The organism is Klebsiella indica (genome assembly GCF_005860775.1).
Classification (GTDB): domain Bacteria; phylum Pseudomonadota; class Gammaproteobacteria; order Enterobacterales; family Enterobacteriaceae; genus Klebsiella; species Klebsiella indica.
The window spans coordinates 1-115,343 of record NZ_VCHQ01000002.1; the positions used below are offsets into that span (position 1 = coordinate 1).

The 115,343-nt window shown below is 53.2% G+C and carries 96 protein-coding genes, 2 tRNA genes and 1 pseudogene (1 of these 99 running past the window's edge); 33 read left to right on the top strand and 66 right to left on the bottom strand.

Going from position 1 to position 115,343, the window contains the following annotated elements; translation table 11 throughout:
- On the top strand, nt 1–351 hold a 351-nt coding region (locus FE839_RS01220), incomplete at its 5' end, for an integrase core domain-containing protein (protein ID WP_138358334.1).
- Between the two features lie 39 nt (nt 352–390).
- On the opposite strand, the gene FE839_RS01225 is transcribed toward FE839_RS01220, so the two are convergent.
- The 3 genes from FE839_RS01225 to eat form a co-directional block, all read right to left on the bottom strand.
- Nucleotides 391–606 (bottom strand): hypothetical protein, encoded by a 216-nt coding sequence (locus FE839_RS01225; protein WP_138358336.1) that lies wholly within the window; start codon nt 604–606, stop codon nt 391–393.
- A gap of 944 nt (nt 607–1,550) precedes the next feature.
- On the bottom strand, nt 1,551–2,891 hold the full coding sequence (locus tag FE839_RS01235; RefSeq protein ID WP_138358338.1) for an aspartate aminotransferase family protein: 1,341 nt from the start codon (nt 2,889–2,891) through the stop codon (nt 1,551–1,553).
- Nucleotides 2,892–2,924: 33 nt separating this feature from the next.
- Nucleotides 2,925–4,289, bottom strand: a complete 1,365-nt coding sequence (eat, locus tag FE839_RS01240; protein ID WP_138358340.1) for an ethanolamine permease — start codon at nt 4,287–4,289, stop codon at nt 2,925–2,927.
- Between the two features lie 244 nt (nt 4,290–4,533).
- On the opposite strand from eat, the gene FE839_RS01245 reads away from it, so the two are divergent.
- The 3 genes from FE839_RS01245 (at nt 4,534) to FE839_RS01255 (ending at nt 9,711) form a co-directional block, all read left to right on the top strand.
- On the top strand, nt 4,534–5,538 hold the full coding sequence (locus FE839_RS01245) for a phosphotransferase enzyme family protein (RefSeq protein WP_138358342.1): 1,005 nt from the start codon (nt 4,534–4,536) through the stop codon (nt 5,536–5,538).
- A gap of 140 nt (nt 5,539–5,678) precedes the next feature.
- On the top strand, nt 5,679–6,731 hold the full coding sequence (qhpR, locus tag FE839_RS01250) for an AraC-like transcriptional regulator QhpR (RefSeq protein ID WP_138358344.1): 1,053 nt from the start codon (nt 5,679–5,681) through the stop codon (nt 6,729–6,731).
- Nucleotides 6,732–7,446: 715 nt separating this feature from the next.
- A complete protein-coding gene (locus tag FE839_RS01255; protein WP_138358346.1) occupies nt 7,447–9,711 on the top strand; it encodes a TonB-dependent siderophore receptor in 2,265 nt (754 codons plus the stop codon).
- Between the two features lie 899 nt (nt 9,712–10,610).
- Here FE839_RS01255 and FE839_RS01260 read toward each other — a convergent pair.
- Nucleotides 10,611–10,892, bottom strand: a complete 282-nt coding sequence (locus tag FE839_RS01260; RefSeq protein WP_138358348.1) for a YjcB family protein — start codon at nt 10,890–10,892, stop codon at nt 10,611–10,613.
- A 310-nt stretch (nt 10,893–11,202) separates the two neighbouring features.
- Nucleotides 11,203–11,532 (bottom strand): superoxide response transcriptional regulator SoxS, encoded by a 330-nt coding sequence (soxS, locus tag FE839_RS01265; protein ID WP_138358350.1) that lies wholly within the window; start codon nt 11,530–11,532, stop codon nt 11,203–11,205.
- 85 nt (nt 11,533–11,617) lie between these two features.
- Between soxS and soxR the strand changes: the two genes are divergently transcribed.
- The 3 genes from soxR (at nt 11,618) to FE839_RS01285 (ending at nt 15,888) form a co-directional block, all read left to right on the top strand.
- The gene (soxR, locus tag FE839_RS01270; protein ID WP_138358352.1) at nt 11,618–12,100 is read left to right on the top strand and encodes a redox-sensitive transcriptional activator SoxR; all 483 of its coding nucleotides are present in this window, start codon (nt 11,618–11,620) and stop codon (nt 12,098–12,100) included.
- A gap of 643 nt (nt 12,101–12,743) precedes the next feature.
- Nucleotides 12,744–14,093, top strand: coding sequence for an NCS2 family permease (locus FE839_RS01280; protein ID WP_138358354.1), 1,350 nt, complete (start codon nt 12,744–12,746; stop codon nt 14,091–14,093).
- 148 nt (nt 14,094–14,241) lie between these two features.
- Nucleotides 14,242–15,888, top strand: coding sequence for a Na+/H+ antiporter (locus FE839_RS01285; protein ID WP_138358356.1), 1,647 nt, complete (start codon nt 14,242–14,244; stop codon nt 15,886–15,888).
- A gap of 70 nt (nt 15,889–15,958) precedes the next feature.
- Here the strand turns inward: FE839_RS01285 and actP are convergent, their stop codons facing one another.
- The 3 genes from actP to acs form a co-directional block, all read right to left on the bottom strand.
- A complete protein-coding gene (gene actP, locus FE839_RS01290; protein WP_138358358.1) occupies nt 15,959–17,608 on the bottom strand; it encodes a cation/acetate symporter ActP in 1,650 nt (549 codons plus the stop codon).
- On the bottom strand, nt 17,605–17,919 hold the full coding sequence (locus tag FE839_RS01295) for a DUF485 domain-containing protein (protein WP_138358646.1): 315 nt from the start codon (nt 17,917–17,919) through the stop codon (nt 17,605–17,607). Before FE839_RS01295 ends, actP begins: the two co-directional genes overlap by 4 nt.
- Before the next feature lie 178 nt (nt 17,920–18,097).
- On the bottom strand, nt 18,098–20,056 hold the full coding sequence (gene acs, locus FE839_RS01300) for an acetate--CoA ligase (RefSeq protein WP_138358360.1): 1,959 nt from the start codon (nt 20,054–20,056) through the stop codon (nt 18,098–18,100).
- 411 nt (nt 20,057–20,467) lie between these two features.
- On the opposite strand from acs, the gene gltP reads away from it, so the two are divergent.
- On the top strand, nt 20,468–21,781 hold the full coding sequence (gltP, locus tag FE839_RS01310) for a glutamate/aspartate:proton symporter GltP (RefSeq protein WP_138358362.1): 1,314 nt from the start codon (nt 20,468–20,470) through the stop codon (nt 21,779–21,781).
- 209 nt (nt 21,782–21,990) lie between these two features.
- Here gltP and fdhF read toward each other — a convergent pair whose 3' ends face one another.
- The 7 genes from fdhF to FE839_RS01345 all read right to left on the bottom strand — a co-directional run bounded on the left by fdhF (nt 21,991) and on the right by FE839_RS01345 (nt 30,521).
- Nucleotides 21,991–24,138 carry a formate dehydrogenase subunit alpha gene (gene fdhF, locus FE839_RS01315; protein ID WP_138358364.1) on the bottom strand — a complete coding sequence of 716 codons (2,148 nt, stop codon included), beginning with the start codon at nt 24,136–24,138 and terminating at the stop codon, nt 21,991–21,993.
- A gap of 225 nt (nt 24,139–24,363) precedes the next feature.
- Nucleotides 24,364–25,275: an allose kinase gene (alsK, locus tag FE839_RS01320; protein ID WP_138358366.1), complete on the bottom strand. Its 912-nt coding sequence runs from the start codon at nt 25,273–25,275 to the stop codon at nt 24,364–24,366.
- Nucleotides 25,259–25,954 (bottom strand): D-allulose 6-phosphate 3-epimerase, encoded by a 696-nt coding sequence (gene alsE, locus FE839_RS01325; protein WP_138358368.1) that lies wholly within the window; start codon nt 25,952–25,954, stop codon nt 25,259–25,261. The genes alsK and alsE overlap by 17 nt, the downstream gene beginning before the upstream one ends.
- 10 nt (nt 25,955–25,964) lie before the next feature.
- Nucleotides 25,965–26,945, bottom strand: coding sequence for a D-allose ABC transporter permease (gene alsC, locus FE839_RS01330; RefSeq protein ID WP_138358370.1), 981 nt, complete (start codon nt 26,943–26,945; stop codon nt 25,965–25,967).
- Nucleotides 26,924–28,456: a D-allose ABC transporter ATP-binding protein AlsA gene (gene alsA / locus FE839_RS01335; RefSeq protein ID WP_138358372.1), complete on the bottom strand. Its 1,533-nt coding sequence runs from the start codon at nt 28,454–28,456 to the stop codon at nt 26,924–26,926. Before alsA ends, alsC begins: the two co-directional genes overlap by 22 nt.
- Nucleotides 28,457–28,521: 65 nt before the next feature.
- Entirely contained in the window at nt 28,522–29,457 is a 936-nt protein-coding gene (alsB, locus tag FE839_RS01340; RefSeq protein WP_138358374.1) for a D-allose transporter substrate-binding protein, read from the bottom strand.
- Between the two features lie 176 nt (nt 29,458–29,633).
- A complete protein-coding gene (locus tag FE839_RS01345; RefSeq protein WP_138358376.1) occupies nt 29,634–30,521 on the bottom strand; it encodes a MurR/RpiR family transcriptional regulator in 888 nt (295 codons plus the stop codon).
- 362 nt (nt 30,522–30,883) lie between these two features.
- On the opposite strand from FE839_RS01345, the gene rpiB reads away from it, so the two are divergent.
- Nucleotides 30,884–31,333 (top strand): bifunctional allose-6-phosphate isomerase/ribose-5-phosphate isomerase RpiB, encoded by a 450-nt coding sequence (gene rpiB / locus FE839_RS01350; protein ID WP_138358378.1) that lies wholly within the window; start codon nt 30,884–30,886, stop codon nt 31,331–31,333.
- Between the two features lie 126 nt (nt 31,334–31,459).
- Here rpiB and phnP read toward each other — a convergent pair whose 3' ends face one another.
- The 11 genes from phnP to FE839_RS01405 all read right to left on the bottom strand — a co-directional run bounded on the left by phnP (nt 31,460) and on the right by FE839_RS01405 (nt 39,636).
- Entirely contained in the window at nt 31,460–32,218 is a 759-nt protein-coding gene (gene phnP / locus FE839_RS01355; protein WP_138358380.1) for a phosphonate metabolism protein PhnP, read from the bottom strand.
- Nucleotides 32,219–32,246: 28 nt separating this feature from the next.
- On the bottom strand, nt 32,247–32,810 hold the full coding sequence (gene phnN / locus FE839_RS01360; protein WP_138358382.1) for a ribose 1,5-bisphosphokinase: 564 nt from the start codon (nt 32,808–32,810) through the stop codon (nt 32,247–32,249).
- Nucleotides 32,810–33,946, bottom strand: coding sequence for an alpha-D-ribose 1-methylphosphonate 5-triphosphate diphosphatase (gene phnM, locus FE839_RS01365; RefSeq protein ID WP_138358384.1), 1,137 nt, complete (start codon nt 33,944–33,946; stop codon nt 32,810–32,812). Before phnM ends, phnN begins: the two co-directional genes overlap by 1 nt.
- Nucleotides 33,943–34,629 (bottom strand): phosphonate C-P lyase system protein PhnL, encoded by a 687-nt coding sequence (phnL, locus tag FE839_RS01370; protein WP_138358386.1) that lies wholly within the window; start codon nt 34,627–34,629, stop codon nt 33,943–33,945. The genes phnM and phnL overlap by 4 nt, the downstream gene beginning before the upstream one ends.
- Nucleotides 34,630–34,671: 42 nt before the next feature.
- A complete protein-coding gene (gene phnK, locus FE839_RS01375; protein ID WP_138358388.1) occupies nt 34,672–35,430 on the bottom strand; it encodes a phosphonate C-P lyase system protein PhnK in 759 nt (252 codons plus the stop codon).
- The gene (locus FE839_RS01380) at nt 35,427–36,275 is read right to left on the bottom strand and encodes an alpha-D-ribose 1-methylphosphonate 5-phosphate C-P-lyase PhnJ (RefSeq protein WP_138358390.1); all 849 of its coding nucleotides are present in this window, start codon (nt 36,273–36,275) and stop codon (nt 35,427–35,429) included. The genes phnK and FE839_RS01380 overlap by 4 nt, the downstream gene beginning before the upstream one ends.
- Nucleotides 36,268–37,332 (bottom strand): carbon-phosphorus lyase complex subunit, encoded by a 1,065-nt coding sequence (locus FE839_RS01385; protein WP_138358392.1) that lies wholly within the window; start codon nt 37,330–37,332, stop codon nt 36,268–36,270. The genes FE839_RS01380 and FE839_RS01385 overlap by 8 nt, the downstream gene beginning before the upstream one ends.
- On the bottom strand, nt 37,332–37,916 hold the full coding sequence (gene phnH / locus FE839_RS01390; protein ID WP_138358394.1) for a phosphonate C-P lyase system protein PhnH: 585 nt from the start codon (nt 37,914–37,916) through the stop codon (nt 37,332–37,334). Before phnH ends, FE839_RS01385 begins: the two co-directional genes overlap by 1 nt.
- Nucleotides 37,913–38,365 (bottom strand): phosphonate C-P lyase system protein PhnG, encoded by a 453-nt coding sequence (phnG, locus tag FE839_RS01395; RefSeq protein ID WP_138358396.1) that lies wholly within the window; start codon nt 38,363–38,365, stop codon nt 37,913–37,915. Before phnG ends, phnH begins: the two co-directional genes overlap by 4 nt.
- Nucleotides 38,366–39,091 (bottom strand): phosphonate metabolism transcriptional regulator PhnF, encoded by a 726-nt coding sequence (gene phnF, locus FE839_RS01400; RefSeq protein ID WP_138358398.1) that lies wholly within the window; start codon nt 39,089–39,091, stop codon nt 38,366–38,368. It abuts the gene before it with no gap.
- A 209-nt stretch (nt 39,092–39,300) separates the two neighbouring features.
- Nucleotides 39,301–39,636, bottom strand: coding sequence for a zinc ribbon domain-containing protein YjdM (locus FE839_RS01405; protein WP_138358400.1), 336 nt, complete (start codon nt 39,634–39,636; stop codon nt 39,301–39,303).
- A gap of 535 nt (nt 39,637–40,171) precedes the next feature.
- Between FE839_RS01405 and proP the strand changes: the two genes are divergently transcribed.
- Nucleotides 40,172–41,674 carry a glycine betaine/L-proline transporter ProP gene (proP, locus tag FE839_RS01410; protein ID WP_138358402.1) on the top strand — a complete coding sequence of 501 codons (1,503 nt, stop codon included), beginning with the start codon at nt 40,172–40,174 and terminating at the stop codon, nt 41,672–41,674.
- Nucleotides 41,675–41,724: 50 nt separating this feature from the next.
- Here proP and melR read toward each other — a convergent pair whose 3' ends face one another.
- The gene (melR, locus tag FE839_RS01415) at nt 41,725–42,663 is read right to left on the bottom strand and encodes a transcriptional regulator MelR (protein ID WP_171034803.1); all 939 of its coding nucleotides are present in this window, start codon (nt 42,661–42,663) and stop codon (nt 41,725–41,727) included.
- A 241-nt stretch (nt 42,664–42,904) separates the two neighbouring features.
- Between melR and melA the strand changes: the two genes are divergently transcribed.
- A complete protein-coding gene (melA, locus tag FE839_RS01420) occupies nt 42,905–44,257 on the top strand; it encodes an alpha-glucosidase/alpha-galactosidase (protein ID WP_138358406.1) in 1,353 nt (450 codons plus the stop codon).
- A 94-nt stretch (nt 44,258–44,351) separates the two neighbouring features.
- Nucleotides 44,352–45,785, top strand: a complete 1,434-nt coding sequence (gene melB / locus FE839_RS01425; protein ID WP_138358649.1) for a melibiose:sodium transporter MelB — start codon at nt 44,352–44,354, stop codon at nt 45,783–45,785.
- A gap of 200 nt (nt 45,786–45,985) precedes the next feature.
- On the opposite strand, the gene cbpM is transcribed toward melB, so the two are convergent.
- The 3 genes from cbpM to FE839_RS01440 all read right to left on the bottom strand — a co-directional run bounded on the left by cbpM (nt 45,986) and on the right by FE839_RS01440 (nt 48,042).
- The gene (gene cbpM, locus FE839_RS01430; RefSeq protein ID WP_138358408.1) at nt 45,986–46,291 is read right to left on the bottom strand and encodes a chaperone modulator CbpM; all 306 of its coding nucleotides are present in this window, start codon (nt 46,289–46,291) and stop codon (nt 45,986–45,988) included.
- Nucleotides 46,291–47,211: a curved DNA-binding protein gene (gene cbpA / locus FE839_RS01435; protein ID WP_138358410.1), complete on the bottom strand. Its 921-nt coding sequence runs from the start codon at nt 47,209–47,211 to the stop codon at nt 46,291–46,293. The genes cbpM and cbpA overlap by 1 nt, the downstream gene beginning before the upstream one ends.
- A 150-nt stretch (nt 47,212–47,361) precedes the next feature.
- On the bottom strand, nt 47,362–48,042 hold the full coding sequence (locus FE839_RS01440) for a TerC family protein (protein WP_138358412.1): 681 nt from the start codon (nt 48,040–48,042) through the stop codon (nt 47,362–47,364).
- Nucleotides 48,043–48,264: 222 nt separating this feature from the next.
- On the opposite strand from FE839_RS01440, the gene FE839_RS01445 reads away from it, so the two are divergent.
- Nucleotides 48,265–49,053: a DsbA family protein gene (locus FE839_RS01445; RefSeq protein WP_138358414.1), complete on the top strand. Its 789-nt coding sequence runs from the start codon at nt 48,265–48,267 to the stop codon at nt 49,051–49,053.
- Nucleotides 49,054–49,083: 30 nt separating this feature from the next.
- On the opposite strand, the gene pgaD is transcribed toward FE839_RS01445, so the two are convergent.
- From pgaD to pgaA, 4 genes are read right to left on the bottom strand one after another with little or no spacing between them, the layout of a single operon-like run.
- A complete protein-coding gene (gene pgaD, locus FE839_RS01450) occupies nt 49,084–49,518 on the bottom strand; it encodes a poly-beta-1,6-N-acetyl-D-glucosamine biosynthesis protein PgaD (RefSeq protein ID WP_138358416.1) in 435 nt (144 codons plus the stop codon).
- On the bottom strand, nt 49,518–50,846 hold the full coding sequence (gene pgaC, locus FE839_RS01455) for a poly-beta-1,6-N-acetyl-D-glucosamine synthase (protein WP_138358418.1): 1,329 nt from the start codon (nt 50,844–50,846) through the stop codon (nt 49,518–49,520). The genes pgaD and pgaC overlap by 1 nt, the downstream gene beginning before the upstream one ends.
- On the bottom strand, nt 50,839–52,854 hold the full coding sequence (pgaB, locus tag FE839_RS01460) for a poly-beta-1,6-N-acetyl-D-glucosamine N-deacetylase PgaB (protein WP_138358420.1): 2,016 nt from the start codon (nt 52,852–52,854) through the stop codon (nt 50,839–50,841). Before pgaB ends, pgaC begins: the two co-directional genes overlap by 8 nt.
- A gap of 8 nt (nt 52,855–52,862) precedes the next feature.
- Nucleotides 52,863–55,310: a poly-beta-1,6 N-acetyl-D-glucosamine export porin PgaA gene (gene pgaA / locus FE839_RS01465; protein WP_138358422.1), complete on the bottom strand. Its 2,448-nt coding sequence runs from the start codon at nt 55,308–55,310 to the stop codon at nt 52,863–52,865.
- Nucleotides 55,311–55,925: 615 nt separating this feature from the next.
- Between pgaA and FE839_RS01470 the strand changes: the two genes are divergently transcribed.
- Nucleotides 55,926–56,510, top strand: coding sequence for a helix-turn-helix transcriptional regulator (locus FE839_RS01470; RefSeq protein ID WP_138358651.1), 585 nt, complete (start codon nt 55,926–55,928; stop codon nt 56,508–56,510).
- Between the two features lie 369 nt (nt 56,511–56,879).
- On the opposite strand, the gene FE839_RS01475 is transcribed toward FE839_RS01470, so the two are convergent.
- From FE839_RS01475 to FE839_RS01500, 5 genes are all read right to left on the bottom strand, one after another.
- Nucleotides 56,880–57,857 (bottom strand): FecCD family ABC transporter permease, encoded by a 978-nt coding sequence (locus tag FE839_RS01475; protein ID WP_171034804.1) that lies wholly within the window; start codon nt 57,855–57,857, stop codon nt 56,880–56,882.
- A 32-nt stretch (nt 57,858–57,889) separates the two neighbouring features.
- On the bottom strand, nt 57,890–58,639 hold the full coding sequence (locus FE839_RS01480; RefSeq protein WP_110494087.1) for a class I SAM-dependent methyltransferase: 750 nt from the start codon (nt 58,637–58,639) through the stop codon (nt 57,890–57,892).
- Complete coding sequence (locus tag FE839_RS01485) at nt 58,569–59,582, bottom strand: ABC transporter substrate-binding protein (RefSeq protein ID WP_012131807.1); 1,014 nt, start codon at nt 59,580–59,582, stop codon at nt 58,569–58,571. Before FE839_RS01485 ends, FE839_RS01480 begins: the two co-directional genes overlap by 71 nt.
- The gene (locus tag FE839_RS01490; RefSeq protein ID WP_241675602.1) at nt 59,582–61,651 is read right to left on the bottom strand and encodes a TonB-dependent siderophore receptor; all 2,070 of its coding nucleotides are present in this window, start codon (nt 61,649–61,651) and stop codon (nt 59,582–59,584) included. Before FE839_RS01490 ends, FE839_RS01485 begins: the two co-directional genes overlap by 1 nt.
- Nucleotides 61,652–62,013: 362 nt before the next feature.
- The gene (locus FE839_RS01500; protein WP_138358430.1) at nt 62,014–62,913 is read right to left on the bottom strand and encodes a LysR family transcriptional regulator; all 900 of its coding nucleotides are present in this window, start codon (nt 62,911–62,913) and stop codon (nt 62,014–62,016) included.
- Between the two features lie 99 nt (nt 62,914–63,012).
- On the opposite strand from FE839_RS01500, the gene aptA reads away from it, so the two are divergent.
- Nucleotides 63,013–64,344, top strand: coding sequence for an omega-aminotransferase AptA (aptA, locus tag FE839_RS01505; protein WP_138358432.1), 1,332 nt, complete (start codon nt 63,013–63,015; stop codon nt 64,342–64,344).
- Here aptA and FE839_RS01510 read toward each other — a convergent pair.
- A complete protein-coding gene (locus FE839_RS01510) occupies nt 64,341–64,646 on the bottom strand; it encodes a hypothetical protein (protein WP_171034795.1) in 306 nt (101 codons plus the stop codon). The two genes, aptA and FE839_RS01510, sit on opposite strands and share 4 nt — an antisense overlap.
- A 142-nt stretch (nt 64,647–64,788) precedes the next feature.
- On the bottom strand, nt 64,789–65,631 hold the full coding sequence (locus FE839_RS01515; RefSeq protein WP_138358436.1) for a LysR family transcriptional regulator: 843 nt from the start codon (nt 65,629–65,631) through the stop codon (nt 64,789–64,791).
- A 159-nt stretch (nt 65,632–65,790) separates the two neighbouring features.
- On the opposite strand from FE839_RS01515, the gene FE839_RS01520 reads away from it, so the two are divergent.
- From FE839_RS01520 to FE839_RS01530, 3 genes are read left to right on the top strand one after another with little or no spacing between them, the layout of a single operon-like run.
- Entirely contained in the window at nt 65,791–66,984 is a 1,194-nt protein-coding gene (locus tag FE839_RS01520; RefSeq protein ID WP_138358438.1) for a M20 family metallopeptidase, read from the top strand.
- Between the two features lie 4 nt (nt 66,985–66,988).
- The gene (locus tag FE839_RS01525) at nt 66,989–67,777 is read left to right on the top strand and encodes a transporter substrate-binding domain-containing protein (protein WP_138358440.1); all 789 of its coding nucleotides are present in this window, start codon (nt 66,989–66,991) and stop codon (nt 67,775–67,777) included.
- Nucleotides 67,774–69,435 carry a M28 family metallopeptidase gene (locus FE839_RS01530; protein WP_138358442.1) on the top strand — a complete coding sequence of 554 codons (1,662 nt, stop codon included), beginning with the start codon at nt 67,774–67,776 and terminating at the stop codon, nt 69,433–69,435. The genes FE839_RS01525 and FE839_RS01530 overlap by 4 nt, the downstream gene beginning before the upstream one ends.
- A 73-nt stretch (nt 69,436–69,508) precedes the next feature.
- Here the strand turns inward: FE839_RS01530 and FE839_RS01535 are convergent, their stop codons facing one another.
- Entirely contained in the window at nt 69,509–69,649 is a 141-nt protein-coding gene (locus FE839_RS01535; protein WP_241675603.1) for an Arm DNA-binding domain-containing protein, read from the bottom strand.
- A gap of 648 nt (nt 69,650–70,297) precedes the next feature.
- Between FE839_RS01535 and FE839_RS01545 the strand changes: the two genes are divergently transcribed.
- Nucleotides 70,298–71,440 carry a Fic family protein gene (locus tag FE839_RS01545; RefSeq protein ID WP_138358446.1) on the top strand — a complete coding sequence of 381 codons (1,143 nt, stop codon included), beginning with the start codon at nt 70,298–70,300 and terminating at the stop codon, nt 71,438–71,440.
- Nucleotides 71,441–71,545: 105 nt separating this feature from the next.
- Here FE839_RS01545 and FE839_RS01550 read toward each other — a convergent pair whose 3' ends face one another.
- Nucleotides 71,546–75,295: a hypothetical protein gene (locus tag FE839_RS01550; RefSeq protein WP_138358448.1), complete on the bottom strand. Its 3,750-nt coding sequence runs from the start codon at nt 75,293–75,295 to the stop codon at nt 71,546–71,548.
- Between the two features lie 42 nt (nt 75,296–75,337).
- Nucleotides 75,338–79,084 carry a hypothetical protein gene (locus FE839_RS01555; RefSeq protein WP_138358450.1) on the bottom strand — a complete coding sequence of 1,249 codons (3,747 nt, stop codon included), beginning with the start codon at nt 79,082–79,084 and terminating at the stop codon, nt 75,338–75,340.
- Nucleotides 79,085–79,526: 442 nt separating this feature from the next.
- Between FE839_RS01555 and FE839_RS01560 the strand changes: the two genes are divergently transcribed.
- The 3 genes from FE839_RS01560 (at nt 79,527) to FE839_RS01575 (ending at nt 82,022) form a co-directional block, all read left to right on the top strand.
- The gene (locus tag FE839_RS01560; protein WP_138358452.1) at nt 79,527–79,988 is read left to right on the top strand and encodes a hypothetical protein; all 462 of its coding nucleotides are present in this window, start codon (nt 79,527–79,529) and stop codon (nt 79,986–79,988) included.
- On the top strand, nt 79,985–80,200 hold the full coding sequence (locus FE839_RS01565) for a helix-turn-helix domain-containing protein (RefSeq protein WP_111763860.1): 216 nt from the start codon (nt 79,985–79,987) through the stop codon (nt 80,198–80,200). The genes FE839_RS01560 and FE839_RS01565 overlap by 4 nt, the downstream gene beginning before the upstream one ends.
- A 940-nt stretch (nt 80,201–81,140) precedes the next feature.
- Nucleotides 81,141–82,022, top strand: a complete 882-nt coding sequence (locus FE839_RS01575; protein ID WP_138358456.1) for an integrase domain-containing protein — start codon at nt 81,141–81,143, stop codon at nt 82,020–82,022.
- A gap of 195 nt (nt 82,023–82,217) precedes the next feature.
- Here the strand turns inward: FE839_RS01575 and FE839_RS01580 are convergent, their stop codons facing one another.
- From FE839_RS01580 to aspA, 8 genes are all read right to left on the bottom strand, one after another.
- On the bottom strand, nt 82,218–83,477 hold the full coding sequence (locus tag FE839_RS01580; RefSeq protein WP_138358458.1) for a tyrosine-type recombinase/integrase: 1,260 nt from the start codon (nt 83,475–83,477) through the stop codon (nt 82,218–82,220).
- A 163-nt stretch (nt 83,478–83,640) separates the two neighbouring features.
- Nucleotides 83,641–83,716: transfer RNA gene (locus tag FE839_RS01585), tRNA-Phe, on the bottom strand.
- 115 nt (nt 83,717–83,831) lie between these two features.
- Nucleotides 83,832–85,919: a DUF1176 domain-containing protein gene (locus FE839_RS01590; protein WP_138358460.1), complete on the bottom strand. Its 2,088-nt coding sequence runs from the start codon at nt 85,917–85,919 to the stop codon at nt 83,832–83,834.
- 68 nt (nt 85,920–85,987) lie between these two features.
- On the bottom strand, nt 85,988–86,563 hold the full coding sequence (locus tag FE839_RS01595) for a transcriptional regulator (protein ID WP_138358654.1): 576 nt from the start codon (nt 86,561–86,563) through the stop codon (nt 85,988–85,990).
- A 35-nt stretch (nt 86,564–86,598) separates the two neighbouring features.
- Entirely contained in the window at nt 86,599–88,368 is a 1,770-nt protein-coding gene (locus FE839_RS01600; protein WP_138358462.1) for a protein-disulfide reductase DsbD, read from the bottom strand.
- Complete coding sequence (gene cutA, locus FE839_RS01605) at nt 88,344–88,667, bottom strand: divalent cation tolerance protein CutA (RefSeq protein ID WP_138358464.1); 324 nt, start codon at nt 88,665–88,667, stop codon at nt 88,344–88,346. The genes FE839_RS01600 and cutA overlap by 25 nt, the downstream gene beginning before the upstream one ends.
- 95 nt (nt 88,668–88,762) lie before the next feature.
- On the bottom strand, nt 88,763–90,064 hold the full coding sequence (locus FE839_RS01610) for an anaerobic C4-dicarboxylate transporter (RefSeq protein WP_138358466.1): 1,302 nt from the start codon (nt 90,062–90,064) through the stop codon (nt 88,763–88,765).
- A gap of 117 nt (nt 90,065–90,181) precedes the next feature.
- A complete protein-coding gene (gene aspA, locus FE839_RS01615; RefSeq protein WP_138358468.1) occupies nt 90,182–91,618 on the bottom strand; it encodes an aspartate ammonia-lyase in 1,437 nt (478 codons plus the stop codon).
- A gap of 338 nt (nt 91,619–91,956) precedes the next feature.
- Here aspA and FE839_RS01620 point away from each other — a divergent pair, with 338 nt between their 5' ends.
- Nucleotides 91,957–92,433: an FxsA family protein gene (locus FE839_RS01620; protein WP_171034797.1), complete on the top strand. Its 477-nt coding sequence runs from the start codon at nt 91,957–91,959 to the stop codon at nt 92,431–92,433.
- Between the two features lie 36 nt (nt 92,434–92,469).
- Here FE839_RS01620 and yjeH read toward each other — a convergent pair whose 3' ends face one another.
- Nucleotides 92,470–93,720, bottom strand: coding sequence for an L-methionine/branched-chain amino acid transporter (gene yjeH / locus FE839_RS01625; RefSeq protein WP_138358472.1), 1,251 nt, complete (start codon nt 93,718–93,720; stop codon nt 92,470–92,472).
- Between the two features lie 232 nt (nt 93,721–93,952).
- Between yjeH and FE839_RS01630 the strand changes: the two genes are divergently transcribed.
- The 3 genes from FE839_RS01630 to FE839_RS01640 all read left to right on the top strand — a co-directional run bounded on the left by FE839_RS01630 (nt 93,953) and on the right by FE839_RS01640 (nt 96,424).
- On the top strand, nt 93,953–94,246 hold the full coding sequence (locus tag FE839_RS01630; protein ID WP_138358474.1) for a co-chaperone GroES: 294 nt from the start codon (nt 93,953–93,955) through the stop codon (nt 94,244–94,246).
- Between the two features lie 43 nt (nt 94,247–94,289).
- Entirely contained in the window at nt 94,290–95,936 is a 1,647-nt protein-coding gene (gene groL / locus FE839_RS01635; RefSeq protein WP_138358476.1) for a chaperonin GroEL, read from the top strand.
- A 134-nt stretch (nt 95,937–96,070) separates the two neighbouring features.
- Nucleotides 96,071–96,424 carry a DUF4156 domain-containing protein gene (locus FE839_RS01640; protein WP_138358478.1) on the top strand — a complete coding sequence of 118 codons (354 nt, stop codon included), beginning with the start codon at nt 96,071–96,073 and terminating at the stop codon, nt 96,422–96,424.
- A gap of 97 nt (nt 96,425–96,521) precedes the next feature.
- Here FE839_RS01640 and epmB read toward each other — a convergent pair whose 3' ends face one another.
- Nucleotides 96,522–97,550 (bottom strand): EF-P beta-lysylation protein EpmB, encoded by a 1,029-nt coding sequence (gene epmB, locus FE839_RS01645; protein ID WP_138358480.1) that lies wholly within the window; start codon nt 97,548–97,550, stop codon nt 96,522–96,524.
- 42 nt (nt 97,551–97,592) lie between these two features.
- Between epmB and efp the strand changes: the two genes are divergently transcribed.
- The 3 genes from efp to sugE all read left to right on the top strand — a co-directional run bounded on the left by efp (nt 97,593) and on the right by sugE (nt 99,118).
- Complete coding sequence (gene efp, locus FE839_RS01650) at nt 97,593–98,159, top strand: elongation factor P (RefSeq protein WP_138358482.1); 567 nt, start codon at nt 97,593–97,595, stop codon at nt 98,157–98,159.
- Between the two features lie 355 nt (nt 98,160–98,514).
- Nucleotides 98,515–98,661 (top strand): lipoprotein toxin entericidin B, encoded by a 147-nt coding sequence (gene ecnB / locus FE839_RS01655; RefSeq protein ID WP_138358484.1) that lies wholly within the window; start codon nt 98,515–98,517, stop codon nt 98,659–98,661.
- A 139-nt stretch (nt 98,662–98,800) separates the two neighbouring features.
- Entirely contained in the window at nt 98,801–99,118 is a 318-nt protein-coding gene (gene sugE / locus FE839_RS01660) for a quaternary ammonium compound efflux SMR transporter SugE (protein ID WP_138358486.1), read from the top strand.
- Between the two features lie 77 nt (nt 99,119–99,195).
- On the opposite strand, the gene frdD is transcribed toward sugE, so the two are convergent.
- Genes frdD through frdA form a run of 4 tightly spaced genes read right to left on the bottom strand, consistent with a single transcriptional unit; the run spans nt 99,196 to nt 102,489 of the window.
- Nucleotides 99,196–99,555 carry a fumarate reductase subunit FrdD gene (frdD, locus tag FE839_RS01665; RefSeq protein ID WP_138358488.1) on the bottom strand — a complete coding sequence of 120 codons (360 nt, stop codon included), beginning with the start codon at nt 99,553–99,555 and terminating at the stop codon, nt 99,196–99,198.
- Between the two features lie 10 nt (nt 99,556–99,565).
- Complete coding sequence (gene frdC, locus FE839_RS01670) at nt 99,566–99,961, bottom strand: fumarate reductase subunit FrdC (protein WP_138358490.1); 396 nt, start codon at nt 99,959–99,961, stop codon at nt 99,566–99,568.
- Between the two features lie 10 nt (nt 99,962–99,971).
- A complete protein-coding gene (locus FE839_RS01675) occupies nt 99,972–100,706 on the bottom strand; it encodes a succinate dehydrogenase/fumarate reductase iron-sulfur subunit (RefSeq protein WP_138358492.1) in 735 nt (244 codons plus the stop codon).
- The gene (gene frdA, locus FE839_RS01680; protein ID WP_138358494.1) at nt 100,699–102,489 is read right to left on the bottom strand and encodes a fumarate reductase (quinol) flavoprotein subunit; all 1,791 of its coding nucleotides are present in this window, start codon (nt 102,487–102,489) and stop codon (nt 100,699–100,701) included. The genes FE839_RS01675 and frdA overlap by 8 nt, the downstream gene beginning before the upstream one ends.
- A gap of 276 nt (nt 102,490–102,765) precedes the next feature.
- On the opposite strand from frdA, the gene epmA reads away from it, so the two are divergent.
- Nucleotides 102,766–103,743, top strand: a complete 978-nt coding sequence (epmA, locus tag FE839_RS01685; RefSeq protein WP_138358496.1) for an elongation factor P--(R)-beta-lysine ligase — start codon at nt 102,766–102,768, stop codon at nt 103,741–103,743.
- 85 nt (nt 103,744–103,828) lie between these two features.
- Here epmA and mscM read toward each other — a convergent pair whose 3' ends face one another.
- From mscM to rsgA, 3 genes are all read right to left on the bottom strand, one after another.
- A complete protein-coding gene (mscM, locus tag FE839_RS01690; RefSeq protein ID WP_138358498.1) occupies nt 103,829–107,155 on the bottom strand; it encodes a miniconductance mechanosensitive channel MscM in 3,327 nt (1,108 codons plus the stop codon).
- Nucleotides 107,156–107,178: 23 nt separating this feature from the next.
- Complete coding sequence (asd, locus tag FE839_RS01695) at nt 107,179–108,141, bottom strand: archaetidylserine decarboxylase (RefSeq protein WP_138358500.1); 963 nt, start codon at nt 108,139–108,141, stop codon at nt 107,179–107,181.
- A 96-nt stretch (nt 108,142–108,237) separates the two neighbouring features.
- Entirely contained in the window at nt 108,238–109,299 is a 1,062-nt protein-coding gene (gene rsgA, locus FE839_RS01700; protein WP_138358502.1) for a small ribosomal subunit biogenesis GTPase RsgA, read from the bottom strand.
- A 249-nt stretch (nt 109,300–109,548) separates the two neighbouring features.
- On the opposite strand from rsgA, the gene orn reads away from it, so the two are divergent.
- Nucleotides 109,549–110,094: an oligoribonuclease gene (orn, locus tag FE839_RS01710; protein WP_138358504.1), complete on the top strand. Its 546-nt coding sequence runs from the start codon at nt 109,549–109,551 to the stop codon at nt 110,092–110,094.
- Between the two features lie 38 nt (nt 110,095–110,132).
- On the opposite strand, the gene FE839_RS01715 is transcribed toward orn, so the two are convergent.
- Complete coding sequence (locus tag FE839_RS01715; RefSeq protein WP_138358506.1) at nt 110,133–110,864, bottom strand: arginine ABC transporter substrate-binding protein; 732 nt, start codon at nt 110,862–110,864, stop codon at nt 110,133–110,135.
- 273 nt (nt 110,865–111,137) lie between these two features.
- On the opposite strand from FE839_RS01715, the gene FE839_RS01720 reads away from it, so the two are divergent.
- Together FE839_RS01720 and FE839_RS01725 are read left to right on the top strand one after the other, a co-directional pair.
- Nucleotides 111,138–111,213, top strand: a tRNA-Gly gene (locus FE839_RS01720).
- A gap of 174 nt (nt 111,214–111,387) precedes the next feature.
- A pseudogene (locus FE839_RS01725) lies at nt 111,388–111,555 on the top strand (transposase); the annotation flags it as partial.
- Nucleotides 111,556–111,748: 193 nt separating this feature from the next.
- On the opposite strand, the gene FE839_RS01730 reads toward FE839_RS01725, so the two are convergent.
- The 4 genes in view from FE839_RS01730 to FE839_RS01745 are tightly spaced (at most 8 nt apart) and all read right to left on the bottom strand, a layout consistent with a single transcriptional unit that may run on beyond the window.
- Nucleotides 111,749–112,744: an ABC transporter ATP-binding protein gene (locus tag FE839_RS01730; RefSeq protein WP_138358510.1), complete on the bottom strand. Its 996-nt coding sequence runs from the start codon at nt 112,742–112,744 to the stop codon at nt 111,749–111,751.
- Nucleotides 112,741–113,718, bottom strand: coding sequence for an ABC transporter ATP-binding protein (locus FE839_RS01735; protein ID WP_138358512.1), 978 nt, complete (start codon nt 113,716–113,718; stop codon nt 112,741–112,743). The genes FE839_RS01730 and FE839_RS01735 overlap by 4 nt, the downstream gene beginning before the upstream one ends.
- A complete protein-coding gene (locus FE839_RS01740) occupies nt 113,715–114,890 on the bottom strand; it encodes a M20 family metallopeptidase (RefSeq protein WP_138358514.1) in 1,176 nt (391 codons plus the stop codon). Before FE839_RS01740 ends, FE839_RS01735 begins: the two co-directional genes overlap by 4 nt.
- A gap of 8 nt (nt 114,891–114,898) precedes the next feature.
- On the bottom strand, nt 114,899–115,343 hold the 3' portion of the coding sequence (locus FE839_RS01745; protein ID WP_138358516.1) for an ABC transporter permease. Its footprint extends 386 nt past the window's final position; only the last 445 of its 831 coding nucleotides appear in the window; the start codon falls outside the window, past its right edge; the stop codon is at nt 114,899–114,901.

Sequence of the window (115,343 nt, forward strand, 5' to 3'; positions counted from 1 at the left end):
ATACTGACCGACAGAGGCACTGAGTTCTGCGGCAAAGTGGAGCAGCATGATTACCAGCTTTATCTGGCGATAAATGACATTGAGCATACGAAAACGAAGGCAATGTCACCGCAGACCAACGGCATCTGCGAGCGGTTCCATAAAACGATACTGAACGAGTTTTATCAGGTGACGTTCCGCAAAAAGTTATATGGCGATCTTGAAGCATTACAATCGGATCTTGATGAATGGCTGGCTCACTATAATAATGAGCGAACCCATCAGGGGAAAATGTGTTGCGGCCGGACGCCAATAGAAACGTTACTTGATGGAAAACGCATCTGGGCTGAGAAAAATTTAAGCCAGATGTAATCTGACAGATACCTGTATAAATAACCGGTAACTGTCAGATCAGGTCTGAGCTAATACAGCTGATGCAACAAGCTGCTTCAGTCTCTGTAGGCTATCGATTGTGCAGTTATCAATGTGGCAGCCTGCATCAGTCCCGATACGTTCAAGTAACTCGATTAAATGGATATGGATTAGCTGTTTTGAAGCTGTTTCCTGAGCAGAATCAACGAGATTTTGAGGTTGCTCTGCAATAATATCTTCCAGTGTTCTGCCCATTTTTGCTCCTTTGGAGTTGAGTCGCAAAACTTTCACATGTGAAAGTTTTTCCTAGATCTTTATGTTTGGATAGTTTAACCCACTCATAAGTGAATCATCATACTTCTCATCCTATCCTTTGCTTAGGAAAACTTGTCTTTTGCACCTTAAAAGGGCAATTACAGAGTTTTATCCTTTTTGGTCCCTGTCATACTCTTTACTCACTGTCAGCTCTCGCTGGCTATAGCGGTAGCTGGCCCTAAACAGCAATACCTTACCCTCGGGAGGCTATCTCTCAAGGTACTCCTCCATAATCACAGGAGATAATTATGGCCCACTCGATATTCCAAGATCCAGTTGGCGTTTTGTTGATTAGGTGCTGTCGCCGAAAGTGTCAAGATGCTATCTTTACGCTTAGCGGCGAACACTCCATAGTTCTTGCTCAAATCGTTGACAATATTTGAGTTTAACTTAACAAAGTTGGCTTTTTTTACAATAAAAGGCAATACTTTTAATAGCTTGAATGGCTTTTGGCATAACTTTATGTGAACTGCCATTCTGAGTTTGAAGTTTTTATATGTAAACAAAGCGTTAACTCATTTTTTTGAGTTAACGCTAGGCTGCTGAAGCGCCGGTTGCAAGCCTGACTTATCCTTACCCAGTAATGGATTTGAGCCTCGGAAGAGGGAGGGGGAGTGTAGCATGTCAGGAAAAGGCTGGTTGCGGGGAAATAACCTGCTTTGGGCCAGCCATTGCAGGTTTCATCGGGTTAAGCCTGATTGGTTGAATCATTGTTCATCGTGGGTTTCCGGATATCTATGGCTCAAGGTTATTCTGGAGCCTTACCAATATTTATACCCGCCATACTCCAGGTTGCAGGCGCGCCGTCTTCTGAGCGACGCGTCTCATCCATGAGACTCGTTCTTTCGGAAACGGCACAATCTGGTTCTATCACCCCCGGCAGATCAGGAGCCTAATCTGGTCAGGCAACGGTCAAGCGCGCTCACCAGCCAGTCGATATCTTCGGCCTGGAAGCATAGCGGCGGGCGTAATTTAAGGACATTACCGTAAGGTCCGGCCACGGACGTCAGGACAAACTCTTCGCGCAGCGCTTCAATAAGATTAAGCGCCAGGGCCTTATTCGGCTGTTTACTTTCCCTGTCGGTGACCAGTTCGAAGCCAATAAATAGCCCGGCGCCGCGTACATCGCCGACGCATTCGTGCTTATCCTGCAAAGTGCGCAGCGCCGCCAGCAGTTGCTCGCCGATATGCAGGCTATGGGCCTGGAGCTCTTCCTGCTGGATAACGCTCAATACCGCCTGGGCCGCAGCCATAGCAACGGGGTTGCCGCCAAAGGTGTTAAAATAGGGAAGCGCGTCGCTGAAAGCCGCCAGCACTTCTCCTTTAGCCATCAGCCCTGAGACCGGGATGCCGTTGCCCATCGGTTTGCCGGTGGTCACGACATCAGGCACCACATCGTGGCGGGCAAATCCCCAGAATGCCTCGCCGGTACGGGCAAAACCGGGCTGTACTTCATCGGCGATAAAAATCCCGCCGTTTTTATGGACCACATCGATCGCCTGTTTCAGAAAACCGCGTGGGCCAGGTAAAACGCCGTCAGAAGAGAAAATGGAGTCAGCCAGGAAACCGGCGAATTTAATGCCGTGAGCCGCCATATCATCAATCTGCTTCTGAATTTCCGCTGCAAACCAGGCGCCTGGATCGGCGGTCTGGTTACGGTAAAAATCCGGTGGGGCCACCAGGCGCGTTTCAGGCGCCAGGGGCTGGCCGCTGCCCAGAGCAGGCGATACGCCAGAGGTTAACGCGCTGGTTCCGTGGTAGGCCTCGCGGGAGACAATAATGCCGGTGCCGCCGCTCCAGGCGCGGGCAATGCGAATCGCCAGGTCATTGGCCTCAGAGCCAGTACACATATACATCGCCCGATTAATTTCGCCGGGAAGCGTGGCGAGGAGTGACTCGCTGTAATCAAGAATATGTTCATGCAGATAGCGGGTATGGGTATTTAACTGCATCATCTGCTGGTGAACCGCTTCAATTACCGCCGGATGACAGTGGCCGATACTGGCAACATTGTTGTAAACATCCAGATATTTATTCCCCTGCTTATCCCACAAATACTGTCCCTGCCCGCGCACCAGATGAACTGGATTACGGTAAAACAGGCGGTAGGACTCGCCGAGGATCTTGCTGCGTTTATCGGTTAACTGGCGGATCTCCGGAGCCAGGCTGTCGGCATGTTCAGCGCGAAAGCTATTGGTGTCCATGATGGTTGATCGTACGGTCATAATCACTCCTTTTATTCAGGCTCTGAGGCAGACTTATTCGTTGGTCGCCGTGACCGGAGAGCTGGCAAGCGCGTTTCTCCGGGCGTGTGTTGTCAGAAAATAGAGGTAACCGGCTACCATAAAGGCCAGGAATAACGCGCCAATCTGCGGGTTAAACCACAGCATGGCAGCCAGGCAAACGACAGCGCAGAACAGGGCGATAGCGGGGATGAACGGGTAACCCGGCGCCTTGTAGCTGCGGAGTAACGTGGGTTCACTACGGCGCAGCTTAAACAGACTCAGCATGCTCATGATGTACATCACGATAGCGCCAAAAACGGCCATGGTGATCATCGCGGCGGTCAGGCTCATGCCCTGCAGGCTGATACCATCCGAGAAGATAGCGGCGATACCGATTACGCCGCCGACAAGTATGGCCCGGTGCGGGGTCTGAAAGCGCGACAGTTTAGACAATGCCGGGGGCAGATAACCGGCGCGGGCAAGAGCATAGAACTGGCGGGAATAGCCCATAATAATGCCGTGGAAGCTGGCGATCAGGCCAAACAATCCGATCCAGACCAGCATGTGCATCCAGCGGGAATCGTTGCCGACCAGCATTTTCATCGCCTGAGGAAGCGGATCGTTAATATCAGAGAGAGTACGCCAGTCTCCGGCCCCACCAGCCAGCACCATTACGCCTACCGCGAGGACAACCAGCGTGATGATGCCGCCGATATAGGCTCTGGGGATTGTCCGGCGCGGGTCTTTGGCCTCTTCTGCCGCCATTGCCGCCCCCTCGATAGCGAGAAAAAACCAGATGGCGAAAGGGATAGCCGCAAAAATACCGGACACGGATGCCGCAGAGAAACTATCGCTGCCCGCCCAGCCGTGGGCGACAAAGTTAGCCAGACTGAAACCAGGTGCGACAACGCCCATAAAGACAAGTAATTCGATTACCGCCAGCAATGTGACCAGCAGTTCGAAGGTCGCGGCGATACTGACCCCGACAATATTCAGCCCCATAAAGATGAGATACGCGCAGACGGCGATCAGTTTTGGGTTAAGTTCCGGGAACTGGACATTAAGGTAAGCGCCAATCGCCATGGCAATGGCGGGCGGGGCGAAAACAAATTCAATCAACGTCGCGATACCGGCAATCAGGCCGCCGGTATCGCCAAATGCACGGCGACTATATGCGAATGGCCCACCGGCTTGCGGGATCGCGGTGGTCAGTTCGGTAAAACTAAAAATAAAGCAGGTATACATCAGGGCAATAAATAATGTGGTAACCAGAAAGCCCAGAGTGCCTGCCACTCCCCAGCCATAACTCCAGCCGAAATACTCTCCGGAAATCACCAGTCCGACAGCAATTCCCCACAATTGCAGGGCTCCGAGAGTAGGTTTAAGTTTGTTTTTCATCACTGCATTCCCCGTCTGTGCCATAGAAGAAATGTGACGCCGTTAACGCTGGCACATTGATAATGGCCCGCTAAACGGGGAAAAACTTGACCGTAAAAAACAGATGACTGCAGGCTAATGTCAACTCCAGGTGTGAACAGGGGGAAATGCAGGCTGCGGTCAACTTTCTCTGTCGCGTCGTCAAGCCAGTCAAAAAGGTTCAGCGCCATTCTGAAGTCACCTTCAGAGATAAATGGAGCAGGACATGAGCGCGAAACAGTACGACACCCTGAGTAACGAAATGATCCTCCGGTTGGCCCATCAGGCGCTGGCTAACTATCCGCAATACGCTGATGCCACGGTTCGGTTACTGTGCCGATCGGAAAATGCCACCCTGCAGGTGACGCATTCCGGTAACCGGTTCGCGCTGCGTATTCATCGCGGTGATTATCATGATCGTCAGGATATTGAAAGTGAACTGCTGTGGCTCGACGCCCTGCGCGATGCCGGTATTGCGGTGCCGGAAGCGATCGCGGATGACCGGGGCGAACGGATTCAGCGGTTGCCCCTGGCCGACGGAAGCCAACGCTATGGCGTATTATTTCACTGGATTGACGGGGAAATGCCGACAACCCAGGTCGATCCAACGGCCTTCCGTCAACTGGGACATATTACCGCGCGGTTGCATCAGCACAGCCGTAGCTGGCAAAAGCCCGCGAGTTTTCGCCGTATTATCTGGGATCACCAAACCATGGTGTCGGCGGCCAGTCACTGGGGAGACTGGCGGGATGCCCCCGGCCTCGATCCACGGGAACATCCTCTGGTAGAGGAGACGATCCGGCATGTCGGTCAGCAGATGACGGAATTTGGTCAGTCGCCGGCGCACTATGGCCTGATTCACGCGGATCTGCGATTAACCAATCTGCTGTTACATCATGGGGAGACTCGCGTAATTGATTTTGATGATTGCGGTATGGGCTGGTATCTGCATGATTTAGCGGCGGCCATCAGCTTTGTTGAGCATCATGCCAGCGCTCCCCAGTGGATCGAAAACTGGCTAAGTGGCTATGAGCAGGTCGCGCATATCAGCGATCGGGAACTGGCTGTCATCCCGGCAATGTTGATCCAGCGGCGTATTCAGCTTACCGCATGGGTCGCTTCACATCGGGAAACGGAAATGGCGCGCAGCCTGGGGGATGCCTGGACCAGCCATACCGTGCGTTTGTGTCAACGTTACCTGGCCGGCACAGCGTTACCCGTCGGCGTATGAGCGCACACTCCTGGCGCATTCTATGGCCGCGATGGTGCAAATAATCCGAAGGTATTTTAATAAATTGATGATTATAAATAAGATTATGGTTGGTATATTTTTTGCTGGAGAGCTGTCCATGTGTAGCCTCCAGTGGAATAATGACCATGATGCAATCAGATAGTGTGTTATCTGCGCTCTCCGGAGCGGTGGGTATGCACCGCGGCGTATTATCTGCGGCCGCGACGGGGCTCAGTGATTTCATCGGTTCCCAGGGAGGGGATGCTGACCGAATTTTCGGGATTAGCGGCATCAATCCAGAGAGTCTGTCTTGTCCGACCCTGAGCCTGGATCTGGTCAGTTATTGCCGGGTAATGGAGGAGGCGGCGCATCTGGCCGGTCGTGATAATTTCGGCCTTTATTACGGCCAGCAGTTCCGGCCGCAGTCATTGGGGCTTATCGGTTATATCGGCCTGTGCTCCGCCACCCTTGAGCAGGCGCTGCGCAACCTGGTCAGCGCCTTTCCGTTTCACCAGCACAACACGCTGATTCAACTGACCGAACGTCATGACAGCTGGCAACTGGACTATCAGGTCCGCCATGGGGCGATCCTCTCCCGGCGTCAGGACGCAGAGCTTACGCTGGGCATGTTTCTGAACCTTATCCGCCATGCGGCAGGCAAGCACTGGGCGCCCAGAGAAGTGCATTTTGAACACCCTCGTCCTGAACAGTGGCACGAGCACTGTAAGGTATTTGATGCCCCCGTTTATTTTGATCAGCCGTTTAATTCCATGATCATTAATAAAGCGGATGTCTCACGCAAAATGCCCGATCACGACCCGATGCTGCTGCTGGTTATGCAGGATGCGATTCGACGCCTGAGCGCGGTGCCGGTTAACCAGAGCTGCGTTGACCAGACCCGAACCGGCATTCAGCTGCAGCTGGTTAATGGCGAACCGTCGCTGGAGGCTGTTGCTGAAAAGCAGGGGCTTTCCGCCTGGTCTTTGCAGCGGCGCCTGCGTGAGGAAAACACCAGCTTTAGCGCGCAAGTTGATCATGTGCGTAAAGAGATGGCGACTCACTACCTGAAACAGCAGCATTTGTCGGTATCGGAAATGGCGTTGCTACTGGGGTATTCTGAGGTAAGCGCTTTTTCACGGGCGTTTCGTCGCTGGTTTGGTTATAGCCCCCGCCACTACCGTAAGTCGCGTTAATATCGGGATATGAGTTAATTCTCATTAATATGGCGCAGACGGCTATGATAGCCTGTCGTTTCACGCTGCCGGATGCGCCATGTATTTTCATATCACATCCGCTGACCTTCAGATTCAGTTTTCTGTTATTCAGGAAGAAATATTTCATCGACTGCCGCCCTCCCGCAACGCGAATTATGTAGAGTATAAGCTGCTGTATATCTGCGTGATACGCTATTTTTTTATAAAAAACACTGAGGCATATTCAAGTCATCATGCTATGTCGCCATAAACAATTGTGGAGACAATATGTGTTAATTATGTTTTTTTAATGTGGATGTAATTCATTTATTTAAAATTTACATCAATAAAAGTAGCGCTAACCATATCTATCTTTATGTTTTTATTTCATTATTTAATTAAACTCTAAAATGAATAATTATCGACTTGATAATAAAACTCATTTCTAATAACGTTATGTGGCACAATAATCCTATTGGTGCTGTTCGGATAACGCTATCAAAGAATAGCGTGGCCCGTTTATATCTTCATTTTGCCAGGGTGATATATCCCTATTTTTGGTGATTAATTGCTTATTGCTATCCCGGTATTTTAGCGGGAGGGCTTTGCTATGCCAAAAGCAGAGATGATGCCCTGTGCATGGAAGTCATTACTGTTTATCGGACAGATAAAACAGGCGGCCCCGACAGCAATAAAAGAAAACAGGGCATATTCCATGAAACATTATTCACTGGCGGTTCTGATCCATATGGCTATCTGGGGAGTGACATTATCAGCGCAAGCCGCTGATGGCAGCACTTCAGAGGAAACAAAGAAATCCGAGACCGCGACCACAACCGCTGAGACAAATCACGACGAAACGATGGTGGTGACCGCGGCGACACAGAATCTGCAGGCCCCCGGCGTTTCCACGATTACGGCCGATGAAATCCGTAAGCATCCACCCGCTCGCGATGTCTCCGAACTGATTCGTACACAACCGGGCGTTAACCTTACAGGCAACTCCACCAGCGGCCAACGCGGCAATAACCGCCAGGTTGATATTCGCGGTATGGGGCCGGAGAACACGCTGATTCTGGTTGATGGTAAGCCAGTGACCAGTCGTAACTCCGTGCGCTATGGCTGGCGCGGCGACAGGGATACACGCGGCGACACCAGTTGGGTACCCGCGGAAATGATCGACCATATCGACGTCATTCGCGGTCCTGCGGCGGCCCGCTACGGCAACGGGGCGATGGGCGGGGTAGTCAATATCATCACGAAACCGGCCACCGGCGAGTGGCATGGTTCCTGGAATACCTATCTGAACGCTCCTCAGCACCGTAAAGAGGGCGCGACCAAGCGTACTAACTTTAGCCTCAATGGTCCGCTCTCGGATCAGGTCAGCTTTAATTTATGGGGAAATCTGAGCAAAACTCAGGCCGATGCCCAGGATATTAACTCTGGTCATGAAGCGGCACGAACCGGTAGCTACGCAGGCTCTTATCCGGCGGGGCGCGAAGGGGTCGTGAATAAAGATATCCACGGCAAGCTGCGCTGGGAATTTGCGCCGATGCAGGCGCTGGAATTTGAAACCGGCTACAGCCGTCAGGGCAACCTGTATGCGGGCGACACGCAAAACACCAACACCAGCGCACTGGTGAAAAGTATGTATGGTAAAGAGACCAATCGTCTCTATCGTCAGACTTACGGGATTACGTGGACCGGCGGCTGGGACAACGGTGTGACCAGCAACACATTCGCTCAGTATGAACGTACCCGTAACTCACGCATGAACGAGGGGCTGGCCGGGGGATCGGAGGGAATTTTCTCCAGCAGCAAATTCTCGGATATCGATCTGTCGGACGTCCTGTTGCACAGTGAAGTGAACATTCCGTTTACTCTCGGCGTTGAGCAGAATCTGACGCTGGGTACCGAGTGGAACCAGCAACGGATGAAAGACGGCGTATCAACGACCCAGTCTCTCTCTTATGGTTCCATTGACGGTGTATCGGCTACCGGACGCAGTCCCTATTCCAGCGCCGAGATTTTCTCGCTATTTACCGAAGATAATATCGCGCTGACTGACAGCACCATGTTGACGCCGGCGTTACGCTTTGACCACCATACCCTTGTCGGCAATAACTGGAGTCCATCCCTGAACCTCTCCCAGGAACTGTCGGAGAGTTGGACGCTGAAGCTGGGGATTGCCCGCGCCTATAAAGCGCCGAACCTTTACCAGCTCAACCCGAACTATATTCTGTACAGCAATGGCCAGGGGTGCTATGCCAGCAACTCTGCCTGTTACCTGATGGGTAATAAAGATCTGAAAGCGGAAACCAGCGTCAATAAAGAAATTGGTCTTGAGTTCAAGCGTAACGGCTATCAGGCTGGCGTGACATACTTCCGTAACGATTACCGCAATAAGATTGAATCCGGCTATTCGGCAGTGGGCACGGCCAGCAACGGCACCACCAATATTTATCAGTGGGAAAACGTACCGAAGGCGCTGGTTGAAGGGCTGGAAGGCACGTTAAATCTGCCGGTAAGCGAAACGGTTAACTGGAGCAATAACCTGACGTGGATGCTGCAGAGTAAGAACAAGACCACCGGCGATCGCCTGTCGATAATCCCGCAGTTCACGCTCAACTCGACCGTCAGTTGGCAGGTGCGCGACGATCTCTCATTGCAGAGCACCTTCACCTGGTATGGCCGCCAGAAACCGAAGCGCTTTAACTATAAAGGTGAGGCGGTATCCGGCAGTGAGCTGAACGAAGTGAGTCCGTATAGCATTGTCGGGCTGAGCGCGACCTGGGATGTGAACAAAAATCTGAGCCTGACCAGCGGGGTGGATAACCTGTTCGACATTCGCCACTACCGTGCCGGTAATGCGCAGACCACGGGGAACTCGACGACCGGCGCTTATCTGTATGGCGCGGGCGCGGAAACCTATAATGAATCAGGCCGGACGTTTTATGTCAGCGTGAATACGCATTTCTGATAATCATTTAACGACAGGCCGGGATCTTTATTTATCCCGGCTTTTTATTGCCCGCTAAAAACCGCGCTCTGTGCAATGCTGGTCAGTTAAGGGCTGTCAGTTGTGTTTATGGCTGGCTGAGCGGTTCTGTCAATCGGTGGTTCTGGCGAACATGACGCATTTTTCGTTTTCACCCATTTTGGCTTAGTGGCCAGTTCTGGATGTGCGCCTGCGTTCTCGCCAGGCTTTCCTGATGCGCCCAACCCCCTCTGCGGTGAACCCGCACTCAGTCAGCGGCTACCCGGGTGCTGAATGTCATGAAAAAAACAGGCGATATGTTTTTTAAGATTTTGGTCCCCTTTCCCCGGAGGTAAACAACGGTAGGTGATGTTTTTACTTTTAGCATCAGCGAAATATGTCACGGATATAAATTATGACAAAATCTTCACTGACTCTACGCAATTCATTCAACTTAGCAGCTTACACTGGTTCCTGTTAATCGAATCCGCTTGATCCCGGAAACGATTAATAATGGCATCCTGCCATTTCCATTCTTAAAGTTGTCCCCTTTCCCCCTCCCAATTCCCAACCGTAGCGATACGGAGGAGGGGGAATCCTTGCCAGCGTACGCTCAGACTTTTACGGAACTTTTATGCTGGTTATTCATAAGGCTATGCGCCAGGAGATGTTGTCTAAGTTGGGGAGATAGCGTGAAAAAAGCGTGCCTGATGTCTGGCTTAACCGGGTTTTGTTAGCGCCAGGCGGAGAGAGTTAATGATGGTTTTGACGACATCTAGTCAGCGGTATGTTCCGTTGACGATAGGTGGTGTGGACAGGCGTGATATCCGCTGCCTGTGAACGACCAGGGGGATGTTTCGATCGTCCCCCGGCATTGCTTCCTTGTGGGACGCTTTTTTCGATCAGGTCATGACCATTGGCCATTCCGGCGGGGTCTGGCTCATGACGTCAATCATCACGTCCTTAATATTACCCCAGATTTTTGCTGCATCCAGTAGCGTAATGCCCAACAGACCAGTGGCAAACCAGCATGCTGCGGCCAGGCCCATACAGCTACAAATCACCGCTAAACCGGCATAATCGCTTTTACGTAGCTGAATGTTTAATGAGCTGGCCAGGAACATCAACACAGCGCTCACGAGTGGCCAGCGCAGAAGTACAACACTGGTAGTAATGGAAGCCATCAACCTATCCTCAACGAAATTTGGGCACCTTTGACAACCTGATGAGACTGACGATGACGTGGTACTCTGGCTATCTACAGGCAACTAAGACAGTAATGAAACAGTGTTCTTGTTTCATTAACTAATGTGAACTATATCACATTAGCTCTTTTATTCACCAGTCAAAAGATGTGCTTTTTTTGCGCTCATTAACCCTATTTTTTATGGCTAATGATAAAGAGATGATGCTTTCTACGACAGGCTGTCGTGGCAGGCATTTATCCAGAGGCTGAGCAACGATCGGGTCAGCCTCTGGCCTGATAAGGTGTTATCAGGCGGAAATGTGGTGGCGATAGTCGGTGGGCGTACGGTCGAATTCGCGGCGGAACACGCGTGAAAAGGTTTGTTGCGATACGTAGCCGAGATCCATCGCAATATCAAAAATAGGGCGCTGGGTGGTTCTCAGTGCTTCCGCGGCGAGCAACAGGCGGCGCTGGCGAATGTAATCCCCCAGAGTTTGATGCATGACGGCGCGGAACATCCGCTGGAGATACCATTTTGAGTATCCCGATTTTCTGGCGACTACATCAATGTTAAGCGGTTGATCGATATGTTCATCAATCCATTCAATTAGCGTTTGGATAATATCCTGATGGGACATAAAGCGGCCTCTCTCAATTCTCGATTCGTCGTTTTGTCTGCGGGCGAGTATAATTCCTCAAGTTAACTTGAGGTAAAGCGCTTTTATGGAAAAAAAATCACCCCGTATCAAAATGCTGCTGACCCCTGGTGAAGTGGCGAAACGCACCGGTGTGGCCGTCTCCACGCTGCATTTTTATGAAAGCAAAGGGCTGATCCACAGCCAGCGCAACGCCGGCAATCAGCGTCGCTACCGGCGCGATGTCCTGCGGGCGGTGGCGATAATTAAAATTGCGCAACGTATTGGTATTCCGCTGGCGACTATCGGCGAGGCATTTGGCGTGCTGCCGGAAGGGCATAAGCTCAGCGCCAAAGAGTGGAAGATGCTGTCATCCCAGTGGCGGGAGGAACTGGATCGGCGCATTCATACTCTGACCGCGCTACGCGATCAGCTGGATGGCTGCATCGGCTGCGGCTGCCTGTCACGCCGCGACTGTCCGTTACGCAACCCCGGCGATAAGCTTGGCGCAGAGGGCACCGGCGCGCGGCTGCTGCTGGAGGAGGACTCAGAAATAAAAGGGTTCAGTTAATCGGTGGTTCTGGCGAAAGTCAGAAGTTACCCGTTCGCTTACCATCCTGATTCAGACTGAAAGATTTTATTTTTATGGCCTTCAGCATCCAGATCGCCGCAGAGGGAGGCGCATCAGGAAACCTGGCGAGCACGCAGGTGCGTATCCAGAACTGGCCACCTGGCCGTTCACTCGCAGCGGATATGGCTGAGTACCCGTCGGCCTGCGAACGGTATCGTTGCGTTAACCCCTGCCGCAAAGCTTCTGAGGAACGATCCATCACTAAAGCCGATGACCGGGAAAAATTGCTATCAGCCCAATACAAAAATGTTACCGGATTGCGCATGGACGATAACGTTTGCGCATCGGCTGGTTATTTCCTGAACGTCATAAGTGAAATTTAGCGAAATTCGACAAACTTCGGTTGAAAAGGCGTATCTAAAGGCCGGATAATCGTTTGCCTTTTTATTTTGCTCATCATTTTCCCTGATGACAGGGGGAGAGCAAGGTCATTCTTCATCGTATTGTATGCGCGGAGTTAAACGTTTGCTTTTCGCCGCCTCTGGCGCTGCGAGGTTAAGCACAAGGAGATCGCGTTTAACTGGCAGTGGACGGTTCGCCACGCATCCAGACGAACGATAAAAATTCTCAGGGGACGTTTTCTATGTCTACGCCTTCAGCGCGTACCGGCGGTTCATTAGACGCCTGGTTTAAAATTTCTGCTCGCGGCAGCTCCGTGCGTCAGGAGATCCTTGCCGGTCTTACCACCTTTCTGGCGATGGTGTACTCAGTCATTGTGGTGCCGGGGATGCTTGGCAAAGCGGGTTTTCCACCCGCTGCCGTCTTTGTCTCCACCTGTCTGGTGGCGGGGGTTGGCTCGCTGGTGATGGGATTGTGGGCGAATCTGCCGATGGCGATTGGCTGCGCCATCTCGCTCACCGCCTTTACCGCGTTTAGTCTGGTTCTTGGTCAGCAGATCAGTATTCCGGTGGCGCTGGGGGCGGTCTTCCTGATGGGGGTACTGTTTACCGTGATTTCCGCTACCGGCATTCGTAGCTGGATCCTGCGCAACTTGCCGCAGGGCGTTGCGCACGGCACCGGGATTGGTATCGGTCTGTTCCTGCTGCTGATCGCCGCCAACGGCGTGGGTCTGGTTATCAAAAATCCGCTGGATGGTCTGCCGGTGGCGCTGGGTAATTTTGACAGTTTCCCGGTAATTATGTCGCTGATCGGACTGGCGGTGATTATCGGGCTCGAAAAACTGAAAGTGCCGGGCGGCATCCTGTTGACGATTATCGGCGTGTCGATTATCGGCCTGATCTTCGATCCTCATGTTCATTTCTCCGGTATTTTCGCCATGCCGTCGCTGAGCGACGACAAAGGCAACTCGCTGATCGGCAGCCTGGATATCATGGGCGCGCTGCACCCGGTCGTGCTGCCAAGCGTGCTGGCGCTGGTGATGACCGCGGTGTTTGACGCCACAGGGACCATTCGTGCGGTAGCCGGTCAGGCGAACCTGCTGGATAAAGACGGACAGATTATCAACGGCGGCAAAGCGCTGACCACTGACTCCCTGAGCAGCGTCTTCTCCGGCCTGGTGGGCGCGGCTCCGGCGGCGGTGTATATTGAATCCGCGGCTGGTACGGCGGCTGGCGGGAAAACCGGTCTGACTGCGGTGACCGTCGGCGTGCTGTTCCTGCTGATCCTGTTCCTCTCTCCGCTCTCTTATCTGGTCCCGGCGTATGCGACCGCTCCGGCGCTGATGTACGTCGGCCTGCTGATGCTGAGCAACGTGGCGAAAATCGATTTTAACGATTTTGTGGACGCGATGGCGGGGCTGATTACGGCGGTCTTTATCGTACTGACGTGTAATATTGTGACCGGCATCATGATTGGCTTCGCGGCGCTGGTCATTGGTCGTCTGGTGTCCGGCGAGTGGCGTAAGCTGAATCTGGGTACGGTGATTATCGCTGCGGCGTTGGTTATCTTCTATGCCGGTGGCTGGGCGATTTAACTTTTTGTTTAACGATGGGCGGCGTTAGTGCTGCCCGTTTAATTTTTAAACCACATCCTGTTTCCTTTTGCGTTAATCTGAGTAGCGTATTATTTCGGGACATGACGTCTCAGATGTAAAAAAAGAAAACGCCGCAAACAGGGAACACATGGAAATATTCTTTACCATACTCATCATGACCCTCGTGGTCTCTCTCTCCGGGGTGGTTACACGCGTACTGCCCTTTCAGGTTCCACTACCTTTAATCCAGATCGGCATCGGTGCGCTGTTGGCCTGGCCAACCTTCGGGCTGCATGTCGAGTTCGATCCTGAGCTCTTTCTGGTGCTGTTCATTCCGCCGTTGCTGTTTGCCGATGGCTGGAAGACCCCAACCCGCGAGTTCATTGAGCACGGGCGAGAAATTTTTGGCCTGGCGTTGGCGCTGGTACTGGTGACGGTGGTCGGTATTGGTTACCTCATCTACTGGATCGTGCCGGGTATCCCGCTGATTCCGGCGTTCGCTCTGGCGGCGGTACTGTCGCCGACGGATGCCGTGGCGCTGTCCGGGATTGTTGGCGAAGGGCGTATTCCGAAAAAAATCATGGGGATTTTGCAGGGCGAAGCGCTGATGAACGACGCTTCCGGCCTGGTCTCCCTGAAGTTTGCCGTTGCGGTGGCGATGGGCACGATGGTTTTTACCGTCGGCGGTGCGACGATGGAGTTCCTCAAAGTGGCGGTCGGCGGTATTCTCGCGGGTTTCATCGTCAGCTGGCTCTACGGGCGCTCGATGCGCTTCCTCAGTCGCTGGGGCGGGGATGAACCGGCAACGCAGATTGTGCTGCTGTTCCTGCTGCCGTTTGCTTCTTACCTGATCGCTGAACATATCGGTTTTTCCGGGATCCTGGCGGCGGTGGCCGCGGGGATGACCATCACCCGTTCCGGCGTGATGCGCAGCGCCCCGCTGGCGATGCGCCTGCGCGCCAACAGCACCTGGGCGATGCTGGAGTTTGTGTTTAACGGCATGGTTTTCCTGCTGTTGGGCCTGCAGTTGCCGGATATTTTGTCCAGTTCGCTGGTGGCCGCAGAAGCGGATCCGAACGTCGAAACCTGGATGCTGTTTACCGATATCATCCTGATTTACGCCGCCCTGATGCTGGTGCGTTTTGGCTGGCTGTGGACGATGCGTAAACTGAGTCAGCGTTTTCTGAAAAAGAAACCGATGGAGTTTGGCTCCTGGACCGACCGCGAGCTGCTGATCTCTTCCGTCGCCGGAGTGCGCGGGGCGATTACGCTCGCCGGTGTGCTGTCGATTCCGCTTCTTCTGCCGGACGGCAACGTCTTCCCGGCGCGCTATGAACTGGTGTTTCTTGCCGCCGGGGTGATTCTGTTCTCTCTGTTTGTTGGGGTGATCGCGCTCCCGATTCTGCTGCGTCATATCGAATCGAGCGACCACGTACAGCAGCGCAAAGAGGAGCGTCTGGCGCGAGCGGCGACGGCGGATGTGGCGATTGTCGCGATTCAGAAAATGGAAGAACGGCTGGCTGCTGATACCAAAGAGAATATTGATAATCAGCTGCTGACCGAGGTCAGTTCGCGGGTGATTGGTAATTTGCGCCGCCGCGTCGACGGACGTAATGATGTTGAAACCTCCATGCTGGAAGAGAGCCTTGAGCGCCGGTTCCGTCTGGCGGCGCTGCGTTCAGAGCGCGGGGAACTGTATCATCTGCGTGCGACCCGGCAGATCAGCAACGAGACGCTGCAGAAGCTGCTGCATGACCTCGACCTGCTGGAAGCGCTGCTTATTGAAGATCAGTAACGCATAATCGCCGCGCCGCTGACGATGTGCTGATGAACCCCGGCCTGCGGGCCGGGGAAAGAGAGCGCATTTAATGTGCCTGACCGCGTTCGATGCCGATACCGGTCTGCGAACGGATAAACTGGGCGCGGAACAGCGCGCGCTCGCGCACGCCTTCTTCTGAGGCGTCGGTGGCTGAGAAAAACCAGATACCGATAAAGGCGATGGCGATGGAGAACAGCGCCGGATATTCATACGGGAATATCGCCTTCTCGTGACCAAGAATCTGTACCCAAATGGTCGGGCCGAGGATCATCAGAATCACCGCGGTCAACAGACCTAACCAGCCGCCAACCATCGCCCCGCGGGTCGTCAGCTTCGACCAGTACATCGACAGCATAATGATGGGGAAATTACAGCTGGCGGCAATGGAGAACGCCAGACCGACCATAAACGCGATGTTCTGTTTCTCGAACAGAATCCCCAGCAGGATCGCCACCACGCCGAGGATCAGCACGGTAATCTTCGAGACCTTCAGTTCCTGACGTTCCGTTGCGCCTTTGCGGAATACGTTAGCGTACAGGTCATGGGAAACCGCCGACGCCCCCGCCAGGGTTAAACCGGCAACCACCGCCAGAATGGTGGCGAAGGCGACCGCCGAGATAAAGCCGAGGAACAGGTTCCCGCCAACCGCATCCGCCAGATGCACTGCGGCCATATTATTGCCGCCGATAAGCTGTCCGGCGGCGTCTTTAAACGCCGGATTCGCACCTACCAGCATGATTGCGCCGAAGCCGATAATAAAGGTCAGAATGTAGAAATACCCCATAAATCCGGTGGCGTAGAATACGCTTTTACGCGCCTCACGCGCATCGCTTACGGTGAAGAAGCGCATCAGAATATGCGGCAGGCCCGCAGTGCCAAACATCAGGCCAAGTCCGAGCGACAGCGCCGATATCGGGTCTTTTACCAGTCCGCCGGGGCTCATAATCGCGGCCCCTTTAGGATGGACGGCCATCGCTTCAGTAAACAGATTATTGAAGCTGAAGCCGACGTGTTTCATTACCATAAAGGCCATAAAGCTGGCGCCGAACAGTAGCAGAACGGCTTTGATGATCTGTACCCAGGTCGTCGCGAGCATGCCGCCGAACAGCACATACAGCACCATCAGCACGCCAACCAGCACCACTGCAACATGGTAGTTGAGGCCGAAAAGCAGTTGAATCAGTTTACCCGCGCCGACCATCTGGGCGATCAAATACAACGCGACCACCACCAGTGAACCGCAGGCGGAAAGGGTGCGAATCGGCCCCTGTTTGAGACGATAAGAGGCGACGTCAGCAAAGGTGTAGCGCCCGAGGTTACGCAGGCGTTCGGCGATCAGGAACAGAATAATCGGCCAGCCGACAAGGAAACCGAGGGAGTAGATCAGCCCGTCATAGCCAGAGGTGTAAACCAGTGCGGAAATACCGAGGAATGACGCCGCCGACATAAAGTCACCGGCAATGGCCAGCCCGTTCTGGAGGCCGGTAATATTGCCGCCAGCGGTGTAGTAGTCGCTACGCGAACGCACGCGTTTTGACGCCCAGTAAGTGATATACAGCGTCAGGGCGACGAAAATCAGGAACATGATAATCGCCTGCCAGTTGGTCGGCTGACGCTGTACCGCGCCGGTGATGGCATCCGCTGCCTGAGCGGTAAAAGGGAGTGTGGCGGCAAGCGCCGTCAAAACTTTCTTCATGATGCTTTCACCTCGCAGAGAATGCTCTTCGTCAGTTGGTCAAATTCACCGTTTGCCCGCCAGACGTAAATTCCGGTGAGTACGAAAGAGATAACGATCACGCCGATGCCAATCGGAATACCGCGGGTGACGCTGGTTCCCGCATGCAGCGGCGTGCCCAGCCAGCCGGGTGCGAAAGCAATAAGCAGAATAAAGCCGACATAAATCACTAACATAATCAGTGACAGAATGGTGGCAAATCTTTGTCGGGTGGCGACAAGCTCCCTGAAATGCGCACTATTCTCTATTCGCTGACACATTTGATCGTTCATCATCGCGTCTCCAGAGGTTCCCTTTTGTCATCCACGCGCCAGAAATCGGCAACACGCATCCACCCGGCAGTGACATGTCGGGGAGCCGCCTGTTTACCGCTTTCCTGCTACCTGAAATCCTTAGGGGTGTTATTTATATTCTCTCCCCGAAGGGAGAGGTTGTAGGGGATCGGTTGGTTTATGATGGCATCGCGATGGCCTGCTTCTCTTCGAGCAGTTTATCCACCACCCCAGGATCGGCCAGCGTTGAGGTATCGCCGAAGTTACTGGTATCGCCTGCGGCAATTTTGCGCAAAATGCGGCGCATAATTTTGCCGGAGCGGGTTTTCGGTAAGGAGTCGGTCCAGTGCAGCACATCCGGCGTCGCCAGCGGGCCGATCTCTTTACGCACCCAGTTACGTACTTCGGCGTACAGCTCCGGGGTCGGTTCTTCACCGTGGTTTAGCGTCACGTAAGCGTAGATGGCCTGGCCTTTAATGTTATGCGGAATGCCCACCACCGCCGCTTCGGCGATTTTGGGATGCGACACCAGTGCGGATTCGATTTCAGCAGTGCCCAGACGGTGGCCGGAAACGTTGAGTACGTCATCCACGCGGCCGGTAATCCAGTAGTAGCCGTCTTCGTCACGGCGCGCGCCGTCGCCGCTGAAGTACATATTTTTAAAGGTGGAAAAGTAGGTCTGCTCGAAGCGCGCATGGTCGCCAAACAGGGTGCGCGCCTGACCCGGCCAGGAGTCGGCGATCGCCAGGTTGCCCTCTGTCGCGCCTTCCAGCGGTATCCCTTCGTTATCTACCAGTACAGGCTGGACGCCGAAGAAGGGGCGCGTGGCGGAACCCGCTTTGAGCTCAATGGCGCCCGGCAGGGGGGTGATCATAAAGCCACCGGTTTCGGTCTGCCACCAGGTATCCATTACCGGGCACCTCTCGTTGCCAATCTTCTTCCAGTACCACTCCCAGGCCTCCGGGTTAATGGGTTCGCCCACGGAACCGAGAATGCGCAGCGAAGAGCGGTCAGTACCCTCGATAGCCTTATCGCCTTCGGCCATTAATGCGCGAATTGCTGTTGGCGCGGTATAGAGGATGTTGACCTGATGTTTATCCACTACCTGACACATGCGCGCTGGGGTCGGCCAGTTCGGTACGCCTTCGAACATCAGCGTCGTTGCGCCGCAGGCCAGCGGGCCGTAAAGCAAGTAGCTATGGCCGGTGACCCAGCCGACATCGGCGGTACACCAGTAGATATCGCCAGGATGGTAATCGAAAACGTATTTAAAGGTTGTCGCCGCATAGACCAGGTAGCCGCCGGTGGTGTGCAGTACACCTTTAGGTTTACCGGTCGAGCCGGAGGTATACAGAATAAACAGCGGATCTTCGGCGTTCATCGCTTCCGGCTGATGTTCGGCGCTGGCTTTCTCGATCAGATCGGCCCACCACAGATCGCGACCTTCCTGCCAGTCGATTTTTCCGCCGGTCCGTTTGAGCACAACCACATGCTCAATGCTTTTCACGTTGGGATTTTTCAATGCATCGTCGACATTCTTTTTCAGCGGAATGGCACGACCGGCGCGAAGTCCTTCATCAGACGTAATGACCAGACGGGAATTGGAATCGATGATGCGACCGGCGACCGCTTCCGGCGAGAAACCGCCGAAAATCACCGAGTGGATAGCGCCAATGCGGGCGCAGGCCAGCATAGCCACCGCCGCTTCGGGCACCATCGGCATATAGATCGCCACGACATCGCCTTTTTTGATCCCGAGATCGAGCAGGACGTTGGCAAAGCGGCAGACATCACGGTGTAGCTCGCGATAAGTGATGTTTTTGCTTTCGCGGGCATCGTCACCTTCCCAGATGATGGCGGTCTGGTCGCCGGATTCCGCCAGATGGCGATCGAGACAGTTAGCGGCCAGGTTCAGGGTACCGTCTTCATACCATTTGATGGAAATATTGCCCGGGGCGAACGAGGTGTTTTTAACACGAGTGTAGGGGGTGATCCAGTCAAGGATTTTACCCTGTTCACCCCAGAAGACATCAGGGTCGGTGACGGACAACTGGTACTGCGTCTGATACTGTTCCGGGTTAATCAGGCAGCGTTCTGCAATATTAGTGGGAATAGAGTGTTTATGTATTTGGCTCATGGCTTTTTTTCTCCTCTGAATTGTTAAATATATGTCAAGTAAACGTTAAGGCCAGGGGCTTTGACGGCTTTGTTTGCTATTTGGGGGGCAGATCACGCATTGATTAAACTGAATGAAAAGCAATCAAATGAAACATTGACATGAAATAATTTCTTGAGGGAATTTATAGAAATTGAGTTGAGTAAATATTTTTTATAACAAATAGTTATGCATACTAATCCGGCAATATAAGCGGATTTATGCAGAAAACCAGTGTAATCCCCGGTTCTTAAAGACTTGCGCAGCATACCGTGCAAATGATACTGATATTGCGCGTTAAATAACCCTATAAAACAACGCAACACAATTCATACCCTTTTCAGTGGGTACCGTTATCTTCTGGAATGGTGCCTTTCATTGAGGAAGTCTGTAGTGAAGAAAAAAACGAAAGTCAGCCTGGCCTGGCAAATTTTGCTGGCTCTGGTGCTGGGCATACTGCTGGGAAGTTACCTGCATTATCACGCCGACAGTCGTGAGTGGTTAACCTCGAACCTGCTGACCCCGGCGGGTGATATCTTTATCCATCTGATTAAAATGATCGTCGTACCGATTGTGATTTCGACCCTGGTGGTCGGCATTGCTGGCGTGGGCGATGCAAAGCAACTGGGTCGTATCGGCGCGAAAACCATTATCTATTTTGAAGTGATCACCACGGTGGCGATTGTGCTGGGGATCACCCTCGCGAACGTTTTCCAGCCCGGTGCCGGGATTGATATGTCGCAGCTGGCGGCAGTGGATATTTCAAAATATCAAAACACCACCGCGGAAGTGCAGAGCCACGCGCATGGTCTGATGGGCACGATCCTCTCACTGGTGCCGACGAATATCGTCGCCTCCATGGCGAAAGGCGACATGCTGCCGATCATCTTCTTCTCGGTGCTGTTTGGCCTCGGCCTTTCCTCGCTGCCCGCTACCCATCGTGAACCGCTGGTCACCGTGTTCCGCTCAATCTCTGAAACCATGTTCAAAGTGACGCATATGGTGATGCGCTATGCGCCGGTCGGTGTGTTCGCGTTGATCTCGGTGACCGTGGCGACTTTCGGTTTCGCCTCCCTGTGGCCGCTGGCAAAGCTGGTGATTCTGGTTTATTTCGCGATCCTGTTCTTCGCGCTGGTGGTGCTCGGTATGGTGGCGCGGGTATGCGGACTGAGCATCTGGATCCTGATCCGTATTCTGAAGGATGAGCTGATTCTGGCGTACTCTACCGCCAGCTCTGAAAGCGTGCTGCCGCGTATTATCGAGAAGATGGAAGCCTATGGCGCACCGGCGTCGATCACCAGCTTTGTGGTGCCGACCGGCTACTCGTTTAATCTTGATGGTTCGACGCTGTATCAGAGCATCGCGGCGATCTTTATCGCCCAGTTGTACGGTATCGACCTGTCTATCTGGCATGAGATTACCCTTGTGCTGACGCTGATGGTGACCTCGAAAGGGATTGCGGGCGTTCCGGGGGTTTCCTTTGTGGTGCTGCTGGCGACGCTGGGCAGCGTGGGGATACCGCTGGAAGGTCTGGCCTTTATTGCCGGTGTGGACCGTATCCTTGATATGGCGCGTACTGCGCTGAACGTGGTGGGTAATGCGCTGGCGGTGCTGGTGATCGCTAAGTGGGAACACAAATTTGACCGCAAAAAAGCGCTGGCGTATGAGCGTGAAGTGCTGGGTAAATTTGAGAAGACCGCCCAATAGCCCCCTGGCCCGGTTAATGCGCCGGGCGTTATGTGAGGCCCGTTAAGCGAATGACCGGGATTTTTATGCAGCGACGCTTGCTGGCGTGAATGTCTCGTGTCAACAAATTCAGGCGGAATTTTACGCAAGCGGCGCCAGCCCTTTGCCCGGACGACGAGAAATTTGCCGTCCGGGCAGGCGCGAAGCGCCGCCCCGTAAAGGTCAACTGATTAACCGATCGCGCTCTCGCGCAGGCGGGTTTTCAGTTTGTTGTACTCATCAATCACATACTGCTCGGCGGCACGCTGATCGGCAATCGGCGTAACGTTGACGGCGCAGTATTTGTACTCTGGCGTTTTGGTTATCGGGCTCAGGTTCTCGGTAACCAGTTCGTTACAGGCGCCAATCCACCACTGGTAGGTCATATAAACCGCCCCTTTATTCGGACGATCGCTGACCTGCGCACGGGTGATAATACGGCCTTTGCGTGAGTTAACCCACACCAGTGACTCATCCTCAATACCCAGACGCTCAGCGTCGGCGGTATTGATTTGCGCATAACCGGGTTCATCCGCCAGCGCGGACAGCGCCGCGCAGTTGCCGGTCATCGAACGACAGGAGTAGTGACCGACTTCGCGCACCGTCGATAGCACCATCGGATACTCGTCGGTGAGCTTGTCAATCGGGGCCACCCAGTCGCAGGTGAAGAACTGCGCCAGACCGTTCGGGGTATCGAACTTCTCTTTAAACAGATAAGAGGTTCCCTGATCGGCATCGGACTCATCGCGGCACGGCCACATGATGTAGCCCAGTTCGCCCATTTTCTCGTAGGTGGCGCCGTAGAAATCCGGGCACAGATGACGCAACTCATCCCAGATCTCCTGGGTGTTGTTGTAGTGCATCGGGTAGCCCATCCGGGTTGCGATCTCGCTGATAATCTGCCAGTCGGTTTTCAGGTCCCACTTCGGCTCAACGGCTTTAAAGAAGCGCTGGAAGCCGCGGTCCGCTGCGGTATAGACGCCTTCATGCTCGCCCCAGGAGGTGGACGGCAGAATGACATCGGCCGCGGAGGCGGTTTTGGTCATGAAAATATCCTGGACGATAACCAGATCCAGCTGTTCAAACGCTTTACGCACGGCGGACAGCTCGGCATCGGTCTGGAGCGGATCTTCCCCCATAATGTACGCCGCCCGTACTTCGCCATGCTCCACGCGGTGCGGCAGTTCGCTGATGCGATAGCCAGTATGCGCCGGCAGGCTCTCGACTCCCCAGGCTTTGGCGAACTTCTCGCGATTTTCCGGGAACTTAACATACTGATAGCCCGGATAGGTATCCGGCAGCGCCCCCATATCACAGGCACCCTGAACGTTGTTCTGGCCGCGCACCGGGTTGACGCCGACGCTTGGCTTACCGAGGTTGCCGGTCAGAATGGCCAGACTGGTCAGGGAACGTACGGTCTCCACGCCCTGATAGAACTGGGTGACGCCCATGCCCCACAGTATTGCGGCGGATTTTGCGTTAGCGTACATGCGGGCGCAGGCGCGAATATCCTGGGCGCTGACGCCGGTAATCTCTTCCACCGACTCCGGCGTATAGCCTTCGACGATTTTGCGATACTCCTCGAAGCCTTCGGAACGGTTGGCGACGAAAGATTTATCGTAGAGATCCTCTTCAATAATGACATGCCCGATGGCGTTGAGCAGGGCGATGTTCGAGCCATTTTTCAACGCAATGTGCATATCCGCGATGCGCGCGGTTTCGATTTTACGCGGATCGCAAACGATGATTTTCGCCCCGTTGCGTTTGGCGTTAATCACATGATTCGCCACAATAGGGTGCGAATCTGCCGGGTTATACCCGAAGATAAATACGAGATCGGTGTTATCAATCTCGGTGATGGCATTACTCATGGCGCCGTTACCGACCGACTGGTGCAGACCTGCAACCGAAGGGCCGTGTCAGACGCGAGCGCAGCAGTCAACGTTATTGGTTCCAATAACGGCGCGCGCGAATTTTTGCATCACATAGTTTGTTTCATTACCCGTCCCGCGGGACGAACCGGTAGTCTGAATCGCGTCCGGACCATACTTCTCTTTAATGGCGCTGAGACGGGTGGCAACATAATCAAGCGCCTCGTCCCAGGAGACGGATTCCAGTTTGCCGCCACGCTGGCGACGGATCATGGGGGTTTTCAGGCGCGGGGTCAGGATCTGGGTGTCGTTAATAAAATCCCAGCCATAATAGCCTTTCAGACACAGGGTTCCCTGATTGGTTTTCCCCTGAGCCGCCTCTGCCCGAACGATTTTGCCGTTATCGACCACCAGATTGATTTTGCAACCTGATGCACAATACGGACACACCGTGACGACTTTTTTCATCGGTCTTGCTCCAGTTAATCAATTGGCGCATTTGCGCTATCACGAAATCACTATGCATCTTTTATGCCATGCTTTCATTGTGGGTATTGACTGATGATACGCTGTTTTTTTAGTCAAAATGCTGACGAAAAACAGGCAATCGTCAGTTTTGACGTGTCGAAGTGAGGGAGGTGACGCGGATGTGCAAAGCCCGGGTAAAGCGCTCAGGACGCTTCCCGGGGCGGTTTATGCCAGATAACGGCTGCGCGCCAGCGCTGCCGCGCCCCGGGCGCCGTTAAACGCCGAAGATGAGGCGGCGATAAAGCGGACGGCCTGATACGGTAGCGGGCGACGAACGTAGGTTTTGATCATCGCGATTAATGCATCACGCGGAAAAGCGGGCATATCCATGACGCCGCCGCCGAGGATCACCGCATCCGGGTCAAAAAGATTGATGCTGGTGGCGATCGCGCGGGCGGCGTGGTTTAACAGCGTCTGGACAAACGGCGCTTGCCCGGCGTGAACAAACAGTTCGCCCAATGCCCAGTCGCGTGTTTGTTGCTCGTACCAGCGCTTTAGCGCGATGCCGGAGCATACGGTTTCCAGACAGGCAGGGTTGCCGCAGGCGCAGGTGAGGGCGTCATCACCCAGCGGAATGTGCCCCAGTTCGCCCGCGACGCCGTGGGCGCCGATCCAGGGTCCGCCGTTCAGCCAGACGGCGAAGCCCATGCCGGTGCCGAGATAAGCCGCCAGCACCTCCTGTTCCTGCAGGTGATTCTCCTGCACGTCAAAAGACAACTGCAGATTCACATCGCGGGAAAACTCGACCGGGCAGCCCAGCGCCGCTTCCAGCCTGTCAGCCAGGTTGTACAGATCGTCAGCGGCCAGAGGCAGATTGGGCGTTGAAATAATCGTCCGTTTGTCCCTGGCTACCAGCGCCGGGAATCCCATCACCAGCCCACGGCATCTGGCATCATGGTGGGCCAGTTGCTGTTGCAGCAGGTTTTTAATGCCGTCAACCAGGCCGTCGGAGGTAATCACATCCGCCGTTCGACGCTTTTCACCGTGCAGCGTTACGCCCTGTGCTGTCTGCAGGCAAAAGCGGATATGCGTCGCGCCCATATCCACGCCAGCAACGACGTTACGCTGTTTTTGCATGAGGCAGTACCTCGTTTTTTGCCGCAAGGATTTGTTCTGCCATTATTTGCCATGCATCATCAATCTTGTCGGCATGGTTAAAGAGGCCGGAGGTGCCGACGATAAAGACGTCCGCGCCCGCCGCGATCAGTTTTTGGTAAGTGGCCTGGTTGCAGGAGCCGTCGATTTCAATTTCGTAGCCCAGCCCTTCGCGTTCGCGCCAGGCTTTCAGCTCAGCGATTTTATCCAGCATCTCCGGGATAAACGGTTGCCCTGCGAAGCCGGGATCGACGGTCATCACCGTGATTTTGTCGGCTTTATGAATGTAATATTTCATCGCCTCGACCGGGGTTTCCGGATTGAGGATGAGGCCAACTTTCATACCGTGACGACGAATGGCATCAATCAGTCGGAAGGCCTGGCCGTTAATGGTTTCCGGGTGCAAGGTGATAATATCCGCGCCCGCCTGCGCCAGCTGGCTAATGTAATCCTGTGGACGGGTGACCATCAGATGGCAGTCCAGCGGCTTACTGGCCAGCCGTTTCACCTGGCTGACGAAAAAAGGCGACAGGGTCAGATTTGGCACAAAATGGCCGTCCATAATGTCGATGTGAAAATAATCTGCGTGCTGGTCGATAAACTCGATCTGTTCTTTGAATTTCAGCAGATCCATACACATTAAAGAGGGTGCAATTTTCATTATAAATTCCTTACTTACTGATAAGACGGTCGAGGGCGACAGCCGCGATGATTAATCCGCCCATCACCACCAGTTGGTAGTAGGTTTGTACTTGCAGAATATTCAGCCCATTATTGATGGTGCCGATGATCAGGCCGCCGATAACCACGGAGAAGATGCGCCCCTTACCGCCGAAGAAGCTGGTCCCGCCGATGATGGCGCTGGCGATGGCGTAGGTTTCAAAGCCCATTCCCGCCAGGGGTTCAGCCGCGCCGAGTCGTGCAGTGGAGACTACCCCCGCCAGTCCGGCGCAAATACCAGAAATAATAAACACCAGCAGCATGTGAAATTTGACGTCGATACCGGAGTAAAAGGCTGAGTTTTTGTTACCGCCCAGCGCGTAGATATTGCGGCCCACGCGCAGACGCGTGGTGAGAAACCACAGGATCACCGCGACAATCAACGAGAAGATGACCGGGACGGGGATCCCTAACGGCGTGGCGGCGAAGAAGTTGACGAAATCAAATGAGAAGCCGTATACCGAGTTGGCATCAGAGATGACCAGCGTGATACCGCGGAAAATGGCGTTGGTGCCCAGGGTAATGATAAATGGATGCAAACCGGTCCAGTTGACCAGACAACCGTTGATTGCGCCAAGCAGGCCGCCCACCAGTACGCCGCCAATCAGCGCGGCGAGGAACGGATCAACGCCCGCCAGCATCAGTTTCGCGGTAACCATCCCGGAGAGCGCGAGGATCGCCCCGACCGACAGATCGATCCCGGCGACAAGGATCGCGAAGAATTCGCCCATGCCGATCAGCACGGTGACCGAGCTCTGAACGAAGATCTGCGTAATGTTGTTGGTCGTCAGGAAGTACTCCGACGACAGGGTACCGAAAATCGCGACGATAATGGCAAGGATAAAAAAGGTGCCGTATTTATCCCAGAACAGCGCGAAGTTAAACGGTTTTTTCTCGCCCATGTCGCTTTTCACTCTTGTGGTAGTGCCCATGCCATAATCTCCTCTTCGCTCATATCGTCGCGATTGCTCAGGATCTGTGTCAGTCGCCCTTCGCAGAACACGGCAATGCGGTCGCAGACGGCGATAATTTCAGGTAATTCAGACGACACCATCAGGATGACTTTTCCGTCATCGGCCAGCTGGCGCATCACTTTATAAATTTCGGCTTTTGCGCCAACGTCGATGCCGCGCGTCGGCTCATCAAAAATAATGACGTCCGGGTTGCAGCATAACCATTTGGAAATCAGCACTTTCTGCTGATTGCCGCCGGAAAGCTCGGTAATGTTCTGATCGACGGAATGGCACTTCAGCGCCAGCAGCTTACGTTGTGCTTCCGCCGTTTTGCGCTCGTCCCCTTCGTTGAACAGCCCCATCGCCCCTTTGTAACCGCCGCGCTTCAGACTCTGGCTGACCGCCATGTTCTGGGCGATCGAGAAGTTAGCGAAAAAGCCGTTTTCCCGGCGGTTTTCGGTGATATAGGCCATACCTTTTTTTAAGGCGTCCAGCGGTGAACGGGGGGAGATCGCTTTACCGTTGAGATGGATTTCGCCGTGCGCGCGCTTATCGACGCCGAACAGGCAGTTCATCAGTTCGGTACGTCCGGAGCCGACCAGCCCGGCAAAGCCAAGAATTTCGCCGCGATTAACGCTGAAGGAGATGTCGCGCACCTTTTTCTTGTCGTGACTGGTGACATTTTTCACCTCGAACACCGTCTCGCGGGCAATATTGCCGGTGCTCTCTTTCATGGCATTGAAGCGGTTTTGCAGCTCGCGGCCCACCATCAGGCGCACGATGTCGTCGTTATTGACTTCGCTGACCATCCCGCTGCAGACGCTGCTACCGTCTTTCATCACCGTGTAGCGATCGCAGATGCGGCGAATTTCCGCCAGCTTATGCGAGATATACACGATGGCGGTGCCCTCTTTGCGCAGTTGGTTCATGATCAGGAACAGATAATCCACTTCTTTATTGGTCAGCGAGGAAGTGGGTTCATCCATAATCAGCACTTTGGCGTCGAGCATCAGCGTCTTGGCGATTTCCAGCATCTGTTTGTGGCTGATGGAGAGGTTTGCCACCTTTTCGTCTAAAGCAACCTTTAGCCCGACGCGCAGCAGCATCATTGCCGCCCGTATGCGCATTTCTTTCCAGTCGATAATATTGATGCCGCAGACTTTTTTCGTCAGATGACGACCAATATATAAATTCTCCAGCACCGTTAATTCATCAATCACGCTGAGTTCCTGATAAATAATACCGATGCCGAGTTCAGCCGCTAATTTATGGTCGAGCTTGTCATAGTTGACATTATTAATTGTAATGGTGCCTTTGGTCGGTTCATGTATTCCCGACAGCACTTTCATTAACGTTGATTTACCGGCACCATTTTCCCCTAATAACGCATGTATTTCATAAGGGTAAACTGTTAAATCAACTGATTTTAATGCGTGAACCGGACCAAAGGATTTGCCGATCCCCGCCATTGAAATATATGGCGTGAGCATAGTGATTCCTTATATTTTCACCCTCTCCCGGAACGGGAGAGGGGCGGGGTGACGCAACCTTTGAATTATTTCGTCACCAGAATAGAGTCCACCATTTTAAATTTCGGGGTTTTATCCAACGGAATAACCTTGCCGCTTTTTTCTGCATCGACCAGCATCTTGAGGCCGGTCGCGCCAATATCCGCCGGGTTCTGCGCGACAGTGGCGGTCATCTGCCCGTTTTCTACCATCTTGCGGGCTTCCGGAATGCCATCGGTGCCAACGACCAGCACTTTGCCGGTTTTACCGGCATTCGCGACGGCCTGAGCGACCCCCATCGCCATGGTGTCGTTAGCGCAGTAAATCGCTTTGATATTCGGATTACGCTGTAACACGTTGGTGGCGACGTCCAGCGCCTTGATACGGTCCCAGTCGGCAGGCTGGCTGGCCACCAGCTTGATCTGGCTCGCCTTCTTAAACGCCTCAGTCGCGCCGTTACGACGAGCTTCACCGGAGGCGTTACCGGCTTTGCCTTCGATAATGGCGACTTCTCCACCCTCCGCGCCCAGCTTATTGATGATAAATTCCGCGCCTTTTGCGCCGACCGCCACGTTATCGGTAGTGACAAACCCTTCCACATTGCCGCCGGCTTTCTTCAGGTTGTCCATATCGATTTTTTCATCGAGGTTGACCAGATAGATGCCCTTTTTCCAGGCTTTAGCCACCGGCATCACCAGGTTAACGGAGGAGAGCGGCGCAAAAGCGATACCTTTGTAATTTTTGTTGCTGAGATCTTCAAATAACTGCAGTTGCGACTGGAAATCGCCTTCCGAGGGCGAGGCAAAAATATCGACGCTAACGCCTAATGTTTTGGCTTCGTCTTCAATACCCTTTTTCATATCGACCCAAAATGGGTTGGATAATGTCTTCAATACCACGGCGTAATCGGCAGCGGCCATTGCGCTGGTGGATAACATTATGCCCATAGCCGCGCCGCTGAAAAGTTTCAGATATTTATTCATAGCAGTATTCTCAGTGTAGGGGACGCTCCTGTGGCAGGAGCTAATTATTAATACTCTAACTCATTCAAATCACGGTAAAGAGGGTAAGCGAGTTAATCCCCGGCGCCATAGAAAATCATGTGACCGGGGAGAACGTGCGTTGCCAACTCATCTGTGACCTGAAACATGACGAGTATTTACTTCAGCGCGCCTGGTGAAAAGAAATCAACAATCGCGCCCGTTTTCTGCATATTTATATTCGCTTGTTCAATGTCGAGCTGTGCGACGGAAACAAAGAACGCATCTAATAATGTCAGTTGTAATATACGTGCCGAGGCATTCCGGCCTAATAACGGCGTCTCTGGTGCTGGCGAGCAAATAATAAAGTCAGCCAATTTTGCAATCGGCGAATGATAGCTATGGGTGATACAAATAATTTTTGCACCATTTTTTTTCGCGAGTTCCACCGCCGATTTAATATCGCTGGTGCGCCCTGAGTGCGAGACCACCAGTACCACATCCCCCTCCTTCAGCAGCGATGCGGACATCATCATGATATGGGCGTCCGGGTAAGCCTGACAGCGCACGCCGATGCGTAAAAATTTATGCTGCACATCGGCGCAAATGGCGTTGGACCCTCCGGCGCCGTACAGGTCCCGCTGCCTGGCGCGGGCAAAGAATCGCGCCGCACGATGAATCTCGTCGACATTGACGATTGACTGGCCTTCCATAATGGTGCGCAGGGTGATGTTAAACACCTTATTCACGACATCCTGCGGCGCTTCATCAAAGGAGAGCTCAGCCGGGAGCACCTGCTCGGATTGCGAAAAGTAGGCTTCCAGCGCGCTGCGCAGGTTGCGAAAACCGCTAAAGCCAAGCAGTTTCGACACCTTAACGATCATGGCTTCGGATACTGACAGCGCCTCCGCGACATCTTTGATTGCCGGCGCATCGCTGAGATTGCCGGGGGTGAGCAACCATTCAACGATACGACGTTCGTTTTCGGTCATCCCTTCCTGCTTCATGCGAAGCCAGGGGGCAAGGCCGATACCGTTGGGGAGCGCACTGGATTCTGACTGACTCATCGCTTTCTCTTCGTCCATAAAATGAAGACAACACTATATCACCACAGGTGAAACAGAAAAGATACAATCGACTTCACAAAAATTATATTTTTATAAAGTAATATGTTTCGTGAAGTTTGGTGGTGTCGACATGCGTTTTTATTTTAGTAAATTATTTTTATATCAAATTGTTATGTGTTATTTGCGGGATGTCTTATGCGCGAGGTAGTATCGGTTTAAATGCTTTCAGCGCTTGATTTGTGAAATTTTGCCGTGTAGAAAGGCCCTTTCAGCAGTGTGATTGCGGTTTGTTTCGCCAGTTTTCGCCGTTTAAATCACAATGCAAACACTATCTGTAAAGTTGATAACAGGCGAGGCTGAGTATGAAACGGATTGCATTTGGCTGCGATCATGTGGGTTTTATCTTGAAAGAGGCGATCCTGGCGCATCTGCGCCAGCGCGGCATTGACGTCGTGGATAAAGGAGCATGGTCAACGGCGCGCACCGATTATCCACGTTACGCCAGCGCTGTGGCTCAGGCTGTTGCCGCGGGTGAAGTCGATGGCGGGATCCTGATTTGCGGCACCGGCGTCGGTATCTCAATCGCTGCTAATAAACATTCAGGCATTCGGGCGGTGGTTTGCAGCGAGCCTTACTCGGCGCAGCTTTCACGGCAGCATAATGATACTAATGTTCTGGCTTTTGGCGCGCGGGTGATCGGTCTGGATCTGGCAAAAATGATCGTCGATGCCTGGCTGGACGCCGAATTTGAAGGCGGACGCCATCAGGGGCGGGTCGACGCAATCGGCGCGATTGAGCAGCAACGGCACTGAGATCCCTCCGCGATGAGGTTGATTAATATGGGGCCAGTCGCGAGGGCTGGTCCTGTGCCGTATTTCTGTACCGGTTTGTTTTTCCACGTCAGCGTGGACCGTGTTGTTGATGAGGCGCGCGGCGGGTTAATCCAGCACAATCTCCATCCCATCAAACCCCGCTTCAAACCCGGCAGGCAGCACATTGTCCATCATCCATACGTCGAACTGGTGGCTGATATGGGTGAGGATCACGCGCGGGCAGCCAATCACCTGGTTAATGGCCCGAACCGTGTTCAGGTCGCAGTGATTGTGCGGCGGTTGCGGGCGCGGTTCATGGCTACAGTCGATGATGATGATCTGCGGCTGGTTGTTAAGCAGGAATTTCAGCGTTTTTTCCGGCAGGCCCGCGGTGTCGGACAGCCAGGCAACCCGGCTGTGGGCCGATTCCAGCAGATAACCGAAAGTGAGCTTTGAGTGGTTTAGCGGCAGCGGGGTGACGCGCAGCCCCTGTAGCGTAAACGTCACAAACGGTTCGACGGTGTGGCTGAAATCCAGCAGGCCCGGATGTCTGAACAGATCGTCGCAGCCCTGTTCATCGGGCGGGCCGTATACCGCAATGGGGTCGCCTGCGCCCCAGCGCAGCGGGAACAGCCCCTGAACATGATCCATATGATAATGCGTGAGCAGAAACTGCTGAAAGCTGCCGGCGGGCCAGTGCTCCATCAGATCCGGCAGTCCGGCATCCAGCAGCGTCACCGCGCTGTTGAATGTGACCACCGCGCTACAGGGGCGGCGACGGTGCGCCTCAGTGGCGCGCGCCCGGCGACAGGCGGGGCAGTCGCAGCCGAAAACCGGTACCTGCTGCGCACCGCCGGTGCCGGTTAAGCGGAGAGTCAGGCTCATACTACCTCCTCACTTCAGGACATTTTTGTCAGGCGAGCCGCTGTTCACGCCGGTTGCCGTGAACGCGAATCAAGGATACCAGCGCATCCACCGAGTGGCTCAGAGGGCCATCATTGTTGAGGATCTGGCACGCGCCCGGCGTATAACGCGCCGCCCGCGCCAGCCGCTGAGCAATCTCCGTTTGGTTCTCCCGTCCGCGCTGCTCCAGACGTTGACGCAGTATCTCCGGGGAGACCTGCAGACAGACGGGCAGCAGGACATCGGCATAGCGTGCCTGCGCCTGTGGAAGATGCGCGCGGGAGCCGTTGGCCACCACGTCAAACCCGGCGTGCAGCCACAGGTCAATTTCCACGCCGATGCCGTAATACGTGTTGTTGGCATGCCAGCTAAGGGCAAACAGGTGCTGTTCGGCGCGGGTGAAAAATTCATGTTCGCTAAGCGCGATATGATTTTCGTAGCCCGCATTGTGAGGACGGGTAATGTAGCGGTGCGCCACCAGCAGTTGCGGATGTTCCCGCTGGCGCAGCGCCGTCAGAAGGCTATCTTTACCGGAGCCGGATGGGCCGACCAGCCAAATCAGTCTCCCCGTCATCAGAAGACCCTCTTACCCTGACGCCAGACGTTATCAATATGGATATGCTCGCCGCGACGGCGCGCCAGCACCAGATCCGCGCGTTTACCTTCGGCAATTGTCCCCCGGTCGTGCAGACCTACCGCCTGCGCCGGGTTACTACTCACCAGACGAATAGCCTGCGCCAGGGTAAAGGCGTTAGCGTCGTCATCGGCAACGCGAAAAGCGGCGTCCAGCAGGCTGGCGGGGTAATAATCGGAGGAGAGGATATCCAGCAGGCCGCGGGTTGCCAGATGGTGGGCGGCGACGTTCCCGGAATGCGAGCCGCCGCGCACGATATTCGGCGCCCCCATCAGAACGCACATTCCATGCTGACGTGACGCCTCCGCGGCAGCGAGCGTGGTAGGAAATTCGGCGATGACGCTGCCAAGCTGGTGCGATTCGGCTACATGCTCAGGGGTGGCGTCGTCGTGGCTGGCCAGAGCGATATGACGCTCGCGGCAGATCGCGGCAATACTCTGCCGGTTGGGTTGCGACCAGGTTGCCGCCAGCGCCATCTGCTCCTCTTCGAATTGGTCCATTTCGGCGTGGCTCAGGTGGTATTTTCCCTGATAGTAGTCGCGGTATTTGCTGCGATCGGCGTACTGGCGCTGGCCTGGCGAGTGATCCATCAGGGAGACCAGGCTGACCGGCTCGCGGCCCACCAGTTTTTCAAACAGCGGCAGAGTGGTGTGGTGCGGCAGTTCACAACGCAGATGCAGACGGTGTTCAGCACGGTTGAGGCCGCGCTTTTGCGTCTCTTCCACGGCGTTAATCATTTTTTCCAGATTCTCCAGGCGATCGCCGCCGTCACGAACATCGCCAATAGCGACGGCATCCAGCACGGTGGTGATGCCGCTGGCAATCATCAGCGCGTCGTGGCTGCTCATCGCCGAATGGGCGGGCCAGTCCACTTTTGGTCGGGGGGAGAAAAACTTGTCCAGATTGTCGGTATGCAGCTCGATAAGCCCCGGCAGCAGCCAGCCGCCTTCGCCATCAATGGCCGCCGCCAGCCGACTCTGGCTTGCGGCGAAGGTATAAATGTTGCCGTCCCGCACTTCCAGCGAGCCATTAACCACCTCATTTTCGAGGACCAGCTTTACATTATTGATAATCATGCTGATATTCCCATCGGATGCAGGCGGTCAGCGACCTGATTGCGTACCGCTTCGTCATGAAAAATACCGACGATAGCCGCGCCGCGCGCTTTGGCTTCGTGAATCAGTTCCACCACCGCGGCGCTGTTTTTCGCGTCCAGCGAGGCGGTAGGTTCGTCGAGGAGCAAAATGGGGTAATCAACCGCAAAGCCGCGGGCGATATTGACGCGCTGCTGCTCGCCGCCGGAAAAGGTGGAAGGCGCCAGGCGCCACAGGCGCTCAGGGACGTTCAGGCGCGCCAGTAGACGGGCGGCTTTTGCGGCGCTCTCGTCGCGGGAAATGCCCAGTTCGAGCAGCGGCTGAATCACCACGTCGAGGGCGGAAATGCGCGGGATCACCCGCAGGAACTGGCTGACCCAGCCGATAGTGGTTTTACGTACTTCCAGTACCTTACGCGCCGAAGCGCTGACCAGGTCCACCCATTCGTCGCCGTGGCGGATATGGATGTGGCCGCTATCGGGCAGGTAGTTGGCGTAAAGCGATCGCAGCAGGGTTGATTTTCCGCTGCCGGAGTGGCCGTGCAGCACCACGCATTCCCCGGCGTTAACGGTTAACGAGGCGTCGGTGAGGACCGGCAGACGCACGCCGTGCTGCTGGTGCAGAACAAAGGTTTTATGGATGTTTTCAACGCGGATGGCGTTCATTTTTTGCCTCTTCGATATTCGTGTGGCCGATTGCCCCGGGGGTTAATTCTGCAATACCGACGACACCAGCAGTTGGGTGTAAGGGTGGTGCGGATCATCCAGCACCCGGTCAGTTAAACCACTTTCCACCACCTCGCCCTGCTTCATCACCAGCAGACGGTTAGCCAGCAGGCGGGCGACGCCGAGATCGTGGGTCACGATCACCACCGCCAGGTTCAGCTCCACCACCAGGCCGCGCAGCAGGTCGAGCAGGCGCGCCTGCACCGAAACGTCCAGCCCGCCGGTCGGCTCATCCATAAATATCAGCTTTGGCCGGGTCACCAGATTGCGGGCGATTTGCAGGCGCTGCTGCATTCCGCCGGAAAAGGTGGTGGGCAGGTCGTCAATGCGTGAAGGCGGGATCTCCACCTCCTGCAGCCACTGCGCCGCCGTGGCGCGAATATTGCCGTAGTGCCGGGCGCCGGTGGCCATCAGGCGTTCGCCGATATTGCCTCCCGCCGACACCTGGCGACGCAGGCCGTCCAGCGGATGCTGATGCACCACGCCCCATTCGGTGCGCAACAGGCGACGGCGATCCGCTTCGCTCATCGCGTACAGTGAGCGGTTCTGATACAGAACTTCGCCCCGTTGCGGCGTCAGGCGGGCGGAAATGGCCTGCAGCAGAGTGGTTTTCCCGGAGCCGGATTCGCCGACGATACCGAGGACTTCGCCTGGCCACAGTTCAAACGACACATCGCTGAAGCCTTTTCCCGGCGCATAGAGGTGGGTCAGGCGATTGACCGCCAGTAACGGATGACTCATTTTTTCTGCGCCTCGCTCTGTTGACGGCAATAATCGGTATCGGAGCAGACAAACATTCGCTTGCCGCTGTCGTCGAGCACCACTTCATCAAGATAGCTGTGGCGCGATCCGCAGATGGCGCAGGGCTCGTCCCACTTCTGAACGGTAAACGGATGATCGTCGAAATCAAGGCTCTCTACCGGTGTATAGGGCGGCACCGCGTAGATACGCTTTTCGCGTCCGGCGCCAAACAGCTGTAGCGCGGGCATCATATGCATCTTCGGATTATCGAATTTTGGAATCGGCGACGGGTCCATCACGTAGCGGCCGTTCACCTTCACCGGGTAGGCGTAAGTTGTCGCGATATGGCCGAAACGGGCGATATCTTCGTACAGTTTCACCTGCATCACGCCATACTCCTCCAGCGCGTGCATGGTGCGGGTTTCGGTTTCGCGCGGCTCGATAAAGCGCAGCGGCTCCGGGATCGGCACCTGGAAGATCAGGATCTGATCTTCGCTCAGCGGCGTTTCCGGGATCCGGTGGCGGGTCTGGATCAGCGTCGCCTCTTCGGTGCGCTCGGTGGTGGCGACACCGGTAACACGCCGGAAGAACTGGCGAATCGACACCGCGTTGGTGGTGTCGTCCGCGCCCTGGTCGATCACTTTCAGCACATCGTCCTCGCCAATCACGCTGGCGGTGAGCTGAATGCCGCCGGTGCCCCAGCCGTAGGGCATCGGCATCTCGCGACCGCCGAACGGTACCTGATAGCCGGGGATTGCCACCGCTTTCAGAAGGGCGCGGCGGATCATGCGTTTGGTTTGCTCATCAAGATAAGCAAAGTTATAGCCGGTCAGCGCGTTAGCCACGTTGATTCTCCCGTTGCAGACGTTTGAGCAGCGCCAGTTCGGCCTGGAAATCGACATAGTGAGGGAGTTTGAGATGCGAAACGAAACCGGCCGCCTCGACGTTATCGGCATGAGCCAGCACAAACTCTTCATCCTGCGCGGGCCCCGCCGCTTCTTCACCGTAATCCGGCGCCTGTAGCGCGCGGTCTACCAGCGCCATTGCCATTGCTTTGCGCTCGCTCATGCCGAACGTCAGGCCGTAACCGCGGGTAAAGTGCGGCGGCTCATCCGGAGGGGCGACAAAGCCGTTGACCATTTCGCATTCGGTCATCAGCAGTTCGCCGATATTGACGGTGAATCCCAGCTCTTCGGGGGTAATTTGCACCGTGATGTAGCCGCTGCGAATTTCACCGGCAAACGGGTGATTACGCCCGTAGCCGCGCTGGGTGGAGTAGGCCAGCGCCAGCAGATAACCTTCGTCGCCGCGCACCAGTTGCTGTAAACGCGAAGAGCGTGAACAGGGGTAGACCGGCGGATGACGGGTAATGTCGTCGGGGCGGGCAGCGGTATCCTGCTCCGCTTTCGCCAGTTCCTGTCGGGTCAGCAGATGAAAAACATGTGGGGTGGCTTGTTGCGGCGCGTCGTCGGTGGCCAGCACGGGCGATTCACCGTTGGCCAGCAGGGTAAAATCGAGCAGGCGATGGGTATAGTCGTAGGTCGGGCCGAGCATCTGGCCACCGGGAATATCTTTGTAGACCGCTGAGATACGACGTTCAAGGCGCATACTGGCGGTGTCGATCGGTTCGCTCACCGCCAGCCTTTGCAGGGTGGTGCGGTAAGCGCGCAGCAGAAAAATGGCTTCGACGTTATCGCCGCTGGCCTGTTTCAGCGCCAGCGCCGCCAGCTCCCGGTCGGCGATACCGCCTTCAGTCATTACCCGGTCGACCGCCAGATTTAGCTGCTGGCTAATCTGTTCAACGCTGATTTCGGCAAGCCGCCTGTCACCACGGCGTTTATGTTCTTGCAGGGCGTGAGCGGCGGCGATCGCCTTCTCGCCGCCTTTGACGGCTACGTACATTAGCAGACCTCCACATGGGTGGTGCGCGGGATAGCCAGCAGGCGTTCTCCGCAGGTCAGGATCAGGTCGATGCCCAGCGGAAACGGGTGCGGGCGTTCGGTTAATTCCTCAATAATGCATTCCGGCAGATGCGGGGCGATCATCCGTTCTTCGGCGATCCCGGCCCCGGTCAGGCGCAGCATGCGGCCGCCGCTGAGGCTGGTGAGCTGAACAATCAGCGTGACGCTGGTTTCCGGGGCGACGACAGTACCGGCAGAAAGTACGTTCAGTTGTTCGCTGCTGATACTGTCATCGGCGATGGCGAATGTTGCCCGTTGCGGCTGCTCAACCAGCGGCGCGCCGGTATGAAAGCGCAGATTCTGAGCGACGAGATCGTTATGTAGCGCCGGGGCGAGCCAGAGCGGCGTATCGTGATCCGCCAGGGTCAGCAGCAGGCTGGTGGAAGCGATGTTCAGCGGCTGCCAGCCGTGCTGGAGCTGCTGCAGGGAGACGATCACGCCCGGTTCACTCATCGCTTTCAGCAGACGGCGAAAACTGTGTTGGGCATCCTGCACCGGCAGGGCAAAGGCGGTTTGTAATGTCATGCGTTATCTCCGCGAACCAGAGTAAAGAAGTCGACCCGACTGGCGTTGACTTCGGCGCGTCGGGCTTCAATGCGCGCGCTACGTTGTGCTTCCAGCGGGGTTATCAGGGTTTCCATCAGGGTGTGAAAATGGTGTGGCGACTGCATCAGGGCATCAATGACCGCGCAGCGCTCGGCGTGCGGGCGGTCACGGCCCAGAACCCAGCTATAGCCGGTGGTTCCGTCGGCCAGGCGAATGGCCGCGCGGGTTAAGGTAGCATCACCGGCAAAGAAGCGGTCGCCGGTGCCGCCCATGCGCGCCTGTAGCTGGACCAGGCCGGTTTCCGGGGCGCGAAGTACCTCATACTGCGGCGCGAGATTCAGGGTCTGCATCCGCGCCTCAAGTTCTGGTGGTTCACTGTGGGCCAGCACGGACATCCAGCGCTGGCGAGTGGCGGTATCAAAGTGCATTCAGTGCTCCATGGTGAATTCGATCATGTCGGCGCGGGTCAGGCTGACGGAGTATTCCGTCGCGTTCTGTGCACCCTGGCGATGATTCAGCGTGCGCACGCACAGCAGCGGCGCCAGATTGGGTATGCCGAGAATGTTGCTCTCTTTGGCCTGCGCGCGGCGGGCGCTGATTTTGGTGCGTACGCGGGTCAGTTCGATATCAAGCTGGTCGCGCAGCAAGTCATGGAGAGAACCGTGGGTAAAGGTTTGCAGCACCGGCCATAAATTCAGGTCGGCAAAGTAGTGGTCTATCAGGCACAGCGCGACGCCGTTCACACGGCGCAGGGTGCGCAGGTGAATAACGTCATCGCCTTCGTTAATGGCAAAGGCTTCGGCAATATGGCTGCTGGCCGGGCGCAGGACCGACAGCAGTTTCTCGCTGGTGGGATGGCTCCCCTGTTCGAGCAGATTCTGGCTGAAGCGCGCCTGGGCATTGAGCGGGTAATCAATCGGCCGCATCAGCACCAGTACGCCGACGCCGTGACGGCGCTGGACCCAGCCGCGCTCGACGAGCTGGTCGATAGCCCGGCGCAGAGTATGGCGGTTAACCGCAAAGCGGGTCGCCAGCTGCTGTTCGGCGGGAAGATAGTCGCCGCAGCGGTAGTGGTGGCGAAGCTCTTGCTCAAGTTTGGCGGCAATTTCCTGGTATCGGGTTGGATAGCTGGTCGGATGTCTGGATAAGTACATGTCAGTCAAGCCTCCACGAAGGGCAAACGCATATTGACTTCGGAACATGGGGCGATCCTGACGGTTTTTTGTGACGTTTCAGTTAAGAGACGATGACCGGGGGATGAAGAGTTGGTGCCAGCGGGATGACAGGGGAGAAATGTGCGTGCGGCTGCTTTCAACCCTGACCCGCTCCCGTTTGAGGAGCGAGTCAGGATAAGGGGGATTAATCAGTTCTTTTTGACAAATTCAGATTTTAGTTTCATTGGACCAAAACCATCAATTTTACAGTCAATATTATGATCGCCTTCGACCAGGCGGATATTTTTCACTTTAGTACCGATTTTTAGCATTGAAGAGCTGCCTTTAACCTTCAGATCTTTTATCACAGTAACGCTATCACCGTCGGCCAGTAAATTGCCGTTGGCATCTTTGACGATCAGCACATCATGATCGTCCGCAGGCTCGGCATTATTCCATTCATGGGCGCATTCCGGGCAGATAAACATGCCGCTATCTTCATAAGTGTATTCAGAATGGCATTTGGGGCAGTGTGGCAGTTGCATGACGATCCTCGCGGTTACTGGATAAAACAGGACGTTGGTCCATTAAATGGCGGCTGATAGCCGAAAGTAACATTGATTATAACGTAATCACGCACTTTTGTCGGGACTTTTTTACCATGAATTACGGCGGCGAGAGCAAATATATCTCACCGGTCATTGCAGAATAATCTCCATAAATAATCCAGATATTTCCGGAAATATATCGCTCGTCTCCAGTATTCATTGAACTTATTCTTCTCGGACGACGCTGCTTAAGGGGAATAACCTGTGAGGTTGATCACAAATTTAAACGCTGTTAGGGTAAAAAAGCGCGATCGACAATTTACGCGACGTATTAGCGATTCCGCGTAGTTAATTATGGCCAGAGCAGGCGTCAACAGGTTCGGTTGTACGGACTGTCCGCAGACAGTGCAGGCAAACCTGCTACGCTTGAAATGTGGAGCACAGCAATTCGCCGCTCCCAACGCATGACGCGAATGACGTTGTCATTTGGCGCAGATTCGTGCGCTCAAGGCGAGAGCAAAAGAGGAAAATTATGCTTAAAAGGAAAAAAGTAAAGCCAATCACGCTTCGGGATGTGACCATCATTGATGATAGCAAACTAAAGAAAGCGATTACCGCAGCGTCGCTGGGCAATGCGATGGAATGGTTTGATTTTGGGGTTTATGGTTTTGTTGCGTATGCGCTGGGTAAAGTCTTTTTCCCCGACGCGAATCCCAGCGTGCAGATGATTGCCGCACTCGGTACTTTTTCCGTTCCCTTCTTAATTCGTCCACTGGGTGGCCTGTTTTTCGGGATGCTGGGCGATAAATATGGCCGACAAAAGATTCTGGCGATAACCATCGTTATTATGTCGATAAGTACATTCTGTATCGGCCTTATTCCGTCGTATGCCACAATTGGTATCTGGGCGCCGATTCTGCTGCTGCTGTGTAAAATGGCGCAAGGGTTCTCGGTCGGCGGCGAATATACCGGCGCGTCGATCTTTGTGGCGGAATATTCGCCGGATAGAAAACGTGGTTTTATGGGGAGCTGGCTGGATTTCGGGTCGATTGCCGGCTTCGTGATGGGCGCGGGCGTGGTGGTACTGATTTCCAGCGTGGTGGGGGAAGCGAACTTCCTCGACTGGGGCTGGCGTATCCCGTTCTTCCTGGCGTTGCCGCTAGGGATCATCGGTTTGTACCTGCGTCATGCGCTGGAAGAGACCCCGGCGTTCCAGCAGCATGTGGATACCCTTGAACAGGGCGACCGCGAAGGTTTGCAGGAAGGCCCGAAAGTCTCCTTTAAAGAGATTGCGACGAAACACTGGCGCAGCTTATTGACCTGTATTGGTCTGGTGATTTCCACCAACGTGACCTACTACATGCTGCTGACCTATATGCCGAGCTATCTGTCGCATAACCTGCACTATTCGGAAGACCATGGCGTACTGATTATTATTGCCATCATGGTCGGGATGCTGTTCGTGCAGCCGGTTATCGGGATGCTCAGCGATCGCTTTGGTCGCCGCCCGTTCGTGCTGATTGGTAGCGTTGCGCTGTTCGTGCTGTCGATCCCGGCGTTTATTATGATTAACAGCAACGTTCTCGGCCTGATTTTCGCCGGTCTGTTGCTGCTGGCGGTTGTACTGAACTGTTTTATCGGGGTGATGGCCTCGTCGCTGCCGGCGATGTTCCCGACGCATATCCGTTTTAGCGCGCTGGCCAGCGCCTTTAATATCTCGGTGCTGATTGCCGGTCTGACGCCAACCCTGGCGGCGTGGCTGGTGGAGAGTACGCAGAACCTGATGATGCCGGCTTACTACCTGATGGTGATTGCGGCTATCGGCCTCATTACCGGCCTGTCGATGAAAGAGACGGCGAATCGTCCGCTAAAAGGGGCGACGCCTGCGGCCTCCGATATCCAGGAAGCAAAAGAAATTCTCGGCGAACACTACGATAACATCGAACAGAAAATCGAAGATATCGATCAGGAAATCGCTGATCTACAGGAAAAACGGACCCGTCTGGTGCAGCAGCATCCACGCATTAACGACTAATTCGTTTTTATGGTGATACATGCCGCCGTGGGAAACCCCGGCGGCATTTTTTACGCCTGTATCGGCGTGAGGCTCTGACGGCGCTGGCGACTCAATTTGCGGTACTGCTGCGGCGGCATACCGACATAGCGGGTAAAGGTGCTGTAGAAACGGCTGCTGGAACGGAAACCGGCGGTCAGGGCGATATCAAGGATGGTTTTGTCGGTATCGCTAAGCAGCGCGCGTACATGATTAATACGCATGGCGGTAATGTACTGCTTCATGGTTTGCTGCATCACTCGCTGAAACACGCCCATCGCGTAGTTTGAGTTGAGCTTAACGTGTTCGGCGACGGCATCGACGGTCAGGGCCTGGTCATAATGGGCGGCGATAAACTCCAGCATCTGGCTGACATAAAACTGGGCGTGGCGCGAGACGCTGTTTTTATGCGTGCGTGAGGTTTTATTGACCAGCAGCGGCTGCCAGCCGGAGAGACTCAGACGCTTGAGCATCAGGGCGATTTCATCGATCGCCAGTTGACGGATCTGTTCATTGTCGTTGCTCAGCTCCTGCTGCCAGCGGCGTACTTCAAACGCGCTTAGCTGCTGGGCGGCGAGGGATTTAATCACCATGCCGTGGGTGACGTGATTAATCAGTTCACGGTCCAGCGGCCACGAAAGAAACAGATGCATTGGTAGATTGAATATCGCCATCTGCTGGCAATTTCCGGGGCGGGTAAGCCGATGGGGCGTACAGGCCCAGAACAGGGTGATGTAGCCCTTCTCAATGCGCACCACTTCGTTGTTAATCACATATTCCACATCGCCGTCGAACGGCACATTCACCTCAACCTGGCCGTGCCAGTGGCTGGTGGGCATGGCATGCGGCGGACGCAGTTCGATATCCATGCGCTGATATTCGGAATAGAGCGCCAGCGGGCTGCGGCTCTGTTTTTCGTCGCTGCTGCACATGTGCGGATCGGGGGGCAGAGAGGTGAAGCGGTGTTCCATCATGTCAGTGATTCCTGGCGCGTCGGAGTGGTTGCGCGGTGGTCCTGGGTTGCCTACAGCTTAGCGGAATACATGGCCCGTTTTCTCTCCTTTTCGGACGATCTGTTCCCGAAAACTCATATTTTGTGGCGTTCAATGGTCGATCTGAGTTTCCGGGAATCCTCCGGTGGGAACAGGGCAGCGTAACGAGGCGGCGGCGTGCCACTCTGCAATGGTTCAATAACCTGATGGAGAGAGCGCGATGTCCGCCCCTAAAATTACTTTTATCGGCGCCGGTTCAACGGTGTTCGTCAAAAATATTCTCGGTGATGTCTTCCAGCGTCCGGCGCTGAAATCGGCGCATATCGCGCTGATGGATATTGATGAAACCCGCCTGGAAGAGTCGCATATCGTGGTGCGTAAGCTGATGGATTCCATCGGCGCGAACGGCAAAATCAGCTGCCACCGCGATCGCAAAACCGCATTGCAGGACGCCGATTTTGTCGTCGTCGCCTTCCAGATTGGCGGCTATGAACCCTGCACCGTGACCGATTTCGAGGTCTGTAAACGCCACGGTCTGGAGCAGACCATTGCTGATACGCTGGGGCCTGGCGGCATTATGCGCGCGCTGCGCACCATTCCGCATTTATGGGCGATCTGCGAGGACATGGCCGAAGTGTGCCCGGACGCCACGATGCTCAACTACGTCAACCCGATGGCGATGAATACCTGGGCGATGTACGCCCGCTACCCGCATATCAAGCAGGTTGGCCTGTGCCACTCGGTACAGGGAACCTCGGAAGAGCTGGCGCGCGATCTCGATCTTGATCCGGCGGATTTACGCTACCGCTGCGCGGGGATCAACCATATGGCATTTTATCTGTCGCTGGAGAAAAAGCTGGCCGACGGCAGCTACGTCAGTATTTACCCGGATCTGTTGCAGGCCTACGCCGACGGGCGGGCGCCGAAGCCGAATCTGCACGGCAACCCACGCTGCGAAAACATCGTGCGCTATGAAATGTTCAAAAAACTGGGTTACTTCGTGACTGAATCTTCAGAACATTTCGCCGAATACACGCCGTGGTTTATCAAGCCGGGGCGGGAAGACCTTATTGCGCGCTACAAGGTGCCGCTGGATGAATATCCGAAACGCTGCGTGGAACAACTGGCTAACTGGCATAAGGAGCTGGAGAGCTATAAGAGCGGCGAACGCATCGACGTTAAACCTTCGCGCGAATATGCCAGCACCATCATGAACGCTATCTGGACCGGCGAACCCAGCGTGATATATGGCAATGTGCGCAACGACGGTCTCATTGATAACCTGCCCCAGGGCTGCTGCGTGGAGGTGGCCTGTCTGGTGGACGCCAACGGCATTCAGCCCACCAAAGTCGGCACGCTGCCGGCACATCTGGCGGCGCTGATGCAGACCAACATCAACGTGCAGACCTTACTCACCGAGGCGATCCTCACGGAAAACCGTGATTACGTCTATTACGCCACGATGATGGATCCGCACACTTCCGCCGTGCTGGGGATCGAAGAGATCTACGCCCTGGTGGACGATCTGATCGCCAGCCACGGCGACTGGCTGCCGGAATGGGTGCGCCGCTAATCTTCACATTCCGCTGGCCGCGATGGGCCAGGCGGCACCCGTAATGCTCTATCAAACACCTGAAGGAGGCGCTGGTGACAGCGATCTGTGCCCTATGAGTATTTCAATGACAACAAAGCTCAGCTACGGATTTGGTGCCTTTGGTAAAGATTTCGCTATCGGTATCGTTTATATGTATCTGATGTATTACTACACCGATATCGTTGGACTGTCGGTCGGGGTGGTCGGCACACTGTTTCTGGTGGCAAGGATCCTTGATGCGATAGCCGATCCAATCATGGGATGGATAGTAAATTGTACGCGATCGCGATGGGGAAAATTCAAACCATGGATACTGATTGGAACTCTTACCAACTCGATCGTGCTGTACATGTTGTTCAGTGCGCATCACTTTTCCGGTGGTGCGCTATTAGCGTGGGTATGGGTGACTTATCTGCTATGGGGATTCACCTATACCATCATGGATGTACCGTTCTGGTCGCTGGTGCCGACAATTACTCTTGATAAACGCGAGCGTGAGTTATTGGTACCCTATCCGCGCTTTTTTGCCAGCCTGGCGGGGTTTGTCACCGCAGGGATAACGCTGCCGTTTGTCAGCGCCGTCGGTGGCGCCGATCGCGGTTTTGGTTTCCAGATGTTCACACTGGTGTTGATTGCGTTTTTTATCGTTTCAACCATCGTGACTTTGCGTAATGTACATGAAGTTTATTCCTCTGATAGCGGTGTTAGCGAGGATTCCAGCCATCTTTCGCTGCGGCAGATGGTGGGGCTTATCTATCGGAACGATCAACTTGCTTGCCTGCTGGGGATGGCATTGGCCTATAACACGGCAGCGAATATTATCTCTGGCTTCGCCATTTACTACTTCACTTACGTTATTGGTAGCGCGGAGATGTTCCCTTATTACATGTCCTACGCTGGGGCGGCGAACCTGTTGACGTTACTGTTTTTTCCAAAGCTGGTGAAAGGATTGTCACGGCGCATTCTTTGGGCAGGCGCATCAATAATGCCGGTACTGGGTTGCGGCGTGCTGCTTCTGATGGCAATAGGGGGGATATATAACATCGCGCTGATTTCGCTGGCTGGCGTGTTGCTGAATATTGGCACTGCACTGTTCTGGGTGCTGCAAGTCATTATGGTGGCTGATACCGTTGACTACGGCGAATATACGATGAATATCCGCTGTGAGAGTATCGCTTACTCAGTTCAGACCCTGGTGGTGAAAGCGGGGGCGGCGTTTGCGGCCTGGTTTATCGCTATCGTCCTGGGCGTCATTGGTTATGTACCGAATGTCGCTCAATCGGCACAAACGCTGTTGGGGATGCAGGCGATTATGATTGCGCTGCCAACGCTCTTTTTTGCCCTGACGCTATTCCTCTATTTTCGCTACTACAAACTGAATGGCGATATGCTGAGACGTATTCAGATTCACCTGTTGGATAAATATCGCCGGGTACCGGAAGCGGGAGGCGAAACGGAACAGTCAATAGTGGTGACTAATCAGGTCGCCATAAGCATTCGAAAATAGGTTAAGGAGGGGAGAACGGCATTCTGTTTCCAGTTCAGAATAGCGTAAGACGGGTAAAAAGACGGTTTGCTGGGATTGTTACTGGCTGAATGTTTATGTAACCCGGCCTGGCATAGCACAAGCCGGGAAATAAGAAAGGCGTCTGGTTGACAGAATACCGGGAACGTCGCCTGGTCCCTCTCTCCGCGGGAGAGAGGGACTTAACTGTGCGTCAGAAAACGCGCCAGTCGATGTTGCAGGATGCGGTTTTCGCGGCTAAGGCGCGCGTTCTCGTCCATTAGCGTCAGGGCCACGGCGATACCCGGCCAGTCCAGCTCCAGCTCTTTGCGTAAGCGCAAGGCACGGTGAACGATAGCGATCGCGCTATCATCAAACAGCCAGTTTTCCCGCTGCGGCTGGCGGGGCTCAATCATACCAAGACCGACGATTTCGTTAAGATCCTCTTCGGAAACGCCGGTATGGAGACAAAATTCGGTAATGGTGAACGTCACTGTTATCTTAGCCATCAGGCTTTCCCCCATGTCTTACGTGGCTCGAAGCTGGCGTGTTCATCCGCCAGTTGTTGCCAGAGCGCGCGGCTCTTTTCATTCGGTTTTGGCGGCATCACGATTTTAATGACCGCATACAGATCGCCGGTGGTGGTTTTGCTTGCCAGTCCTTTACCCTTCACTCGCAGGCGCTGCCCGGCCTGGCTGCCAGGCGGAATGGTCAGCAGGATGCTCTCTTTCAGCGTCGGAATGGTGACTTTGGCCCCCAGCGCGGCTTCCCATGGGGCCAGCGGCAGGACGATTTCAAGGTTATGGCCGACGATATCAAACAGCGGATGCGGGGCGATGTGAATCACCAGCCACAGGTCGCCGTTCGGGCCGCCATTCTGCCCGGGGGTGCCCTGGCCTTTCAGGCGGATGCGCTGACCATCAACGACCCCGGCAGGTATTTTGACGTTCAGCGTTTTCGGCGTTTCGCTTTCTACCATGCCAAAGACGTTATAAACCGGCAGGTTATAGCTGATAGTGCGCGTCTGTTCGGTTAGCGTCTCTTCAAGGAAGACCGCAACTTCAATCTCTAAATCATGTCCCCGCGCGCTGTGCTGGCGGCGGCTGCGGTGTTCCTGTTGACCGAACATGGAGGAGAAGATGTCGTCGAAATCCTGCTGGCTGTAGCTCTGCTCGTGGGCATGCTGCTGCTGACGACCAAATTGCGGATCGTTACGATGCTGCCAGAGCTGGTCGTATTCAGCGCGCCGCTGATCGTCTTTGAGGACTTCCCAGGCTTCGGCGAGATCTTTGAATTTGGTTTCGGCATCGGTTTCTTTGCTGACATCGGGGTGATATTTACGTGCCAGACGGCGATAGGCGGTCTTGATGGTTTTCAGATCGTCCGTTGGCTTAACCCCTAAAATGGCATAATAATCCTTTAATTCCATGATGTTATCTCATTTATGCGCAAGGTTACGGTTACAGATCCCTGGATCAGGTGTCTGTAATAAGCGTAGGGCAAATGAGGACGGATGTGGGGGAAAAGTGGGGGGAAACTTGACGCCGTCGGGATTGACGGCGACAGAGTACTGACAACGCTATTTGACAGATGCGCTGCGGTTTTTGCGCATGCTCTCCAGCAACACCAGCGCTGCACCGACGGCCCCACCTTGCAGCGGCAGGCTGTCGGGGGCGTGGGGAAACAGATGGACGATGGTGACATCGGTCATCATCATTGAACCGGCAATCCAGCCGATCAACGCTCCTCCCAGCATCACCAGGGAGGGAAAGCGGTTGAGACTTGCCAGCACCAGTTTACTGCCCGCGACGATAATGGGAATGCTGATTAATACGCCCAATGCGACCAGCACCAGATGGCCTTTTCCGGCAGCCGCAACCGCCAGTACGTTATCCAGCGACATAATAACATCGGCGACGGTGATGGTAAGCACCGTGCGCCACAGGTTACTGGAACTGTTGATTTCGCTCTCTTCTTCCTGCCTGGTGGCCAGCTTGATACCGATCCATAACAACATCAGCGCGCCGACCACTTTTAGCCACGGCAATGAGAGCAAATAGATTGCGATGGCCAGCAGCACTACGCGGGCCACTATGGCGCCGACGGTGCCGAGAAGAATGGCTTTGGTTCGTTGGTGCGCGGGAAGTTTACGACAGGCCATTGCGATCACGACGGCGTTATCGCCGCCCAATAACAGATCAATAGCGATAATTTGCAGCAAAATAATGGTTACGTCCCACTGACTGAAAAACGCGTTCATACTCAACTCATGCAGCTAAAAAAGAGACCCTACAGGGAAAAACAGGGGACGAAGCGTACTCCCGTTTACCTCTGTTGACTACCAGACCAAGAGAGAACGTCTTCAGTTATTGAAAAATATCGTTACGAATCATTGTGCCGTCCGGCAATGATCCGCGGGCAAAGGATGATATTTTGTTGGCAGAGGCCCACCTGCCGTTCACCTATCGCAAGGATTTCCTACATGCCCGGCTATAAGCATTTACTGACACTCACCTTGATTGGCGCCACGCTGTTTCCCGCGCTGGCAAACGCCGCTGATGCCCCTGCCCCGACCTTTACGCCCGAGCAGGAAGCCCGTATTGGCAAAATCGCGGCGGACTATTTAGTCGCGCATCCGGAGGTGCTGCTGCAGGCCAGCCAGAAGCTGCAACAAATTCAGGAAGAGCAGCAGGCCAGCGCAGCCACTCAGGCCGTACTAAAGAACGCCGCTGAGCTGACCCTGGATAAAAATACACCGACCTATGGCCCTGAAGACGGCAAAGTGACGGTAATCGAATTTTTTGATTATCAATGTGTTTACTGTAGCCGCCTGGCGCCGGTAATGGCGCAGGTGATTAAAGAGAATCCACACGTCCGTTTTGCCTTTAAAGAGTGGCCTATTTTTGGCAGCCGCTGGGCCACTTCGCTGGACGCAGCGAAAATGGGGCTGCAGATTTATCAGCAGAAGGGGGCTGAAGCTTATCTGACGTTCCATAACGGGATTTACGCGACCGGGCATAATGAAGGCAAGCTGACGGCTGCCGATATTCAGCAGCAGGCTAAGAAAGTGAATTTCGATGCGAAGAAAGCCACGGATGTCGAGCCCGTGCTGGAGGAGATTAACCATCTGGCGCAGGATATCGGCTTAAGCGGTACGCCTGGGGTTATCGTGATGCCGACCACCGATGCGACGGAAGCGACGATTACCGTGTTCCCGGGGCTGGCGGACAAGGCCTCGCTGGATGCGGCAATTAAGAAAGCGGGCGGTTGATAACGCCCTCGCAGGTTATACCGCCTGGCGTCAATACGCCTTTTCCGCTGACTGGCTAATTTTCAGATCGATAATTCTGCCAATCTGATCATGATAAACCGTCAGTAAATTATATTGGCTCATCTCCGAGATGATTTGTGGTGCAACATCAAAGCTTTCGGCAAGCTCGTCGTGGCGCAGCGATGACAGACGACCATGTCGCCATGCGTTAATGCGCCGACGGTTATACTGGTACCACAGAATAAGCAGCCAGGCGTTGATTGCCGCAATCAGCAGATATACCAGCACGGTATTAAAAGAGGCAACGATGATTTCCCAGCGATGACTGCTGTGTGCTGTTATCTGCATGAGCACATTCGCATACAGGAAGAACAGGAAACCGGCCCAGGCGAGAAGGGTTAACGCGCCATCGAAAAGCCGGGGTAATAAGCGGTCTTCAGTTAAGATTAGCGTTTTTTCGTTCATCAGGTTCTTCCTTTTCCTCGATCCGGGCTGACCCAGCGAGCCCGGGAACGTTTATGTTTCAGCATGACTTTGGGGAAGGCGACCAGCGTGGTGAACAGACCAATCATCCAGTACACCATCGGGAACCAGATAACCCAAAACAGCGAGCTGGCGACCTTTTTTTCATAGCGCCGCTCAATATAGAGGCTGGCGATAAACTGCAGCAGACACATTACGCCCAGCAACAGGCCGGTAAATTCCGGCGGAAACAGGCTGCGCACGGTGAGATTGGCCGGGAGAGGGATAATATGGCTGGCGATAAACAGAACAATCGTGATCCCATAGGCGAACGCCCACAGCGTCGAGAACGCGTACTCCAGCAGCAGCGGCCACATACGGTGGTGCTCCCAGTGAAATAGCCGACGAAGATTGACCAGAAAGACCTCGGCACCTCCTTGCGCCCAGCGCAGACGTTGCTTCCATAGCCCCTTTAGCGTCTCCGGCATCAGTATCCAACACAGCGCCCTGGGCTCAAAAAAGATCGCCCAGTGCCCGAGTTGTAGCTTCCAGCTGATATCAATATCTTCGGTTATCATGTCCGGGCTCCAGTAGCCCACATCCGCCAGCGCCTGACGGCGAAATGCGGCGATAACCCCGGAGACCGTAAAGACCCGACCGTAGATGCGCTGAGTGCGTTTAATCAGCCCGATAATGGATGAAAACTCGCCGACCTGAATACGGCCAATTAGCGTTGATCGCGTGCGGATTCGCGGGTTGCCGGTTACCGCGCCCACATGTGGATACTGAATAAGCGGCGCGACCAGATAAGCCGCCGTATCGCGATCGAGCAGGGCATCGCCGTCGATGCAAACCAGCAGATCGCCGCGCGCGGCGGCAGCGCCCGCTTTAAGGGCAACCGCTTTACCCTGATTTTCGGCCAGATGAATAATCCGCAACTGAGCGGATTCTTTTGCCATCTGGTTAAGAACCTGAGCGGTATTGTCTGAAGAGCCGTCGTTGATAGCGATAACTTCAATATTTGAATAACGCTGGGCCAGCGCCGCGCTGATGGTCTCTCTGGCGTTTTTTTCCTCATTGAAGCAGGGGATTAAAATAGAGATCAATGGGTTGCCATCAAGTACCGGCGGCGGCGTCTCTTTTCCCCATGGCCAGTGTCGTTCCAGTTGGAACCAAAAATAGAGCCCGCCGGTTATCCACAGGATCGACATAAACAGCGGCCAGAAGAAAACGAAATCCAGAATCAGTTCGCCGGTAAAGATGGCGGCCATGCTTAACGGCAGCCCGAATACCAGGCATAAAAGAGAGAATGCGATAATTCGATCAGTCATTTGCAGGATACCAGTACGATGAGAATTCAGGCCTGATGCGCGAAATATCAGGTTGGTTGTTAATGAAGTCATCCGGGTAGTAGCCGTAATTTTTTACGCCGTTAAGCTGAAGCTGGCGCATCCATTCTCCTAACTGCTTATCGGATATGCCGTTTTGTTGCTGGCGGTTCCAGTCTCTGGCCTGTAGCTCAAAAATTGTTTTATCCAGCGCCGCAGGCCGACTTGCTACGGCGTGAACCAGTCTGCTCAACCAGGCGTCGCTCTCGCTTGACGGGACTGACTCCATCAACGGCATGGCCATGGGAACCGTCCAGTCGTAGGTCGCGAGGAAATCATCAAGATTTTGCGCAAACCAGGTTTCGCTCTCCGGTTCGAGGATTGGCATGGCAAAAATATTGCGCGCTGTTTTAACCTGCGGGCCGCGTACGCTTTTAACCGCTGAACTTAGCGTTTGGGTAAATTGAATTAACGCCTGACTTTTAAAACGGCTCCAGGCATGAAGCTGGCTTGCATTGTTGCGAATGGTGTCGATATCCCCCGTGAAACCCGCTTCATGCCATGCGGTCATGGCAGCCGGGCCGGCATCTTCGAAGTCCGTGAGGACGGCGTCATCATGAAATAATATGCCGTCGAAGCTGGCGTAACGGGCAAGATCCTCGTAGATATCAACGATCTGTTTGCGTACCCGCGCATCCCAGGGCGATAGCCGGATATAGGGGCTGACGGATTTCTGTGAACGGCCGGTTTGCGGTTCCTGGCGCTGTACCCGGGGAAGGGACGGGTCTAAATCGAAAGAGAGAACCGGCATCCAGGCATAGACTTTTACCCCGGCGCGGCTTCGAAGCTGCCAGGCGACAAAGTTAAACAGATCGGCCCTCATCGGTAACCAGCGGTTCGGAAAGTAGAGCGATTTTATGTTGCCGTCACCCAGGGGATCGGAAAACGCCTGCAAAAAAACATAATTTATTTTCATATCGAAAATACGCTGAATCAGCCGGTCGATATTTTTTGTTTGCTGAACAGGGTTCTTGTCATACACATAATCGAGATCGACATGGACAACCCGCACCGGGCTTGATTCCTGAATCTGCGTAACGGAGTTAGAAAAGGCTTTGATCGAGGGATTTCCCGAAATAAGCAAACGTGGAATATCCTCCAGATCCCGAACGTCAGCCAGCCCATCATTAAGGGTAAAGGCCAACTGATAACCCTGGCTTTTGGCGATAGCGAGCGTGGTGCCGCTGGCTGCGCCATAGGGCCAGACCCAGGCTCGCGGCGTTTTACCGGTGACCTGTTTTATTTTTTCGGTTATTTTGCTCACGTCCTGGCTAACGCGCCGGGAAAACTGCCGATCGCTTTCGTAGCGGCCAGAGTCCTTGTCATACCGGCGATTAGCGATAGCGGGTTCATGGCTGCCCTGTGGATTAGCCAGAATTCCGTAATGGGATGCCCAGGTATGAACGCCTATTTCAACCAGCGGAGAACGGCTGAGCTCTTGCACCATGTCCCAGGTAGCAAAGCGTTCTCGTGGCGTCATCAGGCCGCCAAAATCAACCTGCTGCTGGAGCGGCGTATCCACCCAACTGCCTACCGGCGCCCAGAGTGCGGGTACGTTCCATGCTTTGAGTAGCGGCCAGACGCGCGTGTAAAAACTGCTATAGCCGTCATCGAAGCTGAGTAAAAAAGCTTTTTCTGGCAGAGTGTTAAGGCCATTGTGGGCATCCAGAATATCCTGGACGCTGACCGCATGATAGCCGTTATGCAGTAGCCAGCTTATTTGGTCGTTAAGCGCGCTAGTGCGCACTGCCAGATAGCGCTGGTCGGCGGGGCCATCTTCAACATCATGGTAAGCCAGAACCAGAAACTTATTCTTAGGCCACGGCTTGTTCATCTCCAGCTGCGGTCTCTCTTTTGGCGCGAGGAACGTGATGCTTTGCGCATACGGACCGGAGATAACCCATAGCCAGCCGATAACTATCAGGCTGATGCGGATACTTTTGCTCAGCATGTTTATCCTTAAAACCGTAAATTCGTATCAAAGGAAACGGAAAGATTACTTTCACGTTTACCGTCGTAGGGGCGTTTATCCCAGTTCAACATCACGCCGGCATCGATGACGCTGTTTAAACGAATGCGTTGTCCATAGCCGAGCAAAGCAATCGCGCCTGGAGCGTGGTTTTTCTGCCAGTAGCTGCCGCCGCCAACGGCCATTTGTTGGCTCCAGACGGTCTCGTAGCGCTGATATATCACATGGTTAGCCGTCAGCGCGGCGGCGGCGGAAAGATCCCGTTTCGGGTTGTAGTACATGGTGTCAGAGCGGCTGTTGGCGCTGAAGGAGAGCCCGGGCTCAAGATCGAGCGTCAGCGTTGGGGTTTGCCACAATTGCTCTTTACCAGAGAGGAGATATTCCTGACGGCGGTTGTTATCTGAAAAGTCGCTTGCGGCGGCGCTCAGACGATATTCGCGCTGCTCATTCTGATACCAGCGCACCCATACTTCGCCACGGTTTGAATGCACTCCATTGCGTAATGCGCGTAGCGGAGTTGTGCTGGAAAGCCGTTCGATTTCACCGCCTGTCTGCCAGTTGTCGTTCAGGCGATGCCAGGCTGAGAGACGTAAGCCCGGTTTATTGGTGCCGTGAAAATGGTTATTCGACACTTCCAGTTCGCCCCGGTAGTCACGCCGGCGCCATTCGATACCGCCGAACAGGTTGCGGCTGCTGCCTTTACCCTCGGTAAAATTGCTTTGCGCAAAGCGAGTACCTGCGAATAACCGCCAGTTGTCGGCCAGCGGCGGGCCATAAATAGCGGTATCCCAGTTGAGATCGCGGCTGCCGCTCACCGGGCTATTGGCGTGTATCCCCTTCGTCGCGTTGATCCGCAGTTCTGACATATGGTGTACCTGGCGCACTCTGGCCAGACGTTGCGAACTGAGGTCTCCTGGGGTACGGGCCATAACATCGTCGGTTAACAAATCCATTTGCCGCCACTGCTGAAGATCCATCGCAACGTATGCTTGCTGGCGTTCAAGATCGATATTCGACGGTTCCAGCGCTTCAGCCGTTTTGAGTTCTTGCTCGGCGGCCCCTGGCAATCCACGCGCTTGCAGCAGCATGGCGTAATCGATCCGCAACTTCTGATTTCCCGGAGCCGTTGCCGCCAGACGCTGCGCCAATGTCTGCGCTTGCGGTAACGCATTGGTCGCCAACAAATACTGAAAATTGAGCGACTGCGCCTCCAGCCAGCGATCGTTTGGTTCGGGCACCGTGGAGCCGAGGGCATAGATGTGATAGGGCGAGCTTTTGCTCAATCGTTCGACATATTGATGAGCGGCTTTATAACGGCCGCTATCCAGCAGAGCGAAGAAAATTTCATGCCCCTCGTCCTGCGGCAACGCCAGCGTTTCAGGGTGCTGCCGGGCGACAGATAGCGCGACATCGACTTTTTTTTCCGCAAGGAAAGAGGAGATAACCCAACCGATTGCCCAGTCGGGAATGCGGACTTGTTCCGCTGTCAGGGATTCATATTCCGCGATCGCTTGCGTGTAGTCGCCGTGGGCGTAGAGCGCGCCAAGTCGATCAATACGCGCACGGGTGAGATCGGCGGCGGCCTGTGGATCGTTACGCCAGCGGCTAAAAATACGGTCATAGTTTTCAAGCGCCTGGCGGGCGAGGAAAAATCGTTCCTTTTCCCCGCGAGAACGGGTATCGGCAAGGCGCACCCGTTCTGCCGCCGCGTTAATTTCCAGAGCCCGACGGGCGGCGGGCGAGAGGTCACTTTGTTTTGATAATGCCAAAGCGGGGCTATCAATTCTGTTGAGAGTGAGGGAGTTAATCAGGTTATTCAGCGCCTCTTTGTTCTCCGGCGCGGTATTGAGCGCGCGGGTATCGCTAAGTAGCCGATCCCAGCTTTTTCCCTGGCGCAGGTAAACATAAGAGAGCGTTTGCAGGTGTGCGACGGTGGGCTGTGCGGCAACCAGCTGGCGAGCCTCATCTAGCGCTTGCGTATCCTTGCGTGCGTCGGCCAGCGTCTTTATTCGGCCAATGCGGTAGTCGTCAGTACCGGGAGCGAGGCTAATGGCCCGGTCCCACAGATCCAGAGAGAGAGGCCAGTGATGCAGGTTGCGATACGCTTGCGCTGCCGCGGCGATACCACGAGCGGGCAGGGGCATATAAACCTGATATCGTTGCCAGACACGAATGACCTCGTCATCACGCCCGGCCCACAGGGCGACCTGCAGCCAGTCTGCGACTTGCTGCGGGTTTAACGCGTGCAGTCGTTGATATTGTCGAAGAGAATCCAGAAAAGGGGCATAGTTGCCGTTGCGCGCTTGCTGAATCTGCAGGTCGTATACCGATTGAGTGGCATGGACCACACCAGGTAATAGCAATAATAGACTCATTGCCAGCGATAATTGATTGCTGTGATGAAAGAATTGCTTATTGAAAACAGGAAATCGCTCCATAACTATTTTCCATATCTCTATCAAGAATCCATTCGCAGTACATTAAGCTTTTAACCCGAAGATTAAGTATGAGTGTGAGATTTTTCAACTTGCCTATTGCGTTGCGTTTGATGCTTTATTCCAAAGTAATAAAGTCAAGGTGGCTGAAGATTAATGTACACCTGATATCTTTGCTGAAAAATAATCAAGAATATGTTTTAAGATAAATCTGGTGTTTAGCAGTTGTTAGCAGGAATAAGTTTTATCTGATGTCCTTAACCCACTGAAATAAAAAAGATAAAATTGGCTGAAATTTTTTTTCAGTGTTTTCTATAGGTCATTACTGTAGTTAAGTGAGGCGTTTTCTCTCAATGTTTAAGAGAATTTTTGACAAAAATTCTTAATGGCTAAAAAGCTTCTTTTTTGTGAGTGATTTTTTATTTATAATTGTTATTGATTCGGTAATTGAAAATTCTGAAGTCTGGCAAGGCTTGACGCGTTATCGACGAGAAATAGATAAATTATGATAACAGGGGACTGTTTATCGTTATAGTCAATGCTCCATAAGGCGGAGATACCCTTCACCTGGAGGAATTTTGTTGCTTTAATGTTAAAGGATGGTTTGTGGCAACGAAGATGTTGTTGATTACTCAGGACTACTATCTTTTTCAAGGTGTTAAGGTCTTTTATCCTGATATCATCCAGTTATATTCGATTAACACAACGCTATTTTTCGGCGATGCTGACGAGTATTCTGCTCTTATCGATAGCCGCGCGCCGCTACATTTTTATGAACATCTTATACTGGATGCCGCTTTGACCAGAAAACGCATTAGCTGCATCGTCCTTGATATGCGTCACCGGGAAGAAAATCTACTCAGCCTGAGTTTTTTATTGAACATGTCATCGATGTCTACTGATACCGATATAGCGGCCCTTTTTACGCTCTTTCTTAAGTTAAGAAGTAAACGCCTGACCAAAGAGGGGCTACAGAGTCTGCGCCTGAATGTGCAGGAGAAAATTATTTTGCAGCGACTCAATGCAGGAATGACCATGGGTGAAATTGCGGCTGAACTCAATACTTCGGTGAAAAGTCTTTATCGAAAACGGATTGAGCTTTATGAACGTCTGGGACTGACTAATTTTAACGAAGCTTGTTTGTTTATCTTTAAAAATAAACTGTTGGAATCCCCTTGTGAGAATGTTAAATGGAGGGATTAATACCATTGAGTTAGATCTGCAAGATGAAAATGTGTGGAATTTTATTAATTTAATCCGATATTGATAGGCACAATCATTGTTACGGGAAACGCTACTAATAATGCGTTATATATAATAAAGAAGCGGTTTGTTCTTTGTTGCTATGTCCTGAATAACTTGAGTCGCAGAATGAAACGGTTAACCGTTTTGAGGCCGATGACAAATCTGGCTTAGATATGGTGTTCGTATTTCTACGGGGTCGCGGCTAACGCCTGGCCCGGCCTGCAATATGAACAATATTACCGCGTTATAGATTTTGCGTAGCCCCGTCGCGCAATTTCAGAATACACACTCTGTCAGCAATCGGTCAGTACCATCCGGAGCCGCCTTTTATCGGGAAGTCCGTGAAATCAGGAACAGAAATACCGGAACCCCGAGCATCGCCGTCAGGATGCCGACGGGGAGTTCACGGGGCGCAAACAGCGTTCGGGCAAGCGTATCAGCCAGAACGGTAAAAGTCGCGCCGCACAGCATGGATGCCGGCAGCAGCGAACGATGGCGATGACCAATGAATATGCGGGCGATATGAGGCACGGTCAGCCCAATAAAACCTATTGCTCCGCAACATGCCACAATGACCGCAGTCAATAAGGTCAATAAACAATACAGGGCGAGCCTGATTGCGCCAACGTCCACACCAAGCGACGCTGCCGCCACATTGCCAAACGTGAGCACATCCAGCTCTATTGCCCGCCACCAGCAGAGCAGAAATATCGGCAACAGCACCAGTGCGCAAAGCAGTACCTGAAGCCAGGATGCCTGTGCAAAGCTTCCCAGCAGCCAGAACATCACCCCTCGCGTGGTGTCTGCATCCGTTTTCCAGAGCGTGGTTAATGATGTGGCGGCGGAGAGAAGCTGTGTCACGGCGACGCCGGTCAGGATAAAACGGCTGGACTGGCCGGATAGCGATTTCCGCGCCATGAAAAGCACCAGTGCGAAAGCCAGCATCGCGCCGCAGAACGCTCCGGCAGGTACAGCGGCCCAGCCCGCACTGAGACCAAGCGCAATGACCAGTACCGCGCCAAACCCTGCGCCGGATGAGATCCCCAACACCCAGGGGTCGGCAAGAGGATTACGTGTCAACGACTGGAGCACCGTTCCGGCCAGCGCTAATGCGGCGCCCGCCAGCGCAGCAAGCAGGGTGCGCGGCATACGCAGAGACCATACGATCCGCTGATGAAGCGTTCCCGCTGTATCGCTATGCCAGTAGCCTGCCAGTATGGCATTTGCCACGTCCTTCATGGAAAAAGTCACCGGGCCATACATAATGGCAATGCAAAACGCCAGCATCAGGGCCGGAAACAGCATGGAGAGGCGAAAAACAGGAGAACGCAGCATGATTATTTCCAGCCAGCGATCACATAATCATCCAGGAATTGCCAGAGAGTACCCGTTTCGCTAAAACCCGCCTGGCGCAGGGCGGCGAGCTGGAATTCGACCGTGGTGGGCAGTGGTGTCGGGCGGTCTTTAAAGATAGCGGTGCGCGCGTCCATCAAATCAGCCAGCTCATGATGACGGGTGGCCGATGCAAACCAGCTATCCCAGTCCTGCACTCCCGCTGTCCAGGCTTTTTTCTGCGTATCTTCGTCATGAAGCTGGGCAATCCGTTTCTGGCATGGATTGCGATTATCAAATCGCTGATGATCGGCGTTCATGAATAAGCCATGTTCATCCAGCAGGTTAAAGATGTTGCGATAAAGCGCGACCTGCTGTTCCGGCAGCAGCCAGTGGATGGCCGTGCTGGAAACAACGGCCTGCGGTTTGTCGGTCATGGCGGCAAAGCAATCCGCTGTTGCAATATCGCCGCTGAAGAACTGAATACGGTCACTGTATTCAGATAAGGCTTCTTTGGCCAGCGTAAGCAGAAGCGGGTCGAGGTCAATAGCCGTTACTCTTATCGCCGGAAAGCGATTCAGAAGACGCATGCTGAATGAGCCTGGACCACAGGCCAGATCCACCACATGGAATTCTTCGCCATATAGCATTGCCAGAACATCCAGCGCGGCGTTATAGCGTTCTTCACGGTGAGCGATGTAGGCGCTTTGTTGTTCGTCCCAGTTTTTCAGTAATTCGCGGGCTGGAAAGGTCATGTTGTTCCTTAGCGTGTATTTGTGTGACTAGTCGGTGAAGGGCCAGAACTGAACGCGCAGATGCGTCCATGTCATAGCCAGGTAAAATGATGTAACGTTTTGCTTTAACCGCCTTCATGCCTGCGGTGAGGGGATTACGTTCAAGAAAATCGATTTTGCTCCGGGCGCTGTCGCCATCTCCCCCCCTTTGCAGATCGCCCAGGATCAGGTAGTCAGGGTCCCGTTCGGCAATGACCTCCCAGCTCATGGCGGGCCACAGTTCAGCACTGTTATCAAAGATATTTTTACTGCCGATGGTTTTGGTTAACAGCTCAGAAGCGCCATAACCGCCCGCCACATAAGGTGTTGCCGTACCGGAATACCACCACATGAGCGTTCTGCGTGGCAGTTTTATGCGGCTGTCAGCCGCGACCTGTTGCTTCAGTTCATTGATAAGCGCCTCTGCGCGCGGCTCCACGCCATATATGCGCGCAATATTACGCAACTCGTCGTAGATGCTGTCGAAGGTTACAGGCGCAGGAGGCCCACTTTGCAGGCCATTGCACATCCCTTCAATGAGCCAGCTTCCAATTCCCCATTCAGCCATCCTTTCACGACCGGCGGTCTCCGGGCTGTTAAACCAGTAGTAGCTGCCAGAATAGATAAAATCTGGCCGGGAACTCAGCAAGGACTCTCCCGACCAGGGCGAACTGTCGAGACGTGCTTTTAGCGGTTTATACCAGGGGGAGGGCGCGGTATCTTCATCTGGCCGATAACCGACAGCACTGATCACGGAATCTCCCAGACGTAATGCGAGCATGTTTTCCATTGCGGTCGGCATATAGACGATTGCCCGCTGTGGTACATGCTCAAACGTCCAGGATCTTCCGCAATTCTGCAACGTAACGGGATGCGCAAAGCTGGCGAAGGTCGCCAGCAATGCGAGGGAGGCCAGGCGTTTCATCAGAAGCGCATGTTGACATAGGCTTCGTAAGTTCGACCTGGCGCAATCATTTCTTGCCCTGTATAAGTACGCTGCCAGGTGTAGAAGCGATCCGTCAGGTTACGCACGCGGGTGCCTACGGTAACGTCCTTAATCACTTCATAATCGGCGTTCAGGTCGACAGTCGTGTAATCGCCCATTTTGTTTTTGTTGGCATCATCGTTATAGCTACTGCCAACATAGTGGAGCTGCGCGCCCAGCCCCAGTTTGCTAATCGGCATATAACGGCCAGAAAGGTTAGCCGTCCACTCCGGGATATAGCGCGGCTGATTACCGGAAAGGTCCTGCGTACCTTGTTTGAAATTGTCAAAGCGCGCATGGGTATAAGCCACATTACCCGCCAGCGTGACGCTATCCAGCGGTTTAATCAATCCGCTGAACTCAATGCCGCGCGAAGTCTGCTTGCCAACCGCATTCCATACACCGGCCTGGACAGCCGATTGCTGATAAAGATTTTTTTTCTGGAGATCGTAAACGGCCAGCTTCATTTCGCCGTGGTCGAATGTCCCTTTTACACCGGCTTCATATTGCTGAACTTCTGTAAGTGGCAGGGACGTTTGTTCAGGGCTGATAAAGAAGATATCGCTGCCGGGCTCTTTACCTGTGGAATAGTTGGCATACACCGTCCAGTTTTCGTTAATGGCCCAGCTCGGCCCAATACCAACGCTCATAAAGCTATAGCTACGATTGATGGTTTTATTGTCCTGCTGGTAATTCCAGTGCATATCCAGGTTGGTATAGCGCAACTGGCTTAACAGGGCGACAGCATCAGTGATATTCAGATTGTCTTCCAGCAGCAAGGCATACTGGTTCTGAGTGATGTGACGAACAGGTGAGCGCATCTTGCCACCCGCACCAGTGCGAAAGTCATTGGAGGCGGGGTTGGTCAGCAGAACATCTTCGCCGCCCGGGAAGCCGTTAGAATAGTACTGGAATTCGCGTTTTGAAAAATCGACACCCGCAGTCACGCGGTTGGCGAATGATGCAATCGGGTGATCCCAGGTGACCATAGTACGGTTGCCCGTCAGCTTGTCATCATGAGCAAGATCGCCATAAGAATCACGGGTAACATAGCCCGCTTTGTTTGACGGGTAATAGCGTTCAACGTTCTGCCATTCGCGGAAACCTTTGTAATAATAGAACTGGTTATCAAAGGTTACATCAGGCGTTGCATACCAGGACTGGGTTGACTGGAATGAGGTTGCCTGGCTGCGGATATGCGCATCCTGAATGTTGTTGTAGTTTACATGGCGCAAGTCGCGATCAACGTTGCCGTTGATGACAGGCGTCCCGAAATAGGGATTGCGCATATCCGTTAAGCTACGATCGATGTCAAAAGTGACCTGTGTGTTATCGGTCGGCGTTAGCAGGAGCTGTGCGCTGATGCGCTTCGGGCGACTGCGCTCTTTATCAACCTGAGTGCCGGTATTTGATGCGCTTACATCCATGCGGCCAGCAGCTATACCCTCAACAAGCGTACCGCCCGCGCCGATGTGGGCGCGATGGCTGTTATAGCTTGACCAGCTATAGTCAGCTTCCACTGGCTGTCGACCAAAGGTTGCTCTACGTGATATCAGGTTGACGCTGCCACCGGCAGAACTCAGACCATTTAAAACGGATCCAGTGCCATACAGGATGTCCACGTTTTCATAATGAACCGGGTCGGCGATTTGAATGGTGCTACCGGGTACAGCCACGCCGTTTAGCAGCCAGGAAACGCCGGAGAAGCCGCGCAGTGAAACGCTGTTTGAGAGCGTAGGTGAGCTGGTGCCGGACATGCCTGGGGCGTTCTCAACGACTTCGGTGAGCGTGCGTTTGCCCTTAGCCGTAATGGTTCTGGCGCTGATGGTTTCAGTATGGCGTGGCGTTTGCTTATCGGTCAGACCGAGACGTGAGGCTGAACCGGATGAAAGACGTGCCGAGTCGGATTCGGCGGAATAGTCGGATACGTCACTGCCGGTGACGACGATGGTTTCATCTGCTGCACAGGCCAGAGGCGAAGTATTTACTGCTACTGCGAGAGCTATCAAAGAAGGCTTAAGTTTCATACACCAATACTAAATTATAAATTGCAATGTTATAACGTAACATAATTTATCAGTAAAAAAACTGGACAAATGTGATCGTGTGAGAAGAGGAATGGTGACATTGTTTATGCAGCCAGTATGAGCCGCGGTGGTAGCGGTGTCGGCGGAGTATACTCCAGCAAGCTGACTGAAACTCTCTGTTTTCAGTACCGCCAGATGGGCTGAGCTTCTCGTCCTACAGGGCGCGCGATCCGCACTCCCGGATGACGATGTGGTGCAGGTTTGCCCGGTTTTATTATCGATACGATGGCGCAACATCATATAGACGATGTCATTGATCTGCTTAAACAAGGGGGAGTTTGTGCTCAGGAAAGGGAATGAAGAAACAGTTCAAGAATGGAATTTGGTCTTGACCCCTTACGCGTCGCGAGGGCGATTTTGGTCGAAAAACTCAGTCTGTCGGGTTCAATGGCGCGCATTATTCCCTTTTCTACCCAGTGTGCTGCATAGTGATCCGGCAGAAAGCCCACAAAGCGACCCGTCAGGATCAAAAACGCGACGCCTTCGCGATCGGAAGCCGTCGCCGAGCATGACAACAACTGGTGAATGCCAATGCTTTCTGCCGTCATCCGGTAGCTCGGTACTACCGCGTCAAGACGGCTGAGTTGCGCAGTGTCGGATACCTTTCCACAGTGGAACAGAGGGTGTTTATCGCTACAGTAAAGATTTGATTTTTCATCATAAAGATGCTTGTAATCCAGGGCGGATATCGGCGACGTTAACGGCAGTGCCCCCACATGCAATCGCCCGTCCATCAGGCCGCGTTCGATATCCGCCGCCGTGCACATGCTCAGGTTGATGCGCACGTCCGGCCCCTTCGCGCGTAGCATATCCAGCGCATTGGTAATGCGCATCATCGGCTGGGTCACCAGATTGTTGATGATGCCGATGTTAAACTCGCCACGCAGGTGCCGGTGCATCTGGTTCACCTGCTGACGGAACGCCTCAATAGCGGCCATCATGGTGTCGCTGATACGCAGTATCTCGCGCCCTTCGTCAGTAAGGGAAAAGCCTGCCCGGCCGCGCTGACATAGCCGCATACCCAGCCGTTTTTCTAAATCGCTCATGTGCATACTGATGGCTGAACGGGTAATACCCAGCAGGCTTTCGGCGCCGGAAAAACTCCCGCATTCCACCACCGTTTTAAAAATCCGCAGCAGCTTCAGATCGAAATCGGTCACCTGTCCGAGCGATTTTGTTTTCATAGGTAAAAAAAACCTTAACTAAATGTCTCGTAATTTGGATTTAACTTATCTTTTGCTTGATTGCAAACTCTTCTAACACTTTGCAGGAAGAGATCCGTTATGTCCGAAGCCATCAACATCGCATCGCTGAATCTGAAATCACACTGGATGCCGTTTAGCGCCAACCGTAACTTTCACCGTGATCCACGTTTTATCGTGGCCGCGAAGGGACGCTGGCTGCAAGACGCTAATGGGCGCCAGATTTATGACAGTCTGTCGGGGCTCTGGACCTGCGGCGCCGGTCATACTCGCAGTGAAATCCAGCAAGCTGTGGCCAAACAGCTGGGTACGCTCGACTATTCCCCGGGCTTCCAGTATGGCCACCCGCTGTCGTTTCAACTGGCGGATAAAATCGCCAGCCTGATGCCAGGCAACCTGAACCACGTTTTTTTTACCGGCTCTGGCTCCGAATCCGCCGATACTGCCATCAAAATGGCTCGTGCCTACTGGCGCGCTAAAGGGCAACCCGCCAGGACAAAACTGATCGGCCGCGCCAGGGGCTATCACGGCGTTAACATGGCGGGGACCAGTCTTGGTGGCATCGGCGGCAATCGCAAGATGTTCGGCCCTCTGCTGGACGTCGATCACCTGCCGCATACGCTGCAATCGGGTATGGCATTCACCAAAGGGATGGCGGCCACCGGCGGCCCGGCGCTGGCGGATGAGCTTCTGAAGCTGATTGAACTGCACGATGCCAGCAACATCGCCGCCGTGATCGTTGAGCCGCTGTCAGGTTCCGCCGGCGCGATTATTCCGCCGCAGGGCTACCTGCAACGACTGCGGGAAATTTGCACCCGGCACGATATTTTGCTGATTTTCGATGAAGTCATTACCGGGTTCGGGCGTATGGGAAGTTGGAGCGGGGCGGAGTATTTTGGCGTTACGCCAGATATCCTCAACTTCGCCAAGCAGATAACCAATGGTGCCATTCCGCTGGGCGGCGTGGTGGCCAGCAGCGAAATCTATGATGCTTTCATGTCACAGCCGTTGCCGGAACACGCGGTGGAGTTCGGCCACGGCTACACCTACTCCGCTCATCCGGTGGCGTGCGCGGCGGGCCTTGCCACTCTTGACCTGCTGGAAAAAGAGCAACTGATCGCCCGCTCCGCGGAACTGGCGCAGCATTTTGAAACCGCTCTGCACGCACTACGTAACTGCCCGAATGTGGTTGATATTCGCAACTGTGGTCTGGTGGGCGCCATTCAGCTTGCCAGTCGCGATGGCGACGCGACTGTTCGCCCCTTTGATGCGGGCATGGCACTGTGGAAAGCAGGCTTCTACGTCCGTTTTGGCGGTGACACTTTGCAATTTGGGCCAATGTTCAACAGCGAACCCGCTGAACTGGATCGTCTGTTTGACGCGGTGGGCGACGCCTTGCATCAGATTAGTTAAGAGTGTGCCTGATGAAGACCGTTACTTATTTGATTAACGGTGGAATGCGTCAGGCTGCTGCTGGCAGTGTCCCCTCCATTGACGAGGCGATTCGTCAGATTGAGAGATGTTATTGCTGCAGCCAAAGCGGCTCTGCCAGCCTGACGTAATCTGCCGCCGGCCAGACGCGCACCGATTTTTATCGTTGTAAGCCGTTGCCGGAAGCCAATGAAAAGAAAACCGTCGCGCTTATCAGCGACGATCATGGCAAGATGCGTGAAGATACGGCTGACGAACTGAAACGCGGTATTGAGTACGTCCACTGGACGGTGGGCCCACAGGTCCAGTACCAACACTCAGCAAAATCAGTATCACATGCGTTCTGTAACAGCTGCGGATAATTTTGCCCAGGCGCTCCGTTCTGGGGCTCGAACGTGTTCCTGTTGTTTCTTTGATGTTTTCACTTCATCCGAATAATCCCACGAACGGCAGAATCACCGAGGCGTCGGTGCTGGTGTGGCGGTACAGCAGCCAGGTGCGGTTTTTCACCGGCAGGCCGTCGATGGCGATGGGGACCCGGAACAGACGTTCATCGAAGGCCAGATAGCTGGAAACGATGGCATAGCCCAGTCCGCGTGTCACCATCGCCAGGCACACTTCCAGCTTGTCCACTGTCATCGCCACGTTGGGCAGCCGGGTGTAGTTGGCGTTCCACCAGCGCTCGATCAGTTGGGATATGTGCGGGCCGTGGTTGATGCGGATTTGCGGCAGGTGCGGCAGCCGCGTCAGATCCAGTGGCTGATGGCTGACGAGGTAATAGTCGTCTTCTTCGACCAATTGCTTGCCTTCGCGCCAGCCGAAATGGTCTTTCACTAACGCCAGATGGATGGTCTCGCGCTGGAGCTGCTGGAACATCTCTTCGCTGTAACCGCTAATCAGGTGGATGTTGATGTCCGGGTAGCGCTGGTTGAACTGCGCCAGCTTGTCCGGCAGGCGGTAGGCAGCATAGTTGCTGGATACGCCGATCCGCAATTCCCCCTGCTGCGGTTTGTCCAGATTGAGTAACGTCTGCTTGAGCTGCTGGTAGTCGTTGAGCATGCTCTCCGCCCGTTGTGCCAGATAGCGGCCCTGGGCGCTGAACGTCAGCCCACGCGCACCGTCTGCAAACAGCCGAATGCCGAGCTTGCGTTCGATCTGCCGCAGTCGGTAGCTGAGTGCCGGCTGAGAGGTGTATAGCTGCTCCGCCGCCCGGGTGATGTTCTTGTGCTGCCACACGGTGTGCACAATCAGCCAGTCTTTTTCGTTCATCGCGCTTAACCTCATGTTTTCCTTTAACTATAAAATAATTTTTTGCCTCAGTTGGCAATCAATAAAAAAGCTTAACTTTTCATCATAGTGGAAAAGTTTTATATCTAACTAACATATTAATTTAAAAAAGATTACCTGCATTTATTTGAGGAGACAGGCATGGCGTCCTGCACTATAACTGAGCACAAGGATAAAATTATTTTTGCCGTTGAGGCGTTACGCGAACCGATGGGTCAGTTGGCGCGCCGCATCCATGCCCAGCCGGAACTGAGCTTTGGCGAGCAGCGTTCAGCGGCGGCGCTGATGGCGCCGTTGCGCGAGGCTGACTTTGATATCACCGCCGGTGTAGCAGGGCTGCCGACGGCCTTCCGCGCCACCTGGAACAGCGGTAAACCTGGCCCGCGCATCGCCCTGTTGGCGGAATACGATGCTCTGCCGGAGCTGGGACATGCCTGCGGACATAACCTGATCGGCACCGCATCGGTTGCCGCCGCGCTGGCGCTAAAAAGTGCTTATCCGGAGATGCCGGGGCGGCTGGAGGTGATCGGCACCCCGGCGGAAGAAGAGGGTGGCGGCAAGATAACCATGGTTGACCACGGCGTGTTCGACGACGTGGACGCAGCGATGATGTTCCATCCGCGTGAGAAAAATATGGTCACGCGCGGGGCGTTGGCCTGTGTGGATGCGGTGTTCAAATTTTACGGCAAGGCGTCCCACGCAGCGTCGGCGCCGGAAAAAGGCATCAGCGCGCTGGATGCGGTAATTCATACTTTTGTCGGCGTTAACGCGCTACGCCAGTTTTTCACCGATGACATTCGGGTGCATGGCATCATCACCAACGGCGGCAGAGCCACCAATATTGTGCCGGCTTACGCCGAAGCCAAATTCCTGATGCGCGCCGCCACGGTGAAAGGACTGCAAACCGTGCGCCAGAAGGTGTTTGCCGCCGCGCAGGCCGCCGCCGACATGAGTGGCGCCCGGCTGGAGATCGAAGAAGGGCTGACCTACGCCGAGCGCAACACCAATCAAACGCTGGCGGCGGGCTTCCGCCGTAATCTGGAACAACTGGGACTGGACGTGAATGAGCCGCCGCAGAAAGGCGGGGTAGGGTCGTCGGATATCGGTAACGTCAGCCAGGTGACCGCCACCATCCATCCTTATTTACGCATCGGCGACGTTACGCCTCACACGCCGGAATTCGCCGTCGCCGCCGCTGCGCCAGCGGGCATTGACGCCATGCTAAATGCGGCTAAGGCGCTGGCATTGACCGCTTACGATCTGTGCATCGATCAAGACTTTTTCCAGGCAATGCGTAGTGAATTTACTCAATGGCAAACCAACACCGGGAAATAACTCAATGAATATAATCAAAACTGTTTTGGCGGCGTCTGTCGTGCTGGTCTGTACCCAATCTCTCGCCGCGGCGGATACGCTGCGCGTCGCCGCCGATCTGGGCTATCCGCCGTTCCAGTACCGCGACAACCACGGTGTACCGTCGGGTTTTGAAATCGACATCACCAACGCGGTGTGCGCCGCCATTCAGGCGAAATGTGAGTACGTCGCTGGCAGTTTCGATTCGGAAATCCCGGCACTGTTGGCGAAAAAGGTGGACTTTATCTCTCCCCAGGGTGCCACTGAGAAGCGGCGCAAGGCGATTGATTTCACCGACTTTGTTTACCACATTCCCACCCAACTGGTTGCGCGCAAAGGCAGCGGCCTGCTGCCGGATGTAGATAAATTGAGGGGTAAACGTATCGCTGTGCAGCAGGGCACCATTCAGGAAATGTACGCTAATCAGTATTGGGCGTCGCACGGCGTGGATGTGGTGGCTTACGCCGATCAAGATTCTATTTATCAGGATCTAACCGCCGGACGTCTGGACGGTGCGCTCAGCCCGGCGGTGGCGGTGACCTTCGGTTTTCTCAGCAAGCCGGAAGGCAAAGATTTTGAACTGGTGGGGGGCGAAGTGCGGGACAATAAATTGTTCAGCATCGGTTCGGCGTATGGCCTTCGTAAAGGCGATGAGGCGTTGAAACAGCGGCTGAATCAAGGGTTGGCGAAAATTATGGCCGACGGCACCTGGGAAAAACTCAAGCAGCACTATTTCGGTAACATTGAAATGAAAGTTCAGCGAGGCGCGCAATGACTCCCGACGTTCCGCAGCTCAAGGCGTTGATGACTGCACTGCTGGACGAGTTCCAGCGGTTGCACCGCCTTTCCGGCACACTGGATGCGGAGCGAAGTGTTGATGTGTTAATCGGCTTGTTGGAGCGTCATGGCCTGACGGCAAAGCGCGAGCGCTGCCGGTTGTGGCTAAGCGATCCGCTGGCCGGCGCGTTGTCGTTACCCACGCATCCGAATTGGCGCTGCGCGGCCAAAACCCGCTCTTTCTCCGCTCACTGCCCGCAGGGGGTGGAGGCCGAGTTGTACTTCGATGTTCGTTCCCAGGAATACGTGCCGGACGACGAACTGCCGGCGTGGGAAGCCGCGGTGAAAGGCCGCATTGTAGTGGCTTTTCAGGGCTTCGAAGATTACGTGCAGCGGCTGATGCAGGCAGGAGCCGCTGGGCTGATTCATATCTGGGACTCGGACGAAGATGCGCTGCACGAAGAGACGGTCGGCCCGGTGTGGGGTTCACCGGTGCCGGATGATGCGGTGCTTTACCCGACGCTGCCGGTGATCAGTATCAATAAACGTAGCGGGGCCGAACTGCAGTCGCTGTTGGTGCAGGGGCCGCTGACGGCGCGCATCGCCACGAGGCTGAATCTGCACGTGGCGGAGTGCAGCCTGCCAGTGGTAGAAATTGGCGGCGAGCATGACGAGTTCGTGCTGTTATCGTCCCACTACGATTCCTGGCACGAAGGCGTGACCGACAACGCCACCGGCGACGCGCTATGTCTGGCAATGGCGGCACATTTTGCCGCGCATCGTCAGGTGCTGAAACGCGGCCTGCGTATCGCCTGGTGGCCGGGGCACTCCAACGCCCGCTATGGCGGTTCCACATGGTACGCCGATCGGTATCGCTTTGAGCTGCAACAACGCTGCGTGGCGCATATCAACGTCGATTCTCCCGGCTGCCGGGACGCCACGCAGGTGGTGGTCAACGCCAGCGGCGCGGAGAGCGTTGCGTTTCTCAACCGGGCGGTACGTGACGTCACTGGCGGCCCGGCCCGGCGCATCACTCCGCTCGGCAAAGGAGGCGATCAATCCTTCTGGGGCTGCGGTATCCCGCTGCATTTCGCCTTCCGCGAGGAGCCGGAAACCCGCACCACTCAGTCCCCCGGTAGCGGCGGTGGCTGGTGGTGGCATACCGAGTGCGACACCCGCGACAAGGTGGACGATGATATCCAGTGGCGCGACTGCGAGATTCATTTCCGCTGGCTGGAAGAATTGCTGACTGCGCCTGAGTTGCCGTTTGACGCGCCGCATTATCTGGCGCAATTGCAGCAAGAGCTGGTACAACTGCAACAAGAACTGGATCCGCACTTTGATCTGTCGCGCCTTACTGGGGAGCTGACGGCGTTGCAGGATGAGTACGCGCGTGCTGCGCCGAGCCGGAAGGCCATACGCCAACTGTTGGGGCTACTGCACAGGGTACGCTATGTCTCTACCGATGATTTTCATCAGGACAAAAGCTACCACGGCGGTGCGTTTCCTGGGCTGCGATTGCTGCGTCATCATCGGGAGTCCAGTTGCCGGTCGTATACCTGGCTGATGCTGGAAACCCAGTACCGTCGCCAGCACGACCGTATCCTCAGTCTGTTGCGGGAGGGTGGGGCGCTGGTGCGTAATGGCGCGGCATAAAGTCACCATAAAAGAGTCATCGTGTGCCAGTAAGCGATACTGTAGGGTAAGTGCCAGTTGGGAAGGCTTTTGGCTAACCGTCGACGCGATAAGACGCTTGCCAGTCTTTAGAGCGGTTGGGATAAACGAGCAGATACAGACCTTTGCCATCAGAAATTTTTGTTGGCTTGCCGTAAGGCCTGGCGTTTTTTACAGCAATATCCGTTAAGCGCATAGCAAGCCTCCTGTGCAAATGTTGGTAAAAACCCCATCGAACTGAGATTACCAACATTTTTACCAACAAATAGGGGCGCTGCCAGTCGATTTTAACGGACAGTAGTAGACAACCGGATGGGGATAACTTATTGATTTTATAAAGCAAAACGGACGCCGAAGGGCGTCCGTTTCTAAATAAGTGGTGCCGGACTCGGAATCATATTCACGATTAACACGTTGTTTATTATTGGTTTTGTTGGTATTTCTCGTAAACAGCGCCCCCACGAAGGCCCCCATAAAAAATCGCTTTGGTTTTGTGAGGGTTATCACGAAAAATCGGCATTTTGCGAGTGGGGGTTCGTTATGTGTGGAGTCAGGTCCACACATAACGACCTGAGGTCCACATACAGTGGCTGGAACTCCACACATAACGGCCTGAGGTCTACATATAGTGGGTGAAACTCCACACATAGCGGCGCTAAAAAATCCATGCTGCATTGGCCTCATCCCTCTTCGCATTGACATCTTTCAAACCTACATTTGATATGTTGGAACAATGGTTTTTGAGATAATCAAAAAAGATGATCTTTCTAATTTATAGATTCTATTAGTATTTTTGTTATACTTTTGAGATACCGTCATGCAGCAGTTGAGATAACTAAACATCATGGCTCAATTTAATCACTTCGAACTTTCGCTTCTGAACCCCAGCTTTGACTCCCCTTTGGTCGACGCGCTGACAGAGCTGGAGTTACTCCGGCACCTGCGGCTGGAAACCGATGTTCATCCTATCCTGTTTGCGCAGCTGAAGGCGGTTTTCCACATGCTGGAGAGTCTTGGCTCTGCAAGGATTGAGGGAAACCACACCACGCTTGCCGACTATGTTGAAAGCAAGGTGGACGGAACGCAGAGTTCGACGGACCAGCTCAAAGAAATAAATAACATTGAAGCCGCGATGGAGTACATCGATGAATACCTGAGCAACGGCGATGAGATAACGGAATATTTTATCCGCGAGTTGCATAGTCTGGCAGTAGTCGGGTTGCAACAGGAAGGCGACAGAACGCCCGGTGCATATCGGCAACATAACGTCAGCATTGCTCAGTCTGACCATTTACCGCCGGATCACATCCGCGTTCCCGATTATATGGCGGAGCTGACCGCCTTTATTAACTGTGTCGATAAACCAAAGTACGATCTGATGAAGATTGCACTGGTGCATCACCGCTTTGGCTGGATACATCCCTTTGGCAACGGTAATGGTAGAACGGTCAGACTGCTGACCTATGCGTTGCTTATCAAGTATGGTTTTAATGTTCAGGCTGGTGGCCGGGTTCTCAATCCGACAGCGGTATTCTGTAACGATCGTGAACGCTATTACGCCATGCTTTCGTTAGCCGATAAGGGAACAGAGCAGGGGCTGGAAGAATGGTGCTTATATGTGCTTTCGGGGATCTCCTCTGAGCTGAAGAAAGTTGATCAACTGACGAATCACGCTTTCCTGAGCGAAAAGATCCTGTATCCGGCCATCGATTTTTCGTCGGAAAGAGGGCTGATAAATCCGCTGGAATCAAAGGTTCTGAAACGTGCGGTTGAATTGGGGACGATAAAAGCGGGCGATCTACGTGCCGTTTTACCTGACCTGAAACCGACGCAGGTGACTTATCAGCTTGGTAAGTTGATTGAGCGGGGGTTACTCCAGCCAGTTGAAGAGGGGGCGCGTACTTATACGGCGAAGTTTTCTAACTCGTATCTGATTCGTGGAGTGATTAGGGTTCTGCGGGAAGAAGGATTTATTCCTAATCTATAATCTTAATGAGCAAATTAAATTACAGGCTCCATATTTTTGTCTTCTATAAATATTAAGGTGGTTGTTTTCCAAACCACCTTAATTTAATATATGTTAATCAATAGGCTATAAATTTTCTTGTAACCAAGCTTCTAACGCATCTACTTGTACAAAGTTAATATTAGTTTCATAAGGTGGATATCTCAACCACCAGTAAATTTGTCTACTAATGTACAAATTAATGAATTTGACGTCATGCTTATCTCTGGAGTTATTCCAGTTTAATAGGGTAAGAATATCATTATAATTTTCTGCTAGAAAATTAATTCTTTTTTCTATTTTCCCAATCTGCCCTCTTTTATCACCTCTACCAAATATTTTCTCTCGTAAACGACGCATATCTTTAATGCAATAGTAGGGCTGATTATACTTACACTCTATATTCAACCAGGTGTTGCTATCAGAAAAATAGGCTAAGGTATCAAAATCACCTACATCAGGAAATTTTTTCTTTGGAAAGCGTTTCTTAAAGTCGATGCCAAGTTCAATTTGGGTTGCGAACCTTTTTACAATACTAAAAGTGGTTATTTCTAATTGCTTTTCAATACCCTCTTTTATCTTACCAACCTCATGTGAAATGTGGCTCCATTCAAACTCGGCAGGAAGATATCCATTTGCAATATGAGCAATCCATATTGTGCCTGCTCGATAAGCTGCCGCAGCGCCCCAGATTATATTACTATTGCTTGTTTCTATTAGTGGGCGAATATTATATCGATGATCTCGTTTATTGTGATCAGATATAGGAACATCAAAACATTCAGAATCAGTACCAAGTAACTTTCTTATCTTATTGGGATTGAGAATAAGAAAGTCTATTATCTTCTCTACTTCCTCATTAACCAAGTTTGTATTGTTTTTAAGCAATATGTTTACCATATCAGCCCTTGTCGTCTGATATGAAGGATTTAATTCAATTTGGTTAAATCTGGCCCATTGAAACAGAATAGAGAAAACAGCAAGTAAACTAGAGTATTTGAAGCCTAGATCTTGTTGAAATGCACGATCAAGAACATCCACTTTTTCATTTATAATATCGGAGTCTACAGAGTCAGTGTCGTTTAAATTATAACCTAACTTATAGCCAGCCTGTTCTTCACTAAACTTATCTTCTTTAATCTCACGATCTTCGGAAAAAAATACTTGTGGGATGTAAAAATTATCTATATTCAAACCGCCTACATCAATATCATTATGCAAGATGTCACTTGCATTATAAAGTACGATTAACCAATCGATATCAGCAAGTAATTGTAAGATATCATCGGTAGTAGGTATGGTTTCATTTTTTGAGTTAAGACTTAAAGTGCATTCAAGCAAGTATCTATAATTTGCTGACATACGATTGAATTCATTACTCTGGTTTGCTAATTTTTCTGTTCTATTATAATTAACCTCATGTTGAAGGCTTAACATAATATTTTTCTTTTTTCTATGGTCTTCGGCTACATAAACATCATAGTTTTCAATTACAAATTGTAACAAGTGCTCTCTGTTCATAGAGAGTATTGTTGCGTGGATTTTTTCTCTGAAAAAATCGGCTAAAGGGTTAATGATGTCCTTGGCATCTTGTAGCTCATAACTACCTTCCTGAATTCCAGACTCTTTAATTAAGTTAGCTAATTTTTTTCTGGCTAGTTTAAAGTGTTTGGCTTCAGGAATATTTGGTTTTATTTCTAGAGTATCAAAGGTGCGCTCTTCGCTGGATATTGCCATCCTGGCAGGTCTGTTACCTGTGTTGACTATTTGTTGCCTGATGTCTTCGGAGAACTCGATATTAAGTATTTTGGATAGCAATTGTAAGAATGCAATGCAGACATCAGCTTGGAAACTGGCATTTTTAGGTCTGTTAAGACGATGTTGCATGAAAGGTAAATTAATGCAAATTTGTATGTTCACAGAAGAATTATAATTATTAATTAACGATGTATGAGTGAACAGCTCAGGGGAAACATGTTCTGCAATATCAGAATTACTATTTACCAGGTATTTTTTGTTAACAGCACAATGAACGGTGATTCTGTCTATGTTCTGGAATGATATATTTTTTAAAATATCTTTTCGTTGCGATAAAGCATCACTGGCACATTCTAAAAATAATGTCAGAAGCTGACCGTTAAGATGATCTTCATTTAGTAATGGCTTGCAATCGGCACAAAAATGAATTGTGCAATTATTAATCGTTGTAGACCAGGATACATAGAAATGACTTTTCGATATTAATGAAATATTTCCTTGGTAACTATTACTGATGTTCCATTTCACATTGGCATCAGGGAAATTTGAGGGAACCTGTGACCAGTATTTTTCCAGTTCTTCATATCTCCAATTAGAACCCCAATGAGGGTCAAGAGTAATCATGTTAAAATTTATGGCACCATCTTCTAATACAGAATGAGTTCCTTTGAATGATGCAAACTTATCTATTGTTGAAATAAGAAACGGATTTATTTTTGATTTATTTTGATCTAAATATGAAAAAAACAATGATAGTTCATTTAGATTATCTATTGAGTCAAATAATGCAATAAATTCTGTCAAAAAGAGAATATGGTAACTATATTTTAGTCGCGGTGGCTCAAAAAAATGCATGGCAGTAGTAAGATTAGAATTTATGAAAATAAATTCAATATCATTAATTGATAGTTGTTCCCCTGAGCCATTTCGAATACCTAACAATTGTGATGATGAAATAGGTGATAAAGCCCATTCACCTTGATTAAAAAGTTTAAAAACGTCTTCTTCTATATTTTTTAACTTACTTGCTGAATCAATATCAAAAAGAGCAAATAAATAAAACTTATCATTACCCTGTAATAATCCTGAGAATTTATAAGGTAGGACCTTTTTTTTGCTCAGAAGCAGAAATGGTTCCTCAATTATGCTTTCAAAACGCTGTGATATGAAATTTGAAATGGCATCAGAACAATCGATATCCATTTTTTTGGAAGCGTAGTGCTCAATAATTACATTTGCCATATTCCTGAATGACAATGGATAAACACGATTATCAATGCTGACGCCAATAGCAGGGAGTGCTAAACCTTCCATTATTACATTTGATAATTCAGAGAGGGAGTTAATGCTTTTAAACTCCCCGGATTTTTTAATAAATATTTTTTCTGTCTGACTTATTAATTGTTCAAAGGCATGACTTGTATCCGTTAACGCCTGCTGACAAGCTTTCCAGAACGTTTCTGGGGGGATTTCGACATGGCCGGGCGAGAACTCTTGCTCTGAGAGTGTGTCAACTGGATTTATGCTTGATAAAAACTTATCCTGTAAAATAAGAACATTGTCCATTTGCTTAAGGATAATTGGATATTCTGCGTATCTAATTCCAAAAGCTTGAATATAATCATATAAGCGTTCGACTGAGCTACCGTAAAAAATTCTATAAATATTATCCCCCCATGGTATTCTTATTTTCCCCCAGTCTTGTTCAGGGACAAAGTCTTCCATTTGAGGAATGTCAGGTAATATCTTATAAATAATGCTAAAAAATTCGCTTGCTTGTTGATATGTTTTAAGTTCCTTTTGGTTATTAAATGTACTAACATCCATGGAGAGCAGTGTGTTGAAAGCTATAGTGTGTTTTACAGGTGATGAGATATTAGGTAGCCATAATTCGGAAATACTTAATGTGAGAAAAAGTTCTGCGAGGTTGTACTCTTTATAAACAGATGTTAAATTATCTTTTATTTTTGGCATAACGTCCTCATAGTTTCTATTTCCCTTGCCAGGGGATTTTTCTCTGGATTTGTTATTGCTTTTTTTCTTTTTTAAATCTCGTTTTGCTTTGCTGTTCTTTCCCATTTTAAAATCCTTTTGAGAACTAAGTGTATCGATGTGTTGGATTTAATATCCTTCAAGTCTTAACTTTGCATGCCGATCATTATTTGCAGCATCAAAATCATAATGTGAAGCAAGATCATCAAAGACACTTGCTAGTTTGGGATGAGTAAAATATAGCTGGTTGGCAATTTCTTTGTACTGGTCAACTAGTTTTCGTTCTTTATCACCGCCTTCATAATAAGCTCTTACTGTTGTGCCACGGCTATTAATAGTACCAAAATAGAAACCTTCTCTGATTTCATCCCGTTCTGTTTCCTCCAGTAACTCTTTGATTATTATGCTGTGCCATGGTGCATTATTTATAATTTTTGAGCGGGATAGCCATTCGCCGATTATATAATCGGTAGTATTGCTTCTGTCATTTTCTGTCGCCAGTTTCCTAACTTCCTTAATCCAGTTATTAAATACGACTTCATCAATATTATTATCCGGTTTCAGACCGGGGATCCCTTTTCCTTGATTCAGAACTCTGCCTGCTTGTTGTGCCGCAGCCATTAAGGATTCATCTTGCTTATACTCTTTCTCGGATTCTGGTTTATAAGCAAGGCATATTAATTGCATGAAAAGTGGTGGATTGCAAAGTAATTCCGCGTAGAGGTTTTTTGCTCCTTTCTCACAACTTCTAAACGCTGTGAAAAAGAAGAATTCCAGTAAGGCCAAATCTAAACGCGATACCTGTCCTGACGATTCAAGATATTCTACAGCCTTGGACAAATGCCAACCATCTGGCATTGGTACGTCTTTTTCAGCGGTAGTTCGGAATCCGTTTAACAGTTTCAATAGGTTTTGCCAGGAAACCTTTTCCATACGATGTTTTACGAGATTAAATGCGGATATATATCTATCAGAAAGCATCATTTTTCCGATAAAGTAATCAATTTCATCAGTATCGTCACTCCAGATGTGTGGAAAGTTTATTCCCTTCCAGTACAGTATTTGAGCGTTTTCAGGATAATTTGTAAGGTTGTGCCATGTAGCCATATTAGGTGGGAGTACTGAATGGAATGCAGCAATTTTTTCATCACTATCCATCTCATTTTTGAACTCTTGAGAATTTAACAAAATAAGTTTTTTTTCTTCAGGGAGCCAGGTATAAAATGAACTTATCAATGGATCGTGAAATGGGAAACCATTGTCTTTGAATTTTTCAATAATCCATGAGAATGAATCCATTAAATTTAAGTTGCAGGTAGCTAAGGATTCACCTATTACAGACGGCGATTGTGCTACTGAAAATAGAGATGAAATTCCATTCCATCCTTGCATGGAATATATCTCTTCTATTGCGCTGGTTCGCATTTTAATTATTTCTTTGCTATGTTCCTTATAATCTCTCTCACTCCCTTCAGCCAATGTAGGATATTGAGAGGTGAACAATCGACGTTTATCAAGAATAATATCCTGGATAGTGAATAAACTGACAAATGCCATGAGGTTTTCTGCAACCGCTCTGCTTTTTTTATCTCCATCTGTATTATACGAATTATGCCAGTTCAGATAGTGATACAGTGCTTCCCTCACAATTTCCTTATCTCCATCAGAAAAAGAAATTGTGCTTTTAATTAATGCAATAAGCCTTTCCTGATAGGCACCTTCAAAATGATCTATTCGCCTGATAAGAGCTGCTATTCTTTCAGCATTATTTTCTGCCAGATCCAGTATTCGCTCACCCAGTGCAGAATAATATGCACTAAGAAAAATCCCCCTCATTTGTGCACTGCCAGCATCATCATCCCGCCATTTTGGTCTGGCATTTTCCATATACATACCACCCATAGGATCGGTTTGTTCATAGAGAAAATGCCAGACAATGCTCTCGTGTTTTTTGATAAGCATATCAAGTACGATAAGTCTTTGTTCATCAGTAGCCATTGTTTGAGGCCAGTAGGGCCTGAGCAACGATTTCAGGGTATTTTCCGGCGTATTGGCCCAGTTTCCCTGAATTCTTAATGATGATAGCGTTGCCAGAATAAGGCTGACTCTGAATAATCGCCTTGGATTCCATGCCAGGATTTCCAGCGCATGTAATAAGTCAGCATGCCAACAACGCATACCAAAGCCAGTGCTTTCACTCGTTTCCGTTAGTGGGCGAGTAACGGCAACCTCTGTTGACTGCAAGCTTGTTTCTATGGATTTTAAGAACACCTCTGGTGATGCTTCAGCTAACGAACATAATACGTCTGTTAATGACAGCCATCTCTCACCATCGGCATCCATCAACAGATCTCTAACCAGATTGTCGATGGCAGCAATGATGAAGTCTGAATTAATCCCTTCACTGCTTTCAGCGTAGATTCTGAGCTTCACCAGTGAGTCAGCGATTGATTTCAGAATAAAATCTGATTCTGAACGAACTTTTCCATAGATAGATGCCATCCAGCGATCTTCGTTTTTAAGCTCCAGGGCCGGATTAGGTTTAAGCAGCGTTTGTTTTACAACCAAGAAGAAACGTTCGAGCTGACTTTCTGTTAGCCGGGGGGCAAGCTGATACAATAGCTCAATGGGCGATTTTGCTTTCCATACATCACCAATCTGTAAAACCGGAGAGTCATCCCGAAGAGATATTTCGCGTAGTTCCTGTTCCAGTTCTTCGTAATCTTTTTGTGCAATCGTTTCAATACAATATTTATCGCCTTCCTTTTTGCCATTCCAGCACCCCACCAGAGTCAACGTGATTAACGCTTTTGCTGGCGATGTGGTCAGCCATACGGGAGATGAAATTGTCGGGTTTCTGGCCCTAAGGCGTCGATAAACTGACCAGGACCGCCCGGTTGTTCGTGATAACCGCCTTGCATCGGATTCTTCTTCTCCCAAAGCAATGAGCTTCTCTTCAAAATCGCTTCGGGGAAGACGTTCCAGTGTAATAGTATCGCTTCGCTTATTGCCTGTTGTATTATGATCGCCTAGGGAAAATGGAATAAAAACAGTTCGTTCAGGCTGGCATCGGCTTTGTCTGGAAATATCACTGTTCATCGCCAGACAAAGCTGAATTGAGGGATTTTTATCAATAAAGCGCCATCCATCATCAGTAGTTATACAGGCTGCTATATTTTCATGCCCCATTTCTATCAAGCTGGCACAGGCAAAAGCGATAGCCTCTTCCTGACTGTCTGCCCGGATAATAATTTGTTCTTTTTTCTCTGACAGAAAGCCGTTCAGCGTATTTTTTTCTTCTTCTCTACCCGCCAGTAAGGTTTCTTTTGTTAACGGAAATTGTGACTGCGTGCGCCATCGTTCCCAGAAATGGGAAATAGATTCAATGCCTGCGCCAGTATGGCCCGTTAGTTCACCGAACCAGAGAGCTACAGCCGGCACGTTTTCCAGCCACGTCTCCAGATCGTCAGCATCAAATGCATAAACGTCGGACCAGATATTTTCAGCCCGGGCTTCTTTGAGCCAGTTATCTTTTTTTGGCCACCGACGTGGTGATACGAAAACGAAGCGGCTTTGAGCCGCTTCCTGTGGTGAAATTTGTTGATTTCGTTTCCGAAAATCTGAGCGGGCTTTAGTAATGATGTCGGAGGAACAGCCCATTTCCCAGAAAGAGGAACCACCAGGAACCCAGATATTGCCTTTGTCAGCCTGGACAATACCATCCCAGCCGCTGCCTGAAACAGAATCACCGCCGGGCATACTCAATGCTGTTATTGTTGTGGTCGCACTGATTAATCGCCGGATCAAAATGGGCAATATTCCCTGGGCGTCTCTTGTGTCTGCCCACTGTTCGATTTGGGTCGCGGTGATCCTCATATTCAGATCCTCAAGATGTGTTTTCTGGATTATATTCACGATTACTTATTGAATAAAATGGAAAAAAAGAAACTTTAGTCTTTTGTTTGATGCAAAAGACGAACGATTAGTTTTGCAGGTAAGAGAGTGTTATTTCTGCGATCTGCCTTCCATAACCTCACTTGCTGTTAACCGCTAATCGCGGTATCTTTTACTCGCACCTGCAAATTCAGGTGCCGGGATTGGTCTCCTGAAGATATTCCTTACTGGCGACATATGACGCGCTTTGCGTCTTTTTTATGTCGTTCATCCGGCTACATCTCAATGGTGGGCCGGGCGGAGGCGTCGCAAGACGCGCCGGTGTCCAGTAAGGCCGGTAAGACCAACTCCGTCCGGTTCCACCACCCGTAAGATTGGTCTCTTCGGTGGTGGTTCAAACAATCACTTACTGGAGGCTGCCACCATGGCTACGATCCCCACTCAAACACACCCGTTACTTTCTGTTCCCTTCAACGCCGCCACGGATTTCACCGTCCTTGCCAGTCACTGCGAAAACTTCGCTGAAACCCTGATTGAAAGTAAAGATATCGCGTTAAAAATGGCGCTCTGCGGCAGACTCAACGCCGCTCTGACGCTGCTCCAGCCCACGCTGTTAGAGCCCGTCCCGCCCCATCTTGTTGAAAGCCTGACCGTCGATACCCTCCCGGCGAATTCCCCCGAGTTTGGGCCAGAATGCACAGAGCTTTGTAGCTATTGCCTTGCCCTGACGCAGACGCTGGCGGGGCAGGGGTTTTCCTCAGAAACGGAGAAATTCCTGAGTTGGTTGCTGTACGACCTGATCAATTACTTCGCGGCGGAAATGAAAGCCCCGCGCTGGCTGCGTACCGCCGACGGCGTGAAGTTTATTGATGGGGTGGCGGCATGATGCAACCGGACTGGCATTCAGCCGACATAATTGCGGCACTGAAAAAGCGCGGGACGTCTCTTTCAGCCGTTTCCCGCAATTCAGGGCTGGCATCTTCCACGCTGGCAAATGCGCTGATCAGGCACTGGCCCAAAGGTGAAAGGCTGATCGCCGAAGCGTTGGGTATTGCGCCAGAGCAAATCTGGCCTTCCCGTTACCTCAGACCACGTTAAAACAAACTCTCCCGATCTTCTGTCAGCTTATGCTGGCGGAAGATCGGGAGAAGACAAGCGAAGCGCGGCAGGCTGTCATTCACAGAATGACGAAAAAATCCACAAACAACTCAATTTCCAGAAAAAAGGTTTCCCCTTTTCATCCGTGCAAACCGGGTATAATCTCCCTTCTGCTCTATGCTGTCGTTGACAGCGCCCTTTGCTTCGGAACCTGAAAGAAGCACCTGTTCCGTCAGGACGGTTGATCCCTTTACCGGTGCAGACCTCTGCAAACACCGGGTCGCAGAACATCGCGGCGGAGGCCCGAAGTTCATACACGATGCATTCTTTAACTGCGCCAGTTCATCGGCTGTCATTCCACATAACCGGAAATCACCCGATTTCACGGCTCGCTTACACCTGCTGAATTTCAGCGCCTTTTACCTGTGCCAGTTCACTGATCGTTGTTTCACCACACCGGAAACTTTCCGGTAAACCCTCTACCTGCTGCCACATCAGCGCCTTTTGCTTTACGGGCTGCGGCCTGCATTGCCGTAAGGCATTTGCTGCCGCGTGGCCGTAAAACTGCACCAGAATGTGCCCTCTCAGAGCACGACATCTGACCGGGCGTCACTTGAGTCCCGTATTACGGGCGCAAGTGACGCCATTCCACCACGCCGACGCAAGCCACGGAAAATCTGGCCTGCGCCCTCAATCCCCCACACTGACACGCCGTTTTCAGGCTGCTGTCGGTTCAGAAAAGGAGAAAAAGATCGATACCGAGGGGGGCATGACGCCCCGGAGAATTTCCTGCTCACGCAGGCAGTCTGTACCGCGTACAGTCTGAAACTCCCTACACCTCAACAACCTGCCACCCCGGCGTGAAGGTATCGTTCTGGCGCAGCCACACAGCATACGCCGGGGCCAGATTGTGCTTTTTATCAAGCGGCAAGGGGTAGCTATGGGCAAATTAGGTGGTGAAATGAAGGCGCTGGCGAAAAAAGCGGGCGGCAGTTTTAAAACGGTGAGTGACCGCATTCACATTGTGCAGCGGTTCAGCCGCCATTTACGCTCGCTGAATATCCAGATCCAGCGGGTGGAACAGGTCAAGGTTCGCCATATTGAATGCTATATTCAGGCGCGTCTGGTGCAGGAGATCGGTAAACGGACGCTGCAAAACGAAATGGCCGCACTGCGTGGTGTGCTGCAACAGGCCGGACGCAAGCAGGTGGCAGAACATGAGCGGCTGACCAATCAATCGTTAGGGCTGGCTGGCGTATCCCGTCACGGCACCAACCGGGCCATCACGCCGGAGTATTATCAGCAGGTGCTGGAAGCCGCCCGTGACAAAGACGCCGGGCTGGCAGCAACGCTGGAACTGGCAAGGCTGATGGGGCTGCGCTCACAGGAAGCGGTACAGTGTTGTCAGTCATTGAAAACGTGGAAACAGGCGCTGGAGAGCGGCGAAACCCGACTGACGGTGATATTTGGCACCAAAGGCCATCGTTCGCGTGAAACCATTATTCAGGATGCTGGCGCAGTCAAAAAAGCGCTGGAAAACGCCTTATCTGTCGCAGAGCAACTCAACGGCAGGCTGATTGACCGACCCAATCTCCAGAAAGCGATGAATTACTGGAGGGGAGAGATTGCAAAAGCTGGTCTAACAGGCGATTACACACCGCACTCGTTGCGTTATGCCTGGACGCAGGATGCGCTCCGTCACTATCTGGCGCAGGGATTCAGCGAAAAAGAAGCGCTGGCGCTGACCGCGATGAATTTGGGCCACGGCGACGGGCGCGGGCGGTATGTGGCGCAGGTTTACGGGCGACGGGAAGAGGAATAATTTCCTGTTCTGGTGTAATCATGAAAAGCAAAAGGCCGAAGGGGTAAAGGAGCGCTAAGGGTAACAGCGCCAGACCGGAAAAGGCCAAAGGGCTGAAAGGGCCAGAACTGGCGCAACTCAATGGATTTGGGGCTGCGGCAAATAATAAAGCAGATCCGGCTGAGATCTGCTTTCCTGCATGGTTTATTAATGTGCTCAGGCCACCTGAACCTGTCTGTCATACCGATATGGAGCAACAAACTTCTGCCGACAGGCGTCGAGATAGTCCGACCACCACTGCATCATCTGCGTGCGCTCGTCGAGGTGCTCTGCCTTGTGGATATACGCGGCGCGAACGTTGTTACGCTCCTGATGGCTCATTTGCCGCTCAACCGCGTCTTTCGACCAGCGCCCGGACTCGATCAGCGCGCTACAGGCCATCGTGCGGAAACCGTGACCGCAGACGTCCACCTTTGTGTCGTAGCCCATCACCCGCAGCGCCTTGTTGATGGTGTTTTCGCTCATCGGCTTACGCGGATCGTGGTCGCCGGGAAACAGTAACTCGCTACTCCCGGACAGCAGTTTTAGCTGTTTCAGCACCGTCACCGCCTGTTTTGACAGTGGCACCAGATGTGGCGTTTTCATCTTCGCGCCGCGCTCTGAATAGCGCACACCCGGGATCGGCTCACGCCCGGCGGGGATGGTCCACATTGCGCCATCCAGATCGATCTCCGCCCAGCGGGCAAAGCGCAGCTCGCTGGAGCGAATGAAGATCAGCAGGTTAAGCTGCACCGCCAGACGGGTTAACAGTCTGCCGGAATAGCTCTCGAAGCGCTCCAGCAACTCCGGCATTTTCTCCAGCGGCAGGGCGGGGTAATGGTTTTTCGGCGGCGGCGCGATGGCGCCGGTAAGATCGTTAGCTGGATTGCTGGCGATCAGGCTCTCCTGCACCGCATAACGCATGATCGCCGTGGTGCGCTGTTGGATCCGTGCGGCGGTCTCCAGATTGCCTTTTCGCTCCGCCACCCGTAGCGGGATCAGCAGATCGGCGGTTTTCAGGTCGGCAACGGGAATTTTTCCAATCAGTGGAAATACGTGCAGCTCCAGCGAGCGCAGGGCTTTGGCGGCGTGTGCCTCAGTCCAGCGGATATTCCCTGCCACCCATTTACGGGCGATCTCTTCAAAGGTATTACCGCTTTTCTTTGCCTGCTTTTCCTGCTGCTTTTTTACCCCCGGATCGTCACCCGCGCTGAGTACGGCGCGGGCTTCTTCACGCAGCTTGCGCGCATTCGCCAGCGTAACGGTCGGGTAAGCGCCAAACGCCAGCTTCTTCTCCTTGCCGCCAAAGCGGTACTTGAGTTGCCAGAGTTTAGAGCCGTTGGGTTTAATCAGCAGGTACAGGCCCTGCGCGTCGCTGAACTTGTAAGGTTTATCGAGCGGTTTTGCATTGCGGATGGCGGTATCGGTGAGTGGCATGGCGGGGGCTCCAGAGTTTATCGAACCAACAGGCCCCCAATTAAGCCCCCAAAAACTCGGGATGTCAAAAAACCTGACGGAACTTTTCAGTACCATCAGGTTTCTTTAACTTACTGATTTTCTAACGTTTCAGGACTTACGGGAATGCCATGAAACTAAATTCTGGTGCCCGGACTCGGAATCGAACCAAGGACACGGGGATTTTCAATCCCCTGCTCTACCGACTGAGCTATCCGGGCAACGGGGCGCATTAAACCGTAATCCGTACGCTCCGTCAATCAAATTTCTCGATTTATCTCCCGGTTGCTTAACTTTGCGGCAATTCTGCATCTGAATGCGCTTTTTTGCCCGAAATTACATCATACCGTTATCACCTTCGCGGATTTTCCAGCTGTGGGTTACTGAAATTGCGCGGCGTAGCCCGGAGATGATGTAGTCGCCAACGACGTCCTCATCATCTCGCGGCGAGCTGATCGTGATTTCCGCATCAACGCCGTGACGGTATGCGCCGTGGTGGCTAAATATGGTACCGATAAAACATTTATCGTTTAGCCAGACCGGGATATATGCCACGGTTTCGTAAATATAGTTAGAGGCTACGCCGCTGTAATAGTTATTCGCATCGTCGGATGAGGTTCCGGGAGGAATAGGGCAAATGGGGGCATCACTGTCGCTCTGCGGTTTATCCTTTAACAGACTGCCCTGCATGACTTCCAGCGACTTCAGTAAATCCGATTTTTCCCTGCGATTTAGCGCGGGCGTCAGGGGCTGGTCTTTTTCCGGCGATCTGATGTCATTGAGGGTATAGCGGTAGCGAATAGTCACTGCAGGCGTGCCGCTGGAGGAACTAAACGGACGCAACAGATAGAGATTATCTTCGCCAAACTGACCGTTATACCAGAGCGCATACACCTGGCCATTAATTCGTACCCAGTGGCTCCACTGGTTCGCGCCGCGTTCGTTAAGAGAATAGATCGCACCGGGGACGCCCGCGTCAAAGTCATCGCCGTTCCCGCTGTCGTCGCTATTCACCGCATCAAACGTATCGTCATCGCGTTTTAATACGCCGGTATAGCTAAAGAGCCCGCTACCGCCGACGTAGCTGTCGATGATTAAATCACGTTTGCCGTCACCGTCGAGGTCGACAAGCGTGAAACTGACTTTGCCGTTTTCAGAGTCGGCGCTGATGTCGGACCGGAGAAATGCCTGCCACTCGTCATCGCTGATATCGGCGGAGGGTTTGCTCGTTGAGACCAAAGAGTCATCTACATAGGCGAGCGTAAAATGGCTGATATGGCCACTTAGCGGAAACTGTTCGGCGATTTTATTCAGATCCATCTCCGGATTGATTTTTTGCTCTTTTAACACGGCGTCGTATAACGCCTTCAGCGCGTTGTTATCGGCATCTTTCTGCTGCTTTGGGATCACCTGACTGACAAACGTAGGCAGCATCCACGCTCCGCCGGGAGCGATTTCCCGGCAAGCGCCGGTGGTGTATTTCAGGCTCTGCACAAATGTTTTACCATCCCATACGCGCTCTTCACCGCTGATGCAGTCGGCGATACCGCGGCCTTTGTGGAAGAAGGTGATAACACCGTCGGCATAGCTGGAGGCGTCAGTGGCCACGAGCTGAGGTTGGGTCAGACGCGCTTTGTCGACGACCCACATGGCGTAGCCGTCGTTATAGGCTGCGCGCCAGCAGAGGGCCTGAATCAATGTGTGGTTTTTATCCAGCGGGGTTGCAGTGAGCTGGCGTTCCTGAGTTGGAATTTCCTCATTTTTCCAGTCGTCACAATGACTGTTTAGCTGAGGAACCAGCAACGGCAGGAGTTTCTTCCTTTGTTTTGTCGTCAACGCTATCGCTGTTGCGTTGTGGATGACCGGCGCGGCGATGATTTCGGGAGCGGGCGCCGCCGCCAGAGTGTTGTCATCATCGGCGTCGCCTTTACGTAGCAGCGCATCGGCGGTACCCAGACGCTGCTGGAATTCATCCATTTTCAGGAATACCGCACTGCTGCCTGCGCTGGAGAGAAGCTTATGTTCGTCGTTAAGCGCAAGCTCAATTTTACCGTTGTGCTCCAGGGCCTGAATCAAGGCCGCTGTCTGCGTATCATCAAAGCGGAAATGGCTGTCGTCGGTGGCGTCAAGCGTACCGTTATCCTGATCATCGATGAAGAGATTCACCGTGGCATCCGGCGGAATATCATGCTCGGTTTGAGCGAAGGTGGCGACGGCGCTGACGTGCTGTGCCGCGCCTGCGTTACGGGTGAGCAGGACGCTGACTTCACCAGGTGTCGTGCCATAACCTGCGGCGCGGCAGGTGCCTGTGTTGTCGCAGGCAAGTTCCCAGTCTTTATACGCGAAAGAAAAACCTTGCGGAGGGGCGGCCAGAAGCGGTGCGGAACACAGCCCCATGATGGCGACCCAAAGAAAAGAGCGCATATAAAACCCTGTCAGCATATCGGTAAAAGGCAAATTATATGCGCGACGAAACCGTTAAGATATCGGAATCAGGTTAAAGCTCCACCCATTCGGCACTGCGCAAAACGTAAAATGTCTTCCGCCAGGCGTCGTGCGGTATCGACATCGCTCTGGCTGCGCTTGATCAGCAGGCGGCCCAGGCAGCCTTCAATGATAAGCTCCATTTGCCTGGCGACCATCTCTGGATCGTCAACTTCCATCTGGCTGAGGAGTTCATGGGTATAGGCCAGTGAAGCCTGCTTTTGCTGCTCCGCCAACTGATGAATGGGATGTCCGGCATCCGGATAGAAAGTGCAGGCGGCAATAAACAGGCAGCCTGGATAGCGATGGTTGCTTACGCATGTGGTCAGCGCGCTATAACGGGCTAACAGTTTCTGTTCTGCGCTTAGCGACGTGTCCAGTAAGAGCTGGCGACGCCAGGCGTCGACTTGCTGGCTGAGGTAGCGCAGCGCGTCATACAGCAGCGCTTCGCGGTCTGGCCAGAAACGTTTGAGATCATCAAGCGGGTAAGCCACACGTTCGGCGACCATTTCCAGCGTGGTGTTAGCAATACCGTCGATTTCGAGGATTCGGATGGCTTCACCCAGGACATCTTCACGTTGCACGGTCTTCTCCTCCATTTTCTCTCCTCAAGTGTTGCTCACGGTTGCCGATCGCGCAAATGGGCGATGAATGCCGCGGCGTCCATAAACCCGGTGACACGTCGTGCGGGCTGTTCCTCGCCCTGTTCATTGAAGAACAGAATTGTGGGTAGGCCGAGCACCTGCAGGTGCTTCAGCAGCGCCGCTTCTTCCACGCTGTTTTTTGTGACATCCGCTTGCAGCAGCACCGTCTCATGTAGCGCCTGTTGGACATCAGGCGAACTAAACGTGTATTTCTCAAACTCTTTGCAGGCCACGCACCAGTCAGCGTAGAGATCGAGCATCACCGGTTTACCTTTAGCCTGGCCCAGCGCAATGTTGAGCTCATCGACGTTGCTGACGCGGGTAAATTGCAGATGAGCCTGTCGCTGGGCGACCGGCTCGCCGAAAGCCCAGTCCTGCAATGGACGCGCGCTAACCAGCGCGGCGCCAAGCATCGCTATCTGCACGATACGCAGCCATGAGCGAGGGGCGCTCAGTGAGGTAATAAACGCCCAGCTAAAGAAGGCAACGCCAAGCAGAGACCAAAGCCGTAGACCCCATAGGTCACCGACGATACGCTCCAGCAAAAATACCGGTAGGGCGAGGATCACAAAGCCAAAGGCTGTTTTGACGTGAGCCATCCACGGGCCGCTTTTGGGTAGCAGGCGATTGCCAAAGACGGTCACCAGAATCAACGGCAGCCCCATACCCAGCGCGTAGAGATAGAGTGTTCCTCCGCCCAGCCACAGATTACCGCTCTGGGCGATATACAGCAGAATAGCGCTCAGTGGTGCGGTAGTGCAGGGCGAGCAGATGAGCCCGGCAATCGCTCCCATCGTGAATACGCCGCCCGGCGAACCGCCCTGACGTTGATTGCTCATCAGCGTCAGACGCGTCTGCAGAGACGAAGGTAGCTGGAGAGTAAACAGCCCAAACATCGACAGCGCCAGTATAATAAATACCACAGACAAGGCGATCAGCACATAAGGGTGCTGCAATGCCGCCTGGAACTGCAGACCGGCAGCGGCGACCACCAGACCCAGCGCGGTATACGTTAACGCCATCCCCTGGACGTAGATAAATGCCAGCAGCAGCGCACGGGGCGTCGTGAGTCGCTGTTTACTGCCCAGGACGATGCCGGAAATCAGCGGATACATTGGCAGAACGCAGGGAGTAAAGGCGATGCCGATACCGATTAATAGCGCCCAGAGCGCGCTAAAGGGCAGATGGGAACCAGGGGTATCCGCTGCGGGACGCGGAAGTACGGGCGGAGACTCTACCGGTAACGCAGGGCGCGTTTCCAGCGGCAGCGGTGGATTCAGCTTCGGCTGTACGGCGGATGTTGCGCGATCGGTGAGCGGGAGCGCTTTGCCAAGCGGCACGATTTTGCTTTCCGGCGGATAGCAAAAACCCGCATCCGCACATCCCTGATACGTCACGGTGAGGGTCGCGCCAGCGGCAGCCTCTGTCAGGGTGACAGGTATTGTCAGGCGATGACGGTAAATTTCGCTCTTGCCGTAGAACTCATCCTCATGCCATTCCCCTGAGGGCATGGCGGGGGCGCCAAAGGTGGCATTGGCCGAGGTCAGTTTGATCTGTTTGCGATAAAGGTAGTACCCCTCCTTAATTTGCCAGCTCAGATTGATATCATGTTGATTTTGCTGAAAATCAAAAGCGAAAGCCTGATCGGCAGGAACAAAGTTCGAATGGCCAGGGGCGTCGAACAGCCCGGCAAGGGCCGATGTGCTGCACAGCAGCAGGATCAGCGTAATGATGCGTTGAGCCATGAGAGGTAATCGTTGTCTCCGTGAATAACGGGCAGAACCAAAAGTTCAGGGGTTTGATACGGGTGATGGGACTTCAGGCAGTCCAGCAGCGCCTGCTGATGGGAGAGGTCGGTTTTTAGCAGCATTTGTACTTCATACTCCTGCTCCAGTTTCCCTTCCCAATAGTAAAGCGAAGTCGCTCCCGGCAAGAGCGTCGCGCAGGCGGCGAGTTTTTCCGCCAGCACTTTGGCCGCCAGTTCCTGGGCGGTTGCTTCATCCGGTGCAGTACAGAGTACAACAACAGCATCAGGCGTCGTCATCGTGAACCTCGTATCAGCGAAAAGAGGCACTATAGCACGCAAAATAAGGGGAGATTAGCGAAACGGGCCAGGATCTGGCCCGAATTTGTTGAGATTTATAACATGATGCCGCCAAAAATAAACCCGAGGATCACACACAGCGCAATGGCGATCACGCCAGGGATCAGGAAAGCATGGTTAAAGACATATTTGCCAATGCGGGTTGAGCCGGTGTCATCCATTTCGACTGCCGCCAGCAGGGTTGGGTAGGTCGGCAGGACGAACAGCGCAGAAACGGCGGCGAACGAGGCGATGGCGGTCAGCGGCGTGACGCCCAGCAGGAGCGCTGCAGGCATCAACGCCTTGGTGGTGGCGGCCTGGGAATAAAGCAGGGTCGCGGCGAAAAACAGCACCACCGCCAGCAGCCACGGATAGTTGTGCAGCAGGTCGCCCGCGACGGCCTGAATATCGCTAATATGGGCTTTGACAAACGTATCGCCCAGCCAGGCAACGCCGAGAACGCAGACGCAGGCGCTCATCCCGGACTTAAAGGTACTGGCGTTGAGCACCTCTCCGGTATCAATTTTACAGGTGATGCTAATCAGCGCCGCAATGGTCAGCATAAATACCACGATCGCTTCATTACGCGGCAGGACCGGATTCTTGATCAGGCCGACAGTATCGCTGATGGCGGTGGCGTAGAACATTACCGCCACGATACCAACCAGAAACAGCAAGACTGAGCGTCTGGCGTGTGGCTTAAGTTCAAAAACCTGGCTGCCGCGTAGTTTGACTTCCCCTTTGGCCAGTCTCTCCTGATAGACCGGGTCGTCTTTCAGTTCGCTGCCGAGGAAGTTACACACGATGGCGGTGAGCATGACGGCGACGAGGGTGACCGGAATGCAGATTGCCAGTAGCGTCAGGTAGCTGACGCCCAGTGGTTCGAGGATGCCGGCAAAAAAGACCACCGCCGCAGAAATCGGCGAGGCGGTAATCGCAATCTGTGAGGCGACCACGGCAATGGAGAGCGGGCGTGAGGGACGGATCCCCTGTTCTTTCGCCACTTCGGTGATAACCGGCAACGTAGAAAAAGCGGTATGCCCGGTTCCGGCCAGCACGGTCATAAACCAGGTGACCAGCGGGGCGAGAAAGGTAATGTATTTAGGATGACGCCGCAGCATGCGTTCGGCAAGGCTGACCAGATAGTCCATTCCTCCGGCGACCTGCATCGCGGCGATAGCAGCGATAACCGCCATAATGATTTCAATGACGTCGAAGGGGATCGCCCCGGGTTTGATTTGAAAAACAAGGGTAAGGACGAGGACGCCGAGTCCTCCGGCAAAACCGATGCCGATACCCCCGAGTCTGGCTCCCAGATAAATGGCCAGCAGGACAATAATGAGTTCTGCACCAAACATAGATGTCTTCCTTGTTTGTTAGCAAGTTGATATTAATTTGTTGTAATTTAATGACCTAATAAGAACAAAAAAGGCATGTCAGTGCTGACATGCCCGTTGTACGTTTAATCTGGAAATTTACTGTTCACTTTCATCGGTATAACGCTTCGCTTTATAGGCCGGATGCATCAGGTTCTGCGCGGAGAAGATGTCATCCAGCTCCGCAGTGGTCAGCAGCCCGCGCTCAAGCACAACATCCCTGACGCTCTTGCCCGTTTCGGCGCAAATTTTGCCGACGATGTCGCCATTGTGGTGGCCAATATAGGGGTTGAGATAGGTAACGATGCCAATGGAGTTGTAGACATAGCTTTCGCATACCGCTTTGTTGGCGGTGATGCCGTTGACGCATTTTTCCAGCAGGTTGTAGCAGGCGTTGGTCAGAATATGGATAGATTCGAACATCGCCTGGCCAATGACCGGTTCCATGACGTTCAGTTGCAACTGACCGGCTTCGGCGGCCATCGTGACGGTGGTGTCATTCCCGATAACCTTGAAGCACACCTGGTTGACAACTTCCGGGACCACCGGATTGACTTTAGCCGGCATGATGGAAGAACCCGCCTGCAGCTCTGGCAGATTGATTTCGTTCAGACCAGCGCGCGGGCCGGAAGAGAGCAGGCGCAGGTCGTTACAGATTTTGGAGAGTTTTACCGCCAGACGTTTCAGGGCGCTGTGTACCATGACGTAGGCGCCGCAGTCGGAGGTGGCTTCAATCAGATCTTCCGCGGGGATGACCGGCAGGTTGCTGACTTCCGCCAGTTTTTGTACCGCTAACTGCTGGTAACCCTCCGGCGTGTTCAGACGGGTACCGATCGCGGTCGCGCCGAGGTTGACTTCCAGCAGCAGTTCTGCGGTACGCAGGATGCATTTGGTCTCTTCATTGAGCAGAACGTTGAATGCATGGAACTCCTGACCGAGGGTCATGGGCACCGCATCCTGTAACTGAGTACGGCCCATTTTCAGAATATCCTGGAACTCAACGGCCTTCTGCCGGAAGCCTTCGCCAAGCTGATTAATTGCATCAATCAGTTTGAGGATAGAGGCGTAGACCGCGATACGAAAACCCGTCGGGTAGGCATCGTTGGTGGACTGGCATTTGTTAACATGGTCGTTTGGGTTGAGATACTGATATTCACCTTTTTGGTGGCCCATCAGCTCAAGGCCGATGTTTGCCAACACTTCGTTGGTGTTCATATTCACGGAAGTGCCTGCCCCGCCCTGGAATACATCAACCGGGAACTGGTCCATGCATTTTCCGTTATTCAGCACCTCATCGCATGCGGCGATAATGGCATTCGCAACGCTTTTAGGAATGGTTTTCAGCTCTTTGTTGGCCAACGCCGCGGCTTTTTTCACCATCACCATACCCCGGACAAATTCAGGTATGTCGCTGATCTTGTTGTTGCTGATATAGAAGTTTTCAATCGCTCTCAGAGTGTGAACGCCATAGTAGGCGTCAGCTGGAACTTCCCTGGTACCCAACAAATCTTCTTCGATACGAATGTGGTTTAACATGTGAACCTTCTCTCTCAAGCTGCCTATGAATTCACCAAATACGCAGGATTTATGGAATCTGACGCATTTTCTGGCCGCAGATTATTTCATCAACAAGCCTGGTGCCCACGATTATATTCTGATGATAGCGAATATCCGTCGTCCCGATCACTTATTATGTAGCGGATCTGATAAGAATTATTAATCTGTGAAATGTATCACCGCTTTTCTATTCTTGAAAAAAATAAGCTTTTTTGATGATTGAAAAACCGCGTTTTGACCCAAGATCTTTGCTATGCGAATAGCACATTTTTGACTACGGGGGCCAACACTGGCGTCCGTTAATGAAGGAGACGCCGGTGCGTTGGATTCCGTTAATTGCCGTTTTTTTATACGTTTATATTGAGATATCGATCTTTATCCAGGTCGCCCATGTGCTCGGTGTATTGCTGACCCTGATTCTGGTGATCTTTAGCTCGGTCGTCGGGATATCGCTGGTGAAAAACCAGGGCTTTAAAAACCTGATGCTGATGCAGCAAAAAATAGAGGCCGGGGAGAGTCCGGCCGCGGAGATGATCAAAAGTGTGTCATTGATTATTGCGGGTTTGCTGCTGTTACTGCCGGGGTTTTTTACCGACTTCCTGGGTTTACTGCTGCTGTTGCCACCGGTGCAGAAGCATCTGACGATGAAGCTGATGCCATATCTGCGTTTTAGCCGGATGCCCGGGGGAGGATTTAGCGCGGGAACGGGGAGTGGCGATACCTTTGAAGGTGAGTTTCAGCGTAAAGACGAGGAGCGCGATCGCCTGGATCACAAAGACGATCGTCGGGACTAACATTGGCCGGGCCGGGTAGCGCCATGCGCATCCGGCCTACAGTTGTTTGACGGCTAACTTGCGCTGGGGCAAGAACAGCCATAGCACGACCAGCATCACTAATGCATACAGGCTCTTCCAGCCAACCATCGCCAGCAGCAGAAGACACAGCGCGCTGCCAACCGCCGCCAGCATGCGATAACGCCCCTGCAGTAACTGACATCCTGCCAGCATGCACAACAGATAAATCATGATAAAGATGCCGTTGGCATAGATGATCAGGGCATCAAGATTGATATTGAGCTCATAAATGCACAGGGAACTTACTACACAGCAACCCAGCACCGCGTTCAGGGCATTGCGCGGAATTTGCCGCGGCGATAGTCGGGCCAGATAGCTGTCTGGCTTGTATTGCGCCTGCGACCAGACCAGGCGGGCAAAGCTCTGAATATAAATATTGAGGCTGGCGAAACAGGCGAGGTAGCCGATAACGCAGGCAATCCACAGCGCCTTAACGCCGAACAGGCGCACCACGATATTGGGCAGCGACGCGGCGGCGGCCATCTCTTCGCCGAAAGCATGAAAATGCAGCACCAGTACGGTACAGGCCCAGTAAACGGAGCCCGCCAGCAATAAGCCAATCATTAGCGCACGAGGAAAGTCACGCTCTGGCTGCTTAAATTCCGCGGCCAAATGCGCAAAAGCTTCCAGACCAACAAAACACCAGAACATCACCGAGAGCGCAGAAAAAAGCTGCGAATGACTGATATCAGAAGGGGCCGGGAAGGGGATTTGCGTTGGGTTTATATCGCCGCGCCACCAGATGGCAACGATTAAAGCCACAATCAATACGGCAATCAGCGTTTGCAGATTGGCGCTGGAGCTGGCGCCGCGCGAGCCAACCCACCAGATAATCGCCAGCGTTCCCAGTTCGGCCAGCAATAACTGGCTATCGTGCCAGCCAAAAAGCGCCTGGCCAAAGCCAGTGGCGATATGCAGGGCGGCGGGCAGCCCGACGGGGATCACCGATAAAAATAGCCAGCCGGTGACGCGCGCCAGCCGTGGGCCAAAGGCCATGGCGACAAAATGTGCGACGCCGCCCGCGCTGGGAAAGTGGCGGCCCAGCGTTGCAAAAACGATTGCGATTGGAAAAACCAGCAGAATCAGCGCCGGCCATGCCCACAGGCTGTTATCGCCGGCAACCAGGGCAGCCAGCGCCGGGACGGCAAAGACGCCGGTTCCCAGTAATGATGTGGACAGTAATCCCACGCCTTGAGCAAGCCCCAACTCCTGTTTTAAACCACCCATGATTCAACCTTGTGCTCGGTAAAAACAGGATGGTATCACAATCACTTTTACTTATGGCGCCAGGGGAGAGCGCGCGAATTTGCGTATTTCGCCACACGGAGACAAATTTTTTTTTGTTTTCCCCTTGAAGCGGTGAAACCCCATCCCCATCTCTCAGTGCACTAGCCGGAAAACCGTGTGCGGACCGGCGTCATCCATAACTGATAATGACTTTCTCAAAGGAGAGCTATCAATGAGTATTCGTCCGTTACATGATCGTGTGATCGTCAAACGTAAAGAAGTTGAAACCAAATCTGCAGGTGGCATCGTTCTGACCGGCTCTGCGGCAACAAAATCAACTCGTGGCGAAATCATCGCTGTCGGTAAGGGCCGCATTCTGGAAAACGGAACCGTGCAGCCTCTGGACGTTAAAGTTGGTGACATCGTGATTTTTAACGATGGTTACGGGGTGAAATCCGAGAAGATCGACAATGAAGAAGTGTTGATCATGTCCGAAAACGACATTCTGGCAATTGTTGAAGCGTAATCCGCGAACGACACTGAACATACGAATTTAAGGGAAAAGTAAAATGGCAGCTAAAGACGTAAAATTCGGTAACGACGCTCGTGTGAAAATGCTGCGCGGCGTAAACGTACTGGCAGACGCAGTTAAAGTGACTCTGGGCCCGAAAGGCCGTAACGTTGTTCTCGACAAATCCTTCGGCGCACCGACCATCACCAAAGATGGCGTATCCGTTGCACGTGAAATCGAACTGGAAGACAAGTTCGAAAACATGGGTGCGCAGATGGTGAAAGAAGTGGCCTCTAAAGCGAATGACGCGGCAGGCGACGGTACCACCACCGCGACCGTACTGGCTCAGTCTATCATCGCTGAAGGCCTGAAAGCCGTTGCGGCGGGCATGAACCCGATGGATCTGAAACGTGGTATCGATAAAGCCGTTCAGGCCGCGGTTGAAGAGCTGAAAGTGCTGTCTGTACCGTGCTCTGACTCTAAAGCTATCGCTCAGGTTGGTACGATCTCCGCTAACTCCGATGAAACCGTTGGTAAACTGATCGCGGAAGCGATGGACAAAGTCGGTAAAGAAGGCGTGATTACCGTTGAAGATGGTACCGGTCTGGAAGACGAGCTGGATGTCGTTGAAGGTATGCAGTTTGACCGCGGTTACCTCTCTCCGTACTTCATCAACAAACCGGACACCGGTGCTGTTGAGCTGGAAAGCCCGTATATCTTGCTGGCTGACAAAAAAGTCTCCAACATCCGCGAATTGCTGCCGGTTCTGGAAGCCGTAGCAAAAGCGGGTAAACCGCTGGTTATCATCGCTGAAGACGTTGAAGGCGAAGCGCTGGCGACCCTGGTGGTTAACACCATGCGTGGTATTGTTAAAGTGGCTGCGGTTAAAGCGCCGGGCTTCGGTGACCGTCGTAAAGCAATGCTGCAGGACATCGCAACCCTGACTGGCGGTACCGTTATCTCTGAAGAGATCGGTATGGAGCTGGAAAAAGCGACGCTGGAAGACCTGGGTCAGGCAAAACGCATTGTTATCAACAAAGATACCACCACTATTATTGATGGTGTGGGTGAAGAAGCGGCGATTCAGGGCCGCGTTTCTCAGATCCGTAAGCAGATCGAAGAAGCGACTTCTGACTACGACCGCGAAAAACTGCAGGAACGCGTTGCTAAACTGGCAGGCGGTGTGGCAGTAATCAAAGTTGGTGCTGCGACCGAAGTTGAAATGAAAGAGAAGAAAGCCCGCGTTGATGATGCCCTGCACGCGACCCGTGCTGCGGTAGAAGAAGGCGTGGTTGCTGGTGGTGGTGTTGCGCTGGTTCGCGTCGCCGCTAAACTGTCTGGCCTGACTGCGCAGAACGAAGACCAGAACGTGGGTATCAAAGTTGCGCTGCGCGCGATGGAAGCTCCGCTGCGTCAGATCGTTTCCAACGCCGGTGAAGAGCCGTCTGTTGTGGCTAACAACGTGAAAGGCGGTGAAGGTAACTACGGTTATAACGCCGCGACCGAAGAATACGGCAACATGATCGATTTCGGTATCCTGGACCCAACCAAAGTGACCCGTTCTGCTCTGCAGTATGCGGCATCCGTTGCTGGTCTGATGATCACCACCGAGTGCATGGTAACCGACCTGCCGAAAGCCGATGCGCCTGACTTAGGTGCTGCTGGCGGCATGGGCGGCATGGGTGGTATGGGCGGCATGATGTAATCGTGCGCTATACCGCTTAGTAATAAGGAAACCCCCGGGCAGAAATGCTCGGGGGTTTTTCTTTTTGCTACCTTTTTAGTATAAGGTTGTACATCCGGGCCAGCGCGTCCGGCTCATTGATCGTGGGGAATAACATGCAGATAAAATATGTAGCAGGGATCGTCGGCGCAGCATTATTGTTAGCAGGTTGCAGCACCAGCAACGAACTGACCTCCGGTGGCCAGAATGTGCGCTTTGTTGAAGATAAACCGGGTTCGGAATGCCAGTTATTAGGAACCGCGACCGGTAAGCAAAGTAACTGGCTGTCAGGGCAGAATGGCGATGAAGGCGGTTCTATGCGCGGTGCGGCAAACGCGCTGCGTAACCATGCGGCGGAAATGGGCGGCAATGTGATTTACGGCGTCAGCAGCCCGACTCAGAATCTGCTGTCGAGCTTTATCCCGACAGACAGCCAGATGAATGGCCAGGTCTATAAGTGCCCGAATTGACGGCATTCGGTGCCCCGATCATAAGGCGTGGCACCTGACCTTCATTTGTCCACCGGTCATCGTTCCTCTGCCGGATAAAACCGGCAGATCCACTTGATTAGCGCTGTTTTAATCCGAGATCCAGCGGTGTTTTACTGGGTTCTCCCCCAATCTCCCGCGCGAGTTTTGGCACCATATAGCCGGAAACCAGCGTCAGTAGTTCTCGCATAATTGCGCGAGCCTCTTCGTCGTCGACCATAAAATGGGATGCGCCCTGAACTTTGTCCAGGACATGCAAGTAATAAGGCATTACCCCGGCATCGAACAGCGCGTTACTCAAGTCAGCAAGGGTTTTTGCACTATTGTTGACGCCACGTAGCAGCACACTTTGGTTAAGCAGGGTGACGCCGGCCATACGAAGCCGCATCATCGCGCGACGAAATTCACCGTCAATTTCATTGGCATGGTTGATATGATTGACAAGCAATATCTGTAACGATGATGCGGCGACCCGGTCAACGAGTGTATCGGTAATACGCGCCGGGATGACGATTGGTAACCGGCTGTGGATACGCACACGTTTTATATGTGCAATCGCTTCCAGCTGTGTAAATAGCCAGTCAAGTTCGTGATCTTTTGCCATTAGCGGATCGCCTCCGGAAAAGATAATCTCGTCAAGCTGAGGATGGGTCGCAATATACTCCAGCGCCATCTGCCAGTTGCGTTTATTACCCTGATTTTCGGCGTAGGGGAAGTGGCGACGGAAGCAGTAGCGGCAGTTTACGGCACAGCCGCCTTTGACCAGCAACAGCGCACGATTCTTGTATTTGTGCAGCAAACCGGGAACCACGCTGTGCTGTTCTTGCAGGGGATCGGTTGAGAATCCTGGCGCGGTGATGAATTCATCTTGTGATGTAAGTACCTGACGAAGCAGGGGATCATCAGGATTGCCAGGTTCCATTCTGGCGATAAACGCCCGCGGAACGCGTAGGGCGAACAGGCGCCGGGCATCGTATCCGGCCAACAGCTTTGCATCAGCAGTTATACTTAAAAGCTGTAGCAGTTCATCGGGACTGGTCACGACATCGGAAAGTTGCGTTAACCAATCTTCTCTGGATGGGGTATTTAGGGTTACAATATGCGCCATTTTGTGGCTTAGCTACCAATTAACAAAATTTTAGAGGGCCTTATGGCGACTTACTATAGCAACGATTTTCGTGCCGGTCTTAAAATCATGCTGGACGGCGAACCTTATGCAGTTGAAGCAAGCGAATTTGTGAAACCCGGTAAAGGCCAGGCCTTTGCGCGCGTTAAGCTGCGTCGCCTGCTGACAGGAACGCGTGTTGAGAAAACCTTCAAGTCCACCGATTCCGCGGAAGGCGCCGATGTTGTTGATATGAACCTGACTTACCTCTATAGCGATGGTGAGTTTTGGCACTTTATGAATAACTCAACTTTCGAACAGCTTGCTGCTGATGAGAAAGCGGTTGGCGATAACGCCAAATGGCTGCTGGATCAGGCTGAATGCATCGTAACGCTGTGGAACGGCCAGCCTATCTCCGTCACCCCGCCAAACTTCGTTGAACTGGAAATCGTCGACACTGACCCAGGTCTGAAAGGCGATACCGCAGGTACTGGCGGCAAACCGGCGACGCTGTCTACCGGCGCAGTGGTTAAAGTTCCGCTGTTCGTGCAGATTGGCGAAGTCATCAAAGTGGATACCCGCTCTGGCGAATATGTATCCCGCGTGAAGTAATTTACGCGATGAGCGGGTTGGCGCAGCGCGATGCTGCGCCTTTTGCCTGGCGAAACCGTCGCCAGGAAGATGAAGCGCACCATAAAACGTCTGGTCGTGTTGTTCCTGAGCGGCGCCCTGTTAATGCAATATGGTTTGTGGCGCTGGCGACGATATCCAGAATCCGGGGCGTGTTTCCCTTAGCTGCCAGCGCATTTTCCGCATCAGGCAATTCAGATTTATAAACGATTCCTCCTCCCGGACGCTTGTCGTTAATCTCTTTTTTCTTAAAAAACGTAGCGCTGCCTTCATTCCAGAGCCGATTGTCTATGCTTATAGAGCACGATAACTAAAACGGGTAAATAAGGATGACATTATGGTGAAAAAAACAATTGCAGCGTTCTTTACGGTTTTGGTTCTTTCCTCTGTATTGACCGCATGCAATACAACGCGCGGTATTGGTCAGGATATTTCCGAAGGTGGTAGCGCAATTTCTGGCGCGGCAACCAAAGCTCAGCAATAGACCATGGCGGTACGGCCATTGGTCGTACCGTTCTTTCTTCCCTCAGTGCATTGTGTATAATCTCCGCGGACGATCATCTGCCTTACGGGACGACCCGTGAGCGCTTCACATTCGGGGACGACTCCAGCAAAGGAGCCATATGTCCTGGTTAGCGTTATTTATTGCGGGTCTTCTCGAAGTTGTCTGGGCGGTTGGCCTGAAATATACCCACGGTTTTAGCCGTCTGTTACCCAGCGCGATCACGATTGTCGCGATGGTTGTGAGTCTGACATTGCTGTCGTGGGCGATGAAAACATTACCTGTGGGGACGGCTTACGCGATATGGACCGGGATTGGCGCGGTTGGTGCCGCGGTCACGGGGATTATTTTATTGGGAGAGTCTGCCAGTCTGCTGCGTATTACCAGCCTCGTCTGTATTGTGATTGGCATTATCGGGCTGAAGTTGAGTGCCCATTAAACGTATTGATTCGCGCATAACGATTTGATCGCTGTGAAGGCCGGAGTCTGCATAAATGCGTCATCCGGCAATCGGATTTATATAAATAAAATGCCGACCAGCGTCACAATCGTCAGAATTGCTGCCAGCCCGTAGAAAATCCACTTCCCGTTGGGAATGTGAATTTTCAAATCATGCATCGCGTGATGAATACGGTGGAGTCCGCACCACAGGGGCAGAACAATCATCAGGAAAATGAATGCGCGGCCAATGAAACTGTGGGCAAAAGCCAGTACGCGTTGGTAACTAAACGCATCATCGGGGGCGAGGCCGAGCGGCATAATAATGCCAACCAGTAGTACTATCACGGGGGCGATAATTGCCCCCCACATACCACCGGCGCCAAACAGCCCCCAGAATACGGGTTCATCAGAACGTTTTGGGTTGGGATTGATCATTCCAGCCTCCTTACCAGAACAGGGCGACAAACAGAATCACCACGGTAACGACCGCAGTGACGACCCAAAGCCCTTTAATGATTGGCTCTGGCCCCATTTTCTCGCCTTTGACGATAATATTGGCGGCTTTCGGCGCCAGTTCGAACCAGGTTTTGCTATGCAGCAGCGCGGCAGCAAGCGTGATCAGGTTCAGAATCACGACAATCGGGTTTTGTAGAAAACCGATATAGCCCGCCCAGCTTTCCGCACCCTGCTTCAGGGCGAAGAGTCCGTAAATCAGCACAATGCTGAACCACACCGTTGGCACCGCTGTCCCCTCGCGCAGCATATAGAAGCGATAAAACGGCAGCTTTTTCCACCAGGTGGACGGCATTGGCCGTACGTAGGGTTTGCGTTTAGTCGTCATACTGCACTCCTTAGCGTGGTTTCAGGGTGGCGATAAGAAAGTCTTTCGAACTTTCGACCTTGCCCTGCTGGATCGCGGCCGCCGGATCGACGTGTTTAGGACAGACTTCAGAGCAGTAGCCCACGAAAGTACAGGTCCAGACGCCATTCTTGCCATTAAGCTGCGCCATACGTTCCTTTTTACCGTGGTCACGGCTGTCTTCGTTGTAACGATGGGCGAGAGTGATCGCCGCCGGGCCGATAAACTCAGGATTAAGGCCAAACTGTGGGCAGGCCGCATAGCACAAGCCGCAGTTGATACAGCCAGAAAACTGGTGATACTTCGCCATTTGCGCCGGCGTTTGCTTGTTTGGCCCCTGGTCAGTCGTACGTGAGTTGCCGATGATGTATGGCTTAATCGCTTCCAGACTTTCAATAAAGTGGGTCATATCGACGACCAGGTCGCGCTCAATCGGGAAGTTGGCCAGCGCTTCAACCTTAATCCCCTTACTGTACTCGCGCAGGAAGGTTTTACAGGCCAGTTTTGGCACGTTGTTCACCATCATGCCGCAGGAGCCGCAAATCGCCATACGGCATGACCAGCGGTAGCTGAGATCGGGCGCAAGGTTATCTTTGATATAGCCGAGGGCATCAAGCAGTGAAGTTTGCTCATCGTAGGGAACGTCATAGAAAGCGCTGTGGGGTGCGCTGTCCACTTCCGGATTGTAGCGCACCACTTCGACCTTCATATTTTTCATCTCAGCCATTCGTCGTCTCCTTCTTCTCGGCTGCTTCCGCTTCAGCGCCATACACGCGTTTTGCTGGCGGCAGAGTTGTGATTTTTACATCACTGTACGCCAGGCTGGTATTACCGTCGGCATCACGGAAAGCGAGCGTATGCTTGAGGAAATTGACATCGTCGCGTTCAGTGCACCCCTCATCCAGACGCTGATGCGCGCCGCGGGATTCTTTACGCGCCATCGCTGAGTGCGCCATACATTCAGCGACGTTCAGGCCGTGTCCTAACTCAATGGTGTAAAGCAGGTCAGTATTGAACACGCTGGAGGTGTCGGTGATACGCACACGCCGGAAGCGCTCCTGCAGCTCGGCCAGTTTATCAATGGTTTTCTGCATCAGCTCCGGCGTACGGTAGATGCCGCAACCTTCCTCCATCGACAGGCCCATTTCATCGCGGATTTTCGCCCAGTTCTCGTTACCTTCCTGGTTAACCAGGGCGTGCAAACGTTTCTCGACATCGGCGGCCTGTGCATCCAGCGCCGCGCCGTTAGCGTCGCCGGCATCTGCTGCGCGCAGCATCGCTTGCTCGCCGGCCAGACGACCAAAGACCACCAGTTCCGCCAGCGAATTGGAACCAAGACGGTTAGCGCCGTGCAGGCCAACGGATGAGCATTCGCCCACGGCAAAGAGGCCTTTAATGCGGGTTTCACACTGCTGGTCGGTTTCGATACCGCCCATGGTGTAGTGGGCGGTTGGCCGTACCGGAATCGGGTCTTTCACCGGATCGACGCCGACGTAGGCCTTCGAGAGTTCACAAATGAACGGCAGACGTTCGAGCAGTTTTTTCTCGCCGAGATGGCGCAGATCGAGATAAACCACATCGCCTCGCGGCGTTGGGATCGTATTGCCTTTGCGCCATTCGTGCCAGAATGCCTGGGAGACTTTGTCCCGAGGGCCAAGCTCCATGTATTTGTTTTTCGGTTCGCCGAGGGGCGTTTCCGGACCCATGCCGTAATCCTGGAGATAGCGGTAGCCGTTTTTGTTGACCAGAATGCCACCTTCGCCGCGACAGCCTTCGGTCATCAGGATACCGGACCCCGGCAGACCCGTTGGGTGATATTGTACGAACTCCATGTCCCGCAGCGGTACGCCGTGACTTAGCGCCATGCCCATCCCGTCGCCAGTGACGATGCCGCCGTTGGTATTATAACGATAAACGCGCCCCGCGCCGCCGGTCGCCAGCACCACCGCGTTAGCACGGATCTGCACCAGCGTACCTTCCATCATGTTCATCGCGACCAGGCCACGCGCCTGGCCATCATCGACCAGAATGTCGAGGACGAAATGCTCATCGAAGCGTTGAATTTGCGGAAACTGGAGGGAGGTCTGGAACAGGGTGTGTAGCATATGAAAGCCGGTTTTATCGGCGGCGAACCAGGTGCGTTCGATTTTCATGCCGCCGAAGCGTCGGACGTTGACGCTGCCGTCAGGGCGACGGCTCCATGGACATCCCCACTGTTCAAGCTGGGTCATCTCTTGCGGGCAGTGATGGACGAAGTAGTCGACCACATCCTGCTCGCACAACCAGTCTCCACCGGCAACGGTGTCGTGAAAATGGTACTCAAAACTATCATGATCCTGGGCGACGGCAGCGGACCCTCCTTCAGCCGCCACGGTATGGCTACGCATAGGATAGACTTTGGAAATTAGAGCGATTTTGGCATTTGGATTCGCATGTGCGGCGGCAATTGCGGTGCGAAGACCTGCTCCGCCTGCGCCAATTACGGCAAGATCGGCTTGAAAAGTTTGCACGACATTCCTCCAGTTTTTGTTTATTCCGCCGGCGGATTGGCGAAAATGTATTACTTCTCCTTTATAGGTAGGGAGTATAGCCGTACGATCATCAGGGAAAATTGACGTGTTCGATTTTTTTATCGTTCCGTGCGGTTTTTTCGCTGTTCTCTGCCGTTTTTACTGATTATCAATAAATTAAACGTATGTAATATGTTCGCGGCGTTGCACATAATTTGTTTCACTCGCCAGTTACGAGTAGACTTCGAGCCCTTGTTTCAAATCGGAGAAAGTACCATGAGCGAAACGGCAAGCTGGCAGCCGAGCGCATCCATTCCTAATCTGTTAAAACGTGCCGCGGTGATGGCGGAAATTCGCCGTTTCTTTACCGATCGCGGCGTGCTGGAGGTGGAGACGCCTTGCATGAGTCAGGCGACGGTGACGGATATCCATATGGTCCCGTTTGAAACCCGTTTCGTTGGCCCCGGCCATTCCCAGGGGTTGAATTTGTATCTGATGACCAGCCCTGAATACCATATGAAGCGCCTGCTGGCAGCCGGTTGCGGCCCGGTGTTTCAGCTATGTCGCAGCTTCCGCAATGAAGAAATGGGGCGTCATCATAACCCGGAATTCACCATGCTGGAGTGGTATCGCCCCTGCTATGACATGTATCGACTGATGAATGAAGTCGACGATCTGTTGCAGCAGGTTCTGGAATGCCAGCCTGCGGAAAGCCTCTCCTACCAGCAGGCATTCCAGCGGTACCTGGAAGTAGACCCGTTGTCAGCAGATAAAACGCAGTTGCGGGAGGTGGCGGCGAAACTGGATTTGAGCAATATCGCCGATACGGAAGACGACAGGGATACGCTGCTACAGTTGCTCTTTACAATGGGCGTTGAGCCGCATATTGGCAAAGATCGTCCGACATTTGTCTATCACTTTCCGGCAAGCCAGGCGTCGTTGGCGCAAATCAGCACTGAAGATCACCGTGTGGCAGAGCGTTTTGAGGTCTATTACAAGGGCATTGAGCTGGCGAATGGCTTCCACGAACTGACTGATGCGGGCGAGCAACGGCAGCGTTTTGAGCAGGATAACCGTAAGCGGGCGGCTCGTGGCCTGCCTCAGCAGCCGATTGATTATAACCTGCTGGCGGCGCTGGAAGCCGGTCTGCCGGATTGCTCCGGTGTGGCATTGGGGGTGGATCGCGTGGTGATGCTGGCGCTGGGCGCGGAAAGTATCGGCGAGGTAATGTCTTTTACCGTTGACCGGGCCTGATATTTAGCCCATTTCCCTTTCGCCGCGGACAGGCGGTTTTGCGAGAGAGACCGGCGGTCTCTCTGTTCAATTAGCCGATTCACACTTACAGGCTGCCGGCGGTGCGACTGGTTTTCCCCGCTGATGTCAGCGTTCTGCTGCTTTTCCTGCCATCAATGCTTTCCAGACGCATCTGGAACGGCGGGAATGGCATATCGATCCCGTGCTCACGGAAGCCGGCCAGAATCAACTGGTGCATCTCGTGACGCAACGGCATACGGTGTCCCATCTCCGCGGCGAAAATACGCAGCTCGAAAATCTGTATCCCCTGCTGCAGGTCAACGAGGAAAGCTTCCGGTGCTGGCGTATCAATAACTAACGAACAGCGATGCGCGGCGGTTAACAGGATCTGCGATACCTCTTCCGTATTGGCATCTACCGGCGCAGGCACCGTTAATACCACGCGGGTGACGGAATCCGACAACGACCAGTTGATGAACTGCTCGGTGATGAACGCCTTGTTCGGCACAATAATCTCTTTGCGGTCCCAGTCGCTGATGGTGGTGGCGCGCGTATTAATACGCGTGACGCTGCCGGTGAGATCGCGGATGGTGACCGTATCGCCAATGCGTATCGGTTTCTCAAACAGAATAATCAGGCCGGAGATAAAGTTGGCGAAGATCTCCTGTAAACCAAAACCCAGTCCGACGCCGAGAGCGGCGATGAGCCACTGGAGCTTCGACCATTCGATGCCAATCATCGAAAAACCGACCAGGCCGCCGATCAGCATCAACAGATATTTGGTAATGGTGGTAATGGCATAGCCGGTGCCCGGCGTCAGATCCAGGTGCTGAAGGATTGCCAGCTCCAGCAGCGCGGGCAAGTTACGCACCAGTTGTGTCGTGATAATCAGCACCAGGATGGCAATAAGCACCGCGCCGAGGGTAATCGGCTCCAGACTTTCTACCCCCTGGGCAGTTGAGGTGACGTCCCACAGCGAGATGTTTTCCAGGAAAGCAAACGCAGAGTGGATTTCCGACCACAGTACAATGACCGACACCAGCGCGATCAGCATCAGCAGAGAGCGCACCAGACGTAATGACTGAGTGCTAATGGCATCAAGATCGATTTCGCTGACCTCAGCCTCCATTGAACCTTCCAGACTGCTGGCGTGCTGAACCTCTTCTTCGCCGCGGGCGCGTTGGGCGAGGATCTCTGCCCGCCGGTGCTTTGCGCGATCGAACGCCAGGCGACGGCGCTGAATTAACATCCAGCGGCGAATGATGTGATAAACCACCAGCAGCAGGAACCAGATGGCGACCGAGGTTTCCAGCCTGGCCAGCAGCGCCTGAGACGTGGCGAGGTAACCGACCGCCGCCGCCAGCATTGCTACCAGCGGCGCGCCGAGCAGCATATTCCACAGCAGCCGGTTAACCATATTGTCGCCGCTACCTTCTTTGTCGAGGTACAGCGGTATCCCGGCGCGCTTCAGGCTCAGGGTGACCACCGCCAGCGCGCCGCAAATCAGCATAAAGCAGAGGCGGCCCAGCGAGGCGGAAAACTCGCGATCGTTAAGGTTATCGAAGGTGATCAGCGCCATGATCAGCGGCACAATCAGCCCGATACTCATCAGGTAGTAGCGCATCGCTCTGCTGACGCGATTGCGCGGCCAGCCAAAGTGAGCGATGAACAGGCCGTCAGGACGGGCGAAGGTGGCGCAAATCATCACCACCCACAGCAGCGGCACGGTGGCGGTGACGCTATCGCCAATGGCGACGGCCAACGGATACGGCCAGGCGGCCTGCAGGCCGTAACCCAGCGTCATCCACAGGACCGGTAGCGGCGAAGCCACCAGTATCGACCAGAAAACGGTGCGTAAGGTGAGCCAGAAGTGATCCTGAGTAACCTTACCGACGCGGGCGCTGGAGCGCTCAAGAAAGCGCGTGAAGTGGCGACGAGAGCTGATACTGAACCCGACCAGGATCAGCGCGCCGAAGAGCGGCAGGAGCGTCTCTTTGCTGGTCAGCATCATGATGCTGGCTTTACCGAGCTGGCTCATGGTATCGAGCGAAATCAGCCGACGTAAATCCTGAACGATTTCCAGCGGCCATGAAAAACCGACAGGGCTGACGTCTGAGGTCCAGAACAGATACCGGTGGGTGGCTTCGTTGATCTCTTTAAGCGCGTCCTCCAGTTGGCCGTTGGCAACCTTCAGCTTGGTCAGTTCAAGCATCAATGTATCGCCGCCGCGCAGCAGCGAGTTAAGCAACTCGGTTTGTGTACGCATCTGGGCCTGCAGAATACGGTTCTGCTCGCGGGTAAGCGGTTGACCATCGGCCTGACGAATTTGCCTTAACTGTGATTGCTTGTTGAGCTGATCTTCATAGCGCAGGCGCTGTACGCGAAGCTGCGCCATTTCGGTGTCCAGTTGCTGCGGGCGCGGTATATCCGGCAGTCGGGCGACCTGAGCCCGTAAGGCTTCGCCAAGCAGATTGGAAGAGCCCAGCCACTGCGCCTGCTCGCGTAAGGTGTTTAGCGCCTGACGCACCTGCAGGGTCTGGTTGCTGGCCTGGCGCTGCTGAGAGGCGATCAGATCCATGCGTTGAGCCTGTTGATTCAGCGCCTGTGAAAGCTCCCGGTTGACTTTGAACTGGTTCACGATGTCGGGCGGCAGATTTTCGCTGTTTTCCGCCAGAAGCTCAGTACTTTCCAGCGCTTTTTCCGCTTCGCGCTGTCGCTGGCTGTTAAGCTGATTACGTAGCGCCTGCAGCCGGGCGTCAAGCTGTTCGCTCTCTTTCTGCGCCAGCTCTGCGCGCAGCCGTGACAGCTCCTGACGGTTATTGGCGGAAAGCTGCGCCAGATCCAGTTCATCGACCAGGGCTTTGAGCCGCGCGGACTCCGCCTGCAGGCCGAGGTTTTGCGCCTGTGCCAGCGGCGTATTGCTGTTTTGCGCGCCGATTCGGCGTTCTACCTCGTTCAACTGACGACGGGCATCGCTCTGCTGCTGCGGTAGCTGATTGAGCGAGTCGGCGATGTCACGCGCGCGATCCTGCTCCTGCTGGGCCGTGCGGCTGACTTCCAGTAGCTGGCTGCTGACCTGAAGAATCTCCTGGTTCAGCGCCTCTGAGGAGAGGGTGGTGGCGATCTGAGGCGGCTCATCGCTCAGATTATTGAGCTGCGTGCGTAAGGTTTGCGAGAGTTTCGGAAAGTTATCGATAACCTGCTGATACTGGCGAGCGCGTTCAAGGGAAGCATTACGCTCGTCAAGCGCATTCAGGGCGGATTGCAGAACCTCAACGGTTTCAGGCTGGGCGGGCTTCGCCGCCTTTGCCTGTTCCAGTTCCTGAGCGATATGTTTAGCATCCGGGGCGGTCGCAGCGTACGCCCCAAAACTGAGGCTCAAGGCCAACAGGAAAGTGTATATCAGGCGCACGGCGTAACCTTTTTTCTCAGGAATTAACCTTCGTCTTGTTTATCGTCAACCAACGGGCTGGCCGCGTGTTCGGCGCGGACTTCCTCTTCCGACAGCGGAGCCGGTTGGTCCTGGGGAGCGGCTTCAGGGGCGATTGCCAGCGGCTGGCCAATTTTGGTGACTGACAGGCTTTGTAATTGCTCAACCCATTTAACCTGACCCGGCGCAAACAGGTTAATCACGGTTGAACCGAGCTTGAAGCGGCCCATCTCCTGGCCTTTAAGCAGGGCGACGGAACCTTCATTATCGCCAGCAGGCCAGGTCCAGCGTTTAATAATCCCTTCACGCGGCGGCGTGACGGTGCCGGACCATACGGTTTCAATGCTGCCGACGATGGTTGCGCCCACCAGGATCTGTGCCATGGGGCCAAATTCAGTATCAAACAGGCAGATGACGCGTTCGTTGCGGGCAAAAAGATTTGGCACGTTTTGCGCGGTCAGGTGGTTTACAGAGAACAGATCGCCCGGCACGTAGATCATTTCGCGCAGAATGCCGTTACACGGCATATGTACGCGGTGGTAGTCGCGCGGTGAAAGATAGGTTGTGACGAAGTGTCCATGACGGAACAGATCGGCCATCTGGTAATTACCGGCCAGTAGCGCTTCCAGGCTGTAGTTGTGGCCTTTGGCCTGCAGAATTTTGTCGTCTTCGATGGTGCCAAGCTGACTGATCACACCGTCGGCTGGCATCACCAGAACGCCAGGATCGGTGTTTAGCGGGCGGACGTCGTCGCGCAGCGGACGGACGAAGAAATCGTTAAAGGTGCGGTAGCTGGCGGTATCAGGCTTCTGCGCCTCCTTCATATCGACCTTGTAGTATTTCACGAACAGGTCGATGACCAGTTTTGTCAGCCAGCCTGCTCGCTTGCGCGCTCCCCAGCCTGCGAGGCGGGTGAGCCATAGTTTCGGCAGAATGTATTGCAGTGAAAGTTTAAGATCGTTTAACAAGGTAGCCTCCAGGCCATGATTTGTCGTTCCTGACCTCACCTGTTAGCGAGAGGTCTGAAAAAAGGGGGACGATTCTAACGGTGCCCAGCTTAAATGTCAGTCATCGGTTGATGAAAAGCTTTTACGCGTTTTTACCTGCACCTGCGCCATGCTTTCCAGAATACGGTGGTAGTTTTCAAACCGGCTCTCGGCGATTTCGCCGTTTTCTACCGCCTGGCGAATGGCACAGCCTGGGTCCGTGTCATGTTTGCAGTCGCGATATTTGCAACGGCCTAAATAATCATGGAATTCGACAAAACCGTGGGTGATTTGTTCCGCGTCGAGGTGCCACAAGCCAAACTCGCGCACGCCAGGAGAGTCAATCACATCGCCGCCGTGCGGGAAGTGATACAGGCGGGCGGCGGTGGTGGTGTGCTGGCCAAGACCGGACACATCAGAAACGTCATTAGTGAGAATTTGATCGTCCCGCAGACCCAACAGCGCATTCAGCAGGCTGGATTTACCGACCCCGGACTGCCCGGCAAAAATACTGATACGCTCGGTGAGCGCCTCTTCAAGCGGCTTCAGGCCATCCTGAGTACGGCTGGAGACCATCAATACGCGATAGCCAATATCGCGATAAATGTCCATTTGCGCGTTGACAAAGTCCATACCTTCCTGATCCAGCAAATCGATCTTATTGAGCACGATCAGCGGCTCAACGTTCAACGTTTCGCAGGCGACGAGATAGCGATCGATAATATTCGGCGATAGTTCAGGCAAAATCGCCGAAACAATAACAATCTGATCGATATTGGCGGCAATGGGTTTAACGCCGTCATAGAAATCCGGACGCGTCAGGACGGAAGTCCGCTCATGCACGGCTTCGACGATACCTTTCACATTCACGCCTTCCGCCGCGCTTTTGCCTGGCCGCCAGACGACGCGATCGCCGGTAACCAGCGAACGAATGGTGCGACGAATATTGCAACGGTGGACGCTGCCGTCGGCGGATTCAACATCGGCATGCATACCAAAGCGGCTAATGACGATACCTTCGGCTTTCTCACCGAACAGATTGTCATCAAAATCGGCCTTCTCCGAAGTCGTTTTCAGGCGGCGCTGGTGATTGGCCTTTACGCGGCGCTGCTGGCCTTTGGAGAGTTTATTTTTACTCAATCGGACTGGCTCCTGGTCGCCCTGTAGGGGCAAAACATCTATGATACACGCTATTTTAGATGAATATATACCCGTCATCCTTCAAGTTGCCTCGGTATTGGCTGCGGATTACTCGGCTCATCCATGCTCTCACCGGAGGCCGACTTTTGGCTGGTCAAGTTCGTTTCTGACGAATGTGTCGCTCGCTTGCCGCTTTGATGCGACTTGAATTATTTAGGGTATAGTCACGTGAGAAGGGTGGAAAATAACATGAGTGCAGATGAAAACAACCTGATTTGGATCGATCTTGAAATGACGGGGCTGGATCCGGAACGCGATCGCATCATTGAGATCGCCACCCTGGTGACTGATGCAAACCTGAATATTCTGGCGGAAGGGCCGACAATTGCGGTACATCAGTCGGAGGCGCAGCTGGCGCTGATGGATGAGTGGAACGTGCGTACCCATACCGGTAGTGGACTGGTGGCGCGGGTGAAAGCGAGTACGCAGGGCGAGCGTGAAGCGGAGCTGGAGACAATCGCATTTCTCAAACAGTGGGTGCCGGCGGGTAAGTCGCCGATTTGCGGTAACAGCATCGGCCAGGACCGGCGCTTTTTGTTTAAATATATGCCAGAGCTGGAAGCCTACTTCCACTATCGGTATCTGGACGTCAGCACGCTGAAAGAGCTGGCCCGTCGCTGGAAGCCGGAAATCCTCGACGGTTTTAAGAAACAGGGAACACACCAGGCGATGGACGATATTCGTGAGTCGGTCGCGGAACTGGCCTACTACCGCGAGCACTTTATTAAGCTTTAATGGCCTGGCCGGGGGCACAAACGCTGAGGTATCCCCGGCTATTTAAACCATTTCTGTTCCATTTGCTGGAATTCCGCTGAGGCTTTGACCGTCTCCAGAGCGGCATTAAGGTTATTCAGCAGTTCAGGATCGTCTTTACGCACCGCGATGGCGATCTGCTTTCCGTAGTAGCCTGGGTCCGTCGCGCGTTGATCCATCATGGCGTAGCCTGGGTTATCCTCAAGCCATTTGCTCAGGGTTTCCTGATCGCCTATGACCCCGCTGATCGCACCTTCTTTCAGCGCGTTTAAGGCACTTTCGTCGCTCTCGTAAGGCACCGCATGAATGGCTTTTTGTTTATCCCGCAGATAGCGCTGATGAATCGTCCCTTTCACTACACCGAGCGTTTTATTTTGCAGATCGGCAAAGGTGTGGGCGGCATCCTTTGCGGTCACCACCACGCCGGATAGCGCCTGACGATAAGGGTGGCTAAAGGCAACCTGTTTTTCTCGCATCGGAAGCACTTCAATGCCGGCAATAATGGCGTCGAACTTCTTAAAGCGCAGCGCCGGTATCAGCGTATCGAACCTCTGGGCGGTAAATTTACATGTGGCCTGCAGCTGTCTGCACAGGGCATTGGCCAGGTCGATATCGAAACCTGTGGGCTGATTTTTACTGTTGACGGTTTCATACGGCGGATTGGCCGTTGTGGTCCCGAAATGTAGCGTTGTCGCCGCTGCTGTTCCTGCGGCAAATGTGGACAGTAGCAGGACGGTAAGCGCTTTGTTCATTTTATTTCCCGGATTGCCATCGTTGTTGACCGTTAGCGGGCGATATCCGCCTGTAAACCTGAGCGATTTTGCCCCTTTAGCGGAGCAGGAAAAAGTGATTTTGCTGAATGTGCTGATTATTCAGACAATTTAAACGCATATTTGATGATAAAGTGGGCACTTAAACTAAAAACGAAAAAAATTGCTCTCAGGGGGTTGCAGGTAAATCCAATTCTCGTATAATGCGCCTCCCGTGACGAAGCAGAAATGCGCATCACGGCACCATAGAAATATGCGGGAATAGCTCAGTTGGTAGAGCACGACCTTGCCAAGGTCGGGGTCGCGAGTTCGAGTCTCGTTTCCCGCTCCAATTCAGGTTCTGTAGACGTCCATCGTTATCTACCCTCCATTGAAAAAGAACCTTTCAGTCCTTTAAGATTGCGTCCTGGTCGTAAAGCAGGAACTTATTACCTAATAAGGTCAGTATTTTTATGGGCTGACCGTAATGCTCAGAGAACCCACCTCGCAGCAATACCCGTTTTAAATGGTGTCCCTTGAAGAACGGGCCCCTGAAGACTATCTGGTGCGTAAAATCGATGTCGTCATCGACTTTGAATTTATCCGCGATACCGTTGCCCATCTTTACTGCTCTGATAATGGTCGCTCCGCCATTGACCTGGTACGCCTGCTTAAAATGATGCTTCCAGGGTATCACAGGTCCGAATGATTACCAGAAAAAGCACTTCAGATACGGTCTGGAGAAAGATGTGTATGTGTGTCCGGCAGGAGAACTGATGAGTTACGGGACAACGGACCGCAACGGCCAGCCTGCCGTGTCGGCCGAACGGTTTGACAACGTTCTCAGTATCCGACCATCTTCTGGCACATTGTCCCGTTCAGCCTCATCAGTATTCCATGGCATTATCTGCATAAAGGTGGCAAGCGACATGCCGGCCATCATCAAGCCGTACATCGGGGACCCTCGCCTGACAATGTGCCGACGCTCGCGGGCAGCCCTGATAAAACGCGCACCCCTGGCTGCCGGGCGCTGGCGCAGGCAACTCATTATGACTTCGTAACGGGCGGGGCTGCTTATTACGAGGATGGTCTGCGGGAATAGCCGCAAACAACGACTGGGTATAGGGGTGTTTCGGCGCGTTGTAAATGGTTTCGCAATCCCCCATTTCCACAATCCGTCCCCGATACATCACCGCGATACGATCGCTGATGTAACGCACAACGCTGAGATCGTGAGAAACAAACAACCAGGTTATCCCAAGCTCGCTCTGGAGCTTTTTCAACAAGTTCAGGATCTGAGCCTGAATGGACACATCCAGTGCGGACACCGCCTCATCGCAAATAACTATCTCCGGGCGTAGCGCGATAGCGCGGGCAATGTTAAGCCGCTGACGCTGCCCGCCGGAAAACTCATGAGGATATTTGCTCAGCGCCTGCTCATCCAGCCCTATCAACGCAAGCAATTCGACCACCGCCTTGCGCACCTCGGTACGCGATAACTGCGGGCAGTGAATGGCAAACGGCTCAGATAACAGGCTATTGACGTTATGGCGTGGGTTAAGTGAGGAGAACGGGTCCTGAAAAACCATTTGTAAGCGGCGGGTGATGTTTTGCCGGGCAGTGTTATCACAGCGATGGACATCCTCACCATGAAATTGTACGTGCCCGGCGCTGGGCGTTAACAGCCCAATAATCATGCGCGCAGTGGTGGATTTCCCACATCCCGATTCGCCGACAATCCCCAACGTTTCCCCCCGATACAAGCTAAATGACACATCATCCACCGCTGTCACCGTCCGGGATGATGTGGCAGACCAGCCCCGTCCATTGACCCGGAAATTTTTCCGCAATCCCGTCACTTCGAGGATTTTTTCTTTATTCATAGGGCGTTCTCGTTAACCAGTAAACAGGCAACCTGATGCCCGGCATTCAGCATGGTGAGCGCCGGGGGGCGTACCCGACATGCGGGCGTCACATGGCGACAACGCGCGGCAAACTGACAACCTGGTTGGCGCTGGAATAAGTCCGGGGGGCTACCTTCTATTGGTGTCAGAGCCTGTTTCCCTTGATGTAGCGTCGGGCGCGACTTCATCAGCCCAATCGTGTAGGGGTGGCGGGGCGTATCAAACAGAGTTTCCACACTGGCGTATTCCACACAAGTGCCTGCATACATCACCAGCACCTGGTGGCAAAGCTCGGCCACTACGCCCAGATCATGGGTTATCATGATGATGCCAATGCCAAGCGTCGTATTCAGTTCCCGGAGCAACGCCAGGATTTGCGCCTGAAGCGTGACATCCACCGCAGTCGTCGGTTCATCGGCAATTAATAGCCGCGGGCGGGAACTTAACGCCATCGCTATCATCACACGCTGGCACATCCCGCCGGATAATTCATGGGGATACTGCTGCATGCGCCGTTCCGGGTCAGTCAGATGCACCTGACGCAACAGCGCCAGAGCCTCCTCTCGTGCCTGAATACGACTCATCGATTGGTGCGCCAGCAGGGTTTCCATGATTTGCTCGCCGATGGTGTAGCACGGATCCAGCGACGACATCGGGTCCTGAAAAATCATGGCGATATCTTTCCCCCGCAACGCCCGCATTCTGGCCGGAGATAATCCGCGCAAGTTAGTGCCGTTAAAGCGGATTTCCGACTGCTTCCCCAGGGATGCCTGTGTGGGCAACAGCCCCATCACGCTAAGCGCAGTCACGCTTTTCCCCGAGCCGGACTCCCCGACTATCGCCAGAATTTCCCCTGCCTGTAGCGTCAGGTTTAGCCCGTCAATAACCCGTGCGTGCCGTTTGCCGGAGGCGAAATCGACCGTAAGGTTTTTTATCTCCAGCAGCGGTATCATATGGGCTTCCGGCGTTGCGCGAATTCAGCTTGTACGTCGGCCAACAGGGTGCTTTCCGTCATGAGTTGCAACCCGGTGGCCGCCATGACCCGGGCGGCATCCAGCACCGCCTGATCGCCCGTTTCCGAGCCCGCCGCTTTTGCAAACGACAGCGTATGCGTTGCCCCGGCGGCGTTCCCGATACCGATATACGACTGCACAGCCGGGATTTCGTGCGTGACGTTCGCCATATCGGTGGAGCCGATACCCTGCGTCAGGTCACGTGGGATGTGGGGGATGCCGAAGTTATCAAAATGATGGGCAATCAGCGACACAATACGCTTGTTGTTGCGGATTTCTTTCGTCCCAAGCCCGGTCTGTGTGATGTTCACCTCAGTATCAGTCGCCAGCGCAGCGCCCCTGGCGCAGTTGTGGACTTTTTCAATCACGGTTTTCAGCGTGTCACCATCCAGCGCGCGTAGGTTAAACACGGCTTTCGCGCTGGCCGGGATAATATTGGATGCCAGTCCCCCTTCTGTGATGATGCCGTTTATCCGGCAAAAATCGCGCATATGGAGGCGCAATGCATTGATTGAATTGAACATTTCAATTACGCCGGCCAGAGCATTACGTCCTTCCCACGGATAAGCCGCCGCATGGGCGGGTTTGCCGGTAAAGTGGTATTCAAAGGTGTAGTTGGCAAACGAGATATCGTCCGCCATTGCAGTATCCGAAGGGTGCATTAGCATCGCGGCGTCCACGCCCTGAAACAGCCCGGCCTCAATCATGCGGATTTTACCCACGCCTATCTCCTCTGCCGGGGTGCCGAACACCTTCACCGTTCCGGACAGGCCACGCTGTTCCATGATTTTTTTCGTAATAATTCCGGCGCCCGCCCCGGACGTCCCGATAATGTTATGTCCGCAGGCATGGCCGATGCCAGGTAGTGCATCATATTCCGACAGGTAAGCGATAACCGGCCCTGGGCCTGTGCTGAATTCTGCCACAAAGGACGTTTCCATCCCGGCCAGCCCGGTCTCCACCGCAAAACCATGGTTGCGCAGCAACGCCACCAGCGTGGCTTGTGCTTTTTTCTCTTCCAGCCCGAGTTCGGGGTTGGCGTGGATAAAACGGGCAGCGCCGACCAGTTCGTCACGCAGCGTTGTCGCGATGTTATTAATTGCGTCGATCACAATGGGCCTCATTTTTTCATTTTAGGGTCCAGGGCTTCACGCACCCCGTCACCCACCAGGTTAAAAGCTAAAACGGTCATAAGGATGGCCAGCCCGGCGCTCAACGTCAGCGTGGAATCAATGCGCAAAAACTCTTGCCCATCGCGCAGCATGTTGCCCCAGGTCGCCGTGGGAGGCTGAATACCAAGCCCCAGGAAACTCAGCGCGGCTTCTGATAAAATCGCTCCCGCAATGCTCATGGTGCCGTACACAATGAGCGGGGCGATAGTGTTCGGCAGGATGTGGCGGAAAATAATCCGCCCGTGGCCCGCGCCGAGCGTGCGCACCACATCGATATAACTTTCCTGTTTTATCGCCAGCGCTTCGCCGCGGATGATGCGGGCAAAGTTGGGCACATTCACTAACGAGATAGCGATTATCAGGTTCAGCATCCCGTCGCCCAGCACCGTCATC

Coding starts and splice junctions, on each gene's coding strand:
- FE839_RS01255 (WP_138358346.1), top strand. CDS start 7,447: ATGAAACATTATTCACTGGCGGTTCTGATCCATATGGCTATCTGGGGA.
- epmB (WP_138358480.1), bottom strand. CDS start 97,550: ATGGCGCATATTGTAACCCTAAATACCCCATCCAGAGAAGATTGGTTA.
- FE839_RS01260 (WP_138358348.1), bottom strand. CDS start 10,892: ATGGCTTCCATTACTACCAGTGTTGTACTTCTGCGCTGGCCACTCGTG.
- phnK (WP_138358388.1), bottom strand. CDS start 35,430: ATGAGTCATCCGTTACTGGCGGTCAATCGCCTGACCCACCTCTATGCG.
- FE839_RS01610 (WP_138358466.1), bottom strand. CDS start 90,064: ATGTTTGGTGCAGAACTCATTATTGTCCTGCTGGCCATTTATCTGGGA.
- FE839_RS01545 (WP_138358446.1), top strand. CDS start 70,298: ATGGCTCAATTTAATCACTTCGAACTTTCGCTTCTGAACCCCAGCTTT.
- phnG (WP_138358396.1), bottom strand. CDS start 38,365: ATGCACTTTGATACCGCCACTCGCCAGCGCTGGATGTCCGTGCTGGCC.
- alsC (WP_138358370.1), bottom strand. CDS start 26,945: ATGGGCACTACCACAAGAGTGAAAAGCGACATGGGCGAGAAAAAACCG.
- efp (WP_138358482.1), top strand. CDS start 97,593: ATGGCGACTTACTATAGCAACGATTTTCGTGCCGGTCTTAAAATCATG.
- cbpM (WP_138358408.1), bottom strand. CDS start 46,291: ATGGCTAAGATAACAGTGACGTTCACCATTACCGAATTTTGTCTCCAT.
- FE839_RS01295 (WP_138358646.1), bottom strand. CDS start 17,919: ATGAACGATCAAATGTGTCAGCGAATAGAGAATAGTGCGCATTTCAGG.
- alsB (WP_138358374.1), bottom strand. CDS start 29,457: ATGAATAAATATCTGAAACTTTTCAGCGGCGCGGCTATGGGCATAATG.
- FE839_RS01630 (WP_138358474.1), top strand. CDS start 93,953: ATGAGTATTCGTCCGTTACATGATCGTGTGATCGTCAAACGTAAAGAA.
- FE839_RS01445 (WP_138358414.1), top strand. CDS start 48,265: ATGCCCGGCTATAAGCATTTACTGACACTCACCTTGATTGGCGCCACG.
- FE839_RS01245 (WP_138358342.1), top strand. CDS start 4,534: ATGAGCGCGAAACAGTACGACACCCTGAGTAACGAAATGATCCTCCGG.
- pgaD (WP_138358416.1), bottom strand. CDS start 49,518: ATGAACGAAAAAACGCTAATCTTAACTGAAGACCGCTTATTACCCCGG.
- phnL (WP_138358386.1), bottom strand. CDS start 34,629: ATGAACGCCATCCGCGTTGAAAACATCCATAAAACCTTTGTTCTGCAC.
- FE839_RS01280 (WP_138358354.1), top strand. CDS start 12,744: ATGTCTACGCCTTCAGCGCGTACCGGCGGTTCATTAGACGCCTGGTTT.
- FE839_RS01580 (WP_138358458.1), bottom strand. CDS start 83,477: ATGCCACTCACCGATACCGCCATCCGCAATGCAAAACCGCTCGATAAA.
- soxR (WP_138358352.1), top strand. CDS start 11,618: ATGGAAAAAAAATCACCCCGTATCAAAATGCTGCTGACCCCTGGTGAA.
- epmA (WP_138358496.1), top strand. CDS start 102,766: ATGAGCGAAACGGCAAGCTGGCAGCCGAGCGCATCCATTCCTAATCTG.
- acs (WP_138358360.1), bottom strand. CDS start 20,056: ATGAGCCAAATACATAAACACTCTATTCCCACTAATATTGCAGAACGC.
- frdC (WP_138358490.1), bottom strand. CDS start 99,961: ATGACGACTAAACGCAAACCCTACGTACGGCCAATGCCGTCCACCTGG.
- phnF (WP_138358398.1), bottom strand. CDS start 39,091: ATGTACTTATCCAGACATCCGACCAGCTATCCAACCCGATACCAGGAA.
- FE839_RS01575 (WP_138358456.1), top strand. CDS start 81,141: ATGGGCAAATTAGGTGGTGAAATGAAGGCGCTGGCGAAAAAAGCGGGC.
- FE839_RS01560 (WP_138358452.1), top strand. CDS start 79,527: ATGGCTACGATCCCCACTCAAACACACCCGTTACTTTCTGTTCCCTTC.
- FE839_RS01225 (WP_138358336.1), bottom strand. CDS start 606: ATGGGCAGAACACTGGAAGATATTATTGCAGAGCAACCTCAAAATCTC.
- alsE (WP_138358368.1), bottom strand. CDS start 25,954: ATGAAAATTGCACCCTCTTTAATGTGTATGGATCTGCTGAAATTCAAA.
- cutA (WP_138358464.1), bottom strand. CDS start 88,667: ATGACGACGCCTGATGCTGTTGTTGTACTCTGTACTGCACCGGATGAA.
- melB (WP_138358649.1), top strand. CDS start 44,352: ATGAGTATTTCAATGACAACAAAGCTCAGCTACGGATTTGGTGCCTTT.
- pgaB (WP_138358420.1), bottom strand. CDS start 52,854: ATGCTGAGCAAAAGTATCCGCATCAGCCTGATAGTTATCGGCTGGCTA.
- FE839_RS01520 (WP_138358438.1), top strand. CDS start 65,791: ATGGCGTCCTGCACTATAACTGAGCACAAGGATAAAATTATTTTTGCC.
- actP (WP_138358358.1), bottom strand. CDS start 17,608: ATGAAGAAAGTTTTGACGGCGCTTGCCGCCACACTCCCTTTTACCGCT.
- yjeH (WP_138358472.1), bottom strand. CDS start 93,720: ATGGGTGGTTTAAAACAGGAGTTGGGGCTTGCTCAAGGCGTGGGATTA.
- FE839_RS01535 (WP_241675603.1), bottom strand. CDS start 69,649: ATGCGCTTAACGGATATTGCTGTAAAAAACGCCAGGCCTTACGGCAAG.
- aspA (WP_138358468.1), bottom strand. CDS start 91,618: ATGTTAAACCACATTCGTATCGAAGAAGATTTGTTGGGTACCAGGGAA.
- cbpA (WP_138358410.1), bottom strand. CDS start 47,211: ATGGAATTAAAGGATTATTATGCCATTTTAGGGGTTAAGCCAACGGAC.
- melA (WP_138358406.1), top strand. CDS start 42,905: ATGTCCGCCCCTAAAATTACTTTTATCGGCGCCGGTTCAACGGTGTTC.
- sugE (WP_138358486.1), top strand. CDS start 98,801: ATGTCCTGGTTAGCGTTATTTATTGCGGGTCTTCTCGAAGTTGTCTGG.
- eat (WP_138358340.1), bottom strand. CDS start 4,289: ATGAAAAACAAACTTAAACCTACTCTCGGAGCCCTGCAATTGTGGGGA.
- proP (WP_138358402.1), top strand. CDS start 40,172: ATGCTTAAAAGGAAAAAAGTAAAGCCAATCACGCTTCGGGATGTGACC.
- FE839_RS01550 (WP_138358448.1), bottom strand. CDS start 75,295: ATGGGAAAGAACAGCAAAGCAAAACGAGATTTAAAAAAGAAAAAAAGC.
- FE839_RS01515 (WP_138358436.1), bottom strand. CDS start 65,631: ATGAACGAAAAAGACTGGCTGATTGTGCACACCGTGTGGCAGCACAAG.
- soxS (WP_138358350.1), bottom strand. CDS start 11,532: ATGTCCCATCAGGATATTATCCAAACGCTAATTGAATGGATTGATGAA.
- FE839_RS01530 (WP_138358442.1), top strand. CDS start 67,774: ATGACTCCCGACGTTCCGCAGCTCAAGGCGTTGATGACTGCACTGCTG.
- phnH (WP_138358394.1), bottom strand. CDS start 37,916: ATGACATTACAAACCGCCTTTGCCCTGCCGGTGCAGGATGCCCAACAC.
- groL (WP_138358476.1), top strand. CDS start 94,290: ATGGCAGCTAAAGACGTAAAATTCGGTAACGACGCTCGTGTGAAAATG.
- phnN (WP_138358382.1), bottom strand. CDS start 32,810: ATGACGGGGAGACTGATTTGGCTGGTCGGCCCATCCGGCTCCGGTAAA.
- frdD (WP_138358488.1), bottom strand. CDS start 99,555: ATGATCAATCCCAACCCAAAACGTTCTGATGAACCCGTATTCTGGGGG.
- qhpR (WP_138358344.1), top strand. CDS start 5,679: ATGACCATGATGCAATCAGATAGTGTGTTATCTGCGCTCTCCGGAGCG.
- FE839_RS01235 (WP_138358338.1), bottom strand. CDS start 2,891: ATGACCGTACGATCAACCATCATGGACACCAATAGCTTTCGCGCTGAA.
- FE839_RS01385 (WP_138358392.1), bottom strand. CDS start 37,332: ATGTACGTAGCCGTCAAAGGCGGCGAGAAGGCGATCGCCGCCGCTCAC.
- phnP (WP_138358380.1), bottom strand. CDS start 32,218: ATGAGCCTGACTCTCCGCTTAACCGGCACCGGCGGTGCGCAGCAGGTA.
- FE839_RS01675 (WP_138358492.1), bottom strand. CDS start 100,706: ATGGCTGAGATGAAAAATATGAAGGTCGAAGTGGTGCGCTACAATCCG.
- pgaA (WP_138358422.1), bottom strand. CDS start 55,310: ATGGAGCGATTTCCTGTTTTCAATAAGCAATTCTTTCATCACAGCAAT.
- pgaC (WP_138358418.1), bottom strand. CDS start 50,846: ATGACTGATCGAATTATCGCATTCTCTCTTTTATGCCTGGTATTCGGG.
- FE839_RS01345 (WP_138358376.1), bottom strand. CDS start 30,521: ATGAGTCAGTCAGAATCCAGTGCGCTCCCCAACGGTATCGGCCTTGCC.
- alsA (WP_138358372.1), bottom strand. CDS start 28,456: ATGCTCACGCCATATATTTCAATGGCGGGGATCGGCAAATCCTTTGGT.
- rpiB (WP_138358378.1), top strand. CDS start 30,884: ATGAAACGGATTGCATTTGGCTGCGATCATGTGGGTTTTATCTTGAAA.
- FE839_RS01525 (WP_138358440.1), top strand. CDS start 66,989: ATGAATATAATCAAAACTGTTTTGGCGGCGTCTGTCGTGCTGGTCTGT.
- FE839_RS01555 (WP_138358450.1), bottom strand. CDS start 79,084: ATGAGGATCACCGCGACCCAAATCGAACAGTGGGCAGACACAAGAGAC.
- FE839_RS01590 (WP_138358460.1), bottom strand. CDS start 85,919: ATGCGCTCTTTTCTTTGGGTCGCCATCATGGGGCTGTGTTCCGCACCG.
- FE839_RS01735 (WP_138358512.1), bottom strand. CDS start 113,718: ATGATACCGCTGCTGGAGATAAAAAACCTTACGGTCGATTTCGCCTCC.
- orn (WP_138358504.1), top strand. CDS start 109,549: ATGAGTGCAGATGAAAACAACCTGATTTGGATCGATCTTGAAATGACG.
- aptA (WP_138358432.1), top strand. CDS start 63,013: ATGTCCGAAGCCATCAACATCGCATCGCTGAATCTGAAATCACACTGG.
- FE839_RS01600 (WP_138358462.1), bottom strand. CDS start 88,368: ATGGCTCAACGCATCATTACGCTGATCCTGCTGCTGTGCAGCACATCG.
- FE839_RS01470 (WP_138358651.1), top strand. CDS start 55,926: ATGTTGTTGATTACTCAGGACTACTATCTTTTTCAAGGTGTTAAGGTC.
- FE839_RS01485 (WP_012131807.1), bottom strand. CDS start 59,582: ATGAAACGCCTGGCCTCCCTCGCATTGCTGGCGACCTTCGCCAGCTTT.
- FE839_RS01405 (WP_138358400.1), bottom strand. CDS start 39,636: ATGCAACTGCCACACTGCCCCAAATGCCATTCTGAATACACTTATGAA.
- FE839_RS01480 (WP_110494087.1), bottom strand. CDS start 58,639: ATGACCTTTCCAGCCCGCGAATTACTGAAAAACTGGGACGAACAACAA.
- FE839_RS01715 (WP_138358506.1), bottom strand. CDS start 110,864: ATGAACAAAGCGCTTACCGTCCTGCTACTGTCCACATTTGCCGCAGGA.
- alsK (WP_138358366.1), bottom strand. CDS start 25,275: ATGCAAAAACAGCGTAACGTCGTTGCTGGCGTGGATATGGGCGCGACG.
- melR (WP_171034803.1), bottom strand. CDS start 42,663: ATGGAACACCGCTTCACCTCTCTGCCCCCCGATCCGCACATGTGCAGC.
- phnM (WP_138358384.1), bottom strand. CDS start 33,946: ATGATTATCAATAATGTAAAGCTGGTCCTCGAAAATGAGGTGGTTAAT.
- FE839_RS01500 (WP_138358430.1), bottom strand. CDS start 62,913: ATGAAAACAAAATCGCTCGGACAGGTGACCGATTTCGATCTGAAGCTG.
- FE839_RS01730 (WP_138358510.1), bottom strand. CDS start 112,744: ATGAATAAAGAAAAAATCCTCGAAGTGACGGGATTGCGGAAAAATTTC.
- ecnB (WP_138358484.1), top strand. CDS start 98,515: ATGGTGAAAAAAACAATTGCAGCGTTCTTTACGGTTTTGGTTCTTTCC.
- FE839_RS01640 (WP_138358478.1), top strand. CDS start 96,071: ATGCAGATAAAATATGTAGCAGGGATCGTCGGCGCAGCATTATTGTTA.
- FE839_RS01285 (WP_138358356.1), top strand. CDS start 14,242: ATGGAAATATTCTTTACCATACTCATCATGACCCTCGTGGTCTCTCTC.
- FE839_RS01440 (WP_138358412.1), bottom strand. CDS start 48,042: ATGAACGCGTTTTTCAGTCAGTGGGACGTAACCATTATTTTGCTGCAA.
- FE839_RS01565 (WP_111763860.1), top strand. CDS start 79,985: ATGATGCAACCGGACTGGCATTCAGCCGACATAATTGCGGCACTGAAA.
- FE839_RS01475 (WP_171034804.1), bottom strand. CDS start 57,857: ATGCTGTTTCCGGCCCTGATGCTGGCGTTTTGCATTGCCATTATGTAT.